The 88,407-nt window shown below is 72.0% G+C and carries 88 protein-coding genes and 2 pseudogenes; 46 read left to right on the plus strand and 44 right to left on the minus strand.

What is annotated here, in order from left to right; genetic code table 11:
• A pseudogene (locus tag NBM05_RS05925) lies at positions 1–1,277 on the plus strand (hypothetical protein); the annotation flags it as partial.
• A gap of 205 nt (positions 1,278–1,482) precedes the next feature.
• On the opposite strand, the gene NBM05_RS15385 reads toward NBM05_RS05925, so the two are convergent.
• The 3 genes from NBM05_RS15385 to NBM05_RS05940 form a co-directional block, all read right to left on the minus strand.
• Entirely contained in the window at positions 1,483–1,899 is a 417-nt protein-coding gene (locus NBM05_RS15385; protein WP_373689302.1) for a PepSY domain-containing protein, read from the minus strand.
• Between the two features lie 292 nt (positions 1,900–2,191).
• Positions 2,192–2,647 carry a class F sortase gene (locus tag NBM05_RS05935; protein ID WP_254165835.1) on the minus strand — a complete coding sequence of 152 codons (456 nt, stop codon included), beginning with the start codon at positions 2,645–2,647 and terminating at the stop codon, positions 2,192–2,194.
• Positions 2,648–2,944: 297 nt separating this feature from the next.
• On the minus strand, positions 2,945–3,757 hold the full coding sequence (locus tag NBM05_RS05940) for a hypothetical protein (protein ID WP_254165837.1): 813 nt from the start codon (positions 3,755–3,757) through the stop codon (positions 2,945–2,947).
• Positions 3,758–4,077: 320 nt separating this feature from the next.
• On the opposite strand from NBM05_RS05940, the gene NBM05_RS05945 reads away from it, so the two are divergent.
• The 3 genes from NBM05_RS05945 to NBM05_RS05955 are packed head-to-tail and all read left to right on the plus strand — an operon-like array spanning position 4,078 to position 5,594.
• Complete coding sequence (locus NBM05_RS05945) at positions 4,078–4,695, plus strand: sigma-70 family RNA polymerase sigma factor (RefSeq protein ID WP_254165839.1); 618 nt, start codon at positions 4,078–4,080, stop codon at positions 4,693–4,695.
• The gene (locus NBM05_RS05950; protein WP_254165841.1) at positions 4,689–5,045 is read left to right on the plus strand and encodes a hypothetical protein; all 357 of its coding nucleotides are present in this window, start codon (positions 4,689–4,691) and stop codon (positions 5,043–5,045) included. Before NBM05_RS05945 ends, NBM05_RS05950 begins: the two co-directional genes overlap by 7 nt.
• A 24-nt stretch (positions 5,046–5,069) precedes the next feature.
• Positions 5,070–5,594: an anti-sigma factor gene (locus NBM05_RS05955; RefSeq protein ID WP_254165843.1), complete on the plus strand. Its 525-nt coding sequence runs from the start codon at positions 5,070–5,072 to the stop codon at positions 5,592–5,594.
• Between the two features lie 185 nt (positions 5,595–5,779).
• Here the strand turns inward: NBM05_RS05955 and NBM05_RS05960 are convergent, their stop codons facing one another.
• The gene (locus NBM05_RS05960) at positions 5,780–6,550 is read right to left on the minus strand and encodes a GntR family transcriptional regulator (protein ID WP_254165844.1); all 771 of its coding nucleotides are present in this window, start codon (positions 6,548–6,550) and stop codon (positions 5,780–5,782) included.
• Positions 6,551–6,657: 107 nt separating this feature from the next.
• Here NBM05_RS05960 and argH point away from each other — a divergent pair, with 107 nt between their 5' ends.
• Genes argH through NBM05_RS05990 form a run of 6 tightly spaced genes read left to right on the plus strand, consistent with a single transcriptional unit; the run spans position 6,658 to position 12,562 of the window.
• Entirely contained in the window at positions 6,658–8,112 is a 1,455-nt protein-coding gene (argH, locus tag NBM05_RS05965; protein WP_254165845.1) for an argininosuccinate lyase, read from the plus strand.
• Entirely contained in the window at positions 8,109–9,032 is a 924-nt protein-coding gene (locus NBM05_RS05970) for an amino acid ABC transporter permease (protein WP_254165846.1), read from the plus strand. The genes argH and NBM05_RS05970 overlap by 4 nt, the downstream gene beginning before the upstream one ends.
• Positions 9,029–9,826, plus strand: a complete 798-nt coding sequence (locus tag NBM05_RS05975; RefSeq protein ID WP_309248125.1) for an amino acid ABC transporter ATP-binding protein — start codon at positions 9,029–9,031, stop codon at positions 9,824–9,826. The genes NBM05_RS05970 and NBM05_RS05975 overlap by 4 nt, the downstream gene beginning before the upstream one ends.
• A gap of 10 nt (positions 9,827–9,836) precedes the next feature.
• On the plus strand, positions 9,837–10,754 hold the full coding sequence (locus tag NBM05_RS05980) for an ABC transporter substrate-binding protein (protein WP_254165847.1): 918 nt from the start codon (positions 9,837–9,839) through the stop codon (positions 10,752–10,754).
• Between the two features lie 37 nt (positions 10,755–10,791).
• A complete protein-coding gene (locus NBM05_RS05985; RefSeq protein ID WP_254165848.1) occupies positions 10,792–11,643 on the plus strand; it encodes a polysaccharide deacetylase family protein in 852 nt (283 codons plus the stop codon).
• Entirely contained in the window at positions 11,630–12,562 is a 933-nt protein-coding gene (locus NBM05_RS05990) for a polysaccharide deacetylase family protein (protein WP_254165849.1), read from the plus strand. The genes NBM05_RS05985 and NBM05_RS05990 overlap by 14 nt, the downstream gene beginning before the upstream one ends.
• A 74-nt stretch (positions 12,563–12,636) precedes the next feature.
• Here NBM05_RS05990 and NBM05_RS05995 read toward each other — a convergent pair whose 3' ends face one another.
• The gene (locus NBM05_RS05995) at positions 12,637–13,248 is read right to left on the minus strand and encodes a helix-turn-helix domain-containing protein (protein WP_254165851.1); all 612 of its coding nucleotides are present in this window, start codon (positions 13,246–13,248) and stop codon (positions 12,637–12,639) included.
• A 171-nt stretch (positions 13,249–13,419) separates the two neighbouring features.
• Here NBM05_RS05995 and NBM05_RS06000 point away from each other — a divergent pair, with 171 nt between their 5' ends.
• The gene (locus tag NBM05_RS06000) at positions 13,420–14,358 is read left to right on the plus strand and encodes an NAD(P)-dependent oxidoreductase (protein WP_254165853.1); all 939 of its coding nucleotides are present in this window, start codon (positions 13,420–13,422) and stop codon (positions 14,356–14,358) included.
• A 55-nt stretch (positions 14,359–14,413) separates the two neighbouring features.
• Here NBM05_RS06000 and NBM05_RS06005 read toward each other — a convergent pair whose 3' ends face one another.
• The 6 genes from NBM05_RS06005 to NBM05_RS06030 form a co-directional block, all read right to left on the minus strand.
• Entirely contained in the window at positions 14,414–14,680 is a 267-nt protein-coding gene (locus tag NBM05_RS06005; RefSeq protein WP_254165854.1) for a hypothetical protein, read from the minus strand.
• A 75-nt stretch (positions 14,681–14,755) separates the two neighbouring features.
• On the minus strand, positions 14,756–14,974 hold the full coding sequence (locus NBM05_RS06010) for a hypothetical protein (protein WP_254165855.1): 219 nt from the start codon (positions 14,972–14,974) through the stop codon (positions 14,756–14,758).
• Positions 14,975–15,079: 105 nt separating this feature from the next.
• Positions 15,080–16,585: a tripartite tricarboxylate transporter permease gene (locus NBM05_RS06015; RefSeq protein ID WP_254165856.1), complete on the minus strand. Its 1,506-nt coding sequence runs from the start codon at positions 16,583–16,585 to the stop codon at positions 15,080–15,082.
• Positions 16,585–17,127, minus strand: coding sequence for a tripartite tricarboxylate transporter TctB family protein (locus tag NBM05_RS06020; protein WP_254165857.1), 543 nt, complete (start codon positions 17,125–17,127; stop codon positions 16,585–16,587). Before NBM05_RS06020 ends, NBM05_RS06015 begins: the two co-directional genes overlap by 1 nt.
• 29 nt (positions 17,128–17,156) lie before the next feature.
• On the minus strand, positions 17,157–18,173 hold the full coding sequence (locus tag NBM05_RS06025) for a Bug family tripartite tricarboxylate transporter substrate binding protein (RefSeq protein WP_254165858.1): 1,017 nt from the start codon (positions 18,171–18,173) through the stop codon (positions 17,157–17,159).
• Between the two features lie 115 nt (positions 18,174–18,288).
• Positions 18,289–18,966 carry a GntR family transcriptional regulator gene (locus NBM05_RS06030; RefSeq protein ID WP_254165859.1) on the minus strand — a complete coding sequence of 226 codons (678 nt, stop codon included), beginning with the start codon at positions 18,964–18,966 and terminating at the stop codon, positions 18,289–18,291.
• A gap of 94 nt (positions 18,967–19,060) precedes the next feature.
• Between NBM05_RS06030 and acnA the strand changes: the two genes are divergently transcribed.
• Together acnA and rraA are read left to right on the plus strand one after the other, a co-directional pair.
• On the plus strand, positions 19,061–21,802 hold the full coding sequence (gene acnA, locus NBM05_RS06035) for an aconitate hydratase AcnA (protein ID WP_254165860.1): 2,742 nt from the start codon (positions 19,061–19,063) through the stop codon (positions 21,800–21,802).
• A 37-nt stretch (positions 21,803–21,839) separates the two neighbouring features.
• A complete protein-coding gene (gene rraA, locus NBM05_RS06040; RefSeq protein ID WP_254165862.1) occupies positions 21,840–22,310 on the plus strand; it encodes a ribonuclease E activity regulator RraA in 471 nt (156 codons plus the stop codon).
• Between the two features lie 112 nt (positions 22,311–22,422).
• On the opposite strand, the gene NBM05_RS06045 is transcribed toward rraA, so the two are convergent.
• Positions 22,423–22,851: a zinc-binding dehydrogenase gene (locus NBM05_RS06045; protein ID WP_254165863.1), complete on the minus strand. Its 429-nt coding sequence runs from the start codon at positions 22,849–22,851 to the stop codon at positions 22,423–22,425.
• Between the two features lie 63 nt (positions 22,852–22,914).
• Between NBM05_RS06045 and NBM05_RS06050 the strand changes: the two genes are divergently transcribed.
• The gene (locus NBM05_RS06050; protein ID WP_254165864.1) at positions 22,915–23,082 is read left to right on the plus strand and encodes a hypothetical protein; all 168 of its coding nucleotides are present in this window, start codon (positions 22,915–22,917) and stop codon (positions 23,080–23,082) included.
• Between the two features lie 166 nt (positions 23,083–23,248).
• Positions 23,249–23,893 (plus strand): TetR/AcrR family transcriptional regulator, encoded by a 645-nt coding sequence (locus NBM05_RS06055; RefSeq protein WP_254165865.1) that lies wholly within the window; start codon positions 23,249–23,251, stop codon positions 23,891–23,893.
• Positions 23,894–24,014: 121 nt separating this feature from the next.
• Here the strand turns inward: NBM05_RS06055 and NBM05_RS06060 are convergent, their stop codons facing one another.
• Together NBM05_RS06060 and NBM05_RS06065 are read right to left on the minus strand one after the other, a co-directional pair.
• A complete protein-coding gene (locus tag NBM05_RS06060; protein ID WP_254165866.1) occupies positions 24,015–24,989 on the minus strand; it encodes a CPBP family intramembrane glutamic endopeptidase in 975 nt (324 codons plus the stop codon).
• Between the two features lie 361 nt (positions 24,990–25,350).
• Positions 25,351–26,538, minus strand: coding sequence for an MFS transporter (locus tag NBM05_RS06065; RefSeq protein WP_254165867.1), 1,188 nt, complete (start codon positions 26,536–26,538; stop codon positions 25,351–25,353).
• Between the two features lie 89 nt (positions 26,539–26,627).
• Here NBM05_RS06065 and NBM05_RS06070 point away from each other — a divergent pair, with 89 nt between their 5' ends.
• From NBM05_RS06070 to NBM05_RS06090, 5 genes are all read left to right on the plus strand, one after another.
• A complete protein-coding gene (locus tag NBM05_RS06070) occupies positions 26,628–27,221 on the plus strand; it encodes a TetR/AcrR family transcriptional regulator (protein ID WP_254165868.1) in 594 nt (197 codons plus the stop codon).
• A 356-nt stretch (positions 27,222–27,577) separates the two neighbouring features.
• Complete coding sequence (locus NBM05_RS06075) at positions 27,578–27,787, plus strand: type II toxin-antitoxin system HicA family toxin (RefSeq protein ID WP_254165869.1); 210 nt, start codon at positions 27,578–27,580, stop codon at positions 27,785–27,787.
• Positions 27,787–28,203 carry an XRE family transcriptional regulator gene (locus NBM05_RS06080; RefSeq protein WP_254165871.1) on the plus strand — a complete coding sequence of 139 codons (417 nt, stop codon included), beginning with the start codon at positions 27,787–27,789 and terminating at the stop codon, positions 28,201–28,203. Before NBM05_RS06075 ends, NBM05_RS06080 begins: the two co-directional genes overlap by 1 nt.
• Before the next feature lie 173 nt (positions 28,204–28,376).
• A complete protein-coding gene (locus tag NBM05_RS06085; protein WP_254165873.1) occupies positions 28,377–29,756 on the plus strand; it encodes an APC family permease in 1,380 nt (459 codons plus the stop codon).
• A gap of 102 nt (positions 29,757–29,858) precedes the next feature.
• Complete coding sequence (locus NBM05_RS06090; RefSeq protein ID WP_254165874.1) at positions 29,859–30,311, plus strand: hypothetical protein; 453 nt, start codon at positions 29,859–29,861, stop codon at positions 30,309–30,311.
• A 14-nt stretch (positions 30,312–30,325) separates the two neighbouring features.
• Here NBM05_RS06090 and NBM05_RS06095 read toward each other — a convergent pair whose 3' ends face one another.
• Positions 30,326–31,348: an LLM class flavin-dependent oxidoreductase gene (locus NBM05_RS06095; RefSeq protein ID WP_254165875.1), complete on the minus strand. Its 1,023-nt coding sequence runs from the start codon at positions 31,346–31,348 to the stop codon at positions 30,326–30,328.
• A gap of 55 nt (positions 31,349–31,403) precedes the next feature.
• A complete protein-coding gene (locus tag NBM05_RS06100) occupies positions 31,404–32,141 on the minus strand; it encodes a TetR/AcrR family transcriptional regulator (RefSeq protein WP_254165876.1) in 738 nt (245 codons plus the stop codon).
• Positions 32,142–32,204: 63 nt separating this feature from the next.
• On the opposite strand from NBM05_RS06100, the gene NBM05_RS06105 reads away from it, so the two are divergent.
• Positions 32,205–32,960, plus strand: a complete 756-nt coding sequence (locus NBM05_RS06105) for an SDR family oxidoreductase (RefSeq protein ID WP_254165877.1) — start codon at positions 32,205–32,207, stop codon at positions 32,958–32,960.
• 127 nt (positions 32,961–33,087) lie between these two features.
• On the opposite strand, the gene NBM05_RS06110 is transcribed toward NBM05_RS06105, so the two are convergent.
• From NBM05_RS06110 to nrdI, 5 genes and pseudogenes are all read right to left on the minus strand, one after another.
• Positions 33,088–34,203, minus strand: a complete 1,116-nt coding sequence (locus tag NBM05_RS06110; RefSeq protein ID WP_254165878.1) for a type I restriction endonuclease — start codon at positions 34,201–34,203, stop codon at positions 33,088–33,090.
• Positions 34,204–34,300: 97 nt separating this feature from the next.
• Entirely contained in the window at positions 34,301–35,410 is a 1,110-nt protein-coding gene (locus NBM05_RS06115; RefSeq protein WP_254165879.1) for an alpha/beta hydrolase family protein, read from the minus strand.
• A gap of 214 nt (positions 35,411–35,624) precedes the next feature.
• Complete coding sequence (gene nrdF / locus NBM05_RS06120; RefSeq protein ID WP_254165880.1) at positions 35,625–36,653, minus strand: class 1b ribonucleoside-diphosphate reductase subunit beta; 1,029 nt, start codon at positions 36,651–36,653, stop codon at positions 35,625–35,627.
• Between the two features lie 88 nt (positions 36,654–36,741).
• Complete coding sequence (gene nrdE / locus NBM05_RS06125) at positions 36,742–38,859, minus strand: class 1b ribonucleoside-diphosphate reductase subunit alpha (protein ID WP_254165952.1); 2,118 nt, start codon at positions 38,857–38,859, stop codon at positions 36,742–36,744.
• Between the two features lie 287 nt (positions 38,860–39,146).
• A pseudogene (gene nrdI / locus NBM05_RS06130) lies at positions 39,147–39,584 on the minus strand (class Ib ribonucleoside-diphosphate reductase assembly flavoprotein NrdI); the annotation flags it as partial.
• 347 nt (positions 39,585–39,931) lie between these two features.
• On the opposite strand from nrdI, the gene NBM05_RS06135 reads away from it, so the two are divergent.
• Complete coding sequence (locus NBM05_RS06135; protein WP_254165882.1) at positions 39,932–40,330, plus strand: pyridoxamine 5'-phosphate oxidase family protein; 399 nt, start codon at positions 39,932–39,934, stop codon at positions 40,328–40,330.
• A gap of 64 nt (positions 40,331–40,394) precedes the next feature.
• Here NBM05_RS06135 and NBM05_RS06140 read toward each other — a convergent pair whose 3' ends face one another.
• The 4 genes from NBM05_RS06140 to NBM05_RS06155 all read right to left on the minus strand — a co-directional run bounded on the left by NBM05_RS06140 (position 40,395) and on the right by NBM05_RS06155 (position 44,059).
• A complete protein-coding gene (locus tag NBM05_RS06140; RefSeq protein WP_254165884.1) occupies positions 40,395–41,585 on the minus strand; it encodes an amidohydrolase in 1,191 nt (396 codons plus the stop codon).
• A complete protein-coding gene (locus tag NBM05_RS06145; protein ID WP_254165886.1) occupies positions 41,575–42,261 on the minus strand; it encodes a DUF1028 domain-containing protein in 687 nt (228 codons plus the stop codon). Before NBM05_RS06145 ends, NBM05_RS06140 begins: the two co-directional genes overlap by 11 nt.
• A complete protein-coding gene (locus NBM05_RS06150) occupies positions 42,258–42,680 on the minus strand; it encodes a RidA family protein (RefSeq protein ID WP_254165888.1) in 423 nt (140 codons plus the stop codon). Before NBM05_RS06150 ends, NBM05_RS06145 begins: the two co-directional genes overlap by 4 nt.
• An 86-nt stretch (positions 42,681–42,766) precedes the next feature.
• Positions 42,767–44,059, minus strand: coding sequence for a flavin-containing monooxygenase (locus NBM05_RS06155; protein WP_254165890.1), 1,293 nt, complete (start codon positions 44,057–44,059; stop codon positions 42,767–42,769).
• A gap of 302 nt (positions 44,060–44,361) precedes the next feature.
• Here NBM05_RS06155 and NBM05_RS06160 point away from each other — a divergent pair, with 302 nt between their 5' ends.
• The 3 genes from NBM05_RS06160 to NBM05_RS06170 all read left to right on the plus strand — a co-directional run bounded on the left by NBM05_RS06160 (position 44,362) and on the right by NBM05_RS06170 (position 47,997).
• Positions 44,362–45,285 carry a LysR family transcriptional regulator gene (locus NBM05_RS06160; RefSeq protein WP_254165892.1) on the plus strand — a complete coding sequence of 308 codons (924 nt, stop codon included), beginning with the start codon at positions 44,362–44,364 and terminating at the stop codon, positions 45,283–45,285.
• 286 nt (positions 45,286–45,571) lie between these two features.
• Positions 45,572–46,915, plus strand: coding sequence for an MFS transporter (locus NBM05_RS06165; RefSeq protein WP_254165894.1), 1,344 nt, complete (start codon positions 45,572–45,574; stop codon positions 46,913–46,915).
• Between the two features lie 155 nt (positions 46,916–47,070).
• Positions 47,071–47,997, plus strand: a complete 927-nt coding sequence (locus NBM05_RS06170; RefSeq protein ID WP_254165895.1) for a LysR family transcriptional regulator — start codon at positions 47,071–47,073, stop codon at positions 47,995–47,997.
• Between the two features lie 105 nt (positions 47,998–48,102).
• Here NBM05_RS06170 and NBM05_RS06175 read toward each other — a convergent pair whose 3' ends face one another.
• Positions 48,103–48,906: a helix-turn-helix transcriptional regulator gene (locus tag NBM05_RS06175; RefSeq protein WP_254165896.1), complete on the minus strand. Its 804-nt coding sequence runs from the start codon at positions 48,904–48,906 to the stop codon at positions 48,103–48,105.
• A gap of 72 nt (positions 48,907–48,978) precedes the next feature.
• On the opposite strand from NBM05_RS06175, the gene NBM05_RS06180 reads away from it, so the two are divergent.
• Positions 48,979–49,500, plus strand: a complete 522-nt coding sequence (locus tag NBM05_RS06180; RefSeq protein WP_254165897.1) for a VOC family protein — start codon at positions 48,979–48,981, stop codon at positions 49,498–49,500.
• Between the two features lie 67 nt (positions 49,501–49,567).
• Here NBM05_RS06180 and NBM05_RS06185 read toward each other — a convergent pair whose 3' ends face one another.
• Positions 49,568–51,046 carry an ICP22 family protein gene (locus tag NBM05_RS06185; RefSeq protein ID WP_309248126.1) on the minus strand — a complete coding sequence of 493 codons (1,479 nt, stop codon included), beginning with the start codon at positions 51,044–51,046 and terminating at the stop codon, positions 49,568–49,570.
• Positions 51,047–51,163: 117 nt separating this feature from the next.
• Here NBM05_RS06185 and NBM05_RS06190 point away from each other — a divergent pair, with 117 nt between their 5' ends.
• From NBM05_RS06190 to NBM05_RS06220, 8 genes are all read left to right on the plus strand, one after another.
• Entirely contained in the window at positions 51,164–52,288 is a 1,125-nt protein-coding gene (locus NBM05_RS06190; protein ID WP_254165898.1) for a polyprenyl synthetase family protein, read from the plus strand.
• Positions 52,285–53,205 (plus strand): phytoene/squalene synthase family protein, encoded by a 921-nt coding sequence (locus tag NBM05_RS06195; protein WP_254165899.1) that lies wholly within the window; start codon positions 52,285–52,287, stop codon positions 53,203–53,205. The genes NBM05_RS06190 and NBM05_RS06195 overlap by 4 nt, the downstream gene beginning before the upstream one ends.
• On the plus strand, positions 53,202–54,143 hold the full coding sequence (crtI, locus tag NBM05_RS15625; protein WP_309248127.1) for a phytoene desaturase family protein: 942 nt from the start codon (positions 53,202–53,204) through the stop codon (positions 54,141–54,143). Before NBM05_RS06195 ends, crtI begins: the two co-directional genes overlap by 4 nt.
• Positions 54,140–55,081, plus strand: coding sequence for a phytoene desaturase family protein (locus NBM05_RS15630; RefSeq protein ID WP_309248128.1), 942 nt, complete (start codon positions 54,140–54,142; stop codon positions 55,079–55,081). Before crtI ends, NBM05_RS15630 begins: the two co-directional genes overlap by 4 nt.
• Positions 55,078–55,482, plus strand: a complete 405-nt coding sequence (locus NBM05_RS06205) for a lycopene cyclase domain-containing protein (RefSeq protein ID WP_254165901.1) — start codon at positions 55,078–55,080, stop codon at positions 55,480–55,482. The genes NBM05_RS15630 and NBM05_RS06205 overlap by 4 nt, the downstream gene beginning before the upstream one ends.
• Positions 55,479–55,892: a lycopene cyclase domain-containing protein gene (locus NBM05_RS06210; RefSeq protein WP_254165903.1), complete on the plus strand. Its 414-nt coding sequence runs from the start codon at positions 55,479–55,481 to the stop codon at positions 55,890–55,892. The genes NBM05_RS06205 and NBM05_RS06210 overlap by 4 nt, the downstream gene beginning before the upstream one ends.
• Positions 55,889–56,773 carry a prenyltransferase gene (locus NBM05_RS06215; RefSeq protein ID WP_254165904.1) on the plus strand — a complete coding sequence of 295 codons (885 nt, stop codon included), beginning with the start codon at positions 55,889–55,891 and terminating at the stop codon, positions 56,771–56,773. The genes NBM05_RS06210 and NBM05_RS06215 overlap by 4 nt, the downstream gene beginning before the upstream one ends.
• A gap of 330 nt (positions 56,774–57,103) precedes the next feature.
• On the plus strand, positions 57,104–57,790 hold the full coding sequence (locus NBM05_RS06220; RefSeq protein ID WP_254165906.1) for a hypothetical protein: 687 nt from the start codon (positions 57,104–57,106) through the stop codon (positions 57,788–57,790).
• Between the two features lie 49 nt (positions 57,791–57,839).
• Here NBM05_RS06220 and NBM05_RS06225 read toward each other — a convergent pair whose 3' ends face one another.
• Positions 57,840–58,688, minus strand: coding sequence for a GIY-YIG nuclease family protein (locus tag NBM05_RS06225; protein ID WP_254165908.1), 849 nt, complete (start codon positions 58,686–58,688; stop codon positions 57,840–57,842).
• A gap of 60 nt (positions 58,689–58,748) precedes the next feature.
• Complete coding sequence (locus tag NBM05_RS06230; RefSeq protein ID WP_254165910.1) at positions 58,749–59,792, minus strand: PQQ-dependent sugar dehydrogenase; 1,044 nt, start codon at positions 59,790–59,792, stop codon at positions 58,749–58,751.
• Positions 59,793–59,962: 170 nt separating this feature from the next.
• On the opposite strand from NBM05_RS06230, the gene NBM05_RS06235 reads away from it, so the two are divergent.
• Both NBM05_RS06235 and NBM05_RS15635 read left to right on the plus strand, forming a co-directional pair.
• Complete coding sequence (locus tag NBM05_RS06235) at positions 59,963–60,631, plus strand: hypothetical protein (protein WP_254165912.1); 669 nt, start codon at positions 59,963–59,965, stop codon at positions 60,629–60,631.
• Positions 60,600–61,808: a helix-turn-helix domain-containing protein gene (locus tag NBM05_RS15635; RefSeq protein WP_254165914.1), complete on the plus strand. Its 1,209-nt coding sequence runs from the start codon at positions 60,600–60,602 to the stop codon at positions 61,806–61,808. Before NBM05_RS06235 ends, NBM05_RS15635 begins: the two co-directional genes overlap by 32 nt.
• A gap of 76 nt (positions 61,809–61,884) precedes the next feature.
• On the opposite strand, the gene NBM05_RS06245 is transcribed toward NBM05_RS15635, so the two are convergent.
• Genes NBM05_RS06245 through NBM05_RS06265 form a run of 5 tightly spaced genes read right to left on the minus strand, consistent with a single transcriptional unit; the run spans position 61,885 to position 67,466 of the window.
• Positions 61,885–62,562 (minus strand): ABC transporter permease, encoded by a 678-nt coding sequence (locus NBM05_RS06245; RefSeq protein WP_254165915.1) that lies wholly within the window; start codon positions 62,560–62,562, stop codon positions 61,885–61,887.
• A 3-nt stretch (positions 62,563–62,565) separates the two neighbouring features.
• The gene (locus NBM05_RS06250; RefSeq protein WP_254165916.1) at positions 62,566–63,285 is read right to left on the minus strand and encodes an ABC transporter permease; all 720 of its coding nucleotides are present in this window, start codon (positions 63,283–63,285) and stop codon (positions 62,566–62,568) included.
• Positions 63,282–64,268, minus strand: a complete 987-nt coding sequence (locus tag NBM05_RS06255; protein ID WP_254165917.1) for an ABC transporter ATP-binding protein — start codon at positions 64,266–64,268, stop codon at positions 63,282–63,284. Before NBM05_RS06255 ends, NBM05_RS06250 begins: the two co-directional genes overlap by 4 nt.
• Positions 64,269–64,276: 8 nt before the next feature.
• Positions 64,277–65,425 carry an ABC transporter substrate-binding protein gene (locus NBM05_RS06260; protein ID WP_254165918.1) on the minus strand — a complete coding sequence of 383 codons (1,149 nt, stop codon included), beginning with the start codon at positions 65,423–65,425 and terminating at the stop codon, positions 64,277–64,279.
• Complete coding sequence (locus NBM05_RS06265) at positions 65,313–67,466, minus strand: CocE/NonD family hydrolase (protein WP_254165919.1); 2,154 nt, start codon at positions 67,464–67,466, stop codon at positions 65,313–65,315. Before NBM05_RS06265 ends, NBM05_RS06260 begins: the two co-directional genes overlap by 113 nt.
• Positions 67,467–67,643: 177 nt before the next feature.
• Between NBM05_RS06265 and NBM05_RS06270 the strand changes: the two genes are divergently transcribed.
• From NBM05_RS06270 to NBM05_RS06290, 5 genes are all read left to right on the plus strand, one after another.
• Positions 67,644–69,077, plus strand: a complete 1,434-nt coding sequence (locus tag NBM05_RS06270) for a sodium/glutamate symporter (protein ID WP_254165920.1) — start codon at positions 67,644–67,646, stop codon at positions 69,075–69,077.
• Positions 69,078–69,144: 67 nt separating this feature from the next.
• Entirely contained in the window at positions 69,145–70,341 is a 1,197-nt protein-coding gene (locus NBM05_RS06275) for an amidohydrolase (protein WP_254165921.1), read from the plus strand.
• On the plus strand, positions 70,281–70,937 hold the full coding sequence (locus NBM05_RS06280) for an amidohydrolase (RefSeq protein WP_302183748.1): 657 nt from the start codon (positions 70,281–70,283) through the stop codon (positions 70,935–70,937). Before NBM05_RS06275 ends, NBM05_RS06280 begins: the two co-directional genes overlap by 61 nt.
• Positions 70,938–71,040: 103 nt before the next feature.
• A complete protein-coding gene (locus NBM05_RS06285) occupies positions 71,041–71,370 on the plus strand; it encodes a P-II family nitrogen regulator (protein ID WP_254165924.1) in 330 nt (109 codons plus the stop codon).
• A 120-nt stretch (positions 71,371–71,490) separates the two neighbouring features.
• The gene (locus tag NBM05_RS06290) at positions 71,491–72,015 is read left to right on the plus strand and encodes a TspO/MBR family protein (RefSeq protein ID WP_254165926.1); all 525 of its coding nucleotides are present in this window, start codon (positions 71,491–71,493) and stop codon (positions 72,013–72,015) included.
• Positions 72,016–72,127: 112 nt separating this feature from the next.
• On the opposite strand, the gene NBM05_RS06295 is transcribed toward NBM05_RS06290, so the two are convergent.
• The 4 genes from NBM05_RS06295 to NBM05_RS06310 form a co-directional block, all read right to left on the minus strand.
• Positions 72,128–72,967 carry an HAD hydrolase family protein gene (locus NBM05_RS06295; RefSeq protein ID WP_254165928.1) on the minus strand — a complete coding sequence of 280 codons (840 nt, stop codon included), beginning with the start codon at positions 72,965–72,967 and terminating at the stop codon, positions 72,128–72,130.
• A gap of 210 nt (positions 72,968–73,177) precedes the next feature.
• On the minus strand, positions 73,178–74,164 hold the full coding sequence (locus tag NBM05_RS06300) for a glycosyltransferase family 2 protein (protein ID WP_254165930.1): 987 nt from the start codon (positions 74,162–74,164) through the stop codon (positions 73,178–73,180).
• Positions 74,165–74,343: 179 nt separating this feature from the next.
• Positions 74,344–75,201, minus strand: a complete 858-nt coding sequence (locus tag NBM05_RS06305; RefSeq protein WP_254165932.1) for a PRD domain-containing protein — start codon at positions 75,199–75,201, stop codon at positions 74,344–74,346.
• 135 nt (positions 75,202–75,336) lie between these two features.
• On the minus strand, positions 75,337–75,510 hold the full coding sequence (locus tag NBM05_RS06310; RefSeq protein WP_254165934.1) for a hypothetical protein: 174 nt from the start codon (positions 75,508–75,510) through the stop codon (positions 75,337–75,339).
• Between the two features lie 128 nt (positions 75,511–75,638).
• Between NBM05_RS06310 and NBM05_RS06315 the strand changes: the two genes are divergently transcribed.
• Positions 75,639–76,154, plus strand: a complete 516-nt coding sequence (locus tag NBM05_RS06315; protein ID WP_254165936.1) for a mycothiol transferase — start codon at positions 75,639–75,641, stop codon at positions 76,152–76,154.
• 131 nt (positions 76,155–76,285) lie between these two features.
• Here the strand turns inward: NBM05_RS06315 and NBM05_RS06320 are convergent, their stop codons facing one another.
• Positions 76,286–77,737: a glycoside hydrolase family 1 protein gene (locus NBM05_RS06320; protein WP_254165938.1), complete on the minus strand. Its 1,452-nt coding sequence runs from the start codon at positions 77,735–77,737 to the stop codon at positions 76,286–76,288.
• Positions 77,738–78,308: 571 nt separating this feature from the next.
• Here NBM05_RS06320 and NBM05_RS06325 point away from each other — a divergent pair.
• Positions 78,309–79,676 carry an MFS transporter gene (locus tag NBM05_RS06325; RefSeq protein WP_254165940.1) on the plus strand — a complete coding sequence of 456 codons (1,368 nt, stop codon included), beginning with the start codon at positions 78,309–78,311 and terminating at the stop codon, positions 79,674–79,676.
• 24 nt (positions 79,677–79,700) lie between these two features.
• Here the strand turns inward: NBM05_RS06325 and NBM05_RS06330 are convergent, their stop codons facing one another.
• From NBM05_RS06330 to NBM05_RS06345, 4 genes are all read right to left on the minus strand, one after another.
• Positions 79,701–79,997 carry a hypothetical protein gene (locus NBM05_RS06330; protein WP_254165942.1) on the minus strand — a complete coding sequence of 99 codons (297 nt, stop codon included), beginning with the start codon at positions 79,995–79,997 and terminating at the stop codon, positions 79,701–79,703.
• Between the two features lie 217 nt (positions 79,998–80,214).
• A complete protein-coding gene (locus tag NBM05_RS06335) occupies positions 80,215–80,622 on the minus strand; it encodes a hypothetical protein (protein WP_254165943.1) in 408 nt (135 codons plus the stop codon).
• A 172-nt stretch (positions 80,623–80,794) separates the two neighbouring features.
• The gene (locus NBM05_RS06340; protein WP_254165954.1) at positions 80,795–81,973 is read right to left on the minus strand and encodes a calcium:cation antiporter; all 1,179 of its coding nucleotides are present in this window, start codon (positions 81,971–81,973) and stop codon (positions 80,795–80,797) included.
• A 158-nt stretch (positions 81,974–82,131) separates the two neighbouring features.
• Entirely contained in the window at positions 82,132–84,069 is a 1,938-nt protein-coding gene (locus NBM05_RS06345; RefSeq protein WP_254165944.1) for a glucose PTS transporter subunit IIA, read from the minus strand.
• Between the two features lie 671 nt (positions 84,070–84,740).
• Between NBM05_RS06345 and NBM05_RS06350 the strand changes: the two genes are divergently transcribed.
• A complete protein-coding gene (locus NBM05_RS06350; RefSeq protein ID WP_254165945.1) occupies positions 84,741–85,184 on the plus strand; it encodes a helix-turn-helix domain-containing protein in 444 nt (147 codons plus the stop codon).
• Positions 85,185–85,226: 42 nt separating this feature from the next.
• Positions 85,227–85,790, plus strand: a complete 564-nt coding sequence (locus NBM05_RS06355) for a PIN domain-containing protein (RefSeq protein ID WP_254165946.1) — start codon at positions 85,227–85,229, stop codon at positions 85,788–85,790.
• On the opposite strand, the gene NBM05_RS06360 is transcribed toward NBM05_RS06355, so the two are convergent.
• Positions 85,700–87,043 (minus strand): iron-siderophore ABC transporter substrate-binding protein, encoded by a 1,344-nt coding sequence (locus NBM05_RS06360; RefSeq protein ID WP_254165947.1) that lies wholly within the window; start codon positions 87,041–87,043, stop codon positions 85,700–85,702. The genes NBM05_RS06355 and NBM05_RS06360 overlap by 91 nt on opposite strands.
• Positions 87,044–87,221: 178 nt before the next feature.
• Between NBM05_RS06360 and NBM05_RS06365 the strand changes: the two genes are divergently transcribed.
• Positions 87,222–88,307, plus strand: a complete 1,086-nt coding sequence (locus NBM05_RS06365) for a FecCD family ABC transporter permease (protein WP_254165948.1) — start codon at positions 87,222–87,224, stop codon at positions 88,305–88,307.
• Positions 88,308–88,407 lie beyond the last annotated feature (100 nt).

An 88,407-nucleotide genomic window follows, 5' to 3' on the forward strand; every position in this document is an offset into this window, starting at 1 on the left:
CGGAGCCGACGGAATCCGGTGATCCGGAGCCGACGGAATCTGGCGATCCGGAGCCCACCGAATCTGGTGACCCCGAGCCGACCGAGCCTGGCGATCCGGAGCCGACCGAGTCCGGTGACCCCGAGCCGACCGAGCCTGGTGACCCCGAGCCCACGGAGTCTGGTGACCCCGAGCCGACCGAGTCCGGTGATCCTGAGCCGACGGAGTCTGGTGACCCCGAGCCGACCGAGTCCGGTGATCCTGAGCCGACGGAGTCTGGTGACCCCGAGCCCACCGAATCTGGTGACCCCGAGCCCACCGAGTCCGGTGATCCTGAGCCGACCGAATCTGGTGATCCTGAGCCGACCGAGCCTGGCGATCCGGAGCCCACGGAGTCTGGTGACCCCGAGCCGACCGAGTCCGGTGATCCGGAGCCGACGGAATCCGGTGATCCGGAGCCGACGGAATCTGGCGATCCGGAGCCCACCGAATCTGGTGACCCCGAGCCGACCGAGCCTGGCGATCCGGAGCCGACCGAGTCCGGTGACCCCGAGCCCACGGAGTCTGGTGACCCCGAGCCGACCGAGCCTGGCGATCCTGAGCCGACCGAATCTGGCGATCCTGAGCCGACCGAGTCCGGTGATCCGGAGCCGACCGAATCTGGTGATCCGGAGCCGACCGAGCCTGGCGATCCGGAGCCCACGGAATCTGGTGACCCCGAGCCGACCGAGCCTGGCGATCCTGAGCCGACGGAATCCGGTAACCCGGAGCCCACGGAGTCCGGCGATCCCGAGCCGACCGAACCCGGTGACTCCCAGCCAAGCCCCTCCGCGTCCTCATCGGACGGCGGGATCGGAGGCGACGCTGATGGACCCGGCACCTCCGATCCCGAGGCTCCGGAGCCTTCCGAGGGCGGCAGCCCCGGTGGTTCCGGTGAGGAAGGAACTCCCGGTGACTCCGCTCCCGGTTCCGAGGATTCCGGGGACCCCGCCCCCGGCTCCGGGGACTCGATCCCGGGTCCTGAAGGATCCGCCACCGGCGACCCTGGAATCCCGGCCGGACCGGGCAACCCCGGTGGCCCCGATGCCCCGGCCGACCCCGGCGCCGCCGCACCCGGTGCGGACGGTGGCGTCTACCCCGTCGGCCCCGATGCCCCAGCGGGCGCGGACGGTTCCGGCGAGGAGGGCCTCGCCAACACCGGCCTCAACACCGCTGGGTGGGTGGCCGGGGGACTCGCGCTGGCGCTGGTCGGAGGCGGCCTGATCGCCGCGGGCATCCGGCGTCGCAGGAGCTCCTAGGCTCCGGAGCGGCGACCCGCAGCGCGTGAGCGCATCGCGGGACCGCCACGCCACGAAGGGGGCAGGCTGCGCGCCTGCCCCCTTCGCCGTCTGGTGCCGTCCCTCGCGACGACTCGTCAGGCGGAGGGCGCCCGCCGCCGCTCAGCGGTCTTGTGCTCCTTCGCCCGGTGCATCCGGCCGACGACGACCTGCCGCAGGAGGTCGATCACCAGAACCCCGCCAGCGTGATCCCGAACAGCGGGATGAACAGCCCGACCAGCACCGCCGGGATCCCCACCGCGAGCCACGCCCACCACGGCGCCCGCGGCAGCGCGGGCTTCGGGGCCTTGGGGTGGACGCCTCCCGCCGTGCCCGGCGTCGGCCCTTCCGCGCCCTCAGCCGAGAGGTTAGCTGGGGGGCACAGCACCAGCCCGCCCAGCGCGACGACCCACAGCCACGACGCCGCCAGCTCGGAGTACAGGCGCCCGGTGTCGCCCAGGTGCAGCCCGTCGATCCAGGTGCGCAGCGGCAGCGAGCCGGAGGTGCCGTAGACCGCGAGGTCGCCCCGGATCTCACCGGTGACCGGGTCGACGAAGACCGCCTCCGACGTCGAGGGCTCGGCGGTCGCGGGGTCCACGAACATCACGCGCGTGGTCTGCCCCGGCTCCGAGGCGGGTCGGACGGCGGAGAGCTGGGCGGCGGCGTCGGCCCCTTCGCCCGGGCCGTTCCGGTCGTCCAGGTAGGCGATCGCGGCGGCGACCTGCTCGTCGAGGCTCAGGGGGCGAACGGTGCGGCGGCACGGGCGAACGGTGTATCAGCGTCACCGAACGGCGCGGCGTCGTCGCCCGCGGTCGGCCGGTCTCTCCCTGGGGTCCCACCGTAGAGGATCCGCGTGACGATGGCCGGCACGGCCGGGAGCCCGCCCACCTCGGGTCCTAGGGGACCAGGCTCGCGTAGACGACGTAGTTGTCGTCGAAGAGGCCGGTCTCGGGGTCGTAGCCGTCGCAGGTGATCAGGCGCAGCTCGGCGTCGTCGGTGTTGCCGTAGACCTGGAAGGTCGGGAACTCGTTCTTCGCGTAGGCCTCGCCGCGGGTCACGGCGAAGGTCGCGACCGAGCCGTCCTCGCGGGTCACCTTCACGGTGTCGCCGGGGTTCAGCGAGCGGAGGTTGGCGAAGACGCCCTCCCCGCCGGCGGTGTCGTTGACGTGGCCCAGGAACACCGAGGGCCCGCGCTCGCCCGGGGTGGGGGAACCGTCGTACCAGCTCGCCGGGGCGCCCGGATTCGTGGGAGGGACGTCGAGGGCGTCGTTGTCCTGGAGGCCGAGGTGCAGGGTGAGGGTGTCGACCCCGATGGAGGGGATCGCGAGGGTCACGGGCGCCGAGCGCTCCATGACCGGGGGAAGGTCGGGGACCGCCGACGGCGACGCCGCCGGGGACTCAGCCCCGGGTGACGCCGCCGCGGCGGTGGGTGTCGCCTCGGCAGGCGAGGCGCTCTCGGAGACGTCGGGCGCGGCCGTCGATGCTTCGGGAGAGGGGGAGGCGCCCGCACCAGAGGCTTCCTCCATCGATCCGGAGGCACATCCCGCGAGGAGCAGGACCGCGGCGGCCGCGGAGGCCAGGAGGCCTCCGCGGCTGCCCATCGATGACCGTGTCATGACGTCGACCGCCTGTTTCGCCTAGGCCTAGGCCTAGGCCTCGGCCGAACGACGACGGCGCAGGTACAGCGCGCCGCCACCCAGGGCGACCAGGCCGGCGGCGCCGGCGCTCATGCCGACGATCGCGGCGGTGTTGTCGGTGCCCTGAGCCACGCCGGTGTCAGCGCCGCCCGAGGGCATGCCGCCGTCCATCTGCGAGGCCATCAGCGGGCCACAGGCGGCCGGAAGGGTCGCGGCCAGCGGCAGCGACGGGTCCAGCTCGCTCATCTCGTTCTGAGCCTGCTCGCTCAGGAGGGTCGGGTCCACACCGTGGACGACGACGACGGCGGTGCCGTTCTCGATGGCGGCCTTGGTGGCGTCATCGATCTCGATGGTCCGCTCGTAGGTGTACGAGCTGCCGCCCGGGAAGCGGTCCACCGCGAGGCCGGAGTCCGCGCTGGTGTCACCCTCGGTGGTCAGCGAGCTGGCGATCATGCCGTAGTACTCGTGACCCTCGGCCACGTTCACGGCGCCGTCGCCGTTCTCGTCAGCCTCGGGGGGAGGGCAGACACCCTGGGCGCCGATGTGGATGTGCTGCGCGTGCGGGAAGGGGCCGTCCATGAAGGTCTCGGCGGCGCCCTGCACGTGCATGCTGACGGTGGCCTCGTTGCCGTTGACCGAAACGGTCGCGTCACCGGTGGTGCCGCTGTTGTTCATGGAGTTCAGGGTAGCCATGGAGGTCCAGGAACCGGTGGAGGCCGCGGGCTCCACGGAGTCACCGTGGCTGTGGGCCGCGGCGGGGGCTGCGGCCATGGCGAGGGCGCCCAGCGCCAGAGCGGGTGCTGCGAGGAACGTTGACTTACGCATCGGAATTTCTCCTCATGTTCTCGTGCGACGTCGCCCCGGTACCGGAGCGTACGTGTGAGATTCGGCACCGTGGACGGGGCGGATGGGTGGATGGGAAATTTTTCTGAGAAATTTCTGTGCCGGGCCTCGGCCACCCCTGAATCGGGGGACATATCGATGAATTGTCATAGATCACCCATCCACCTTTCAGCCGGTGCCGAACATGAAGTGACACTCTCGTCGAGAACAGTGGAAGGCCGGGTGGCATATGGCATAGTTCGAGGGACTACCGCCCCAGGACGGGCGAAGACCCCTCTGACGCGACGGAATAGCGAGAACACGTGAGTTCAACTCCCGATGCTCAGGACGGTGGCGACAGATCCTCACGCAAGGGTCGTCTTGCCGCCGACGAGGCATCCCACGCCGAGCTGGTTCGACTCAGCGCGACGGGCGACGAGCACGCCTTCGCGCAGCTGTACGATGCCACCGCTCCGGTCGTGTACGGAGTCGCGGTGCGTCTGCTCCGCTCACCTGATCTCGCAGCCGAGGTCGTGCAAGAGGTGTACCTGATGGCGTGGCAGCAGTCGGCCCGGTTCGATCCCCAGCGGGGGAGCGTCAAAGCTTGGCTGTGTACTATGGCGCATCGGCGGGCCGTGGACAGCATCCGGTCCGTTCAGCGCCAGCGCGATCGCGACGAGCAGTACGAGGGAACCCGCGCGGAGTCGTCCGAAGGCGACTCCACTTGGGGCCAAGTGGAAGAGAAACTGGACAACGATGACGTCCGCAACGGGCTGACTAGCCTCAGTCGGATTCAGAGGGAGGCTGTGTGCCTGGTGTATTTCCGGGGCTTCAGTCACCGAGAGGTGGCGGAGCATCTGAAGATACCCCTGGGAACGGCCAAGTCCCGAATCCGCGATGGGCTGGTGGGCTTGCGGACGGCACTGGGGGAGCAATGGTGAACGACGGAGCGGGAAGGCATAGCTGGGCAGACGACGTCCACGCGGACGCCGCGCTCTATGCCGTTGACGCCCTCGACGACGACGAGGCGCGAGCATTTGAGGCGCACCTGGCGGACTGCGCCATGTGCCAGGAGGAGGTCGACTCCTTCCGCGGCACGGGTGCGGAGCTGGCGGGGTCCCTGCCGGTGGAGCCGCCGCCGGAGCTGCGCGCGAGCGTGCTGACCGCGGTCCACGAGGCCGGGCGCGCCGGCGTCGTCCCGGAGGCGGAGGACGCGGCCGCCGCGGAGGCGGGCGCGGAGCCGCCGCGCGAGCGGATCGTGGTGGCGCGCCGGACGCGCAGCGGGACGTAGCCGAGGCACGCCGGACGGCACCCGGTGGACGAGGGTCCCCCCGGGCACCCCGTGCGCCGGCCGGCCACCGTGCACTCCCTCGACGCCCGCCGCACTCGCCGCAATCGCTGGATCCTCGCCGCCGCCGCGGCCGCGGTGGTCCCCGGCGTCGCACTGGGCGGCTGGGCCCTGGGCCAGCAGTCGGCGCAGCAGGACCAGCAGGTGATCGCGCAGGAGCAGCAGCGCCAGGAGCGCCTGCTGGCCGCGCCCGACGTCGAGGTCCAGCGCGTGCAGATGGACGGCGGCGCCGCCACGATCTTCGCCTCCCGGGACCGGGACGCCGCGCTGCTCGTGGCCTCGGACTTCCCGGACCCGGGCGAGGGCAAGCAGTACCAGCTGTGGCTCCTGGAGGACGGCACGCCGGTGCCGGACGTGACCTTCGACGGCGGCCAGAGCGACGTCTGGGCCTCCGGGGACCTGGCCGGCGTCCAGGCCATGGCGGTCACCGTGGAGCCCGCGGGCGGCTCCGAGCACCCCACCACCGACCCGCTGATGGTCGCCGACCTCTGATCCGGGCCCGCCTCGATGGCTCCGGACCCCGCGGGTGCCGGCCCCCGATGGCTCAGGCCTCCGAGGGTGCCGACTCCCGAGGGCTCCGGCCCCCGCGGGTACCGACTCCCGAGGGCGCCGACCGCCGGATGGTTCCGAGCCCCCGGTGGCTCGGGCCCCGCGGCGCGGCCCGGTAGCGGCCCCGCTCAGACGGCGTCGACGTCGTCCCGCGCGGCCTCGCTGACCATGCTCAGATGCGCGCGGACCAGGCGCTCCGCGCGCTCGGGATCCCGGTCCAGGAAGGCGCCCACGAGCCGCTCGTGCTCGTGGCGCATCTTGGGGATGTCGTCCCGCTTGAAGTTCACGACCTCCACGATCAGCGTCGAGTCCAGCATCAGGTCGCTCTCGCAGCGCACCAGGGCGGTGTTGCCCGTGGTCCCGACCAGTGCCACGTGCAGGTCCCGGTGTGCCCCGGCCGCCTCCATCACGACGCCGCCCTCCAGGACCCGCACGTAGGCCTCCAGGGCCTCCTGCAGCTCCGCCAGGGCCGCGTCCGACGCCGCCGCGCACTCCCGCGCCGCGTGCACCTCCAGGAGCAGCCGGGCCTCGAAGATGTCCTGCATCTCCTGCGCCGTGAAGGACCGGACCCGGGCGCTGCGGTAGGGGCGCAGCTCGATGAGCCGCTCCTTGGCGAGCAGGCGCAGCACGTCCCGCGCCGTGGTCCGGGAGGAGCCGTAGGTCTGCGTCAGCCACTTCTCCGTCAGCTCGGCGCCCGAGGCGAGGGCGCCCTCCACGATCGCCTCCCGGACCCGCCGCGTGATCTCCGCGGTGACGGGGTGCGAGTCGCCGCCGGGCGTGCCCCGCCCGGTCGTGGTGGGCGACGACTCGTCACCGGACGCGCCCCGCCCGTTCGCGGTGCCCGGCGCCCCGTCGAGATCGCCGTCGGCGCGGACACCAGGGCGCACTTCTTGTTTCATCTCAGTAAACTCTCTCGATTGTCCTACAATCCTCTTGACAGAGGTGATCCACGCCACCAGACTATACGAATAATTGTACGACAATCACGGATGTGAGAGGCGGAACGGTGGCAACCACGGACGAGAAGAACGGCGGCGGGGCGCACGCGGAGGGCAAGCTCTGGGGCGGCCGGTTCACCGGCTCCAGCGCCCCCGCCCTCGAGCGGCTCTCCCGCTCGCCGGAGCGGTATTTCACCCTGGTCCCGGAGGACGTGACGGGATCCCTGGCCCACGCCGGCGAGCTCGAGCGTGCGGGCCTGATCACCGCCGAGGAGCGCGAGCGCATCGCCGCGGCCTTCGAGCAGCTCGCGGCCGACCACCGCTCGGGCGCCATCAGCCCCCAGCCGCAGGACGAGGACGTCCACGGCTACCTCGAGCGCGAGCTGATCCAGCGCCTCGGCCCCCTGGGCGGCAAGATCCGCGCCGGCCGCTCCCGCAACGACCAGACCGCCAACGACCTCCGCCTGCACCTGCGCCGGGTGATCCCCGAGATCGCGGCCGGCGTCGAGGACCTGGCCGAGGCCCTGCTGGAGCGCTCCCGCGACGTCGAGGGCTTCGTCGCCCCCGGGTTCACGCACCTGCAGAACGCCCAGCCGATCCTGTTCTCCCAGCAGCTGCTGGCCCACGCCTTCCCGCTGACCCGGGACCTCGCCCGCCTCGAGAACGCCCGCCTCGCCTGCATGAGCTCGCCGCTGGGCGCCGCCGCGATGGCCGGCTCCACCCTGGCCGGGGACCAGCGGGCCATGGCCGCGGACATGGGGTACGCCGACGTCGTGCAGAACTCCATCGACGCGGTCTCCAGCCGGGACCACGTCGTCGACTTCCTCTACGCCGGGGCCATGCTCGGCACCGACCTCTCCCGCCTGTGCGAGGAGGTCTGCCTCTGGTCCTCCCAGCAGTTCGGCTGGGCCCGGCTCGACGACGCTTGGTCCACCGGCTCCTCGATCATGCCGCAGAAGAAGAACCCGGACATCGCCGAGCTGGCCCGTGGCAAGACCGGCCGGCTCATCGCCAACCTCAGCGGCATGCTCGCGACCCTGAAGTCGCTGCCCTTCGCCTACAACCGCGACCTCTCCGAGGACAAGCACTACGTCCTGGACACCGCCGAGACCCTCCGGACCGTCCTCCCGGCGCTGACCGGGCTGATCCGCACGGTCGGGTTCGACGCCGAGGCCATGCGCCGCCAGGCCGTCCAGGGCTTCACGCTCGCCACCGAGATCGCCGACTGGCTCGCCGAGCAGGGCCTGCCCTTCAGCGAGGCGCACGACGTCGCCGGCCGCTCGGTGGTGCACTGTGAGACCCGCGGCATCGGGCTCGAGGACCTCACGGCCGAGGACCTCGCGGTGATCGACGAGCGGCTGACGCCCGAGGTCCTCGAGCGGATCTCGCTCGAGTCCGCGGTCTCCCGCCGCACCGGCGTCAACGGCACCTCCCCGGAGAGGATCCGCGACCAGCAGGCGGCGCTGGCCGCCCTCCTCGAAGCATCCCGCAGCGACTCCCAGAACGGCAGGTCCCCGCAATGAGCACCGCCCCCACCGGAACGAGCACCGCCCCCATCGGGACGGACATGCAGTCCTACCGGGTCATCCGGAACAAGCACGTCGGCAGGTACGTCGCAGCGGTGATCACCGCCCTCCTCCTGCTCTCCGTGGTCCTCTCCTTCGCCCGCGCGGACATCGACTGGGCCACGGTCGGGGAGTACCTGACCGCGAGGTCGATCCTCACCGGGTTCATGGTGACGATCTACCTGACGATCATCTCGATGGCCATCGGCATCGTGCTCGGCATCCTCATCGCCGTGATGCGCCTGGCCCACAACCCGGTGGTCAGCTGGATCGCCTGGCTGTACGTGTGGTTCTTCCGCGGGACGCCGGTCTACCTGCAGCTGCTGCTGTGGTTCAACATCGCCATCGTCTTCCCGCGCTACGGGATCCCCGGGCTCTACGAGGGGCGCACGGTCGACATCGTGACCCCGCTGGTCGCGGCGATCCTGGGCCTGGGGCTCAACCAGGCCGCGTACACCTCCGAGGTGGTGCGCGGCGGCATCCTCTCCGTGGACCGCGGGCAGGACGAGGCGGCCAAGGCGCTCGGCCTGACGGGCCTGAGCTCGATGCGCACCGTGGTGCTGCCGCAGGCCATGCGGGTCATCCTGCCGCCCATCGGCAACGAGACCATCGGCATGCTGAAGACGACGTCGCTCGCCTCCGCGATCGGCGCGACCGAGATCCTCAACGAGGCCCAGCACATCTACCTGGTCAACAACCTCATCATCGAGCTGCTGATCGTCACCGCCATCTGGTACCTGCTGGCCGTCTCGGTCCTGTCGGTCGTCCAGTACTACATCGAGAAGCACTTCGGCCGGGGGCACGCGGCGCAGACCGCCGGCGTCGGCCTCTTCAACCGCATCCAGACCATCCTCGGCACCTCCAGGAGGACCCCGTGACCACCACCGACTCCGCGACCACCACGGACCCGCTGGTCAGGCTCGAGAAGATCCGCAAGTCCTACGGGGCCAACGAGGTCCTGCGCGGCATCGACCTGGAGATCTCCGCCGGGGAGGTGGTCTGCATCCTGGGCCCCTCCGGCTCCGGGAAGTCGACCCTGCTGCGGTGCATCAACTACATCGAGAAGCCGACCTCCGGGTTCGTGATCGTCGACGACCAGGTCATCGGCTTCCGGAAGTCCCCCCGGTCCCACGGCGCCCTCCGGGAGCTGAAGGACCAGGAGGTGGCCCGCCAGCGCCGGGCCATGGGCATGGTCTTCCAACGCTTCAACCTCTTCCCGCACATGACCGTGCAGGAGAACATCACCCACGCGCCGCGGCTGGTCAAGCGGGTCGCAACGAAGAAGGCCCGGGAGCGGGCGCTGGAGCTGCTGGGGACCGTGGGCCTGCGGGACCGCGCCGGGGCGTACCCGGGGCAGCTCTCCGGCGGGCAGCAGCAGCGCGTGGCGATCGCGCGGGCCCTGGCCATGGACCCTGCCCTCATGCTCTTCGACGAGCCGACCTCCGCGCTCGACCCGGAGCTGGTGGGCGACGTCCTGGAGGTCATGAAGGACCTGGCCCGGCAGGGGCTGACCATGATCGTGGTGACCCACGAGATCGGCTTCGCCCGCGAGGTGGCCGACCGGGTGGTCTTCATGGACAACGGGGAGATCATCGAGCAGGGCCCGCCCCGCGAGGTCATCGACGCCCCGCAGCACGAGCGCACCCGGGCCTTCCTGTCCCGGGTGCTGTGAGGAGCCGATCATGACGACGCATTCCCGACGCCCCGGACCGCCCCGACGCCCCGGACGGCTCCGGCGCCCCGGCCCGTCCCGGCGCCCCCGGCTCGGCGGCCTGCTCGCCCTCGCCGCCTCCCTGCTGCTGGTGCTGACCGGCTGCATCCCGGCCTCCGACGTCGACCGCAGCCAGAAGACCGTGATCCCCGGGACCCTGATCGTGGGCATGTCCCCCGACTTCCCGCCCATGGAGTACCGCAACGACGACAACGAGCTGGTGGGGGCCGACGTCGAGCTGGTCCGCGAGGCCGGCCGGCGGATGGGCATGGAGGTCCAGTTCGAGGAGCAGAAGTTCGACCAGCTGATCACCTCGGTGCGCACCGACCGCGTGGACGTGGTGTTCTCCGGGATGTCGGACACCCCCGTCCGGCAGAAGACCGTGGACTTCATCGACTACTACCAGTCGGTGGGCCAGTTCTACACGCTGCCCGAGAACGCCGGGAGGTTCCAGGAGCCGGCCGACATCTGCGGCCAGCCGGTCTCGGTCAGCACCAAGACCGACTACTACACCTCGCTGCTGGACTACAACGAGGACGTCTGCCAAGCCAATGGGCTGCCGGACATCAGCATCGTGGCCACGGACTCGGGCGCCGCCGCGCGCCTGCAGCTGGACCAGGGCCGCTCGATCGCGGCCGTGCAGGGCCGGGAGAACCTCGCGTACTTCGCGACCACCGAGCCCGGCAAGTACCAGGTGGTCCTGTCCGACCTCACCGCGCTGCCCTTCGGCGCCGCGGTGCGCAAGGACAACACGGAGCTCTCGGAGGCCATCCGCCAGGCGTTCCAGGACATGTACGACGACGGCACGATGGTCCGGATCCTCGAGAAGTACGGGGTCTCCTCCGGCGCGCGGGCGCCCGAGATCAACGGGGTGAAGGGTGAGGAGTGAGGCGGCGGCGCCGGAGCGCGACGACTCGTCATCGCCGGTGACGAGTCGTCAGGCGGGCGGGGCGGCGTCGGCCCCCGGCGCCGTCGTCCTCTGCTTCGACCTGGACGGGCCCTCCGGGGACGCGCTGGTCTCCGGGGCGCTGTGGGACAAGCCCGGCTTCTTCTGCCAGGGCGCCTACGGCCCGCACCGGGCGGTGCCGCGCATCCTGGAGATCCTGCGGGAGCTGGGCCTCCGGGCCACGTTCTTCACCCCCGGCTGGGTGGTGCGGACCTGGCCGGAGCTGTGCGTGCGCATCCGCGAGGCCGGGCACGAGGTGTCCGGGCACGGGGACCTGCACGAGCAGTTCTTCGGCCGCCCGGTCGAGGAGCAGCGGGCGGTCCTGGAGTCCGCCCAGGAGTCCTTCGCCTCGGTCCTGGGGGAGCGCGCGGCGGGCTTCCGGGCGCCGTCGGGCGACTACGACCCCGCGACCCCGCAGCTGCTGGTCGAGGCCGGGTACGCGTACTCGAGCTCGCTGCGCAGCGGCGACCGGCCCTTCCTGCGCCGGGACGTGCCGCTGGTGGAGCTCCCCGCCAAGTCGATGTTCGACGACTACGCCTACTTCGCCTACCACCGCGCGCCGGACTTCCCGCGGGGCCTGGACCGGGTGGCCTCCTACCGGACGACCTTCGACACCTGGTCCCTGGAGGCCCGCGCCGCGGCGGCGGAGGGGCTGACGGTGTCCACCATCTGGCACCCCAAGGTCATCGGCACGCCCGGCCGGCTGATCGAGATGGAGCGGTTCCTGACGGGGCTGCTGGAGGAGGGGGCCGTCCGGTTCAGGACGGCCCACGACGTCGCGCGGGAGTGCCTCGCGCGGGAATCCGGGAGGAGCGAGCATGCGGTGGCCTGAGGGGAGGGCCTGCGGGGTCCTCGTGACGGTGGACCTGGACGGCGACGCGCCGTTCCGCGCCGCCGCCCCGGAGAACGCGGGCCGGGAGAAGTCCCGCTCGGTGGGGCGGTACGGCCTGGAGGAGGGCGCGGCGCGGCTGCTGCGGGTGCTTGACGACGTCGGGCTCGCCGCGGACTGGTTCGTCCCGGGCCTGACCACGCGGGAGAACCCCGGGTTGATCCGCGAGATCGCGGCCCGGGGGCACGCGCTGTCCTCCCACGGGGACCTGCACCTTGACTTCAACGGCCTGACGCTGGAGGAGCAGATGGCGGAGATCCTCGGCGGGCGGGCCGCGCTGGAGGAGGCGCTGGGCGGGCCGGGCGGCGGCGGGGGTGCCGCCTCGGGCGTCGCATCGCCGGCGCTCGACGCCGCCCCGCCCGCCCTCGGCGCGGGCTTCCGGGTCCCCTCGGGCGAGTGGGCCCCCGGGTTCCCCGAGGCCGCGCTCGCGGAGGGCTTCCGCTGGAGCTCCTCCCTGCCCGCCGACGAGCGGCCGTTCCGCTGCGGCGTCGGCGGCCTGGTGGAGATCCCGTTCCGGTACGAGCTGGAGGACCACCAGTACCTCGGCTACAACCTGGACCCGCCCTTCCCGCCGGGGCAGTCGCGGATCGCCCCGATCGAGACCGTGCGGGAGAACTGGGAGCTGGAGTACCGCGGCGCGGTCCGCTACGGCACCCTGTTCCACCTGCGCCTCAGCGCGGAGCTGATGGGCACCCCGGGCCGCGCGGCCTTCCTGCGGGACTTCCTGCTGAGGATTCGGGAGGACGACGCCGCGTGGCTCGGCACCTGCGGGTCGATGGCCGCGTGGTGCGAGGGGCTGGAGCCGGAGGCGGACCACCCGTACGGGATGTTCGCGCGGCTGCGGGCGGCCGAGAGGGCGTGAGGGGCTGAGCGGTGGGTCGGGCACGAGGGGGTAGGGCGCTGGTGCCGGGCTCGCGCGAGGAAGCGGGGGGCACCTCAGCCCGCTGCGGCAGGTGAAGCGGGCGGCGCACCGCCGCCCTGCGCATGCTCCGAGCGGAGGATCGGCCGGTCGCCCCGGGGGCCGTACAGGTGCAGGATCTCCACGGTCTCCCCGTCGGGGGGCCCGAACCAGTGCGGGACGGTGGACTCGAAGCGGGCCACCTCGCCGGGCCCGAGCCGGTGCTCCTCCTCGCCGAGCAGCAGCCGCAGCCGTCCGGCCAGCACGTAGATCCAGGCGTGGCCCGCGTGCGAGACGAGCTTCGGCTCCCGCGGCCCGAGCACGTGCTTGAACGCGTGCAGGCGTCCGGGGAACCGGGTGAGTGGCACGGCCACCCCGCCGCCGGCCAGCGCGTAGGGCTGGAGGTGGACCCGGGGGTCGCCGACGTCGGGCGCCTCCACCAGGCTGCCGAGGGCCACCCGGTAGACCTTGGCCAGGGGGATCAGGACGTCGAGGGTGGGCTGGCGGGCCCCGGTCTCGACGCGCGAGAGCAGGCTGACCGAGAGCCCCGACTCCGCGGAGACCGCCGCGAGGGTCAGGCCGCGCGCCGTGCGTAGCGACCGCAGGCGCGGTCCGATGGCCGCGAGAATCCCGGCGGTGTCAGCATCCATGCCGCCATTGTTGCAGTTTCCGCAACATCGCTCGGTGAACCCGGCCACCGGCATCGACGATGGGTGGGCGGCCGGCGCCGCTCACGAGGGCGCGCCGTTCCCGGCCCCGCCCTCGTCCCGACGCATCGGACGGGGCGCGGATTACGTCAGCCTCCACGGAAGGACCACATCATGAGAACGCTCCTCTTGGGCGCCCGGGGCGCGGTGGGATCCGTGATCCGGCGCGAGCTCGAACACCGCGGGCACCGCGTCACCGCCGCCGGCCGCAGCGCCCCCGGCGGAGCCGCCATCGACCTGCACGCCGGTCTGGCGCCCCTCGCCCGCGCCGCCGCGGGGCACGATGTCGTCGTCAACGCCTCGGGCGTCGAGCGTCCCGAGGTGGCCGAGGCCGTGGGCCCGACGCCGCTGGTCGAGATCTCGGCCACCGGCTCGTACCTGGACCGGCTCCGCGGGCGGGCGCGCGGCCCGGTCCTCCTGGGCGCCGGGTTGGTGCCTGGCCTGAGCACGCTCCTGGTCTCCGCGCTGGACTCCCGCCCGGGCGACGACGTCGACGTCCTGGTCATGCTGGGCACCGGCGAGCGGCACGGCCCGGCGGCGGTGGCCTGGACCGCCGGGCTGGTCGGCGCGGAGATCCACCGCCCGCCGGAGGGCGCCCCGATCCGGAACTTCCGGCAGGGCGTCCGGGAGGTCGGCCCCGACGGGCGCTCCCGCCGCTACCTGCGCGCCGACTTCCCCGACCACGTCCTCCTCGGCCCCTCCCGCGACGTGGCGATCCGCTCCTACCTCACGCTCGGCTCCGCCGCGATGACCGCCGCCCTCGGCGGGATCGCGCGCGTGCCGGCGCTGCGGGGCGCGCTGGCCCGGAGCCCCCACCTCGGGTCCGAGGCGTGGCACGTCGTCGCCCGCAATCGACGCACCGGTGAGCGGCGCGAGGCGACGGGCTCCGGCCAGTCCGAGGCGACGGGCCGGCTGACCGCGCTGGCCGCTGTCCGGGTGGTCGAGCGGCCGGGGCGCGGGGTGGCGACCATGGCCGACGTCGTCGGCCTGGACGAGGCCCTGGACTGCCTCCGGCCGCTGCCCGCCCCCGCAGCCGACACCGGGGAGGGGTGACCGGCGGTCGTCTTCCGTGGCGCTGGACGCCGTGCTGGAAGGGGTGCCCGGCGCCCTACTTCTCGTAGCCGATGTTGCCGGCGAACACCTGCGAGGAGGAGCTCCACCAGCACCCGTAGTAGTACGTGACCCGGTAGCCCTGGCCGCGGACCGCGGCGGCGAAGTCCCGCATCTTCCGGTCGCAGGAGATCGGGTCGGACGAGGTGATCCTCTTGCCGTAGTACGTGGCCTCCGCCGGCGGCGCCGCCGCGACCGCGGTGCCCAGCACCAGGCCCGCCGAGAGCAGGGCGGTCGTGCCGATCTGCGCGAGTCTGTTCCTCATGTGCGTCTCCTCAGTGCTCGGTCGGTGCGGTGAGTCCGGGAATGCGGCAAGTGCGCGGTGTGAATGGTGTTAAACCTAGCCGTGGTCCCGCTCGCTGTCACCGGGTCGTGGGCCCGTCCGGGGCGGTATCAGCAGCTTCGTGACGAGGAGCGCCGCCATGATCGCGAGGGCCCACCGGATCACCGTTGGCAGGTCCGTGAAGCTTCCGACCACGACGTTCACGACGAACGCGCACAGGGTGCTGATGACGACGACCAGAGCCGGGGGAAGGGTTCGAGCGGGATGCGATGCCATGCCTCGACTGTGTCACTGCACTCGTGTCCGGGCCCAACCCGTGGCGGAGGATGAAGCCGGGCGGGTCGCCATCGCCTCCGTCGTGGACCCCAGCTCGCGGGCCGGTCAGACGTCCCGCGCGGCCCGGCTGCGCACCCGCCGGTAGGCGACGATGAGCAGGACGGCGCCCATCAGCCCGTACAGCACCCAGGTGATGGGGCTGGCGACGAGGACGCCCGCGTCGCCGCCGGAGGACAGCAGCGCGTTGCGCAGGCTCGTCTCCGCCAGCGGCCCCAGGATCACCCCGATCATGACCGGCGCCAGGGGGAAGTCGAAGCGCCTCATCAGGAAGCCCACGACGCCGATCCCCAGGACCAGCAGCAGATCGGACAGGGCCGCGGAGGTCGCGTAGACCCCCAGGGCGCAGAAGACCGTGATGCCCGCGTAGAGGAAGCGGCGGGGGATGAGCAGCAGCTTGGCCCACAGCGGGGCCAGCGGGAGGTTGAGGATCAGCAGGACCACCAGCCCGATGAACAGCGAGGCGAGCAGCACCCACACGAGATCGGCGTTGCGCTCGAACAGCAGCGGCCCGGGCTGCATGCCGTACTGCTGGAAGGCGGCGAGCATGATCGCCGCGGTGGCCGACGTCGGCAGCCCCATCGCCAGCAGCGCCCCCATGGCCGTGCCCGCGGTGGCGTTCCCCGCGGCCTCGGGACCCGCGACGCCGCGGATCGCTCCCCGTCCGAACGCCGGCTGGCGGCGTCGCCGATCCAGCTGACGCTCCGTCCCGTAGGCCATGAAGGTCGGGACCTCGGCGCCGCCGACCGGGATCACCCCGAAGGGGACGCCGATCCCGGCGCCGCGCAGCCAGGCCGGGAAGGCCTCGCGGAACTCGCGACGGGTCAGGAACGGGCGCCCGGTCATGGCCTTGCTGGCCGTCGGGGGTGCCTCGCGTCGCTTGAACACCACGTTGAAGACCTCGCCCAGCGCCAGGACGCCGACCGTGATCACGATGATGCTGATCCCGTCGAACAGCTGCGGCACCTGGGAGGTGAAGCGCTGGGTCCCGGAGATCCCGTCGATCCCCACCACGGCGAGGATCAGGCCGATGATCAGCGAGCCGAGGCCCCTGAGCACCGAGTCGGAGACCACCGAGGCCGAGGCGAGGAACGCGAAGATGGCCAGCGCGAAGTACTCGGCCGGGCCGAAGAGGATGGCCACCTCTGCCAGGACCGGGGCGAAGAAGACCACCAGGGTCGTCGCGATGAGGCCCCCGATGAAGGCCCCGATCGCCGAGGTGGCCAGCGCCTGCGGCGCACGGCCACTCTGCGCCATGCGGTGGCCTTCGAACGACGTCGCGATGGCCGTCGACCCGCCGGGGGTGTTCACCAGGATCGCCATGGTCGAGTCCCCGAAGAGGCCGCCGAAGTAGACCCCGGCGAACATGATGAACGCACCGGTCGGATCCAGGCTGAACGTGACCGGCAGGAGCAGCGCCACCGCCATCGCGGAGCCGAGGCCGGGCAGGACGCCGACCGCGGTGCCCAGCAGCGCGCCGAGCACGACCCACAGCAGGTTGATCGGGGAGAACGCGCCCGCGAACCCCTCGCCGAGCAGAGACAGGGATTCCATCAGAAGATTCCTCCGAGGATGCCGGGGGGCAGGTTCAGGCCCAGCCCCAGGGAGAAGGCGACCTGGACGGCCGCCGAGACCACCAGGGACACCCCGAGGTCGAAGAGCTTGCGAGTGCTGCCGATGGAGGCCGCGATGGCCCAGAACAGCAGGGTGGCCGAGAGCAGCCATCCCAGCGGCACCAGGATGACGATGAAGGCCAGGAAAGCGCCGATCGCCAGGAGGAGTGCCCGTGTGTCACCGGTGGGCGCCCCGCGGGCCCCAGCGGACGTGCGGGCGCTGGGAGACCCTCCCCGAAGCGCGCCGAGGGCCAGGAGGGCCGCCAGCAGGTAGGCGCCGACGGTGAGGATCAGGGGATAGAACCGGGGCCCGGGCGGCTGGGCGCTGTCCGGGACGTCCATCGTGATCAGGCCGACCGTCAGGTAGACCGCCAGCAGGAGGATCAGCGCTGCGATGACCAGCGCGCCGCGGCTGGACGATGAGGTGCCCGGCTCGGTGCCGGGGGGTGCCGCTGCGTGAGAGGCTGCGGGGTGTTCGGTCATGGGGGTGCCCTTCCGTGGTGCGGGATGCATCAGTAGCCGAGCTCGGACCAGATCCGGTCCACCGTCTCGGACTCGGCGCGGAGGTTCTCCTCGAAGTCTTCCCCGCTGAGGTAGGTGTCGGTCCACTCGTTGCGGGCGAGGACGTCGCTCCATTCCGGGCTGCGGACCATCTCGTCGACGATGGCCTCCAGCTCCTCCCGCTCGTCGGCGGTGAGGCCGGGCGGGGCGACGATGCCGCGCCAGTTGGTGAGCTCGACGTCGTACCCGAGCTCGTTGAGCGTGGGATACGGAATCGCCTCCACCGGCTCGGGGGCGGAGACGGCGAGCGCCTTCAGCCGGCCGGCCTCGATCTGGTCCTCGAAGTCCGCGTACCCGCTCACCGAGGCTGAGATCGTTCCCGACAGCAGAGCCGTGGCCAGCTCTCCCCCTCCGGAGTGGGCGATGTAGTTGACCTGCCCCGGATCGATCTCCGACCGGGAGGCGAGCTGGGAGATGATCATCTGGTCCACACTCCCCAGCGACCCGCCGCCGAAGGCGAAGTGCGCGGGATCCTCGCGCCAGGCCGCGACCAGCTCGTCCGCCGAGTCGTAGGGCGAGTCGGCGGGGACCACCAACACGTCGTAGTCGTCGGTCAGCCGGGCGATGGGGGTGACGTCGTCGAGGTCCACCCCGGACCCGTTGATCTTGATGGCGCCCAGCATCGTGATCCCCATCAGCATCATCGTGCTGGAGTCCCCCTCGAGGCCGGAGAGCTCGGAGAGCCCGATCGTCCCGCCGGCCCCGGGGACGTTGACCACCTGCGAGTTGTTGACGACGCCGTGGGTCCGCAGCGTCTGCTGGGCCTCGCGTGCGGCGCTGTCCCAGCCGCCTCCGGCCGCGGCCGGGGCGATCAGCGTCAGCTGGTTCCGGGCGCTGGCCCCGGAGGCCGAGGACGACGCGTCCACGACGGCGAGGCTGACCAGGACGAGGCTGAGCAGCACCGCGGCGGCCCCGAGAATGGTGCGGCCCAGCCGCCGGGCGGGGGACGCGGGTGCCGGAGGGGTCATGACGTCACGGGCCTCTCTACGATGGGAACATAACTCGTTATAGGTTATAACATGTTACGTGATGCAGAGCACAGTACCACTCCGGTGCCGATCGGGGAACCGGTCTTCTCGAGGGTCAGCCCCGTGCGGCCCCCAGGGCGTCGATGGCCCGCCGCCCCAGGCTGTTGCGCACGTGCTCGAGCATCGCCGCGGTGGCCCCGGCGGCGTCGCCCCGTTCCACGGCGTCGGCGATGCGCCGGTGCTCGGCGGTCACCCGGTCGACGTCGGACGGCGAGTCGCCGCGGAACCGCAGTCCCACCAGGCGATAGCGGTCGGCCTTGTCCCACAGGCGTTCCAGCACGTCGATCAGGATCGGGTTCCGGGAGGCCTCGTAGATGCTGCGATGGAACGCACGGTGGGCGGCGAGCGCCTCGACGTCGGCGGGATCCCGCAGCGTCGTCATGCTCTCCAGGCTCTCGCGGATGCGGCGCAGATCGCTCTCCGTGCGCCGCTCGGCGGCCAGCCCCGCGGCCAAGGGGTCCATGCTCTCGCGAACCTCGTACAGGTGGCGGGCCTCCTCGGCGCTCACCTCGGTGACCCGGGCGTCGCGGTGCGCCTCCAGGTGGATGAAGCCCTCCGCCGCCAACCGCCTCACGGCCTCGCGCAGGGGCGTGGTGCTGACGCCGATCTGCTGGGCCAGCTCCCTCTGCGGGATCACGGCGCCCGCCTCGAGGCGGCCGGTCAGGATCCGCTCGAGGATCTCGGCGTAGGCGTAGTCGTTCTTGGTGAGGATCGCGGTGGTCCGGTTCGGCACGTCCGTGACTCCTTCGGTGGCAGGCGGCATCGTCAGGCTACCACCGCTCGCCATATGCTGTACGTTATAGGTTATAACGAACGAAGGAGGACCCATGCCGGCATCCCGTCAGACCCCCGTTCGGTCAGGCGCGAGGGCTTCGACCCTGCCCGGGCGCGAGCTCCTCATGCTCTCGGGCGAGGACCTCCTGGGCCCCGGCTACCGGCGCTGGCCCGTGGTGCTGCGGCTGCTGGCCGAGAACGTGGGCAGGACCGCCCGGCCCGAGGACCGCGAGGCAATGCTCGACGCGCTGCGGCAGTGGATCACGGCACGCACGAGCGATCGGGAGATCCACTTCACCCCGGGCCGGCTCCTGATGCACGACACGACCAGCACCCCCGCGCTCGTGGACATCGCCGCGATGCGCGACGCCGTCGCGGCGGCGGGCGGTGACCCCTCCGCCCTCAGCCCGCGACTGCCCGTGGAGGTCTCCGTGGACCACTCGCTCGCCGTAGAAGCCTACGCGCGCCGGGACGCGCCGGCCCTGAACATCCGCGAGGAGGTGCGGAGGAACCGCGAGCGCTACCGCTTCCTGAAGTGGGCCGCGGGGGTGATGGACACCCTCCACATCAACCCGCCCGGAACCGGGATCATGCACACCATCAACCTCGAACAGCTCTCCACCGTGGTCACCGTGGAGGAGCGGGAGGGCCGGCGGTGGGCCGCACCGGACATGATGCTCGGCACCGACAGCCACACTCCCATGGTCAACGGCCTCGGCGTCCTCGGCTGGGGCATCGGCGGACTGGAGGCGGAGACGGTCATGTTCGGCATGCCGACCACGCTGAAGATCCCCGACGTCGTCGGCGTCCGGCTGCGGGGCGCCCTGCCGGCCGGGGTGATGGCCACCGACCTGGCCCTGGTGGTGACCCAGCGGCTGCGGGAGCTCGGGGTCACGGGGGAGTTCGTCGAGTTCTTCGGCCCGGGGGTGGGCGCCCTGACGGTGGGCGACCGGGCGGTCATCGCCAACATGGCGCCGGAGTACGGGGCGACCACCGGCTACTTCCCCGTGGACGGGAACACGCTGTCCTATCTGGGCGGCACCGGCCGTGCGGCGGAGCAGGTCGAGCTGGTCCGGGAGTACGCGCAGGCCGCCGGCCTGTGGTTCGACCCGGCCTCGGAGCCTGAGTACACCCGCAGCATCGAGATCGACCTGGCCGAGGTGTCGATCGGGGCTGCCGGGCCACGGCGGCCGCAGGACCACCTGCGGGTCGAGGAGATCCCGGCGGCCCTCGACGCCACGGGGCCCGCGGCGGCATCGGAGCAGGACGGCCAGCCCTCGGGCGGGCCTTCCGGGATGCCCTCCTTCCCGGTCGCCATCGCCTCGATCACCAGCTGCACGAACACCACCGACCCGCGCCTGCTGATCGCGGCCGGGTTGCTCGCGCGCCGGGCTGGGGCCCTGGGGCTGAGGCCCCCGGCGTGGGTCAAGACCTCGCTCGCCCCCGGCTCGCCCGCCGCCGTCTCCTACCTGCGCAGGTCCGGGCTGGACGAGGCCCTCTCGGCGGTGGGGTTCGACGTCGTCGGCTTCGGCTGCGCGACCTGCATCGGCAACTCCGGCGGCCTGACGGAGGAGGTGGACCGCGCCCGTCGGCGGGATGCGGTGCAGCCGGTCGCGGTGCTCTCCGGCAACCGCAACTTCCCCGGCCGCGTCCACCCGGACCTGGATCTCGGGCTGCTCATGAGCCCGCCCATGGTGATCGCCTACGCCCTGGCCGGTGACGCTCACCGCGACCTGACGCGGGAGCCCGTGGCCAGCCTTCCCGGCGGCGGGCCGGTCTGGCTGCACGATCTGTGGCCCACGCCCGGGGAGATCGACGAGGTCCTCGCCGCGGCCGTCTCACCCGAGGACTTCGGCCGGGACTTCCTCGCCGCCTCGAGGAACCGCCTCTGGGACGGGATCGAGGCTCCCGGGTCCCAGCTCTTCCCCTGGGATCCGGACTCGACGATCCTGCGTCCCCCGCCCTTCGCCGAGCCGGGTCAGGGGAGCCTCCTCGGCGTCTACTCCGCGCACCCGCTGCTGGTGCTCGGCGACGACGTCACCACCGACCACATCTCACCGGCCAGCGCCATCCCGCGGGACAGCTTCGTCGCGGACTTCCTGGTGGAGCGGGGGGAGGAGCGGGAGGACCTCAACGTCTTCGCCTCGCGCCGCGGCAACTGGGAGGTCATGGCGCGCGGCGCCTACTACGCGTCCTCGCTGCGCAACGCCCTGGCGCCCGACGGGCCGACGGCGCACACCGTCCACGGTCCCAGCGGCGAGAGGATGCGCGTGTGGGACGCCGCCGCTCGCTATCGCGCGGAGGGGGAGTCCGTGGTGGTCGTGGCGGGAGAGAGGTACGGCATGGGTTCCTCCCGGGACTGGGCCGCCAAGGTCCAGCGCATCCTCGGGGTCAGGGCCGTCCTCGCCGCGGGCTTCGAGCGCATCCATCGCTCGAACCTCATCGGGATGGGCATCCTGCCCCTGGTCGTGCCCGCGCCATGGCGGGAGGCGCTCGCGGCCCTGTCCCCGGGGGACCGGGTGCGGGTCGACGCCGCACCGGGCCGGATCGCCCCGCGTGCCCGCATCCGGGTCGAGATCCTGCGGCGCGATGGGAGCCGGGAGGAATTCCTCGCCGAGGCCGCGGTCGAGACGGCCTTCGAGCGCGCTCTCTTGGAGAGCGGCGGGGTCATCCCTACGATCCTCGCTGATGCTGATGCTGATGCTGATGCTGGCTGTGGCGCCACCACCCGCGACGCCCTGACCGACCCGGGCCCCGGCGGCTCGACCCGCCCGGCCTCTCCCGCATCCACCTGACCCAACCCCTCATCCACCCCGACCCCCAAGGAGCACCATGACTACTATCCACACCTCGGACGTCTACGACCAGCGCGGGGACGAGTGCCTCGCCGTGACCGAGAGCTTCGCGAACCTCGGAGGGCGCCGGCAGTTCTCCGGCCCCGTCCGCACCGTGCGCTGCTTCGAGGACAACGGCCTCCTCAAGGGGATCATGGAGGAACCCGGCGAAGGCGCGGTCCTCGTCGTCGACGCCGGCGGGACGCTGCGCTGCGCGATGCTGGGCGGCAACATGGCCCTGCGGTTCTCGCAGAATGGGTGGGCGGGCGTCATCGTCTACGGCGCCGTGCGGGACCGGCACGAACTGGTCGGCATCGACCTGGGCGTGCAGGCGCTGGGCAGCAATCCCCGCCGCAGCGGGAAGGCCGGATCGGGGGAGCGCGACGTCGTGCTGACCTTCGCCGACACGACCTTCCGGCCCGGCGCGATGGTCTATGCGGACGACGACGGGATCCTCGTCGAGCGGTGACCGAGGACCGGCGCGGGGGAGGTTGGGCGAGAGGCGTCACTGGGTCCATCAAGAGCCGTCGATCGATACGGATCGCCGCGCCCCGGCCGCTTCGCCGGGCCACGGGATGCGGCTACGGGACGATCTGCACCTTGATCTCGGTGGGGCTCTTCGCCGCCGTCAGCGCCTCCGCGTAGTCCTCCGGGCGGTAGGTCGAGGTGATCAGGCCGCCCAGCTCCGCCTGCAGGTCCACCATGCGCTCGGCGGACTCCTCGTACTTCTCCGCCAGCGAGTTCGAGCCGATGATGCTCAGCTCCTTGGCGAAGACCTCGTAGGGGCGCAGCGGGATCTCTGCGGTGGGGGAGGCCACGCCCATCTGGATCAGCCGCCCGCGCTGCCCCAGGCCGTCGATCGCCTGGGCGATGGCCGCCGGGTGCCCGCTGGCGTCCAGGGCCAGGTCGAAGGACTCGCGGCCCAGCTCTTGGGCGGACGCCGCGACCTCGACTGCGCCGAGTCGGAGGGCCGCCTCGCACCGGGTGGCGTTGGGCTCGACGACGCGCACCCCCGCGGCGCCCTCGCGGTCTACACGCTGGCGGCGGGGCTGTCCTCCTTCATCGGGCCCGCGATGATCGGGCTGCTCGGCGGGTACCAGCACCTCGGCGTCATCATGTGGGCCTTCTTCGGCATGTACATCCTCGGCGCGGTGCTCACCGTGACGCTGAGGAGCCCGGAGGACCCGGTGCACCAGGGTGCGGCCGCGCGGCAGGAGCGCGAGGCGCCGGTGGGTGGCTGACGCGAACAGTCCGGAGCAGCTCGGGCTCATCGTCGCGATCAGACGTGATCCGCGGTCCGACCCATCCTCCAGGGCCTCCACGACGAACATGTACACGTCAGGAGCTCAGACTTAAGTATTAACTCCTTGAGTGCTCTGGGCGTGGATGTGGGACGAAGGACGCGACATGGGACAACGCTCGACGGCGAACAGGCGGCAGGTGGCCCGCGGGATCATGGAGGCGGCCTCTCGATGCTTCGGGGAGTCGGGCTATGCCCAGATCACCGTCGACGACATCGCCCACGAGGCGGGGATCTCGAAGCCGATGCTCTACCGCTCCTTCGATTCCAAGGCCGAGCTGTACGAGGCCGTCTTGGCCACCCACACCCAGGAGTTCCTGGAACGCCTCGACGCGGCCCTGGACCGGTCGTTGATCATGGATCGGTCCACGAGCACCGAGCGGCTGCCGCTCCTGATGGTCTTCGTCGACTACGCCCGGCAGCGCGACGCGGGGTTCCGGCTGCTCTTCGAGTCGGAGGCCATCTTCGACCCGGAGTTCTCGGGGATCGTCACGGAGTTCCTCCGCACGGTGCGGACCAAGCTCCTCTCGGTGCGCAACCGGCGCGACGACGACGGCCTCACCGAGGAGGTCAGGCACACGGAGTCCCAGCTGATCCTCGGTTCGACGATCGTCGTCGCCGGGAAGATCGCCGGAGCCCAGAGCGAGCGCGAGCGGCAGGAGCTCGTGGGTCTCTACCGTTCGATGGTGCTACCCAGGATCGCGGGGATCGGCGGGGGTGGCGGCAGGGTCCGGCTGAAGCCGGCCAGCTGACGGCCGGGGCGTCGGCCCGGGGTGCGTCGGCCCGGGGTGCTGGGTCGTCGTCGGGACGGGTATGGCCCGACGAAAGCGATTCCGCTACCTCACACGTTTCGCTGCGATACGTACGTCGCCCTCATCGCGGTGGGTCGTCAGGGCGGCGAGGGGGCCTCCGGCGGGCTGTGGTGCCTCCGGTATCCCGTGAAGCCCACGTCGTTGTTGGGCCCGGGGGTACCGTTGAGGCCCTCGGGGGCGCCTCGGCCCGTCCTACCGCCCGCCCTCGAGTGCAGATCACGGCCACGAGAGCGAAGGCGAGATAGGCGAAGGTCCCCGCGGTGGCGACGACCAGCGCGATGTTGGACGTCCCCGCCACCGAGGCGTCCACTCCTCCGCTGGCGAGGATCGTCGTGGGATCGGTGAAGGCGTGCAGCAGGATCGGCCACACGAGGTTCCCCGTCACGCGCAGCGCGATGTACATGCACACCCCGAAGGGAATGGCGTAGAGGACCTCCACGACGACGCTGCCGATCGGCTGCCCGCCGAGTGCGTTGCTGGCGTGGAGCAGGCCGAAGATCAGCGAGGACACCGCCATCACGCCCCATTCCCCGTATCCGCGTCGGCGCAGGAGGGAGACCACGAAGCCGCGACACAGCACCTCCTCGGCAAAGCCGATGAACAGGCCGGTGAAGAGCAACGACGCGACGATGCCTGCCGTGTACCGGCTGTAGTCGGTCCCTATGAGGTGGAAGACGATGGGGATCAGGACGAGCGCCGGTGCGCACCACATCCACCGCCTCCCACGAACCGGCTGGGCACCGAACAGGGGCCGCGGCAGCCACCCGAGGCTCAGTCCGAAGGCGATCAGCAGAACGCTGCCGAAGGCGATCGGCAGCGCGAGGCCGAGCAGGATGCCGGACGGGCTGGAGAGCGGGTCGCCGGCGTCGTGGGCGACCCCCTTGAGCAAGGGGGCGGCGGCGCCGAAGCCGAAGGCTTCGTACAGAGCGATGTATGTGATGGCCACCAGGACCGCTCTCCACAGGCCACCCCGTTCCCAGAAGGCCCGCCAGCCGGTGGCGGGGGTCGAGGCGGGCGGCGTCGTCAGGGAGCTCATGGTGTCCACCTTCAGGTGTCGGGTGTGCGCAGCTGGCGAAGGGGTCGGGAGGAGGCGTCTTCATCGAGAGCGGTGAGCAGTTGCTTGAGACCGAGGCCGCCGATGTTCATGGCCCTGCATTCCAGGGTCGGCTCCCGGCAGGCATCCGTCAATGCGACGACGCTGGCCGTGCCTCTGCGACGGCGCCGGGTCGTCAGATCCTTACGACTGATCCGAGTGGGCGGATGAAGGTGCTTCCAGCCGCCGACCAGGCCATTGGTTCTCCGTCTCAAGATGTGTAGGTGCGTGGGGGGGCGTCAAGACGGCGGGCGCTGGTGCGCCGCGGCCTGTCTCGACGGGAGCGCCATTGGCGCGGCAGCTGTCACGGCCGCGGCCGCACGAAGCACCCCACGACGGCGACCAGAGCCGCGGCCAGGAACGCCACCGGTGCCCCGGCCGCCTCCGCGAGCGCGCCGATGGCGGGTGCCCCGCCCGCTTGGCCCAGAGCGATGACGAGGAACGCCAGCCCCACGCCCGCGGCGGGCGTCTCGGAATAGAGGCGCGTCCCCCAGATCAGGAGCAGGCCGGTCAGGCCGATGTAGGCCGCACCGAACACGGCCGCGGCGGCCCATGCGGTGGGGACGCTGCCCGGAGCCACGGCAATGAGCGCGGTCGCCGCGGCCAGGGTGAGCATGATCGCCGTCCACGACCTCGCGATTCCCCAGCGTCCGGCGAGGTCGCCGGTGGCGGCGCCGGCGATGCCGAAGGCGCCGAGGACGATCCACGCGATCGTGGAGGACTGCTCGCTCATCCGCCCCTCGGCGACGAGGATGTCGCGGCCGAACGTCCACACCGCCGCGCTGGAGACGCCCATCGCCGCGGCGGCGGCCACCATCCGGCCGCTGCCCCGGGGAAGCGCCGGACGCGGGAGCGCCCGCCTCAGCCCGTCCGTGCGAGGATCCCGCGCGGAGGCCGCCGGCACGGACAGCGCCGTCCAGATCGTGACCAGGGCGCATAGGCCCGAGAACACCAGCCACGCGGCGCGCCAGTGTTCGTGCGTCAGCAGCGCGATGGGACCGGCGATCGCGACCCCGAGGCCGGTGCCGGCGTTGATGATCGTCTGCGCCCGGTTCCGCCGTGCCGTCGCCACGGTGCGCGCGACGGCGTGGGCCACCGGCGGCGAGGCGACGCCGGTGCTCGACCCGGCCAGCAGCACGCCCGCCGCCAGCACGGGGGAACTGGGAGCGACCGCGATCATGAGCGTCCCGGCGGTGGCGACGACGCCGGCCGCGACCGCCACGGCCCGGCCGCCGAAGCACGGGGTGAGCACGGTCGAGACGACGATGGCGGCGCAGTAGGCGGCATACGACCCCGAGGCGATCGCCCCGGCCGTCCCCGCGTCGAGGTCGAACTCGGCGCGGAAGACCGGCACGAACAGGCCGTAGGCGAACCGGGCCAGCCCGTAGCAGACCGCGATCAGCGACAGCCCCGCCCCGGTCAGCCGGAGCACCCCGCCCCTGCTCAGCAGTCCCGGCCCATCGGCTTCCGTCTCCATCGCCGGCTGACTCATGCTCGAACACCCCTTACTTCACAGATCTGTGAACTTGAGGTCGAGCCTAGGTATACTGATCAGTGAAGTCAAGACGCAGAGGAGCGAAGATGACAGCAGGGGAGACCGCGGAGGTGCTGAAGGTGCCGGAGCTGACGCCCGGTGCGCGGCGGATCGTGGAGGTCGCCGCCGAGCTGTTCTACCGGCGGGGCATCCACGCCGTCGGGGTGGACACCATCGCGCGGGAGTCCGGCATCACCAAGCGCACCCTCTACGACCGTTTCGGGTCCAAGGACGCCCTCGTCGCGGTCTACCTCCAGGCCCGTCACCAGAGATGGTGGGAACGCCTCGAGCGGCGGATCGCGGGGGCTCCCTGGCCGCGGGCGCTGGCCGTGTTCGACGCGTACGCCGATGACGAGTGGTCCTCCGAGCGCGGGTGCGCGTTCCTCAACGCCGCCGGCGAGCTGCCCGCCGAGCATCCCGCCTACCGGGTGGTGCGCGCGCACAAGCGGGCCGTGCGCGACCGCCTGGCGGGGCTCGTCCGCGCCGACTGCCCCGACGCGGAAAACCCCGAGGCGCTGACGGAGCACCTCTTCCTGCTGCTGGAGGGAGCCATCGCCCACCGCGGCCTCGACGGCGACGCGACCTCGCTCGCCTCTGCCCGGGGGCTCGCGGAGCACCTGCTGCAGCGTCCAACCACATAAAGGGAGCACGTCGAACCGAGTGCACCTGACGTCTGCGACCGCGGGCTTCCCTGACCGATGGAGCGGCGTTGGATGTCTGAGGTGCCCCCGGGGCAGGTGAAGACCATCGATCATCGCCGCGCCACTCAGCTACTCGACGTCGGCCCGGCTGTCGCCCAGTGGTCGAGGGCCGGGAATGGGTGAGCCCGCAGGCTCAGCGTCGGGGGTCGGCGAGTGTCGTGGATGCCCTCAGCCACCGAGACGACAGGGGCAGCCTGCCCGGGTTCGCCGCCGCTGTGACGGCTCGAGGCGGGATTTCACTCGATAATGTCAAGAGGGGGTTGCCTTGATTGTCAATGGGGGATATACGAGACTGTATGAAGCCGCAGAAGACGAAGGACGTCCTCAAGCTCCTCCGCTCTCAGGGCTGGGGTTACCTCCGCGACGCCAGAGGCAGCCACGAGATCTGGGGCAGCGCGGACGGCGCCGGGAAGATCTCGGTGCCCACCGGGCACCGTATCGTCACACCCGGCGTTCTGGCCCAGCTGGCGCGGGCGGGAGTCGAGATTCCGAAGGAGTGGACGTGATGGACGCACAAGCACGGCAGGCCGCGACGGTCTACGAGGTGATCGCCCACCGCGAGGTGCACCCGGAGGCGAGCTTCTGGGTCTTCGAGATTCCGGCACTCGGGGCCGTCGGCCAGGCCACGAAGCTCTCGGCGGTCGAGGAGGAGGCCCGCGGGATCATCACCGCCTGGGACGAGGACGGCCCTGCCGAAGAGGACATCGGCGTGAGCGTGCGCCTGGACGGCGAAGCCGAGGCCCGGCGCATCTGGGATGAAGGCGAGGAGGAGGAGCGCGCGGCGCGCGCGGCCCTGGATCACGCGGGCGCGCGCAAGCGCGAGGCGGTGAGCATGCTCCGGGAGACCAAGCACTACAGCGCGGCCGAGACCGCCCGCGTGCTCGGGGTGACCCGCCAGCGGGTCTACCAGCTCGCGCGCTAGGCTCGCGCGAGCAGCGCCGGGCGGTAGGAGCGGGGGCGCGCGGCGAGTAGTGGCCGCCTCATGGTGATCACCCCCCCGTGAGGTGCGTTCACGGCATGCGCACCGTGAACGCGCCCCGTGCCCCCAGCGAACCGGGGATCCCCTTCCCCACGTCACGGGCCTAAGATCGCCTCATGGTCCGTTCACATGATCAGGCCGGCTCCGTCGCGGAGCCGGGTCTGCGCCGGGAGATCTCCTTCCACCAGCTCGTCGCCTACGGCCTGGTGTTCATCGGGCCCGCGGCCGCGGTCGGGGTCTTCGGGACGCTGGATGCCAAGTCGGGCGGCGTCGTGCCCCTGGTGTACCTGGTGGCGACGCTGGCGATGGCGCTCACGGCGTCGAGCTACGCCGTCATGTCCCGAGCCGTGCCGCGCGCCGGCAGCGTGTTCGCCTACGCGAGCGAGGCGATCGGGCGGCGCACCGGGTACATGTCCGGGTGGATGGTGCTGCTGGACTACGTGCTGATCCCCTCGGTCGCGTACCTGTTCTCCGGGATCGCGCTGAACTCGCTGTTTCCGCAGGTCCCGGTGTGGGTGTTCGTGGTGCTGGCGGTCGTGGTGACCACGGCGCTGAACCTCTCCGGGGTCAAGGTGACCTCGCGGGTCTCCACGGCGGTGGTGGTGATCGAGGTGGTGGTGCTGCTGATGGTGCTCGCCGCGGGCGCCTGGGTGCTCGCGACCAGCGGGCCAGTGCGCGGCTGGCTGGACCCGCTGACCGGGGGCGACGCCGGGATCTCCTGGCACCTCGTGCTGGGCGCGGTCTCCGCGGCGGTGCTCTCCTACCTCGGCTTCGACGCGCTGGCCACCTTCGCCGAGGAGACCAAGGGCGGGCACCGGGTGATCGGGCGCGCGACGCTGGTCTGCCTCGTCGTCGCCGGCTTCCTCTTCATGGCCCAGACCTACGTCGGCTCGCTGCTGAGCCCGTACACCACCGAGCAGCTGCAGGCCGACCCCTCGCTGCAGGGCGGGGCGTACTACGACACCGTCGACTCGGCGATCTCGCCCTTCCTGTACTGGCTACTCGCGCTCGCGAAAGCCGCGGGCGGGGCGTTCGCGGCGCTGGTGGGGCAGTCGGCGGCCTCGCGCATCCTCATGGACATGGGGCGCTCGGGGGCGATCCCGCGGGTCTTCTCGCGGGTCTCCGGGAAGACGGGGGCGCCGCTGGTGGGCGTGCTCGTGGCGGCGACCGGCAACATCGTCGTCGCGGGGTGGGCCGCCACGCGCTCGGACGGGCTCGACGTCGTGGTCTCCATCGTCGACGTCGGCGCGCTCGTCGGGTTCATCATGGTGCACGTGTCGGTGCTGACCTACTTCATGCTCAAGCGGCGGGGCGGGGCGCCGTCGGTGCTGCGGCACGTGGTGATCCCGGTGGTCGGGGCGGTGATCCTCGCCGTCGTGCTGGCGAACTCCTCGCCGGTCGCGCTGCTGATCGGGCTGGTGTGGGCCGTGCTGGGCTTCGTCATCCTGGGGGTGTACGCGGGGCGGCGGAGGGACGACGCCGGGGCCGGCGGCTGAGCGGTCGGCGGGCCGCTTCCCACCTGGTGAGGCGGGTCTGCCACCCCGCGGCGGTGTGGGTTACATTGTGGTCCGGCACGTTGTCCTCGGCAGAAAGTCACCATGCGCCACTCGTACGGGGTAGATCCGGACCTCACCGATGAGGGGGCCGAACGGCTGCGCGCGGCCCTGGCGCAGTTGCGCGCCGAGCGCCGTCCCCTCACCGCCCATCGGATGTTCGCCGCCCACGACGCGGAGATGCAGGCCAATCTCGTCGAGTCCCTCCGGCAGCGCCAGGACCGGTGGCGGAACCTCTCGTGGTCGACCAGGATCGTGGGCCTGCTGTGCCTCGTCCTGGCGTGGCTGATCGCGGAGCCGCACAGCAGCGTCGGCGGCGCGGAGGCCGTGGTGCTCGCGCTGGGCGCCGTGCTGTTCCTGACCGGCGTCGTCAGCGCGTTCAAGGCCGTCTCCTACCGCCGGACCTTCGGTGCCGTGACGCTGGACGGGATCGCGCCCGAGACCGCGCAGATCATCGAGCTGAACATCGAGCGGCGGAGGCGAGGGGACTCGGGGTAGGGCGTGAGGACAAATCACATCCGCGGCGCGAGCCACCCCAGCTCCCGCGCGACGTCGGCGATGTTGCCGAGCAGGTGCGCGTTGTAGTCGGTGCCGAGCTGGCTGGGCAGGGCGAAGAGGACGTAGTCGGCCTCCTGGACCGCCTCGTCGGCGAGCAGGCTCCGGGCCACGGACTCCGGCGGCCCGGCCACGGTGGGCCCCGAGCGGGCCGAGCTGCCGTCCAGGTACCCCACGGAGTCCGACGACTCGCCGGCGAATCCGAAGTACCGCTCGTCCCACTCGGTGGTCACGGGGAAGGCGCTGCGAGTCACGGCGGCCAGGCCGGCGTCGTCCGCCCGCGCCGCGCGGTACCGGCGGATCTGGTCCGCCTGCTGGACGTGGAAGGGGCGGCCGTCGTCTTGGAGGAGCAGCGTCGAGCTGAGCAGGTTCATGCCCTTCTCGGCCACGTAGTCGGCGGTGGCGACCTTGCCGGCGCCCCACCAGATGCGCTCCCGCAGGCCGGGGGAGTGCGGCTCCACGCGGAGGGTGGGCGCGCCCTCGGCCCCCGCGCGGGCGGAGCGGGCCATCGGCTCGCCGGCGACCGCGGCCAGGAAGCGGTCGGTGCGCTCGCCGACCTCCTCGGCCCACGTGCGCCCCGCCGGCAGCTCGTACCCGAAGGCCGCCTGCCCGTCCACGGCCTGCTCGGGCGAGCCGCGGCTGATGCCCAGCTGCAGGCGCCCGCCGCTGATCAGGTCGGTCGCGGCGGCCAGCTCGGCGGAGTAGAGCGGGTTCTCGTAGCGCATGTCGACGACGCCGGTCCCCACCTCGAGCGTGGTGGTCCGGGCGGCCATGGCCGAGAGCAGCGGGTAGGGGGCCGTCAGCGAGTGCTCGAAGTGGTGCACGCGCAGCCACGCCCCCGAGAAGCCGACCTCCTCGGCGGCCTGGGCCAGGTCGACGTGCTGCCGGAGCGAGTCGCCGCCGGTGGCCACCCGGGCCCCGGGGACGTCCCGGTAGTGCCCGAAGGAGAGGAAACCGATCCTCTTGCGGCCCTGCGTCATGTCCTGCCTCCTGGGAGCGTGGTTCTCTGCTCAGTGAACCTCGCCCCGGGGCGGCTTATTCCGCTGCGGGTCCCGCCGGGCTCGCGGCCGCGTCGTCCCGGTCCCGTCCCGGCGCGCCCTCCCTCAGCCGCCGCAGCCACTCGATCAGCAGCCGGGTCTCGGACGCGCCCAGGACCTCCGGGTGCGCCGCGGCCTGCTCGACGACGGCGCCGACGGCGTCGTGCGGGGAGCCCGCGCCGCCGCCGGTGATCGCGGAGATCACGCCCTCGCGCACGCTCGCCGAGAGCGCCGGGTCGGCCTCGGCGAGGATGATCTGCCGCAGCGTCACCCCGATGTTGGTCGAGAGGACGTGGGCGGCCGCCTGACGGGGGTCGACGGCGAGGCGGCCCTGCTCCGCGGCGCGCGCGGTGAGCTCGCCCAGGATCCGGCTGGGCCGCGACTGGGCCGCCGGCGAGTACCCCGGCCGCACCTTGCCGTACATCAGCGTGTAGAAGCCCGGGTGCGCGAGCCCGAACGTCACGTGCGCGTCCCAGCCGGCCCGGAGGTCCTGGATCGGGTCCCCCGAGGACTCCATGGCCGACTTCTCCGACAGGTAGAGGTCGAAACCGCGCTCCACGACCGCGTCGATCAGTCCCTGCTTGGACCCGAAGAAGTGGTACAGCGTCGGCATCTTCACGCCGACGGCGTCGCAGACCTCCCGGAGGGAGAAGTCCTCCCCGGGGGAGGCGGCGATCAGGTCGGCCGCCGCGGCGATCAGCCGTTCCCGTGTACCGGTTCCCTCACGCTCTGTCATACTGCTACAGTACTCACATATCAGCTATATACGCTGATATATCGACGATATGTAGGAGGAGCCATGACCGAGCACACGCTCAAGGGCAAGAACGTTCTCATCGCCGGTGGGGCGAAGAACCTGGGCGGCCTGATCGCCCGGCAGGCGGCCGACGCCGGGGCGAACGTGGCGATCCACTTCAACTCCGAGTCCAGCCGGCCCGACGCCGAGCAGACGCTGGCCGCGGTCGAGGCCGCCGGCGTCCGGGGCGCGATCTTCCAGGGCGACCTCACGGTCCCCGCGAACCTCGCGCGCCTGTTCGACGACGCGGAGTCGGCGATCGGGCCCCTCGACGTCGCGGTGAACACCGTGGGCAGGGTGCTGCGCAAGCCCATCGCGGAGACCACCGAGGAGGAGTACGACGCGATGTTCGACATCAACTCCAAGGCCGCGTACTTCTTCATCCAGGAGGCGGGGCGGCATCTGGCCGACGGCGGCAAGATCGTCACGGTCGTGACCGCGCTGCTGGCGGCGTTCACCGATGGCTACTCCACCTACGCGGGCGGGAAGTCGCCGGTGGAGCACTTCACGCGCGCCGCGGCGAAGGAGTTCGCGCCCCGCGGCATCTCGGTGACGGCGGTGGCGCCCGGCCCGATGGACACCCCGTTCTTCTACGGCCAGGAGACCCCCGAGCGCGTGGAGTTCCACAAGTCCCAGGCCATGGGGAACCAGCTGACCCGGATCGAGGACATTGCGCCGATCGTGCGCTTCCTCGCCTCGGAGGGGTGGTGGATCACCGGGCAGACGATCTTCGCCAATGGGGGGTACACCACGCGATAGGCACGCAGGGGGTCCGGGTTGCGGACGTCGGTGGTCTGCGGTTCGGGCCGCTGCCGCCGATCGTCTGCCGCCCGGATCTCCTTCGGCAGGAGGAGCGGCCTTCACCCCGAAGTGAGAGCCTCGGGCATCACACGCGTTCCGGGTCGAGCCTCCGCACGACGTCGCGGATGTCCTCCGCGTGGCGGTAGATGTCGTCCAGGTCCTCGATGAGGTGCTTCGTCTCGTTCTTTTCCTCGTCAAGGATCCCGAGGTACTTCTTGGACTTGCCGTTGAAGTGCAGGCGAGCGACGGCGCGTCGGTTGTTGTTGTCGAGCAGCACCGCGAAATAGGTCTTGCTGTCCCGCGGGGTGATGCGATGCGCCTTCACCTCGCTGCAGGCGATGGCCTTGATGATCTGGTAGCCGGCGATCTCCTCCTCGGTGGTGTTGATCTCGGGAATCGGGGCGGGCGGGACCGGGTCCTCATCGACGGGCGTCTGCTCGGGAGCTACCGCCTCCGTCTCGCTGCTCACGAGGGGGACGGATTCGGAGTCCCCCAGTGCGGTCTTGAGCCGCTCGTTCACCTGCTCCTTGAGGTACTGCTTCGTCGCCTTGCCCACCAGGTCCCGGAACTCGCGGAGGTTGTCCGCCGTCCCGCGCCGGTCGGAGACCCTGGACATCAGCATCTTGACCAGTTCGGTGGAGGGCTCCTTGAACTCGCCGGCCAGCTCCCGCTTAAGGGCGCTGACGTACATGAGCTCCTCCGCCGAGCTGATGACGGAGTCGAGGCTGAACGTCTCCTTCGTCAGCTTCTCCAGGGCGGGGAGGATGCTCTCGTCGATGTCCAGGAGGTCCAGGACCAGGAAGGGGCGCTCGTCCATGATGTTGGGCGCGTCCAGGTCGGTGTAGAAGTTGAAGACCTGACCGTTGGTCAGGATGGCGATCCGCGCGTTGGTGACGGAGAAGTAGCGGAACAGCTGCGACGCGTGCTTGATGTTCAGGCCGTCGCCGATGTGCTTGCACTCGATGAGGATCTGCACCTCGCCGTCGCGCATGATCGCGTAGTCGACCTTCTCGCCCTTCTTGGTGCCGTGGTCCGCCGTGAACTCGGGAACCACCTCGAGGGGGTTGAAGACGTCGTACCCCAGCACGCGCGAGATGAAGGGCATGACGAAGGCGTTCTTCGTCGCCTCCTCCGTCTGGATCGACGCGCGCTGTCTGCGGATCTTGGTGACGAGGTCCTGGATGCCGTCTGCGAAGCTCATGAGTAGATTATGACCTAAATCACAAACGATGAGTATACTTCCCGGTAATGTCTCGGTGGGAATGCTGAAGAACTGACGTCACACTCCGGGTCGGGCTTCAGCCGCCCGGTGTCGCCGAGGCGCTCGCCACCCGCTCCACCGGCGCGTCCGCCGTCTGGTCGATGAGGTCCAGGATCTCGTCGTAGTGCGAGGACTTCGCGTCGATCAGCGAGCCGTGGTCCTCACCGTCCATCAGGTGCAGGCTGCCCTGCCCGCCCTGCTGGGTGACGGCGTCGATGTACCGCCGCGAGTTCTCCGGGGCGACCGTGGTGTCCTTCGTCCCGTGGATGGCCACCACCGGGAGCGTGGTGTCGATGTTCTGGATCGGGTCGACGTCGGAGTAGCGCTCCGGGACCTGCTGCGGGGTGCCGCCGAGGACCTTCTCGATGCGGTCGTCCCCGTGCTCCGCGGCGTAAACCATGTCGAGCGGCCCGGCCAGTGAGACGACGCGCGTGGGGACGAACTTCGGGTGCGCCCCGAGCTCGTGCTCCTCCGCCGAGTCGCGGGTCCCGGACCACATGGCCAGCTGCGCGCCGGCGCTGTGGCCGACCACCAGCTCGTCGTCGGTCGTGAACTCCGGGTGCTGCCGGCTCAGCTCCGGGACGAAGTCCAGGGCGGAGGCGACGTCGGTGAACGTCGTCGGCCAACCGCCCCCGGACCCCACGCGGCGGTACTCGATGTTGTAGACCGCCATGCCGCGGTCCACCAGCGACTCCGCGTACGACTCGAAGTCCTTCGCCCCCGCCTGGTCCTGCCACGAGCCGCCGTGGATCAGGACCACCAGCGGGACCGACTTCTCGGCGTGCTTCCCGGCCGGCAGGTACAGGTCGCCCCAGTTCTGGCTCGGATCCGCGGTCCCCCGGACCGGGTAGCTCACGCGCTGGACCAGGGGCTCGTCCCGCTCGGCGACGACCGGGCCGGTCGGCGTCGCGCCCGGTGTCGTCCCGGACGGCCCCGGTGAGGCGGAGGCCGACGCCGTGGCGGCCCGGCTCTCCGTGGCCGACGACGTCTCCGATGGCGACGCCGTGGCCGACATCGACCCCGTCGCCGAGGGTTCCGTCCCGTCTCCCGAGCCGTCCGAGGAGCACGAGGAGATCAGCAGCGCCAGCACCGCGCCGGCCGCGACGACGCCGGCCGCCCGCGCTCTGGAGTTTCGCAGGGGTTCCATGGGCCTTCGCCTCGCCTTCCTCGATGCCGCCGACGGGGAGGCCGTCCGACCTTGTCAGGGTAGCAGTGAGTCGCATCACTCCACAGGCCGTCACGTCACCCGCAGTTCGCCACATCATGAGGTGCCGTGCCGTGCCGTGCCGTGCCGTGCCGTGCCGCCTCGCACCGCGTCCCATCCCGCGCGTCGTCGGACCCCCGGATCCCTCGTTGCCCCCTCAGAACTCCCAGTCTTCGTCCCGCGTATCCTCCGCCGTCCCGATCACGTACGAGGACCCCGAGCCCGAGAAGAAGTCGTGGTTCTCGTCCGCCCCGGGGGAGAGCGCGGCGAGGATCTCCGGGTTGACCTCGGTCTCCTCGGGCGCGAACCGGGCCGGGTAGCCGAGGTTCATCAGCGCCTTGTTGGCGTTGTACCGGACGAAGACGGCGACGTCGTCCATCAGCCCCAGCGGCTCGTAGAGCGCCCCCGAGTAGCGCAGCTCCAGCTCGTAGAGCTCCTCGAGGAGGTCGAACGTGAACGCGCGCATCTCCTCCCGCTCCGCCTCCGGGCGCTGCTCCAGGCCGCGCTGGTACTTGTACCCGGAGTAGTAGCCGTGGACGGCCTTGTCGCGCAGGATCAGCCGGATCATGTCCGCGGTGTTGGTCAGCGTCGCGTGCACCGAGAAGTGCAGGGGCAGGTAGAAGCCGGCGTAGAGCAGCAGCGAGGACAACAGCGTCGAGGCGACCTTCCGCTTCAGCTGGTCCGTCCCGTAGTAGTGCCGCAGGACCTTCTTGCCGCGCTCCTGCAGCAGGTCGTTGCCCACGGCCCAGCGGTAGGCGGCGTCGATCTCCGGGGTGCTGGTCAGGGTGGAGAACACCGAGGAGTAGGAGCGGGCGTGCACCGACTGCATGAACGCGATGTTGGTGTACACGGCCTCCTCGTGCTCGGTCCGGGCGTCCTGGATCTGGCTGACCTCGCCCACGGTGGCCTGGATCGTGTCCAGCATGGTCAGGCCGGTGAAGACGCGCATGGTCAGGGTGCGCTCCGCCTCGCTCATGCGCTGCCAGGCGGGGAGGTCGTTGGAGAGCGGGACCTTCTCGGGCAGCCAGAAGTTGGCGGTGAGGCGGTTCCAGACCTCGAGGTCCTTCTCGTCGGCCACCCGGTTCCAGTTGACGGGCCGGAGCCGGGCCGCCGGGTCGTGGCGGTAGCCGGGCGGGGTGGTCGAGGGGAGGTGCAGGGGCTCGGTCGCGGGATCGGTGGTGGTCATGGGGCTCCTCGGGTCTTGGTCTGGGGGATGGGCGTGATGGTTCACGGGGCGCGACGGCGTCGCAGGGCCGCCGCGCCCGGCGCCGGGCTCACAGCGCGCAGGACACGCAGTTCTCCACCTCGGTCCCGATCAGCGCCTGCTGGCGCAGCCGGATGTAGTACAGGGTCTTGATGCCCTTGCGCCACGCGTAGATCTGGGCCCGGTTGATGTCCCGGGTCGTGGCGGTGTCGCGGAAGAACAGGGTGCAGCTCAGTCCCTGGTCCACGTGCCGGCTCGCGGCGGCGTAGGTGTCGATGATCCCCTCGTACCCCACCTCGTAGGCGTCCTCGAAGTACTCGAGGTTCCCGTCCTCCAGGTGCGGGGCGGGGAAGTAGACGCGCCCCAGCTTGCCCTCCTTCCGGATCTCGATCTTCGAGGCGATCGGGTGGATCGAGGCCGTCGCGTGGTTGATGTAGGAGATCGACCCGGTGGGCGGGACGGCCTGGAGGTAGGCGTTGTAGATGCCGTCGCGCACGACGTTGTCCCGCAGCCGTTTCCAGTCGGCCCGCGTCGGCAGGCACACGCCGGCGTCGTCGAAGAGCTCCCGCACCCGTTCGGTGGCCGGCGCCCACTCGCGCTCCAGGTACTGCGCGAAGTAGGAGCCGTCCGCGTAGGAGGAGTCCGCGAAGCCCTCGAAGGCGCGGCCGCGCTCGCGGGCCAGCCGGTGGGAGGCGCGCAGCGCGTGGTAGGTCACCGCGTAGAAGTACATGTCGGTGAAGTCCACGCCCTCCGCGCTGCCGTAGCGGATGCGCTGCGAGGCGAGGTAGCCGTGCAGGTTCATCTGGCCCAGGCCGATCGCGTGGCTCGCCGCGTTGCCCGCGGCCACCGAGGGCACGGCGTCGACGTCGGTCTGCTCCGAGACGCTGGTCAGGCCGCGGACGGCGGTCTCCACGGTGGCGCCGAGGTCCGGCGAGGCCATCGCGCGGGCGATGTTCAGGGAGCCGAGGTTGCAGGAGACGTCCCGCCCGACCTCGCGGTAGCCCAGCGCGGCGTCGTACTCGGAGGGGCTGTTGACCTGCAGGATCTCCGAGCAGAGGTTGGACATGTTGATCCAGCCGCGCAGCGGGTTGGCGCGGTTGGCGGTGTCCTCGAAGAGCACGTAGGGGTAGCCGGACTCGAACTGCAGCTCCGCGAGGGTCTTGAAGAACTCGCGCGCGCTGATCGAGCTCTTGCGGATGCGCGGGTTGGCCACCAGCTCCTCGTAGTGCTCGGTGATCGAGAGGTCGGAGAGCGGGACGCCGTACTCCCGCTCGACGTCGTAGGGGCTGAACAGCTGCATCCGCTCGTCGCGCCGGGCGAGCTCGAAGGTCACGTCCGGGATCACGACGCCGAGCGAGAGCGTCTTGATCCGCACCTTCTCGTCCGCGTTCTCCCGCTTGGTGTCCAGGAAGCGCAGGATGTCCGGGTGGTGCGCGTGCAGGTACACCGCGCCCGCGCCCTGCCGGGCCCCCAGCTGGTTGGCGTAGGAGAACGAGTCCTCCAGGATCTTCATGACCGGCACGACGCCGGAGGCCTGGTCCTCGACCCGCTTGATCGGCGCGCCGGCCTCCCTTAGGTTGCTCAGCAGCAGCGCGACGCCGCCCCCGCGCTTGGACAGCTGCAGCGCGGAGTTCACGGAGCGGCCGATCGACTCGAGATTGTCCTCCATCCGCAGCAGGAAGCAGGAGACCAGCTCGCCGCGCTGCCTCTTCCCGGCGTTGAGGAAGGTGGGGGTCGCGGGCTGGAAGCGGCCCGAGATCATCTCCTCCATGAGCCCGCGCGCGAGCCGCTCGTCGCCGCGGCCGAGGAACAGGGCGGTGGCGACGACGCGGTCGGTGAAGTCCTCGAGGTACCGCCGGCCGTCGAAGGTCTTCAGCGCGTAGGAGGTGAAGAACTTGAACGCGCCGAGGAAGGAGGCGAAGCGGTGGCGGGCGGCCGCGGCGTCGCGGTGCAGCGCCTCGACGAACGGCCACGCGTAGGCCTCGATGAACTCCCGCTCGTAGTACTCGTGCTCGATCAGGTGGTCGATCCGCTCCCGCAGGCTGCCGAAGCGCACCGTGTTCGGGATGACGTGCTGGCGGAAGTACTCGGCGGCCGCCTCGCGGTCGCGCTCGAACTGGATCGAGCCGTCGGGGGCGAAGAGGTTCAGCTGGGCGTTGAGGGCGTGGTAGTCCTTGCGCTCGCCGATGCCGGGGGCCTGCGGGGTGGTGCCGGCGTCGCCGCGGCCGGGGACGGAGGCGGCGGGGCCGGAGCCGATGGCGTCGGAGCCGGAAGTGCCGGAAGCATCGGAACCGGTGGCGCTGGGGGATGGCGACGACGTCGCGGCGGGGGGCGTGAGGGTCAAGGTCGGGTCCTTCCGTGGGCGGTCGATGAGGTCGGTGAGGTCGGTGAGGCGGGTGAGGCGGGTGAGGCGGGTGGGATCGGTGGGGCCGGCGGGATCGGTGAGGCCGCCGGGGCCGAGGCGGCCGCACCGGCCCAGAAGCGCTCGAGCCCGGCGTCGACCCGCTCGACGTCGCGTCCGGTCCCCAGCAGCTCGAAGCGGTACAGCTCCGGGACGCCGCACTTGGCGGCGATGAGGGGCCCGGCCAGGCAGTAGTACTCGCCGAAGTTGGTGTTGCCGGAGGTGATGACGCCGCGCAGCAGGGCCCGGTTGGCGGGGTCGTTGAGGAACGCCCCGACCTGCTTGGGGACGGCGCCGGCGCGCTCGCCGCCGCCGTAGGTCGGGACCACGAGCACGTAGGGGCGGGTGACCCGGATGCGGCCCTCGCGGCGCGGGCGCAGCGGGATGCGGGCCGCCGGGCGGGCGAGGCGCTCCACGAAGCGGCGGGTGTTGCCCGAGGCGCTGGAGAAGTACACCAGGTCCGGGCACTCCTCCGGCGGGATCTCGCGCAGGGCGGTCCCGGGGCGTTCCATGACTGCTGACGGTCGATTCAAGGCACTCGTCCCCCTCGATGACGACTACTACATGTTGTGCCGTCTCCGATGAGAGGCACCAGATATGGTTCTATCATGGACGGCTCGTTTAATCTACGTCGTGCCTGTCTTGCAAAGTACGTTGGAACGTACTTAGGGTGGAGGCGGTGCCCGGGGGTGCCGTCCGGTCGGCATCGAGGGGAGATCCGAGTGGGCGGCGCACCATCCGCCGGGCGCCCGTCGGAAGCCTCCCGGGGGCGACGTCGGGCGCCCGGTGGACATGCCCCCGGGGCACCCCGCGGTCCCGTCCTGGGACCGCCTGACGCCCGACCGCAAGGAGAGAGCCCGTGAGCCAGACCCTGACGCCCGAGATGAAGGAGCTGCTGGCCGCGCAGCTGCCGGTCCTCGCGACCGTGACCGACGCCGAGACGCCCAACATCGGGCCGAAGCGCACGCTGCGCGTCTACGACGACTCGACGCTGATCTTCAACGAGAACACCGCGGGCCGGCACCTGGAGAACATCCGCTCGGGCTCGCGCGTGGCCGTCGCGGTGATCGACCGCGAGGCGCCGGACGGCTACCGCTTCCTCGGCCGCGCGGAGGTCCACGAGGAGGGGCCCGTGCTGGAGGAGGCCGCCGAGTTCGCCCGGGGGCGCGGCGGGGCGCCGCCGAAGGCCGCGGTGCTCGTCCGGATCGAGGAGATCTACTCGCTCAGGCCGGGGCCGACGGCGGGGAAGCGGGTCTGAGCTGCGGGGCGGCCTTCGCGGGGCGATTCGCCCGGGGCCCGTCGACTTGGGCCCCGGGGGCTATTCAGCCCTCCGGCTCCCCGAGGTACTCGAGGGCCGTGAGGGCGAGCGCCGCCGCGCCGTCGGCGATGGCGCGGTCCGCGGCCTCGCCGACGCAGTGCGCCTCGAAGTCGGGCTGGTGGTTGGCGGCCGGGTAGCAGCCGAGCCCGATGTACGGGTGGATCGCGGGCACGACCTGCGAGACGTTGCCCATGTCCGTCGAGGCGCGGTTCATGGTCGCGTGCTCGGGCGGGGCGTCGAAGCGGCGGCCGAGCGACTCGGCCTGCCGCTGGTAGATCTCGAGGGCTCGGTGCTCGGTGCGGAACTCCGCGTAGGGCTCCGACTCCGGGGTGATCGTCAGCTCGCACCCGGTGGCCAGGGCGCCCGCTCGGAAGCAGCGCTCCACGCGCGCCTGGACGCCTTCGAGCTCCGCGAGCGTGCCCGCCCGGACGTACCACCGGCCGTCGGTGCGGTCCGGGATCGCGTTGGGCGCCTGGCCGCCGGTGGTCTGGATGCCGTGCACCCGCGTGTCCGGCGGGAGCTGCTGGCGCAGCAGCCCCAGCGACGTCTGGGCGATGAGGAACGCGTCGTTGGCGTTCACCCCGCGGTCCGGGTAGGCGCCGGCGTGCGCCGACCGGCCGCGGTACTCGATGTGGCTGTGGGAGACGGCGAACGGGCGGGCCTCCGCCCAGTCGACCGGGCTCGGGTGGACCATGAGCGCGAGGTCGAGCCCCGCGAAGGCGCCCTTCTTCAGCAGCTCGATCTTCCCGCCCCCGCCCTCCTCGGCCGGCGTCCCGTAGACCTCGACCGTGAGGTCGCGCTCCTCCGCGAACCCGGCCAACGCCGCGGCCGCCCCCACCGAGGCCGCGGTGATGATGTTGTGCCCGCAGGCGTGGCCGAGCCCGGGCAGCGCGTCGTACTCCGCCATGAGCCCGACGCGGCGGCGGCCCGTGCCGAGGCGGGCGCGGATCGCCGTCGGGAAGCCGAGGTATGACGTCGTGACCTCGAACCCGTGCCCCGCGAGGGCCTCCGCCGTCCAGGCCGCGGCCCGGTGCTCCTGCCAGGCGACCTCGGGGTGCGCGTGGAGGCGCTCCGAGAGGTCGGTCAGCGCGGGGGCCGCGGACGCGATGCTCGCGAGGACGCGGGAGCGGGCGGCGGCGTCGTCGTCCGGGCGCGGGGCGGGGGCAGCCGTGCGGGCGTGCGGGTCAGCGGTCATCGCCGGGCACCCCGTATCCCGCCGACGCCGCCGGATCCAGGGCCCTGACCACGTAGTCCTCCCGCTGGGGGAGCCAGACCTGGAGGAGCCGCTCGAGCTCGGCGACGGGGTCCTCGTGCCAGTCGACCCGGAGGTCCGTGTCCCGCCAGCCGTGGCCGGAGACCACGGAGACCCCGGCGGAGCGGACCGGACCGGCCTCACCCCCGGCGTCCAGCCCGGCGCGGAGCCCGGCCACCAGGCGGGTCTCGAGCTCGCCGCCGGTCCGCTCGAAGGCCTCGCAGACCGCCTTGGGGACGCCGTCGTGCGCCAGCATGTTGCCGGCGCTCACGCACGCGCCTGCGTCCTCGCCCCCGGCGCTCGCGCCTCCGTGCGTGCCCAGGGTGCCGGCCCCGCTGAAGACCGCGGAGCCGCCGCGCCGGTCGAGCACCACGAGCTGGCGGAACGACGCGGTCCCCTCCCGGGTGACCACGCGGTCCAGGGCCTCCTGGGCGCCCAGCCCCTCCTCGAGGAGGTCCAGGAGCGCCCCGCCCAGCCGCGGGTCGGTGATGTTCTGGGAGCTCACGGCCCCCACGCCGTCCCGCAGGTGCGCGCAGCGGGCCGCGACCGCCGGGGACGAGGAGGAGACGGCGATGCCAAACCGGCCGCGGCCGTCGGTCCCCGCGATGCTGAAGGTCATGACCGCTCCCCGTTCGAGAGCACGGCCGTCGCGTCGATCTCGACCAGCCACTCGGGACGTGCCAGCGCATCCACGACCAGCCCGGTGGAGACCGGGTAGACCCCCTTCAGCCACCGCCCCATGACCCGGTACACCGGCTCCCGGTAGCGGATGTCCGTCAGGTAGACGACCACCTTGACGAGATCCTCGAGGGTCCCGCCGGCCTCCTCCATGAGGAGCGCGATGTTGGCCATGGCCTTCTCGGCCTGGGCCTCGACGTCGCCCACGCCCACCGACTCGCGGGTGTCCAGGTCCTGGCCGATCTGGCCGCGGAGGTAGACCGTGCCCCCGGCGACGACCGCCTGGCACAGGTCGTTGTCCAGGTTCTGCTCCGGGTAGGTCTCCTGGGTGTTGAACGGGCGGATGCGCGTGTGCTTCATCGGGTGCCTTCTTCCTCTGGTGGTGCTGTCGTCGGGGATGGGGTCGGAGATGTCGTCGTCGGGACTGTCGCGGCCGGTCCGCGGGCTCAGGCCCGCGCGCCGCTCCGCGCGGGCCGGCGCTGCTCGGCCTCCGCCGGGCTGTACCGCTGGTACCCGCGCTGGATCTCGATGTGGTCGGCGATGTAGCGGGCGTCGTGCCAGACGCCCCAGATGAAGCTCGAGCCCCTGCGGGACTGCCACGGCAGCCCGAGGAAGTACACGCCCGGCTCCGAGGAGACGCCGCGTTGATGCCGCGGGCGGCCCCGCTCGTCGACGGCGTCGACCTCCAGCCAGCCGTAGTCCACCGCGTAGCCGGTGGCCCAGACGACGGAGGCGAGGCCGGCCTCCGCGACGTCGAGCTCGAGGAGGGGGTCGGTCACGCACGGCGGTTCCGGGGCCAGCCGGTGGGCCTCCGGCTCCTCGGGGAGGTCGAGGCCGTTGCGCTCGACGTAGGCGTCGGCCTCCTCGAGGAGGGAGAGGTAGTCGGCGTCGCCGCGAGCGATGTTCCGGCCCAGGTCCTCCGCGAAGCGCAGCGTCCCGTCGGCGTAGCCGGTCGCGCGGCCGAGCAGCTGGATGCCGCTCGCGGCGAGCGAGCGGAAGTCCACGGTGTGCCCGCCCCGGGCGCCGCTGACGGAGATCGTGACGTGCTCCGCGCCCTGCGGGGGCGCCGAGGCCTCCCACTTGTCCAGGACCCCGAGCCACCAAACGAAGTCGCGGCCGCGGTAGCGGCGGGGCGGGCGGTCGTGCGGCCCGACGGCGAGGTACACCCGGCGCCCCGCCCGGTGCAGCTCGTCCGCGATCTGCACCCCGGAGGAGCCCGCCCCCACGACCAGGACCGCGCCCTCGGGCAGCTGTGCGGGGTTGCGGTAGTCGCTCGAGTGGATCTGGTGCAGCCCCGCCTCGGGCGGGACGACGGCGGGCAGGACCGGCCGCTGGAAGGGCCCGGTGGCCGCCACGACGTAGCGCGCGTCCACGGTCCCCTCGGAGGTCTCCGCGCGGAAGCCGGGCCGGCCCGGGAGTCGCCGCACCGAGGTGACCTCGACGCCGCAGCGGATGGGCGCGCCGATCATCTCGGCGTACCGGGCGAAGTAGTCCGCGACCTGGTCCTTCGTCGCGAACCCGTCGGGGGAGACGCCGTCGAACTCCAGGCCGGGGAAGCGGTCGTGCCAGGCGGGGCCGTTGGCCACCAGGGAGTCCCAGCGGCCGGTGCGCCAGCGCTCGGCGATGCGGTCCCGCTCCAGCACGAGGTGCGGCACGCCGCGGGCGCTCAGGTGCTCGCTCATCGCCACGCCGGCCTGGCCCGCGCCGACGACGAGCACCTCGGTTTCCTGATGCGACATCCTTCGATCCCCGCTTCCGTGAGTCCGTGACCCCGCCGGGCCGCGAGGAGAGTGTGCCGGGACCGCAGCGTGGGACGACGCCGGTGGGAAGGGTCTCCTGCCGGTGGCCGTCGCCGCGGGGGCGGTCCGGGTGCTCATCAGTCTCGGCCCGGCCGCCGTGGGGATTCAAATAGTTGAAAGTGCGGAGGTCCATCGAAAAAACAGATGTAAAATTCGGCGAAACATCAACGAAACGGATGTGTGCTCGTGGCGGGTGCGCGGCGAGGCCCGCGGCATCGCGGCCGAGGAGGGAGTGATCGGACATGGCGGGACCCCGGGACGGACTGACCCTCAGTCAGCTCAGGTACTTCGTGCGGACCGCGGAGCTCGGCTCCATGACGGCGTCGGCGGCGGAGCTGTACGTCGCGCAGTCGGCCGTCTCGGCGGCGATCGCGCAGCTGGAGTCCGCCGTCGGCTGCGAGCTGTTGCTGCGGCAGCGCTCCCGCGGCGTCGTGCTCACCGAGCGGGGCCGCGCCTTCTACGCCTCCGCCCTGGGGATCCTCGCCGCGGTGGACGACGCCGTGGACACCCTGGGGTCCGAGCGGCTCTCCGGCGCCCTGACCGCGGGGTGCTTCACCACGCTGGCCCCGTTCTGGCTCCCCGAGATCCACGAGCGGCTCACCTCCGCCTACCCCGCCCTGGACGTGCGGATCCGCGAGGTCACGGGCGACGAGGTCGAGCAGCTGCTCCTCCGCCGGGAGATGGAGGCGGTCCTGACCTACAGCTTCGACTACGGCCGGGACATCGACCTCCTGCGGCTCAGCGAGGCCCCGCTCTACGCGGCGCTGCCGGAGGGCAGCCCGCTCGCGCGACGGGACGCCGTGACCCTGGGGGAGCTGGCCGCCCTGCCGCTGATCCTGCTGGACATGGGCAAGAGCGCCAACTACTTCCTCTCGATCTTCCACGACGCGCGGCTGCGCCCCGAGGTCCACCAGCGGTTCGAGAACTTCGAGGTGGTCCGCTCCATGGTGGCCCGCGGGCACGGCTACACGATCCTGAACCAGACGCCGGCCCACGACCTCACCAACGAGGGCCGGCGGATCGTGCGGGTCCCGATCTCCGACGCGCGCTCCACGCTGCGGGTCGGGGTGGCCCACCGCCGGGGCGAGCGGCTCTCCCGCAAGGGCCAGGCCTTCGTGGACGCCTGCCGCGAGGCCCTCGGGGACGGCCCAGCGGCCTCCGGCTGACCCCGGGCTCGGGGGCCTTGTCCGGGGCCTTCCCGGCACCTGCCGGGGCGCCGCCCGCACCCCTCCCGGTGCGCCGCCCCACCCCTCCGGGTGCCCTGCCTGCCCCCTCCCAGCACCTCGTCCGCACCCCTCCCGGCGAGGTTTTACCTGCCCGAAACCGGCCCTTCACGGTATGCGTTTCTTCGATGGGTCCATCTGAATAAGTCAATGGTGGTGGAGCAGCTCACAGCCCTAACGTGGGTTCCCAACGAACCGCAGGCCCCCGGGCCGGACATGAGGAGGACGCATGAGCGACGTGGCAGGCACGAGCCACCAGAGCACCCGGAAGGGGCTCCGCAAGAACGTCGTCGCCGGCGCCATCGGCGTCCTGGTGCACTGGTTCGACTGGGCGATCTACGCCTACCTGGCGACGACGATCGCCCACATCTTCTTCCCGCAGCAGGACGACACGGCCGCGCTTCTCTCGGTCTTCGCCGTCTTCGCGATCGCCTTCTTCGTGCGGCCCCTCGGCTCGGTCCTCTTCGGCCACCTCGGGGACACGCTCGGGCGCAAGCGGACCCTGTCGATCGTCATCGTCACGATGGCGGCCGGGACGCTCCTGCTGGGACTGATCCCCTCCTACGAGACGATCGGCATCTGGGCGCCGATCCTGCTCGTCGTCGCCCGCGTCATCCAGGGGATCGCGGCCGGCGGCGAGTTCGGCTCCGCGGCGGCCTTCCTCGCCGAGTTCTCCCCGCCCAAGCGGCGCGGCTTCGGGTGCTCGTGGATCGAGTTCGGCTCGGTCCTGGGGTTCCTGCTCGCCTCCATGGTCGTGGCCGGCATGTTCGTCGTCTTCACCCCGGACCAGGTCGAGGGGTGGGCCTGGCGCATCCCCTTCCTGATGACGGTGCCGCTGGCCCTGGTGGGGCTGTACATCCGGATGAAGATCGAGGACACCCCCGAGTACCAGGCGCTCCAGGAGCTCGAGACCGTCTCCGCGGCCCCCATCCGCGAGGTGTTCCGGTCCAACGGGAAGCAGTTCCTGCAGACCGTGGGCATCGAGATCTTCATGAACTGCACGTTCTACGTCGTGCTCGTCTACCTCATCACCTACCAGGAGCAGCTCGTGGGGCTGCCGGCCGGGCAGGCGGCGGTGCTCTCCGCGGTCGCCTCGCTCACGGCCATCGCCATCATCCCCCTGAGCGGCATCGCCTCGGACCGGTTCGGGCGCAAGCCCGTACTCCTCGCCGCCGGGGTGCTCCTGGTCCTGCTGGCCTACCCCCTGTTCGCCTACATGCACCAGGGCACCGTCGTGGCCGGCTTCCTCTCCACGTTCGGGCTCGCGGCGATCCTCGCCCTGATCCTCGGCACGCACGCCTCGACCGTGGCGGAGCTCTTCCCGACCCGGACGCGGCAGAGCGGGCTGTCCATGGCCTACAGCGTGGCGGGCGCCTTCTTCGCCGGGACCCTCCCCTACGTCAACACCTGGCTCATCGGGGTCACCGGGAACCAGATGGTGCCGGCCTTCACGCTCATCGTGGTCGGGGCCGTGGGCCTGGTGACCGTCGCGACGATCCCGGAGACCCGGGGCGTGAACCTCCTGCACGACTCCGACACGGTCTCGACCCCGGCGGTCGGCAGCCGGAGGTGACCCGGAGGGCGGGCCCGGCCGGACGACTCCCGGCCGGACGACTCCCGGCCGGGCCCGACGCCGCCCCGGTCGCTACTGTGGACGTGGAGCCGTTCGGCCGGGGCGCCGCCCCCGCCCGGCGCCGTCCGGTCTAGCGGCGAGGAGATGCAGAGGCCATGGTCATCACCCTGAGGCAGCTCGAGTACTTCGAGACCGTCGCCGAGCACGGCACGGTCACCGCGGCCGCCCAGCATCTGTTCATGTCCCAGTCGGCGGTCTCCAACGCGATCGCCGACCTCGAGCGGCAGCTCGGCGTGAAGCTCTTCGTCCGCCACGCCCGGGGGCTCTCGCTGACCCGCGAGGGGCAGGCGGTCCTCGGCCGCTCCCGGCACCTGCTGCGGGAGGCCGCCGACCTGGAGGCCAACGCCGCGAAGCTGCGCGACGACATGTCCGGGCCCCTGAACATCGGCTGCTACTCGACCATCGCGCCCCTGCTGATCCCCCGGATCGTGGCCGACTTCGCCGAGCGGTACCCGGACGTGCGGGTGCGGTTCGAGGAGGGGTCCCGCAGCGAGCTGCTGCAGGGCATGACGCTGGGGGCCCACGACGTCATCGTCCTCTACGACTACCGGTTCAAGGACGACCTGTCGGAGATCGGCCACTCGACGCAGCTGGGGTCCATCCCGCCGTACGCGCTGCTGCCGCCCGGGCACCGGCTCGCGGGCCGCGGCGTCGTCGCCCTCGCGGACCTCGCGGCGGACCCCTTCATCCTCTTCGGCCTCGAGCCGGCGGACCAGTACTTCCTCTCGCTGTTCGCCTCGGAGGGGCTCTCCCCGGACGTGCGGCACCGGACCGGGAACTACGAGGTCCTGCGCGGGCTGGTGGCGCGCGGGGTCGGGTACTCGCTGCTGACCCAGCGCACGCGCCAGACCACGAGCTACGAGGGCATCGCCTACAGCGCGGCCGAGCTCGACGGCGAATACGCCCCGCTCGGCGTCGTCGCCGTCATCCCGAGCCGCCACCGGATGACCCGCAAGCTGGACGCCTTCGTCACCTCGGCCCGCGCGGTGTTCGACGAGGCTCCGGCGTACGACCGGGGGTGAGTGGCCCTCCCGCGCCCCGCCCGGGGGAACGGTCCCGCCGTCCCGCATTTCGCCGGTGGATGCGCCTTTGCCCTCCGGTGCCCCGTCGGCGGGGACGGCCCCGCCCTACCGCGCCTCGCCGGCGGGCGCGCCCCCGCCGTCCCGGTACTCCCGCGGCGTGAACCCCAGGATCGTGCGGAAGTCGGCGCAGAGGTGGGCGTGGTCGGCGTAGCCGAGGTCGGCGGCCACGCGCGCGACCGTCGCCGCGGGGTCCTCCCGGAGCCGCTGGGCCGCCTCCTGGAGGCGGTAGCGGCGGATGATCGTCAGCGGCGGCAGCCCCACGTGGCGCCGCGCGAGGCGCTGGACGCCGCGCACCGAGACCCCCAGCCGGCGCGCGGCCTGCTCCACGTGCACGATCCCCGGGTCGGAGGCGATCAGGTCCTCCAGCGCGTTGGCGAGGAGGGCGGCGTCGTCGGGCGCGGGCAGGCGGGCCGCCCAGGAGGCGAAGGCGCGGACGGCGCGCTCGCGGCCGGCGTCCGCGTCGGGGTCGGCCATGGCCCCGGCGACGGCGCGGTGCAGGGCGGCGGCCGGGAAGGGCGCCTCGACGTCGCGGAGGGCGCGCGGGTCCGGGTGGAGGGCCGCGAGGCCGGCCGGGCGCAGCAGCGCGCCGACCGCCCAGCCGGTGCCGCGCAGCTCGCGGTGGGAGGCGCCCGACGCCGGCCCGGCCAGCGAGACCCCGGCGGGCTGGACCACGAGGTTCGACGCCGGGAAGGGCAGCAGCTCCTGCCGCGACGACTCGCCGGGCGGCAGGCTCCAGCGCGGGACCCAGAACCAGCGGATCCGCTCCGCGACCTCGGGCGGGGCGGGCTCTCGGTGGAAGACGGGGAGGCGCTCGGGGTAGAGGACGCCGCGGGCGTCGTCGTCGGTCACCGGCGCCTCCTCCTGCCGCGGATGTCGCGAATCTACAAGCCGCGGGCGGACGGGCGGGCCTACGTTCGGGTCATGAACGACAACGACACGCCCCGCCGCGGGGTCACCGGCCAGCACACCACCGACGGCGTCCCGCACGGCTCCACGAGCCTGACGCCCTTCCTCGCGCTGAAGGGCGCCGGGGACGCCCTCGAATTCTATCGGTCCGTCTTCGGCGCCCGCATCGTGGACCGCACCGACATGGGCGGGGTCATGGCGCACGCCGACCTCGACTTCGGGGACGGGCGCCTCCAGATCGGGGAGGTGAATCCCGCCTACGGGCTGGTGGCTGCCCCCGAGGGGGACGGCGCGTGCTACTCGATCGGCCTGTTCTGCGCCGACGTCGACGCCGTCGTCGAGCGGGCGGTGCGGGCCGGGGCGGTGGTGCGGGAGCCCGCGAGCGACTTCGTCTCGGGGGACCGCTTCGCCTCGATCCGCGACCCCTTCGGCGTCCACTGGTCGATCATGTCCCGGGTCGAGGACCTCTCCGAGGAGGAGAGCGCTCGGCGGGTCGCGGAGTGGGCGGCGTCGTTCGAGTCCTCGGGCGAGGGGTGAGCCCGGCGCGGCGGACGGGGGCTGGCGGGTAGGACGCGGCCGTGGCCCGTCCGGGGCGAGGGGGCGGTCAGCGGGAGTCGCCGCCCCGCGCCGAGTTGGCCCGGGGGGAGTCCTCCGGGCGCTCCGCACTCTGGTCGTCGGGGTCGACGTCGGCCTCCGCCTCGGCGCCCTGGTCGCGGTCCCACTCCGGGTCGCCGTCCCGCGGTTCCCCGCTCCGCGCCGAGTCGTACCGCTCCGGGCCGCTCGGCCCGGCCTCACGGTCCGTCTCCTCGTCGGCCCTGTCCTCGGGCTCGGCGGCGCCCTTCTCGTCCGTGCGCCGCCCGGCATCCTCGCCGGGATCTCTCTCGGAGCCCCCGCGCGTCTCGGCATCCGACCCGTCGTCCGGGCCGCGCTTCGACGACTCGTCGCCGGTCTCCGACCCGTCGTCGGCGTCGCGCTCCGCGTCCTCGCGGGTGTCGTCTTTCTCCTTGGCCCCGTCCTCCTTCTTCTCCTGGTCCTCGGTGAGCCGCCGCTGGCGCTCGCGCTGGCCGTGGGTCAGCTGCCGCAGGTCCGTCTTGGAGTCGAAGCTGGAGCCCAGCGCGCCCGCGACCACGCCCATCGCCGCGCTCATCCACGCGATGTCCAGGTAGTTCGAGAAGCGCGACTCCTTCCCCAGCTGGTACGACATGAAGTCCGGGTCGATCACCACCAGCCCGCCGACCAGGATCAGCAGCCCCAGGGCCAGGTACAGCGCCAGGATGCAGATGAACAGCGTGACCACTGTGGAGAGGTTGTAGAGCATGACCACGCTCGCGAGGTGCTCCTTGACCGGCCTGTCCCAGAGCCGGTTGCTCGTGATCAGCCACAGGGTCATGACCAGGATCGCCCCCAGCCCGATCGAGAGCAGCCGGGGGAGGCTCAGCGCGTCCGACATCTGCCAGATCGAGCTGTAGAAGATGCCGAAGGCGCCCGTGGCTCCGGCCGCGGCCAGCGCGCTGGACAGCTTCGGCGCCGTCCGCCAGGGGTCGTTGGACAGCACCATGCCCGCGACGGTCCGGGGCGCTCCCGTGACGGTGTGGGCCCGCAGCGCGTACCGTCCCGTGGACTCGTCCTGGTCCCAGCGGCTCCAGTGGTGGTCGCGCAGGTCGATCCGGCCCCGCCGCTCCTCCGGCAGGGTCTGCTCGATGCAGTTCATGACCAGCTGCTGCAGCCGCTTCTTGGGGAAGGTGACGCCCAGGGTGGGGCAGGAGACGATCGCCAGCTTCTCATCGGGGAACAGCTCCGCGACCAGCGGCTTCCCCTCGGAATGGCGCGGCATCTCGGTCAGGAGGATGACGACGTCGACCCTCTCGTACTCCTCGGCGAGCCGGCGGGCGACGTCGAAGTCGATGGTGTTGTCGGTCCGGATGCGGATCGGCTCGGTCTGGATGTGCAGGCCGATGGGCGGCGCGAACGACTCCTCCAGCTCGCGGTTGAGCCGGTCCTCGATCTTCTGGGCCCGGCGGGTCGGCTGCCCCGGGTCGGCGACGAGGAGGACGTTGATGCCGCTGGGGCTGTGTTCGTTCATTGAGGCCAGTCTACGGTCGGAACGCCGGGGCGGTACCAGCTCGGGGCCGGCCTCCTCCGCGCGTTCGCGGGCCGCGTTCTCCCGCCGGATGCCGCGGTCTGCTGATTTAATGAGGACATGTCAGCAAACGTCACCCACCTCGCCGCGGCCATGGCCCAGTTGGGTGCCTTCACCGAGGGCAGGTCCAGCGCGGCCGAGGACCTCAACACGGCCGCCGGCACGGTGTGGGACGGCATTCGCCGCATGGGCGAGGAGGGCAAGCACATCCGGGCCCGCCTGGCGCTGGCAGGGGCCCGGCTGGACCCGGACGCCCACGTCATCGAGGTCGTGCACGACGACGCCGCGCCCTGCCCCGGCGTCGACCAGGAGGCCGCCCACCGCATCGCCGCCGCCTTCGACCTGCTGCACGTGGGGTTCCTGATCCACGACGACGTGATCGACGAGGACCCCATCCGCCGCGGCATCCCGACCGTGCACGCCCGCGCCCCGCGCGAGTTCCAGCGCCCCGGGGTGACCCTGCGCCTCCCCACCGACCAGGCGACCCGGCGCTTCGGCGAGTCCATCGCCATCGTCGCCGGCGACTCGGCCATCACCGGCGCCTACCGCATGGTCATCGACTCCGGCGCCGAGCCGCGGGCCCTGGTGGACATCCTCCGCGTCATGGACGACGCCGTGGCCGCCACCGCGCTCGGCGAGATCCTGGACATCGAGTACTCGGTCGCGAGTTCCGCGGACATCACCTCCGACGACGTCGCGCTGGCCTCCTCCCTGAAGACCTCCGCGTACACCTTCGAGGCCCCGCTGCTGGCGGGCGCGCTGCTGGCCGGGGCCGACGACGCCGAGCTGGCCGTGCTCGGCGCGATCGGGGAGCGCCTCGGCTCGGCCTTCCAGATCCTCGACGACCTCGACGGCGTCTTCGGCTCCACGGACCAGACCGGCAAGGCCGAGGGCGGGGACCTCCTGGAGGGCCGGCGCACCATGGTGCTGGAGTTCGCGCGCGAGTCCGCGCTGTGGCCGCGGATCGAGGCGGCCGCCGGGGAGGCCGTGCCGGACGTTCCGCTGATGCGGGAGCTGATCGCCCGCTCCGGGGCGCCCGAGCGGGCGGGCGACGTCGTGCTCCGCAAGGTCGGGCGCGTGCGAGAGCTGATGGGCGAGCTGCCGCACCCGGTGACCGGGGCCGTGATCGGGCGGGCGTGCGAGAGCTTCGAGCACCGCGTCGAGCGGATCCAGGGGGTCGCGTGAGCGAGCTGAGCCGGTACCAGGAGATGTCGCGCGCCGCGGCGGCGAGCGTGATCGGCTGCTACTCGACGTCGTTCGGCGCCGCGACCCGGCTGCTCGCCCGCCCGGAGCGGGACCGGATCCGGGACGTCTACGCGATGGTGCGGGTCGCGGACGAGATCGTGGACGGCCCGGCCGCCGCCGCCGGGCTGGGGCCCGCCGAGGTGGCCGAGCGGCTGGACCGCTTCGAGCGGGAGGTCTTCGAGGGCATCGCCACCGGGTTCTCGGCCAACCCCGTGGTGCAGGCCTTCGCCCGCACGGCGCGGGACTGCTCGCTGGACCCGCAGCACATCCGCGCGTTCTTCCGCTCGATGCGCGCCGATGTGGACACCAGCGCCTACCGCGGCGAGCGGCTCGAGGAGTACATCTACGGCTCGGCCGAGGTCGTGGGGCTGATGTGCCTGGACGTGTTCGTCGCGGGCCGGCCGGGCCCCGCGGGCTCGGAGCACGACGCCGTCCACCGCCAGGCGCTCGTGGACGGCGCCCGGCACCTCGGGGCCGCGTTCCAGAAGATCAACTTCCTCCGCGACCTCGCCGAGGACCGCGAGGCCCTGGGCCGGGACTACACCGGGGTGCGGACCGAGGCGGAGAAGGGGCGGGCCATCGAGGACATCCGGCGCGACCTCTCGATCGCCGCGCACAGCCTCCCCGGCCTGCCGGTCTCGCCGCGGACCGGCGTGACCGCCGCCTACCTGCTGTTCAGCCAGCTCACCGACAAGCTCGAGGCCACGCCCGCCGCCCGCCTGAGCACCACGCGGGTCCGGGTCTCTGACCCGGCGAAGGTCGGGATCGTGACCAGCGCCGTGCTCAAGGCGCGCCGCGGCGGCGCGGCCCGGCGGCTCGCCGTGCGCCATCCCGCCCTATCGGAGGAGACCCCGTGACGTCTGACAGCGCATCGAAGACCCCGGCCGTCGTGATCGGCGGCGGCGTCGCCGGGCTGGCGACCGCGGCCCTCCTGGCCCGCGACGGCTACGAGGTGACCCTCCTGGAGCGTCGAGAGGAGCTCGGCGGCCGCGCCGGCACGCTGCGCGCCGAGGGCTTCACCTGGGACGCCGGGCCCTCCTGGTACCTCATGCCGGAGGCCTTCGACCACTTCTACGAGCTGATGGGCACCTCCTCTGCCGAGCAGCTGGAGCTGACGACCCTCGACCCCGCCTACCGCGTGTACTCGGGCGAGCGGGGCGCGGTGGACGTGCGCACCGGCGCGGAGGAGGTCGCGCGCCTGTTCGAGGGCATCGAGCCCGGCGCCGGCGCGCGCATCCGCGAGTACCTCGACGACGCCGGGGAGACCTACCGCATGGCCGTCTCGGCGTTCCTCTACTCGACCTTCACCCGCGTCCGGCCGTACCTGGCGGGCGGCGTCGCGGGCCAGGCGCCCAAGCTGGCGCGCCTGCTCGCGCGCAGCCTGCACGACGAGGTGGCCTCCCGCTTCACCGACAGCCGGCTGCGGCAGATCCTCACCTACCCGGCCGTCTTCCTCTCTTCGGAGCCGCGGAAGACGCCGGCCATGTACGGCCTGATGAGTCACACCGACCTCGTGCAGGGGGTCCAGTACCCCGTGGGCGGGTTCGGGACCTTCGTGGACTCCCTGCGCCGGCTCGCGGAGGAGGCCGGGGTCAGGATCGTGACCGGCGCGGAGGTGACCGGGATCGAGACCGGGCCGCTGGCGGACGACGCAGGGACGGCGGCGTCCGGCCGCGGCTCCGGACCCGCCGCCTCCGGCCTGCGGGGATCGCCGCCCGGGCCGCCGGCCTCGCGCGGGGTCGTGCCGCGGGCGCCCGGCGCCTGCTCGGCCGGCGGGCGCGCGTCACCGGGGTGACCTGGCGGGATGGCGAGGGGGCGGCGGCGAGCCTCCCGGCCGGCGTCGTGGTCTCCGCCGCGGACCTCCACCACACCGAGACCGCCCTGCTCCCGGCCGGGCTGCGCACCCGGCCCGAGTGGACCTGGCGCCGCCGGAACCCGGGGATCGGGACGGTCCTGGCCTACCTGGGCGTCTCCGGCGAGCTGCCGCAGCTGGCGCACCACACCATGGTCTTCAGCGAGGACTGGGCCCCGGACTTCCGCGCCATCTTCTCCGCCGCGACCGGCGACTCGGGCGGGTCCGGCTCCTCCGGCGGGCCGGGGTCCTCGGACGGGACGGGCTCATCCGGCGGGCCGGGCGGTGCCGGGGTCTACTCCGAGTCGGTCTACGTGTGCCGCCCGTCCGCGAGCGACCCGGGCGTGGCGCCGGAGGGCACCGAGAACCTCTTCGTCCTGATCCCGGTGCCCGCGCGGTCCGACGGGGCCCGCGGGACCGTGGACGGACCCGGCGACGCCGAGGTCGAGCGGATCGTGGACGGCGTGATCGAGCTGATCGGGCGGCGGGCCGGGATCCCCGACCTCGCCGAGCGCGTGATCGCGCGCCGGACCGCGGGCCCCGGTGACTTCGAGGGCCGGTACAACGCGTGGCGCGGCAACGCCCTCGGGCTCGCGCACACCCTGGCCCAGTCGGCGTTCCTGCGCGGGTCCAACGCCTCCCGCCGCGTCGAGGGCCTGCTGTACGCGGGATCGACGACGACGCCCGGCGTCGGCCTCCCGATGTGCCTGATCTCCGCCGAGAACGTGGTCAAGCGGCTGCGCGGGGACACCAGCGTGGGCCCGCTCCCGGCGGGGACGCTCGGGGCGCGGGGGACGCGGGACGCGCGGGGGGCCGAGGGGCCGGCTCGCGGCCGGGAGTCCGGCGGATCGCCCGGCGCCCCGGGGGCGGGGAGTCGATGATCGGCCTGGCCTACCTCGGCGCGCTCGCGGTGAGCGCCGCCGGAATGGTGATCCTCGACTGGCGGTACCGGCTGACCTTCTTCCGCCGCCCGGGCTTCAGCGCGCTCGCGGTCCTCGGGATGACGCTGTTCTTCCTGGCCTGGGACGTCGTGGGGATCTCCACCGGGATCTTCCTGCGGGGGGAGACCGAGTTCATGACCGGCATCGACCTGGGGCCCGAGCTGCCGCTGGAGGAGCCGGTGTTCCTGGCCTTCCTGTCCTACCTGACGCTCAACGTCGCGGGGTTGCTCAACCGCGCCGGGCGCGCGGACCGCAGAGACTCTGAGGAACGCGCGGATCGCTCGGGTCGCGCAGGCCGCGCAGACGGCACGCACCGCGCCGGCCAGGGGGATGCCGCGTGACGTACTGGCTGATCAACATCCCGTTCCTGCTGGTCGCGGCGGGGTTCACGGCCTGGGGCGCCGCCCGCGCCGGCCGGCCGGGTCTGGTGGGACGACGCCGGTTCTGGGCGGTCTGGTCCGGCACCACCGCCATCCTGCTGGTCCTGACCGCGATCTTCGACAACCTCATGATCGCCTCGGGCCTGTTCACGTACACCGACGAGAACATCTCCGGGCTGCGGCTCGGCCTGATGCCGGTGGAGGACTTCACCTACTCGCTGGCCGCCGCGTGGATCCTGGTGCCGCTGCTGCTGACGGGGCCGGGCCGGGACGCCGCGCCGCGCCGCGCAACCGGCGGTCGCGACGCACCACACCGGCACGCACCGCACCACGACCACGCACCGCACCACGACGAGAGGGAGCGCGCATGAGCACCCGGCAGCTGACCCCGGCCCGCATCCTGAGCGCGGTCCTCCTCTCCTCCCGCCCGCTGTCCTGGATCAACACGGCCTACCCGTTCGCGGCGGCGTACCTGCTGGTCGGCGGCGGGCTCGACGCGCGCCTGGCGATTGGGACGCTCTTCTTCCTGATCCCGTACAACATCGCGATGTACGGCATCAACGACGTCTTCGACTACGAGTCGGACCTGCGCAACCCGCGCAAGGGCGGCGTCGAGGGCGCGGTGCTGGCCAAGCCGCTGCACCCGTGGATCCTGGGCGCCTCGGCGGTCACGGTCATTCCGTTCGCGGCATATCTCTGGGCGGTGGGCAACCTCGCCTCCGGGCTGTGGCTGGTGGTGAGCCTGTTCGCGGTGGTCGCGTACAGTGCCAAGGGGCTGCGCTTCAAGGAGCGGCCCTTCCTCGACTCGATGACCTCCTCCGCGCACTTCGTGACACCCGCGATCGTCGGCGCGACCCTGACCGGCGTCGCGCTGGGGTGGGGATTCTGGGCGCCCATGCTGGCCTTCTTCCTATGGGGCATGGCCTCCCAGGCGCTGGGCGCGGTGCAGGACATGGCGGCCGACCGCGAGGCGGGCATCGGCTCCATCGCGACCGTGATCGGGGCGAGCCGCACCGCGGTGGCGGCCACCCTGCTCTACGCGGCCTCGGCCGTGCTGCTGCTGTTCCGCGACGACGTCGGGGTGCTCGCCGCCGTGATCCCGCTGATGTACGCGTTCAACGCCGGCCGCTTCATCGGCCTGCCCGACGCCGAGTGCGAGCGGGCCCGCGCGGCCTGGCAGGTCTTTCTCCGCCTGAACTTCTTCGCGGGCTTCCTGCTCACGATGCTGTTCCTGTGGATGCGGGTGGTCTGAAGGTGAGTCTCTGTTGTGAGCGCGTTTTCGAGCTGCAGCAAGCACCGTCGAGCGGTCCATAGAAGACTCGCATCGAGCAGGCGCCCATGGCCTGTAAAGCTGACCCTCTGCCTGCCGCGGAGGGCCTGTCTGAGGGCGGTTTCGGCGTCGCGTTCAGGGTGAGGTTCTTGAGGGTGAGAGGTCGCTGTGTCACTTTAGATAAGCCAAAGGCCCGGTCGGTGAAAACCGCCGGACCTTTGGTAAAAGAGCAACAGGGAGACCTGCCCCTGCTTTCACGACCCATCATACGCCAGATGAATACTGGCGTCGAGGCAGTAGGAACGCGAATCGATGTACGACACGCTTGAGCCCCACCTGAGTATCGCTCGCTTGGCGTCCTACGTGAAGGCCGCCGAGGGCAACCGCCAGGACGCTATCCGTTTGTACCAGTGGAACACCGAGCTCTCTGGTGCCGTGTATCAGGCACTGCATGTGGTGGAGGTTGTCCTGCGCAATGCGATGGACACCCGGCTGCGGCGATGGAATGCCGAGCAGATTAACGCCCAAACGGGCGAGCATCGTGACGGGGACTGGCTGCTCGACCCGGCCCCGCTTCTTCGCAGACTGGTCCGGGAGAAGGAACTCGCTGCCGGGAGGGGCCGCGCGGAACGTGCCATTCGCGGGCACGGTCGACCCGTGTCCCATGCGGACGTGCTGGCGCAACTCTCCTTCGGAACGTGGAGATTTCTGCTTCCCGATCGTGATCCCGGGCGGAAGCGACTGTGGAACGACGCCCTGGAGGGGGCCTTTCCTCATCGAAAAGCCAACCCGCGCGACATCGTGAAAGCCGTGGACGGTGTCTACAAGCTCAGAAACCGTGTCGCGCACTTGGAGCCGCTGTTGGACCTCAAGAACGTTCGTCATCAGTACGAGAACATGCGCTGGGTGCTTCGCGGCATCGACCCGGTCGTCGACGAGTGGTTCGTCTCCCGGCAAAGGGTTACCGCCGAATTGCGGCGGCATCCTCGGAAGATGTGACCCACTAGCGTTCAGGTGCTGGCCGGTTTCAAGGTGCGCTGAGCGTCCTTCAATTTCGATTCAAGCCGAACCGGCGGGTCAGCAGCGCGTCCTTGAAGTGCGACTCGGCGGCGTCGATCTCCGCCTGGGTCGCCTGCGGCCCGTAGACGTGCAGCAGGCTGAAGAGGTACCGCCGCGGCTGGGCCGGATCGAGGTCCAGGAGCTCCCGCATCGCCACGTTCCCTCCGTGGCCGTCGCGGGCGTAGGCGGCCCACCGGCCCAGGATCCGCTCGCCCCCGTCGGCCTTGCCCACATACAGCTTGCCGGTGGCCGTGTCGGCGATGAGGTAGATACCCTGCACGGATCCCAGGGCCGCTCGCCACCGCACGTAGGCGGAGTCGGCGAGGAGCCGCTGGAGCTCTTCGTAGGTGAGCAGTACGCGCTCGTACCCGGGGAACTCCAGCACGTGGGGGTCGGCGATCTCCACGACCGGGAGCCTCGAGCCCAGCGCTCCGCGCTTGGCCCAGTTCACGGTGTCCCTGGTCCACTCGATCAGCAGGCGGTCGCAGAGCGAGGCGAGGACTCCCGACTCGCGCACATCGTAGTACCGGTGCTCGTCGGTCCGCTCCCCGGTCGCCTCGCCGTGGTTCTCGTAGACCATGGCCAGCCGGCAGCGTCGTCCGGTCTCCGCCAGGAAGATCAGCCACCAGCGCGGGGGCGAGGCGGGGAACTTGCCCGGGCGGGCGCTCTGCTCGCGGGTGTACGCGCGCAGGCGCTCGGGGGTGGCCTCCACCCGGGTTCCGATGCCGTCCGGGTTGTACGTGTGCCGGATCAGGAGGACCTCGGCCGGGTCGAGCCCGGCCGAGCGGAGGATGTCCCCCAGCGACAGGGCGAAACTGGGATCAGGGTTGGTGGGCATGGGGCGATCGTAGCCGGGGGAGGGTCGCATCGCGTCGCGGCCCGGATCGTGGCGGGGGCCTCAGCCCGCGTCGACCCGCAGCACGACGTCGTCGTCCTCGGCCGGGGTGCCGCGGCCGTCCGTGTTGTTCGTCAGGACCCACAGCTCGCCGCCGGGGGCGACCGCGACGTCGCGCAGGCGGCCGTGCTCGTCCTCGAGGATCGCCTCCGAGGTGGTGGGGTCCGCGAGCGGCACCTCGTAGAGCCGCTCGCCGCGCAGCGCGGCCATGTAGAGGGTGTCCCCGAGGATCGCGATGCCGCTGGGGCTCGCGTCGCTCGTGCTCCACTGCTGCACCGGGTCGGTGAAGTCCTGCCCCTCGTCCGAGCCCTCGGCGTCGGGCCAGCCGTAGTTGCCGCCGGCCTCGACGACGTTCAGCTCGTCCCACGTGTTCTGGCCGAACTCCGAGGCGTACAGGGTCCCATCTTCGTCCCACGCGATCCCCTGCACGTTGCGGTGGCCGTAGCTGTAGACCGGGGAGCCGGGGAAGGGGTTGTCCCCGGGGACCTCGCCCTCCGGGGTGAGGCGCAGGATCTTGCCGCCGAGGTTCCCCAGGTCCTGGGAGCGGCGTCCGTCCCCGGCGTCGCCGGTGGTCGCGTAGAGCATGCCGTCGGGGCCGAAGGCGAGGCGGCCGCCGTTGTGGTTCCCCGCCGACGGGATGCCGCCGAGCAGCACCGTCGGCTCGCCCAGGCTGAGGGAGCCCGGCTCGCCGCGCAGCTCGAAGCGCTGGATCCGGTTCTCGTCCTCGCCGGTGGAGTAGGCGTAGAGGAGGCCGTCCCGGACGGCGATCCCCAGCAGCCCGCCCTCGCCCCGCGGGACGACGCCGGGCACCGTGCCGACCTCGCGGGCCTCCCCCGCGTCGTCGAGCTCCAGGATCCGGGCCGAGTCGCGCTCGCTGATCAGCGGGGTCTCGCCCGCGAAGGCGATGGACCAGGGGGTCTCCAAACCGGTGGTGACGACGTCGGCCGCGGCGGAGGAGCCGCTCGAAGTCGTGCCGCCGTCGCCGCCAGCCTGGGAGCAGCCGGTGATCAGGAGCGTCCCCACCAGGAGGTATGCCGCGGTGGGCATGCGATGGGCCCGGGGTGGTCTTCGTCGTGGGGCTTCCGCAGAGTGGTCCATGTCACTACTCTAGCGGTGGGTGCCGGGGGATCTCGAGGGGGGGGTGAGGCCCTCAGGGCTGCTTCCGGTTTCGTGCAATAATCTGAGGGACTCTCGAGGAACCCGGCAGGAGGTGGCACGTGACGATTCCCGCGCAGGGACACGAGCCCGCGGTGCCGAAGGTCGTGCCGCCCGAGAGGGCGGACGCGTCCCTGGCCGACCTCGGCGTCTCCGCGGCGGACCTCTCCGCCGCCGTCGAGCGGGGTCAGATCGCCGCCAGCAACGTCACCCGGTTCCATCCCGTCACGGCCGCAGGGCTCGTCCGGTGGATCGAGACCGTCGGCGCCCTGCGCGAGCTCCTCGTGAGGCGAGGCGGCTGGGAGCCTTCGGACGTGGAGAACCGGCCTGTGCTCCGCCACCCGGGCCTGGGGCTGGAGATCGCGGTGACGGGCGGGACCTCGCAGACGGGCAGCCCGCGGACGGACGCCCACCCTCAGGCCGCGCGAAGGAAGGGCCGGGCCACCCAGCAGGCCTTCCGGAATCAGCTGACGCTGTTCCCCGCGCCGGGGCTCGACCTCTCCGGGAGTCCCGGCGCCCGGGGCCGCGGCACCGGGGGCGGGAGCTGGTTCCTCCTCTACCACTGGGACGGGGAGGAGGTCCGCATGGAGCTCTCGCAGCCCACGGGCTGCATTGACGGCCAGTTCGACGGATGGATCACGAGGATTCCGCTGCCCGCGTGGGTGCCGGAGCAGGACTACAGGAAGGCGCAGGATGTCGGTGGAGAGGACGTCGACTTCGAGATCGCATGATCCCGCGCTGCACCCCGAGCGGATCTCGCTGGCGCGGATGCGCCGCGGGCTGACCAAGATCGAGCTCGCGGCCGCGGTGGGCGTCAGCGCCAGGACCGTCACGACCTTCGAGGCCGAGGGGGCGCCGCCGGAGCGCGCGGCGGGGCTGTCCGCGGCCACCGGGTTCCCGGCGTCGTACTTCTCGCGGGGCGCGGCTCCGGACGTCCCGGCGGATCGCATGCTCTTCCGCGCGGGCCGGGGCACGACGAGCCGGCAGCGGCACGCCGCGATCGCCGCGGGCGCCTCGGGCATCGAGGTGGACCGGCTCATCAGCGCCCGGTACGCCCTGCCCGCCGTCGACGTCCCGGACGGGACCGGCGAGGACCCCGTGCTGATGGCCCGCATGCTGCGGCAGATGTGGGGCCTGGGGACGAGGCCGCTGCCCAACCTGGTGCAGCTGTGCGAGTCGCGGGGCGTCAGGGTGTACGGCCTCCCGGAGCTGGCCGAGTCGGTGGACGCCTACTCGATCTGGCACGAGGAGGTGCCCTACGTCTTCCTCGCCCGCCGCAAGACGCCCGAGCGCTCCCGGTTCGACGTCGCGCACGAGCTGGGGCACCTGATCCTGCACGCCGGCCTGGGCTGCGCCTCGCGGCAGGTTGAGCGGGAGGCGGATCGCTTCGCCGGGGAGCTGCTGATGCCCGAGTCCGGCGTCTTCGAGCACCTGCCGGCCAACCCGAGCGTCGAGCGGCTGCTGGCGGTCCGGGAGGCGTTCAAGGTCTCGGCGACGGCGCTCGCCTACCGGGCGCACCAGGTGGGCCGCATGAGCGACTGGGCCTATCGGCACACGTCGGTGCGGCTCGACGGCGCCGGGTACCGGACCGGCGAGCCGGACGGCATGCGGCACCACGAGAGGTCCAAGGTCTTCCCCCAGGTGTTCGCACCGTCCCGGCGGGGCAGGCTCGGCGCCGGGGAGATTGCCGCGACGCTCTCGCTGCCCGAGGCCGACGTGCACGCCCTCACCTTCGACTCGGCGATGCGCCTGGTCGTGGGCGAGGGGGCGGGCCCGTCCGGCTCGCCCCGGGCCGGTGCGGAAGGGACCCGTCCCTCCCGGGCCGGCTCGGCCTCCGGGGGTCGTGCGCATCCGGCCTCCGAGCGGACGAGCCGGCGAGCGGGCCGGCGTCACCTCCGCGTGGTCTGAGACGGCGGTGGCGCCGTGGTCCCGGCCGCGGGACGGCACCGGATCGCCGACCGCGGGCCGGCCCCGGACCGGCCGCTCAGACCGCGGGCGCCGACGTCGACTGCGCCGCCACCCGCTTGACCCCCGGCGAGGCGACCAGCCGGAAGAGCAGCGCGATCGCCTGGTCCACCAGGATGGACAGCGCCGCGACCCACAGGGCCGCCGCGACCACGCCCTCGATCCCGTAGGCCACCTGGTTCAGGATGACGTCGCCGAGCCCGCCGCCGCCGGCCACGGCCGCGAGCGTCGCGCTGCTGACCACCAGCACGGCGGCCGTCCGCACGCCGCTGAACGCCATCGGCAGGCCCAGCGGCACCTCGATGCGCCACAGCACCTCCAGGGGCGTCAGCCCCATGCCGCGGGCCGCCCGGGTCAGGTCGCGGTCCACGGAGTCGATCGCGATGTAGGTGTAGCTCAGGATCGGCGGCACCGCGAGGATGATCAGCGCGAGCAGCACGTTGGCGTACCCGATGCCCACCAGCCCGATGAAGATCGCGATGAGCGCGAGGCTCGGCAGCGCGCGCCCGATGTTGGTCAGGCTCACCGCCAGGAACTCGCCCCGGTGCACGTGGCCCAGCCACAGCCCGAAGGGCACGCCGATGACGAGCGAGATCAGCACGGCCACCAGGCTCAGCAGCAGCTGCTCGCCGGTCTTCTCCAGCAGGAGGGAGAAGTTCTCGGCCATGAACGGTCCGGCCTTGAGGAATGCGTCCACGGGTCAGGACCTCGCTTTCGTCCAGGGCGTCAGCGCCTTGCCCAGCAGGGTCAGCAGCGCGTCCAGGGCGAACGCGAGCAGCACCGCCAGCGCCCCGGCGCCGATGAACTGGGTGTTGAAGGGGGAGGAGATGGCCTTGAGGATCGGGGACCCCAGGCCGGAGTCGACGACGAACGCCGCGATGGTCGCGATGCTCACCGTCAGCACAGTCGCGATCCGCAGCCCCGAGATGATCGAGGGGATCGCCAGCGGCAGCTCGATCCGTCGCAGGATCTGCCCCTGGTCCATGCCCATGCCGCGCGCCGAGCGCTTGACGTCCTCCGGCACGCCCGTCAGCCCGGACAGGACCGCCCGGAACAGGATGACCAGCGTGAAGCAGACCAGGGCGATCTCCACCGTCAGCAGCGTCAGCCCCGTCAGAGGCACCAGCAGCTGGAACAGCGCCAGCGGCGGCAGGGTGTAGAGGATCGTCGCGGTCACGCCGATGGGCGCCGTGAGCCAGCGCTTGCGGTAGGCGAGCACGGCCGCGAGGAACGAGATGACGAAGCCGATCGCGATGGCCAGCACCGTCATCAGGATGTGCTCGAGCAGCGCCGGCTGGAAGACCTCGGGCCACTGGGCCGCGAACCAGTCGGCGCAGAACAGGTCGTTGTTGGCCACGCACTGCGAGACGTCCCCGTAGTCGGGGATCACCGGGTCGCCGGCGGGGGCGAATCCGCTCATGCGACCGCCTCCGGCAGGTCGGGGTGGACCAGGGCGTCCAGGGGCGCGAGGCCGACGACGTCGTCCCCGCGGGTGGCCAGCACGCCCCCGGCCCGCTCCGCCATCGCCGCGGAGAGCGCGGCGCGCACGGTGGTGGACTCGGGCAGGCGCGGCCAGGGCGGCGTCGTGCCCGGGGCCTCGGAGGAGGCGACGTCGGCGAGCGTGAACAGCGCGAGCCGCTTGAGCCCGCGCTCGTCGCCCAGGAAGGACTCCACGAAGTCGTCCGCGGGCGCGGTGAGCAGCTCGGCCGGGGTGCCGAACTGGGCGAGCAGCCCGCCCGGCTTGAGCACGGCGATCTTGTCGCCCATCTTGATGGCCTCGTCGATGTCGTGGGTGACGAAGACGGTGGTCTTGCCGACGGCCCGGTGGATCGCGAGGAACTCGTCCTGGACCGTGGTCCGGGTGATGGGGTCCAGGGCGCCGAAGGGCTCGTCCATGAGCATGACCGGCGGGTCGGCGGCGAGGGCGCGGGCGATCCCCACGCGCTGCTGCTGCCCGCCCGAGAGCTGGCCGGGGTAGCGCCTGACCCAGCGGTCGGCCGGGCTCAGCCCGACGAGCTCGAGGAGCTCGTGGGCGCGTTCCCGGATCCGGGCGCGGTCCCAGCCCAGGATCCGCGGCACGACGCCGATGTTCTCGCCCACGGTCATATGCGGGAACAGCCCGGTCTGCTGGATGGCGTAGCCGATCTTGCGGCGCAGCTCGATCGGCCCCAGGTCGTTGATGCTGGTGCCGCCGATGCGGATGTCGCCGGAGCTGAGGTCGATGAGCCGGTTGATGAGCATCAGCGCGGTGGTCTTGCCGCCGCCGGAGGGGCCGACCAGGCACACCAGCTCGCCGGCCTCGATCGTCATGTCGAGGCCGTCCAGTGCGGGGGCGCTGGTGCCGGGGTAGACCTTGGTCGCCTTCTCGAAGGTGATGCCGAGGGATTCGCGGGATTCGATCATGGGTTCACTCACAGGAGGTCGTTGGCTTCCAGGAAGCGCTGGGCCACCTGGGCGGGGTCCAGGCGGTTGATGGCCGACGCCGAGTTCATGGCCTGCACGGCCTCGAGCGTCATGAGGGAGCTGATGGTGTCGAGCAGCTCGGGGACGTCGTCGCCGACGCGGTCGAGCAGGTCGGTGCGCAGGCACGGGACCACGTTCTGGAAGCCGAAGAGGTTCTTCGTGTCCTCCAGGACCACCAGGTCGGAGCGGAGCAGCTGCGGGTCGGTGGTGAACACGTCCGCGGCCTGGATCTCGCCCTTCTCCAACGCCTGGTAGTTCAGGCCGATGCTCAGGGTCTGCAGCCCCATGTTCGGCAGGTCGTAGGCGGCGACGATGGCGTCGTACCCCTGGCCCCCGGAGACGTTCTCCGGGTAGGTCGAGTAGGTGAAGTCGCCGATGCCGCGCAGGTCCTCGATCGTCCGCAGGCCGTGCTGGTCCGCGAAGTCGCGGGTCACCGCGATCGCGTTCTTGTTCTCGAAGGGGGTCGCGTTGAGCACGGTCACGCCGCGGTCCGCCTCGAAGCGCCGGGCGAAGTCGTAGGTGCCCTCGCCGGTGTCCATGAGCTCCTCCTCGCCGGCCAGCGTCATCACGATGACGCCGGTGTACTCCGGGTAGAGGTCGATCTGGCCGGACTGCTGCGCGGCGTCGATGAGCTCCGCGGAGCCGACGTTGGTCTTCAGGTCGACCTCGTAGCCGCGGGCCCTGAGGGCCTGGGCGTAGAGCTCGCCGTTGATCCAGCTCTCGGAGAAGCCCTTGGAGCCGACCGTGATCACGCCGCTCCCGCCGGAGGCGGAGCCGCCGCCCGCTCCCGTGGCGGCGCCCGAGCCAGAGCCGGCGCCCGAGCCCGTGCTGCCGCCCGTGCCGCAGGCGCCGAGGGCCAGCAGGCCGGCCGCGCCCGCGACGCCGGTGAGCGCGCGGCGCCGGGTGACGAGGCCGTCCCGGTGGCCCGGCCGCCCGGAACGTCGGGGCCGGGGCGACCGGCGTCGTGGGGTCGTCGTCCGCGCATCACAGCAGGTCCCGGGGATCGAGGAGCTGGTGCTCCGGGTCTTGACGGTCACGCCGTCCTCGAGGGCCACCAGCTCGTTGGTCACGGTGAACGACGACTCGTCGCCGAACATGCGGCTGATCGTCCGGATCTCCACGTCCCAGCCGTCCGCGGCCAGCCCCGCGTGATCGCGCGCGCGCGCCGGTCGAGGCGCCGGCCGTCGGCGGCCACGCCTCGGCCGCCGGCGGCCACGCGTCGGCCGCGGCCCCGGTCTCAGACGACTGCGAGCCCGCGGGCGCCTCGCCCGCCGGCCGCCGGAGGCGGACCACGCGGCGGCACTCGGCCACCGGGGAGAGCGGGTCGCCCGCGGCGCGGGAGTACGAGTCGGTCTCCGAGTCGAAGTAGCGCAGGCCGTCGGAGTGGTTGACCGACCACGAGTCCGTGTAGGTGGTCACGGTCGCCGTGCCCGCCACCAGGTCGGCCTCGAGGCGGCGCTCCATCGGGGCGCCGCCGCTGTCCATCGCGACCGCGGGCGGCGCGGGCGGCAGGCGCAGCTCGGGCTGGGAGAACTCGTCGTCGAGGCGCTCGCGGACCGGCAGGACCAGCGTCGGCTCGCCCTCCACGGTGACCTCGGTCCGCGTGCCGGTCGGCCAGGCGATCGGCCAGAGGCTCGCCGAGACGCTCACCCGGACCCGGTGGCCCGGGGCGAAGCGATGGGCCGTGGCCAGCAGCGGGAAGCGCACGGTCACGGGCTCGCCGGGGGTCAGCGGCTCGGGGTGCTCGTGGGAGTCCCGGTGGGTGAGGTTGAACAGGCCCATCGTGAGCAGGCGGGACTCGCCGTCGGGGGCGACGTCGCACAGGCGCACCGCGAGCAGCCCGCGATCGGTGCTCGAGCGCACCGTCAGCTCGACCTCGGGGGTGCCCAGGACGTCGAGGGGCTCCTCCCGGGGGTCCCAGGTGGCGGTCCAGGAGCGGGCGTCGTCGGCGGCCTGGTCCAGCGGCTGGGCCGCGGCGTCGCCGAACTGCAGCCAGCTGCCGGCGGTGTAGCCGAGCGTGGCCGTGCTGGACAGGGTCCGGGGGCCGGCGACGACGGCGTCGGCGGCCGACCACGCCTCGGCGGGCACGCGCGGGGAGGGCCAGCTCTGCTCGGCGACCCAGCGGCCCGGGCGGACCTCGACGTCGGAGCCGATGGGCGCGCTCTCCGGGATGAAGGCGCGCAGGCGGGGCTGGGACTCGACGCCGTTCTCGACGTCGAGCATCCAGCGGTCCCACCAGCGCACGGCCTCGGCGATGAAGTCGATCGCGGGGCCGGGCGCGCCCTGGTGCGGGTAGTTGTGCGCCCACGGGCCCAGCAGCGCGTGCACGGGCGCCTCGGCGTTCTCCATCAGGCGGAACAGCGTGGTCCGGTACTCGTCCAGCAGGCCGCCGACGGCCAGCACCGGCACCTGGATCGCCGCGTGGTCCTCGCAGACCGAGCCGTGCTTCCAGTAGTCGTCGCGGCGCTGGTGGCTGAGCCAGTCCTGGATGTTGTCCGGGCCCTCGTCGATGCGGCGGAACCAGTCCTCGCGCCAGCCCTCGCCCACGACCTTCGGGTCGGCGGGCCGGGCGTTGTAGGACAGCATGGTCGAGGCCCAGGAGAGCATCTCCGAGCCGACGATCGCGCCGCCGTTGTAGTGGACGTCGTCGGCGTAGCGGTCGTCGGTCGAGCAGACGGTGATGATCGCCGCCAGCTCGGGCGGGCGCCGCGCGGCCAGCTGCAGGCCGTTGAAGCCGCCCCACGACTTGCCGATGATGCCGACCCGGCCGCTGCACCAGTCCTGCCGGCCGATCCACGCCAGGACCTCGACGCCGTCCGCGAGCTCGGACTCGGCGTACTCGTCCGCCATGGTGCCCTCCGAGTCGCCGGAGCCGCGCAGGTCCACGCGGATCGAGGCGTAGCCGGCACGGGCGAACTCGGGGTGGATGGTCAGGTCCCGGGGCGCGGTCATGTCGTTCTTGCGGTACGGGATGTACTCGAGGACGGCGGGGGCGGGGTTCTCGCGGGCGCTCGCCGGGAGCCAGATCCGGGCGGCGAGCTCGGTCCCGTCGGACAGCGGGATGCGGGCGTGCTCGACGACGGTGACGTGTTCGGGGCTCCGACGGTAACGATCAGCAGACGTATCAATGTGACGCATTGTTACAGGGTAGCCAGATCATCAGCCGGCTGTTGATCAGTGGGGTGATTTTCTCATCTTTTGGTCTGTGATGTGCATCATCTGAACGAGGGCAGGGGACCGCCGTCAGCCCGGTGCGGTGCGCCGGGGCTCTCCGCTACGCTGGCCTGACATGGATCGAAAAGCAGAGGACCGATAGTGCCCGCCTTATTCGCGCTCTCCGCGATCGGAGTGCTGTGCTGCGTGGGCATGGCCCTGCGGCGCTGGATCCCGTTCCTGCGCAACAACCTCGTCCCCGCCACCGTGATCGCCGGCTTCCTCGGAACCCTCGTGATGAACGCCGGCCTGCCCCGCCTGGTCCCCGACCTGAACGCCGAGCTGATGGCGGGCATCACCGCCCAGCTGTTCACGCTCGCGTTCATCTCCATCGGCCTGACCCACACCCCGCGGTCCGCCGGTACGGGCGGCGGCTCCGGGCTGCTGCGCGGCTCGTGGGCCATGGGACTGACCTGGACGCTGCTGTTCAGCCTCCAGGCGCTGCTGGGGTTCCTGGTGGTGGTCGCCGTGGGCGGCCCCTTCGACATGGACCCGATGTACGGGCTGCTCGCCGCCTTCGCCTTCGCGCAGGGGCCCGGCCAGGCGGTCACCTTCGGGGCCATCTTCGAGCAGCAGGGCTGGGAGGGGGCGGTGCCCGTGGCACTGGCCTTCGCCGCCGTCGGCTTCGCCATGTCCTTCCTGATCGGCGTCCCGCTGGCCAAGTGGGGCATGCGGCTGGGCCTCGGCAGGCACAGCGCGCCCCTGGGCGACTCCGTCCGGCGCGGCTACTACCCGCGCGAGGAACAGCGGGAGACGATGGGCCGGGTCACGACCTTCCCCGGCAACTTCGAGACGCTCGGCTTCCACTTCGCGCTGATGGGCATCGCCTACCTGGGAGCGCACGGGATCTCGTGGCTCTTCGCGTTCCTGCCGGGCTTCCTGGGCACCACGATGTCCGGGCTCATGTTCTTCAACGGCCTGCTGGCCGCCCTCATCGTGCGGTGGGTGCTCGGCCGGCTGCGCGTGGGGCACCTGCTGGACAGCCAGCTCCAGGGGAAGATCACGGGGTTCACCTCGGACTACCTGGTCGTCGCGTCCTTCATGGCCGTCCAGCTCGCCGTCGTCGCCGAGTGGCTCGTGCCCATCCTCGTGGCGTGCGCGGTGCTGACGGTCGTGACGCTCGCGGTCAGCTACCTCATCGGCCAGCGCTACGGCAGCGACCACGACTTCGAGCGGACGATGGGCATCTACGGCACCGCCACGGGCACGACGCCGACCGGGCTCACCCTGGTCCGGATCATCGACCCGCGGCTCAAGACCCCCACGATGGCCGAGATGGGCCTGATGAACCTCCCCGAGATGCTCTACATCCCCGCGATGCTCACGATCGCCGCCGGGTTCGCCGGCAGCCTGGGCTCCTGGGCGGTCGCGGGGATCCTCGCCGCGCTCACCGTCGGCTACTTCGTGCTGATGCTCGTCACCCGGTCGATGGGCCGGCGCACCTTCTCCTTCAGCAGGAAGCGGAACGGCCCGGTCGGGGGCGCTGGCGGGTCCGACTCCGGACGGCTGGAGGGGGAGTTCCGCCAGAGCCCCTGAGCCGGGTCCCTGACTGCCGCCGCCCCGATCCACGGAACACCGACCCCCACCGCTCGAGGAGCACGCGATGCGCACCCTGTACCACTCCGGCCCCATCCGCACGATGGTCGACCTTGACGACGCCCCCGAGTGCGTCGTCGTCGAGGACGGTCGGATCGCCTTCGTCGGGGACCGTGCCGCGGCCCCCGCGCCGACCGGCCCGGACGACGTCGAGGTGGACCTGGCCGGCCGGACCCTCATGCCGGCCTTCATCGACCCGCACGGGCACTTCCTCGTCTACGGCCAGTTCGCCGCGCCCGTCGACCTGAGCGGCGCGCAGTGCGTGGACGACGTCGTGCGCCTCCTCTCCGAGCGCCTCGCCGCCCGCGAGGACCCCGCCGACGCCCCGCTGGTGGGCGTGAACTACGACCACAACTTCCTCCGGGAGCGCCGCCACCCGAACCGCGACGACCTGGACCGGGTCAGCACGGTGACGCCCGTGGTCGTCATGCACGCCTCGGTGCACCTGGGGGCGGGCAACAGCGTGATGGTCGAGCGGGCCGGGCTCACCGAGGACACCCCCGATCCGGAGGGCGGGAGGTTCGGCCGGCGGCCGGGCGGCACCGTGCCGGACGGCTACGTCGAGGAGTTCAGCGCGATCGCCGCGTTCTCCGCGGCCCTGTCCGGCGGCGAGTCGTCGATGCAGCTGGTGCCCGGCGCGGACCCGGACCCCGTGGCGGCGGTCGAGCGCGCCCAGGCCGAGTACCTGCGGCAGGGGATCACCACCGTCCAGGAGGGCGCCGCCAGCCCCGAGGGCGTCCGGGACCTCATCGAGGCGGGCCGCCGGGGGCAGCTCGCGCTCGACGTCGTGGCTTACCCGGTCGTCAACCACGGCGGACCCGAGTGCGCCGCCGAGCACCCCGAGCACGCCGCGGGGTACGTGGACCACGTGCGGATCGGCGGGTACAAGATGATCCTCGACGGCTCGCCGCAGGGCCGCTCCGCGTGGCTGAGCCGGCCGTACGAGGAGGAGGACGGCGGCGCGGGGGCGGCTGCGGACGCGACGGGCGGCGCGGGCCGGGACGCCGGGGACGGCACGGGCCGGGATGCGGCGCATCCGGTGGGGGCGGACGCGGCGGGCGGCGCGGGGCGGCGTCGGGCCCCGGGGCGGTCGACACCGCCGGGGCCGAGGGTGTCCCGCACTGCAACTGCGGCTACCCCGCGCTGCCCGACGACGAGGTCGAGCGGTGGGTGCGGCTCGCCGCCTCCCAGTCGCGCCAGGTGATCGCCCACTGCAACGGCGACGCCGCCTCGGAGCAGTTCATTACCGCGATGGAGGCGGTCCAGGCTGACCACCCGGACCTCGCCGAGCAGCGACCAGTCATGATCCACGCCCAGACGGTGCGCGCCGACCAGCTCGACCGGATGCCCGGCCTGGGGATGACCGCCTCGTTCTTCTGCGGCCACGTCTACTACTGGGGCGACGTGCACCTGCGCAACCTGGGGCCCGAGCGCGGCCGCTTCATCTCGCCGGCGCGCGCCGCGCTGGACCGGGGCGTGGGGATCACGCTGCACCAGGACGCACCGGTCACCCCGCCGGACATGACGCTCTCCCTGTGGGCGGCGGTCAACCGGGTCAGCCGCTCGGACCGCCCGGTGGGCCTGGACCAGCGGATCACCACGTGGGAAGCGCTGCGGGCGGTCACGTCCGGAGCCGCGTACCAGTACGGCGAGGAGGGGGAGAAGGGTCGGATCGCGCCCGGGCTGCGGGCCGACCTCATCGTCGTCTCGGAGGATCCGCTGACCATGAACCCGGCACGGCTGCGCGAGCTGCGCGTCGAGACGACGATCAAGGACGGCGTCGTCGTGTACTCCGCCTGACGGGGCCGGACCGCTCCGCTCCGGGGCTGGCGGGCCGTGGGCGTCGCGTCCGCCCGCAGCGTCGCCCGCCGACACCATCACCACCATCGAAAGGCCACCACCCATGAAGCTCATCACCGCGATCGTCCGCGACAGCGCCGTCCTGCCCCTGCAGGAGGCCCTCGCCGAGGCCGGCCACACCGGGATCTCCCGCTGGAACGTCATCGGCCGGGGCCGGCAGCACGGGATCAAGGTCGGCGACGTCGTCTACGACGAGCTCGCCAAGACCATGCTGTACATCGTCGCGGAGGACGGGGAGAAGGACGACGTCGTCGACCTGATCATCCGCACCGCGCAGTCGGGGGAGGGGAACCCGGGGGACGGCCGCATCTTCGTCAGCGACATCGCCGAGTCCTACACCATCTCCTCGCGGTCCAAGGACGGGGAGGAGTAGGGGGCGGGCTCCCGGGGGGCGGCGCGGACGGCCCCTCGGCGGTGAGCTGAAACCCCGGTTCATCGGCCCGGGCGCCTGGCAGAGTGGGAGGCGACGCCACCCCCGACGAGGAGCCCGCCCATGGAGACCGACACCCGACAGAACGCCCGCACCTCGCCGTGGCTCGCCGCCCTGGTGCTCGCGATCCTCGTGGCGATCCCGCTGCTGATCGGCTTCCTGGGCAGCTACGCGACCGCCGGGAACGTCTCCGGCTGGTACGCCGACGCCGAGAAGGCGCCCTGGACCCCGCCCAACGCCGTCTTCGGCCCCGTCTGGAGCTTCCTCTACGTGGTCATGGGCGTGGCCGCGTGGCTGGTGTGGCTGCGCCGCGGGCGGCCCGGGGCGCGGGCCGCCCTGGTCCTGTACGTCGTGCAGCTGGTCCTCAACAGCGTCTGGAGCCCGCTCTTCTTCGGGGGCTACCCCCTGCTGGGGACCGCGGCGCTGTGGGTCGGCGTCGTGGTGATCCTGGCCCTCGTGGCGGTCCTGGCGGTCACCCTCGTCAGGTTCTGGCGGGTCAACCGGCTGGCCGGCATCCTGCTCGTGCCCTACCTCGCGTGGGTCTGCTACGCCACGACGCTGAACCTCTACATCGCCGCGGCGAACTAGGCGGGGCCGGGGGCCGGGGCTGGGCCTCGCGGCCGAGCCGGGCTCCGACGTCGGGCCGGCGTCCAGCGGTCGGGCCGGGGCCCTGCGGCCGAACCGGGTTCCGCCGCCTCGATCAGGCGTTCGGGGCGCTCGCCTCCGGGGCCGGGCGGGCGACGTCGTCCGCGGCCCCTGCGGCGTCCTCGGCCAGGATCCCGCGGATGTAGTCGGCGGCCGTGGTGGTCACGGTCTCCGTGGCCTCCCGGACCTCCCGCGGAGAGTACTCGAACGACGCCGAGTGCTTGGCCCACGCGTGCATCGGCAGGTCGTTCCACGAGTCGCCGATCGAGTAGGGCAGGTAGCGGCCCTTGAGGTGCTGCTCGTCGAGCCACACCAGGCCGGTGGCCTTGGTGCAGTTGGAAGGCACGATGTCCAGGAACATCTGGTTCCGGTGGCAGTCCACGACGTCGCCGTACGTGGAGGTGATGAACTCCTGGAGGCCGGCGATCTTCCGCTCGTCGTCGACCCAGAGGGGCACGCCCACGAACTCGTGCCGGGGGATCTCGCCCGGGTCCATGGGCTCGAAGTGGGGGAGGACCTCCGATGACTTCCCGCTGATGTTCGAGGAGAACTGGACGTCGGCGGTGTCGAGCGTGGTGCCGTAGACGGCCACGTCCGGCTCGTCGGCGAACTTGGCGACCACGTCCTCGACCAGGCCCTCCGGGAGGGTGCTACTGGTGAGCACGCGGTGCTCGGCGTCGGCAACGACGGCGCCGGTGTAGAGCACGTAGTAGTCGAAGCGGATCCCGTAGCCCTCCACGGCCTTGCGGACGGAGGCCAGCGACTTCCCCGTGGCGCAGACGGCCAGGTTCCCGGCCTCCTGCCACTCGCGGATCGCGTCCGCGCTCTCGCCGCTGATCTTCTGGTCGAAGATCAGGGTGCCGTCCAGGTCGAAGGCCATCAATTTGCCGGGCATGCGTTCCGTCCTCATGGTGTGCCGCACGGGACGGGGCTGCCCCGCACGTTTCCCCACAGCCTAGGCGCCCGCGCGCGCACAATCATCTTGAGACGCCGGAATGAGCGCTCGGCGAAGCCGCGGGGGCGGCACCGGGCCGCCCGCCGGGGACGCGCGGATCGGTGCCGGGCCGCCTGGCGTGCGGGCCGCCCACGGCCGGGCGGCGCCGGCTCACAGCCCGTAGGAGCGCTTCACGTAGGCGCCGTAGAGCGTCCGGTACAGGGCGGGCGAGGTCTTGAGCAGGAACCCGGCGGCGCCGAAGACCGGCCGGGCCCGCATCGCCCGCAGCACCTGCGCCCACTCGATGCGGCGGCGGCACGCGCGGATAACCCCCGCGCCCTCCTCCCGCCCGGAGAACAGGGCCTGCTGGGCGTTGTTGAGGTAGGTCAGCACCCACGAGACGTCGTAGGCACGACGCCCCGACGGCGTCGTCACCGTCTTCCCGGCGGCCTGGCGCAGGTGGTCCATGAGGCGGTCGCTCTGCTCGACCGGGGTGACCTTCCCCCAGGTCAGGCTGCCCGGGTCCACCGTGTACTCGTAGAGGGAGGTCGCGACGACGACGGCGCGGCGCGCCCGGGCGTAGGCGGCCATGCACGTGACGGCGTCCTCGGCGCGGTGGATGTCCTCGGGGAAGCGGACGTCGTCGAGGAGGCTGGCGCGGACCAGCTTGTCCCAGACGTAGGGCGTGAAGCGGTCCGCGAGCAGGCCCAGCACCGCCTGCTCCCCGGTGTAGACGCCGGCCGGGGTGCGGAAGCGATCCCGGTTCTCGCCGGTGGCGTGGACGAGGGTGTGGCCGCAGGCGACGACGTCGGCCTCGTGCGCCTCCGCGAAGGCGTGCAGCGTGGAGAGGAAGTTGGGGCGGTAGCGGTCGTCGGAGTCGATGAAGGAGATCCAGCGGCCGCGGGCGGCGTCGAGCGCCTGGTTGCGCACCGCGGAGACGCCCTGGTTCCGCGGGTTGTCGAAGACGCGGATGCGCTCGTCGCCTTCCGCGGCGACGAAGTCGGCGACGACGGCGGAGGACTCGTCCGGCGAGCCGTCGATCATGACGAGCAGCTCGAAGTCCGGGTCCGTCTGGGCGAGCACCGACCTGATGGCGCCGACGACGCGGGCCGCGGTGTTGTAAACCGGCATGACGATGGAGGTGCGGGGGGTGCTCATGGGCTCCAGCTTATCGAGGGTCGTGGCGCCGGAGCGGGCCTCGCCCGGAGCGCGTCGAAGATCTGTGGCGAGGTTCATGCGGGCGGCGGGCCGCGGGGGCAGGGCGTCGTGGGCCGGGCGGCGGGCGGCGCGGGTCGGGCGTCACGGGCTGGGTGGCCGGCGGCGCGGGATCGTTCCTCTCAGCCCTCGCCCCACAGGTCCGCCGCGAGGCGGGCGATGTGGATCGTCAGGTAGGTGTGCTCGTCCTCCGAGAGGTCGTCCCCGAGGTGCATCTCGAGCAGGAGCATGACCTTGTCGGCGCACGCGTAGGCCTCGGGGTAGCCGGTCTTCACGGCGTCGTGGATCGCGGGCAGCGTGGGGTCCTTCTGGACGGCCGTGCGGCCCTGCTCGGTGCGGACGAAGAGGTAGCGCAGGTGCGTCACGAAGCGCGCGACCGAGAGGCTCGAGCGGTCGACCTCGTGCCCATAGGCGGAGGCGATGACCTGGAAGATCTGGGAGAAGATCTGCGTCATCTTGAACGTCTTGGCCAGGTCCTCGCTCGCGAACTGGGAGTTCACCAGGTGCAGCGCGAGCGGGGTCGCCTCCTCGTCGGGGAGGTCCGCGCCGAGCCGCTCGCGGGCCATCCGCACCGCCCGCTGGCCGAACGCGAGCTCCTTCGGATACAGCTGCGAGACCTCGATGCTCAGCGGGTACTGGACGCCCATCCCCTCGCGGGCACGCACCATCGCGAAGTTCAGGTGGTCGGCGAGCGGCAGGACGAAGGAGTGCGAGATCCTCATCCCCATCTCCGTGCGCGCGACCTCCTCGAGCTCCGTGGCCAGGGCCAGGATCTCCGGCGGGATCTCCGAGAGGAGGGCGCCCAGGTGCTCGTCGCCCCCGGCGGCCTCGGGGACGAAGGTCCGCTCGACGAGCCCCGGATCCAGCGGCTCGTGCTTCCGCTTGCCGAACGCGAGGCCGCGGCCGATCATGACCGCCTGCTCGCCGGCGTCGTTGGAGGCCAGCACGACGTTGTTGTTGAAGATGCGCAGGATCCGCACGCGCGCCGCTCCTTCCCTGTGCCATGTGTCCCGGGTCTCATTCCGGGCTCTCGGTCAAGTGTACGGTCCTCGGCGGGACGCGCGGGCCACGATGCCCGCCTGGGGACGGCTCGTCGCGCCGCCCTGGGGTCGCCCCTAGATCGAGACGACGAGGGCGAGCGGCACCGCGATCAGCAGCACGACGGCCACCACCCAGACCACCGCCCGCTGCCACTCGACCGGACGGAGGCCCTCGCCGTAGTCCTCTTCCTCCTCGCGCTCCTCGGCGTAGCGCAGCTCGTCCGGCATTCCGTCGGGGTAGTAGACCATGGCGTCCTCCTCGGTGGGTGCGTGCAGGATCCAGCGTATCCGCTGGGTTCGCGGGCTGGAATGGGGACGACGCCGGCCGGTGCGGCGGGCCCTGGCCGCGCGGGCCGGGGCGGACGTAGTGTGACGTCATGGACGCCATCGAGATCCTCAAAGACCTGGCCCGCCGCCCCCTCGAGGCCGCGGAGGGCCTCCGCGAGTCGCTGACCCCCGAGCTGCTGAACGCCCACCCCGAGCACGACAACTCGATCGCCTGGCTGCTCTGGCACACCGCCCGCGAGATCGACGAGCAGGTGGCGGCCCTCTCCGGCCGGGAGCCGGTGTGGACCGCCCGCGGCTTCGACGCCCGCTTCGGCCTCGACCTCGAGCCCCACGAGCTGGGCTACGGGCAGTCCGGCCGGCGGGCGCGCTCGATCGTGGTGGACGACGTTGGCCTCCTCTACGAGCACCTCGACGCCGTGGTCGAGGCCCAGGTGGAGTACCTCGGCTCGCTCGAGCCGGCCGACCTCGACGACGTCGTCGACGAGAACTGGGACCCGCCGGTCACCCGCGCGGCCCGCCTGGTCAGCGTGTCCGAGGATGCGCTGCAGCACGTGGGGCAGGCCGCGTACGTGGCGGGGATGGGGGCCGCGGCCTTCGAAGGCTGAGGCCGCGAGCCCGGGCCGCACCACCGGATCCGGTGGCGTGACCCGGGGGCCGCGTGGTGGCCGTCGCCGCCCTGCCCGGCCGGGAGCTGACCGCGTGGCAGCCACCGCCTGCGCCGCGCCGGACGACGTCGTCACCCCGCGGACGCCATGCTCGGCGCCCAGTCCTCCGCCGGCAGCTCGTTGGTCCGGATCAGCTCCTGGTACCAGTAGAACGAGTCCTTGCGGTAGCGGGCGAGGTCCCTGAGGTCGTCCTCGGTCCGGTCCACGTAGACGAAGCCGTAGCGCTTGGCCACGCCCTGGTGCGTGGAGACCAGGTCGATCGCGGTCCACGGCGAGTACCCGAGGATCTCGACGCCGTCCGTGATGGCCTCCTGCGTCTGCTCCAGGTGCCGGCGCAGGTACTCGATCCGGTAGTCGTCGTGGACGCGGCCATCCTCGGTGAGCTCGTCGAAGGCGCCCAGGCCGTTCTCGGTGACGATCAGCGGCAGGCGGTAGCGGTCCCAGATCGCGCGGTAGGTCATGCGCATCCCGACCGGGTCGATCTCCCAGCCGAACTGGGTCTTGACCAGGTGCGGGTTGTCCACGGCCTTGTAGACGCCCTCCTCGCCGGCGGCGATCTGCTGGTCCGCGTCGGCGCCGCGACCGTCCGGGTTTTCGCCGAACGGCGCGTCGGCCACGGTGGAGGTGTTGTAGTAGTTGAACGCGATGAAGTCCGGCTTCGCCGCGCGCAGGACCTCCAGGTCGCCCTCGGCGATCTCCGGGGCGATGCCCTTCTCCTCCAGATAGGCCCAGGCCACCGAGTTGTACTCGCCGCGGACGGCGAGGTCCAGGTAGAGCCAGTTGCGGATGGAGTTGAAGTTGTCCGCCGCGATGACGTCCTCGGGCTTCGGCGAGGCGGGGTAGACGTAGGAGATGTTCGGGGCCGGGCCGATCTTGTTCTCGGGGAACTTCTCGTGGCTGGCGATCATGGTCCTCGCCTGGGCCAGGAACATGTTGTGGTTGGCCTGCATCAGCTCCCGGGCCGGGTTGTCGGTCAGGGCGTCGATGATGCCGAGCTTCACCCCGAGCATGATCATCATGTTCTGTTCGTTGATCGTCAGCCAGTACTTGACCTTGCTGCCGTACTCGTCGAAGAGGATGTTCGCGTAGCGGACGAAGGCGTCGGTCGTGGTCCGCGAGGCCCAGCCGCCCTTCTCGTTCAGCGCGGCCGGGGTGTCGAAGTGGAACATCGTCACGATGGGTTCGATGCCGTGGGCCAGCAGCTCGTCGATCAGGTCGTGGTAGAACTTCACGCCGGCGGGGTTCACCTCGCCGTCGCCGTCGGGGACGATCCGGGTCCAGGCGATCGAGAACCGGTAGGCCGTGAAGCCCATCTCGGCCATCAGGGCCACGTCCTCCTTGTACCGGTGGTAGTGGTCGGAGGCCACGGTGAAGTCGGAGGTGCCCTCGGGGAGGTCGGTCTTGGTGTCGATGATCGAGGGGCCCTTGCCGTCCTCGTCCCAGGCCCCTTCGACCTGGTACGCGGAGGTGGAGGCGGACCACAGGAAGTCCTGCGGGAACGGCTTGAGTCGCTGGTGGTGCACGGTGTTCCTTTCATCGGGTGCTGCTGGACGGTGGGGGACGAGACGGCGCCGGATCCGGCTCCGCGAGGGAGGCGGGCCCGGCGGCCTCGATCGCGCCGAGGCCGAGGTCGACCAGGGGCTGGCCGGCGACCACGCGCTGGCCCTGGGCACCTCTACGACGTCTCCGGAACACCCCGGACAACAAAAAAGACCCGAGCCGACGACGCCCGCGCGGGACGCTCGTCAGCTCAGGTCTTGCCTCGGGAGAGCGAGCGTGAGCCCACCCCGAGTAACAATCCTCAAGACTGCCGGTCGGATGACCGTGATCCAGACTATAGGCAGGCGGTCGGCGCGATGTCCATCGTGGGGCGTTCCGTGACGGCGACCTCGTGTGCCGAGTCGTCAATCCGCCGTCCCCGCTCCCCCGCCGCTGCCCTTACGCACCGTCCCCACGCCCCCGCGGGTGCCGTTCCGCGTCGTCGGCACGGTGCCCGGTGCGCTCTGCGAACCGCCCCGTTGACTTCCCGGCGGCCCCTCCTAGGGTGATCGGGCAACGGGGCCTCGACGGCGAGCCCCGCGGAAGGGGGCGGGCATGCGGCAGCGAACGGACGCCACGACGGGGGCAGCCGAACGGCGGGGAGCGAGCGGTGCGGGCCGGGGGTACGGCGTCGTGCTCGGCCTGTGCTGGGTGGCCGTGTTCTTCGACGGGCTGGACATGTTCATGTTCGGCGCCACCATCCCGGCCATGCTGGCGGACGCCTCGCTGGGCCTGGACCCGGGGGCGGCGGGGACCATCGGCTCGCTCGCGACCTTCGGCATGCTCGTCGGCGCGCTCAGCGCGGGCCTGCTGACGGATGCGGTGGGGCGGCGCTGGGGGATCGCGGTGTGCTGCACGGTGTTCTCGCTCGCCTCCGGCCTGTGCGCCGCGGCGCCCACCGCCGAGGTGTTCGGGGCGGGGCGGCTGATCGCGGGCCTGGGCCTCGGTGGGCTGCTCCCGACGGCGATCGCGATGGTCTCGGAGTTCGCCCCGGACCGGCGGCGCAACCTGTCGATCGGCGCGCTCATGACGGGGCATCACGCGGGCGGCATCGCGGCGGCCCTGCTGGGGATCTGGCTGGTCGGCGCGCTGGGGTGGCGTTCGATCTACTGGGTGGGGGTCGCGCCCGTGCTGGTCATCGTCCCGCTGGCGTTGCTCGTGCTGCCGGAGTCGCCGAGCTTCCTGGCCGCGCGGGAGCGGCGGTGGCACGGGCGGGCCGGTGACTCGCACGACGCCGGGTGCTCGGGGCCGCCACGCGACGTCGGGCGCTCGGGGGACCGGCACGACGCCGGCCGCCCCGGTCCCGCCGCGCTCGCGGGCTTGGCCGGGCTGTTCCGGGGCGGCAGCGGGCCGGTGACGCTGTTCTTCTGGCTCACCTCCTTCGCCGGGCTGCTGCTGGTCTACGGCGTCAGCACCTGGCTGCCCGCGCTGATGCAGGCCGAGGGGCACGACATCGGCTCCTCCCTGGGGTTCCTGCTGACCGTCAACGCGGGCGGGATCGCGGGGATGCTGGTGGCCGGGCGCGTCTCGGACGCATGGGGGCCGGTGCGGGTGGCCACGCTGTGGTTCCTGGTCACCGCGCTGTGGACGGTCCTACTGAGTGTCAGGACGGCGCTGCCGCTGACGTACGCGCTGGTGTTCCTGGTGGGCCTGTTCCTCTTCAGCGCCCAGACGATGGTCTACGCGGCCGTGGCCCACGTCTTCCCGCCGGGGAACCGGGCGACGGCCATTGGCTGGACCACCGGGATGGGCCGGTTCGGCGCGGTCTTCGGGCCCTGGATGGGTGGGTGGCTCTTCGCGACGGGGAGCCAGTCCTGGGGGTTCGCGGCCTTCGCGCTCGCGGCGGTGTGCGGGACCGCGACGCTGCTGTGCGCGGGGTGGGCGATCCGGCGTCGGCCGCGTGGGGGCTCGGCGGCCGCGTAGCTCGCACCGGATGCACCGCGCGGTTCACTCCATGTTGCCGTAGCGGGTCGTGAGGATCTCCTCCTCGGCGGGGACGAGGACCTCGTAGATCGCCCACTCCTCCACCGAGTGGTGGTCGCCGGTGAAGCCGGGCTCCGGCGGCAGGGTGTAGTCCAGGGAGTACTCGCCGCCGCCGCGTTCCATGCGGCAGGAGAACCGGAACTCCCCCTCGTGGTAGAGCGGGATGATCCGGGCCGATCCCGTCATCCACACCCCCAGCCAACGCCGCGGGTCGGCGGCGTAGCGGAGGATCTCGGCGTTCACGTCTTCCCGGAACCCCATGCCGACCTCCTCACTGCCGGTTGACGGCGTTCTTCACCCGTGAAGGACATCTCCCGTCGCAACCCTCACAATATTGGGTGATGACTCCCTGCTGCCGTCCATCACCGATGATCCTCCCGTTGAGGATGAGCCTCACCATGACGCGGCCATCGACACGGCAGCCCAATTTCTGGAATGACGGTCCCGCTGAGTGCCAGGACGGCGCTGACCGGGGCGCCTACCGCGAGACGGCCTCGTACCCGGCGAGCTCCGAGGTTTGCGTGAGCTCCTCGGGGTCGGTCTCCGCGTCCCGCAGCTCCTGGCGGAAGTCCCGGATGTCCCGGCGGAACCGACCGCCGCGGTCCCGGCTCCGCGACGCGGAGGCCGCCGCGGGGGCGGGTGCCGGGGCGGCGGCTCGCGGCTCGTCCTCCGGCGGGTGCTCGAGGCCGATGGACGTCAACTCCGCCTCGGTCCAGCCGCCCTCGCGGGCCGCACGCCACTGGGCGCGGCGGTCCTCCCGGAGCTGGGCGACCCGGGCCTCGGCGTCCCGGAGGTCGGCGTCGAGCTCGATCATCCGGTGGACGAGCGGGAGCCGGCCCTCGACGAGCTCGCGGGCCTTCCTCATCATCTCTTCGTGCTGGGGCATATCAGTAGCGTACTGAGGAGTACGTCACGAATCCGCACCGAAATCCTGCATGACGCATCGTGTAGCGCGGAGAAGGCCTTGGCGTCGCCGTCGGGTGCCGGTGACGACCGGCGGCGCGGCGGAGGGTCAGACGTTCCGGGCCACCGGCCGAGCCATGCCGCCCCGCCCTGCCTCAGCCGGAGAACACCGTCAGCCCGTAGACCATGAACACCAGCACGTGCGCGGCCCCGTGCAGCGCGGTGACCTTCCGCCCCGTGAACGTGGTGACGGTCAGGAGGAGGGTCACGGCCAGGAGCGTCAGGTTGGTTGCGCTCTCCGCCAGGACCACCGGCTGGCCCGTGAGCATTCCGATGGTCAGCACCGCGGGGATCGTCAGGCCCACGGTGGAGACCAGCGCGCCGTGGCACAGGTTGCTCACGCGCTGGATCTCGCCCTGGTGGGCGGCGCGGATCGCGGTGATCGTCTCGGGGAGGAACACGATCATCGCGATCAGGATGCCCGAGAGCGCGACGGGCGCGCCCGCCCGGTCCAGGGCGTCGTCGAGGAGGGAGGCCATGTCGTGGGAGAGCAGCACGATGGGCAGGACCGTCAGGACCAGGGCCAGGACGCGGGCGCCGATCTCGGCTCGGTGCTCGGTGAGGACGGCGGTGACCGACGGGCGCTCGGCGGCAGTCTGCGTGCCGCGGTCCGCGGGCGCCGCCCCGCCGCGCCCGGGCGAACCGGCCGGGACGGCGTCGACCTCCTGGAAGTCCCCGCGCTGGGCGCCCATCTGGCGGTAGAGGAAGAAGGCGTAGAGGACCACGGTGAGCGCGGCGACGGGGATCGCCTGCCCGGGGGCGTACGCGCCGTCGGCCCCGATGGTCCCGGGCAGCACGAACGCGAGGGCGGAGAGGACCACGAGCAGCGACAGGTACGCGGAGACCCCGGTCCGGTTGGGCCGCATCCCGCCGTGGCGCATCCCGCCCACCAGCAGCGCGACCCCGACGACGAGGTTGAGGATGATCATGGACACCGCCATGACGGAGTCCCGGGCGATGCTCGCGTGCTCGCCGGGTCCGAGCATCACGGCGGAGATGAGGATGACCTCGATCAGCACGATCGAGAGCGTCAGCACCAGGGTCCCGTACGGATCCCCTAGGCGGTGGGCGAGGCGCTCGGCCTGTCCCACCACCCCGAAGGCGCAGGCCACGATCACGACGACGATGCCGGCCAGCACCGCGAGCAGCGCGGGGGCCGGCAGGTGGGCCGAGAGGACCGGTTGAAGGAGCAGGACGGCGGCGAACGCGCCCCAGCCGAGGGCGATGCGGGCGAGGACCGCGGGAGTGAAGACGGCGCGGAGGTGGGCGGTGATGCTCACGGGAGTTCCCCGGGTTTCTGCGGGGCCGTCCCTGCTGAGGTGGTGGCCGGGCGGGTCGTCCCGTCGGCGGTCTTCCTCGAAGATCTTACCCTCCCCGCGGCCGGTGGCAACCGGTGCTCCGCGTCCGTCCAGGGACCCTCCGTCCCGATTCGTCAGCGCTCCAGGACCACCGCGACGTCGCCCGCCTCGAGTTCGACGCCGACGCGCGGCAGCACGGTGCCGAACGCCCCCGCGTTGGTCACGACCATGACGACCGACGGGTCGTACCCGGCCGCGCGGACGGCGTCGAGGTCGACGTCGGCCAGCGGCTGCCCCGCCCGGACCCGCTGGTCCTGGGCGACGTGGGCCGTGAAGGGCACGCCGTCGAGCTCTACCGTGTCGAGGCCGATGTGGATCAGCACCTCCGCACCGTCCGCGGACCGGATGCCGAAGGCGTGCCCGCTGGCCAGGGCGGTGACCACCGTCCCCTCGATCGGGGCGAGCACGCGGCCCTCGGCCGGGCGGACGGCCAGCCCCTGCCCCATGGACCCGGAGGCGAAGACCGGGTCGGCGACGTCGTCGAGCGCCACGCTGCGGCCGCGGACCGGGGAGAGCAGGTCGAGGGTGGGGATGGGGGCGGGTGGCGCCTCGGCCGGCTCGTCGCCACCGCGCCTGTCCCGCGGCACCCCGAAGAGGTAGGTGGCGGTGAAGGCCAGGAGGATCGCCGTCCCGGTCCCCAGCAGCTGCAGCGCGAAGTTCCCGTGGTCCAGGAACGCCGGGAGCGTGAGCAGCGAGGAGAATACGTTGGCGCTCGCCGCGGATCCCCCGGACGCCGCGATCGCGCCGCCGACGGCCCCGGCCCCGACGCCGATCGTGAAGGGCCGTTTGAGCGGCAGGTTCACGCCGTAGATGATCGGCTCGGTCACCCCGGAGACGAACCCGGAGACCGACGCCGGCCCCGCCATCTGCCTCAGCCTCCGGTCCCTGACCCGGAACGTCACGGCCAGCGCGGCGGCGCACTGCGCGGTCACCGCCGAGATGAGCGGCCCCATCAGCAGGATCGAGCCGGTGGCGGAGAGCTCCTGGAGGAAGATCGGCGTCAGCCCGTGGTGCAGCCCGAACATCACGAGGACCTGCCACAGCCCGCCCAGCAGGAACCCGCCGACGGCCGGCGCGGGGCCCCAGATCCAGGTCAGGGCGTCGGCGACGGCGCTCGTGGCCAGCGAGATCACCGGCCCGATCACCAGCAGCGCCGCGAATCCCACGACGACGACCACCACGAACGGCGTCGCGAAGTTCCGCATCCAGCCGGGCAGGGCGCGCATCAGCCGCGGCTCGACGAGGCTCTGGAGCCACACGGCCGCGATGATGGGGAACACCGAGTAGGCGTACGGGGCCAGGACCACGGGGATCCCGGCGAGGCTCACGGGCTCGCCCGCCTCCAGGAAGCCGACGAGGGAGGGGTGGACGAGGAAGGCCGCGATCGCCATCGAGGTGCCGTAGTTGACCTGGAAGTACTTCGCCGCGGAGACCGCGAGGACCACGGGCAGCAGGTACAGGAGCCCGTCCCCGAGGGCGTTGATCAGCGCGTACGTCTGCGAGGCGGGGTCGATGAGGGGGATCCCGGTGCTGAACAGCGCGAGCATCGCCTTGACCAGGCCGACCGCGGCCATCGTCCAGATGACCGAGGTGAAGATGCTGGAGATCATCGCGATGAACCGGTTGAAGAGGCTCCTCTCCCGGGGTTCGACGGCGTCGCCGACTCGCCCGCTCCCGGTTCCGCCGCGGCGTCGACCCTCGCGCGCACCGTCCCGGTCGCCCGCGCCGTCACCCTGCCCGCCCGAGGCGCCGCCGAGCCCGGTGCGGGCCGTCACCGCGGCGTAGGCGAGGGCGACGTCGTTCCCCACCACGACCTGGTGCAGGCCGCCCGAGCGCAACGCCGTGATGACGCCGGGGACCCGCTGGACGGCGTCCAGGTCGGCCCGCTGCGGGTCCTTCAGGGCGAAGCGCAGGCGGGTGGCGCAGTGGGCGAGGCTGCGGACGTTGCCCTCCCCGCCGAGGGCCTCGAGGACCTTCCGGCCCAGCTGGTCGTAGTCGATGGTGGTTGCCACGTGCACATCCTTCGTCGTCGTTGACTCCCGGTCGGTGGGCGGGCGCGCCGTCGGGGCGGCCGGGGGTGCCCGCGGAACGGTTTCGAGGGGTGCTCCCGCCAGGGGCCGGCACCGCACGCGGGCCCGGCGCCGAGCGGGCGGGTCCGGGTCCGCTTGAGGGACCCCGGGTCTCCGCGTCCGAGCCCCCGCATCCGGGCGCCGGGGCCCGAACGACGCGGCGCGCGGCGCAGCTCCCGGACCACAAAAAAGACCTGAGCACCCGGCGCTCAGGCGAGCGCCGCGATGCTCAGGTCTTGCCCCGGGAGACGGGCCGTGCCGCCTCGGGTGGGTCACAATCCTCGAAGCCGGTCCGCAGGGGGACCGTTGATGCTCACCCTAGGATGCGGAAAGGGCGGGGGCCAGGGCTGTGGACAACCTGACGCGGTGTGCCGCGCGGCTGACGCCGTCCACAGGACGCCGGCGGGCCGTGAAACGGGGTCGGGCGCGGGTTACCCTGTGGCAGAAGGGGCGAGACGGCGTCGTCACTCCCGCCGTATAACCGGGTTGGCCGCCGGTTGGGCTGACATCGCTCGGGTCGAGGCGGTCACCGTAACCGACGCCGTTTCACTTATAAATGAAAGTCACTATCCTGGAGCTTCACCGTCAGGCACCACATGGATCAGGAGGAGCGCATGAGCACCACCATGATGCGTTCGGACGTTCTCGTCAGCGATGGCGACCGTGAGACCGTCCGTCGCGAGGCCACCCAGATCTCCAACCGACAGGTCGAGCGATTCGCCGTCGTCACCGACGATGGGCAGACCCGCGTGCTGGATCGAGAGCTGTCGCAGGTGCTGGAGCGGGTCTGCCAGGCGCTGGCGGCTCACGGTCACGTGCGGATCGGCACGCTCCCGGACGAACTCACGAGCACCGTCGCAGCGGAGCTCGTCGGCGTCTCTCGACCCACCCTGCTCAAGCTGGCTCAGGAAGGCCAGGTGGAATCGTTCAAGGTGGGCACACACACGCGGTTCAGGAGGGACGAGATCCTGCGTCTTCAGGAAAGGCGCGAGAGGGATCGCGGAAGGGCGCTGGTGCAGATCCTGGAACTGTCCGATCAGCTCGACGAACCTCTCTAGCGCCATGGTCTCGTGCAGAGCACCCCAGCGCATCGGGGGATCATGACGCAGCTCGTCTTCGTCGACGCCAATGTCCTCTTCAGCAGGACGAGGCGCGATTGGCTGTTCCTGCTCCGGCGGGAGACGGGTGGCTCGCTGTTTCGTCTGTGCACCTCCGTCGAGGTTCTCCACGAGGTCGGCGCCAGACTGCGCAATGCGAACCCCGCGGCGGACTCCTCGCTGATCGGCCAGTTCCACGAGCGCGTGGATCGATTTCTCGATCACATGGTCGCCGGGTATCCGGGTGGTCCGGTCGAGGGGATCGAAGATCATGACGACTGGCATGTGCATCATGCGGCCATGCACTGCCGGGCCGATGCGCTCCTCACCGAGGGCCAGGGCTTCCTCTCCGCTGAGACCGGTTACGAAGTGTACGACTGTGACGAGTTCTTTCAGGAGGTGGCCTGGCTGGCGCCGAATGCCACACGGGAGGTGACCCGATTCCAGGCGGCTTACTGGGCCGCTCGCGCAGGGTCTCAACTGCCCGATGCTCTCCGCGCGGCCGGCTGTCCTCGTTTCGCGGAGGTCGTGCTCGGCCACCTGCGCGGCCTTGCGCGCGGTACGTGATCGCGGTGGAGCCGGAAGGGGCCCAAGAACCGCATCACGAGGGGGAACCCCTGCACGAGGAGCGGCTCCCCCGCGAACTTCGGCCGGGGGTGACATACTCCCCATGAGACGTGATCACCCGGCGCGCAGACCCCGCCCCGCCCGCCGCAGCGCCGCCCCCGACCCGGAAAGCACCCCGCCCTGCACCACCTCCCGTCCCTCGACCCCGAGGACATCGACCGCTCCGACCCCCAGCACCGCGCCCGGCCCCCGGCCGCCTCGGAGAGCAGCGGGACGACCTGGTCGATCGCGTAGTCCACCGACAGGATGGAGTTCAGCGAGTACGCGTTGCGGATGTCCTCCTGGTCGTCGCCGAACAGGACCGTGCGGCCGTCCTTGACCACGGAGAGGTTCTGGTACGCCGCTTGGTCGGTGACCTGCGAGGCGGGGACGTAGATGGGGAAGACCACGAGCAGGTCGGAGTCCATCACGTCCAAGTTCTCGCTGGAGATCGAGGCGGAGAAGCCGGTGGCCTCCAGGTCCTCCACCGCGGGGTTCTGCTCGAAGCCGAGCTTGGTCAGGAAGTCCACGCGCTCGGAGCCCTCGACGTACGCGCCCCAGCCCTCGGAGGTGTAGGCGGCGACGGTCGAGGTCTTGCCCTGGAACTCGGGGTGCTCGGCCTTGGCGTCGTCGAACTTCTGCTGCGCGTCGTCCAGCAGCTGCCGGCCCTCGTCCGCCTTGCCCAGCGCCTCGGAGATCATGGTGACCTGCTGGTCCAGCGAGGTCAGGTAGTTGTCCCCGCCCTCGGGCACGCCCACGGTGGTCGCGATCTCGGAGAGGCGGTCGTGGCGGGTCTGGTCGCCGGAGCTCTTGACGTCGAGGATCAGGTCCGGCTCCAGCGCGGCGATCTTCTCGTAGGAGGGCTCCAGGGTGTCGATGATCTCGGGCGCCTGGTCGTAGCGTCCCTCGGCCCACGGGCCGACGCCCTCGCCGCCGAAGGCCAGCCAGTCGGAGGCCCCGACCGGCTGCACGCCCAGGGCGAGCGCCGTCTCGGCGTCGCCCCAGCCCAGGGCCACCACGCGCTGCGGGTCTTCGGGCACGTCCACGTCACCGAATTTGGTCGAGACGGTGGTGCCCGACGAGGCCTCCCCCTCCTGCTCCCCGCCCCCCGAGGAGCCGCACGCGGCGAGGAGGAGCGCGACGACGAGCGCGAGGACGCCCACCACGAGGCGGGTCGTCGAGCGGAGCGGGCGGGCGGCGAGGGATGATCGCATGGTGGCCTTTGCACTGGGTCCCGGCACGGTGCGGCCCCGGCGGGGCGCCCGGCGGCGGGAGGATGATGAGAGCGTTGACGTTAGGATAGCGTAGCCTTATCCGGGGCCCGATGGCCAGGACCGTCGGACCCGGCTCCGGGGAGCGCCGCCGGAGAAGCCGCACCGTGATCGAGGACCCATGTCAGCACCACCCCTCCCGCCCGGCGGAGTCCATCGGGACGCGCCGCCGCAGCCGGCCGGCGCGCCCCGGGCGAACGCGGGGCGGCGCCGGGCCGGCGTCGTCACCCTGGCGGTCGGCGTCGTGGCGCTGGGCCTCGCGTTCGCCCTGGCCCTGTCGGTGGGCTCCCGCGCCGTGCCCCTCGCGGAGGTCTGGCGCGTGCTGACGGGAGGCTCCGGCTCCCCCGAGGCGACGCTGGTCGTCCTCGACCTGCGGCTGCCGCGCAGCTGCATCGCCGTCGTCGCCGGGATCGCTCTCGGGCTGGCCGGGGCGCTGGCCCAGTCGCTGACCCGCAACCCCCTCGCCGACACGGGCATCCTCGGCCTGAACTCCGGCGCCTCCTTCCTCATCGCGGTGTCGGTCATGGTCTTCGGGGTGTCCTCGCCCGCGTGGCACCTGCCGTTCGCGTTCGCCGGGGCGCTCGCCGTCGCCGTCGGGATCTTCCTGATCGGCGGCACCGGGGCCACCCGCTCCTCCATCGCGCGGGTCACCCTGGCCGGCATGGCGATCGGCGCGGTGCTCTCCGGGATCGTGACGGCCCTGACGCTGATCGACCCGGCCGCGTACTCGGTGCTGCGCGCCTGGAACGCGGCCTCGCTCGAGGGCAGGACCTGGGCGGAGCTGCTGCCGGCCCTGCCGTTCGTGGCGGTCGGGGCCGTCGTCGCGCTCACCCTGGGCGCCTCGTTCAACTCGCTGTCCCTCGGCGAGGACCTCGCCCGCAGCCTGGGGGTCGACGTCGGGCGGGTGCGGGTGCTCGCGCTCGTGGCGGTGACCCTGCTGGCCGGGAGCGCGACGGCGATCGCCGGGCCCATCGTCTTCGTCGGCCTCATGATGCCGCACCTCGCCCGCGCCATCGTCGGACCCGACGTCCGCTGGATCATGGCGATCACGGCCGTGCTCTCGCCCGTGCTGGTGCTGGCCGCCGACGTGCTCGGGCGCGTCCTGCTGCCCAACGGCGAGGTGCCGGTCGGGCTGGTGACCGCCTTCCTCGGCGCGCCCGTGCTGATCGCGATCGCCCGGCGTCGCGACCTGGTGGTGGCCTCGTGAGCGGCGGGGTCGCGGGCGGGCAGGGCGCCGGGGGGGCGGCCGGGGGCGGGGTGGGCCTTTTACACATCTCCCAGGCCCCGAGACTAGGCATGATATCGTA

The sequence above is a fragment of the Rothia santali genome (assembly GCF_024199905.1).
Taxonomy (GTDB): domain Bacteria; phylum Actinomycetota; class Actinomycetes; order Actinomycetales; family Micrococcaceae; genus Rothia; species Rothia santali.

Coding starts and splice junctions, on each gene's coding strand:
- NBM05_RS06140 (WP_254165884.1), bottom strand. CDS start 41,585: ATGACCGCTGACCCGCACGCCCGCACGGCTGCCCCCGCCCCGCGCCCG.
- NBM05_RS06330 (WP_254165942.1), bottom strand. CDS start 79,997: ATGGGGTTCCGGGAAGACGTGAACGCCGAGATCCTCCGCTACGCCGCC.
- NBM05_RS06085 (WP_254165873.1), top strand. CDS start 28,377: ATGGTCCGTTCACATGATCAGGCCGGCTCCGTCGCGGAGCCGGGTCTG.
- NBM05_RS05990 (WP_254165849.1), top strand. CDS start 11,630: ATGCGGTGGCCTGAGGGGAGGGCCTGCGGGGTCCTCGTGACGGTGGAC.
- NBM05_RS05995 (WP_254165851.1), bottom strand. CDS start 13,248: ATGGATGCTGACACCGCCGGGATTCTCGCGGCCATCGGACCGCGCCTG.
- NBM05_RS06190 (WP_254165898.1), top strand. CDS start 51,164: ATGTCAGCAAACGTCACCCACCTCGCCGCGGCCATGGCCCAGTTGGGT.
- NBM05_RS06295 (WP_254165928.1), bottom strand. CDS start 72,967: ATGCCCGGCAAATTGATGGCCTTCGACCTGGACGGCACCCTGATCTTC.
- NBM05_RS06170 (WP_254165895.1), top strand. CDS start 47,071: ATGGTCATCACCCTGAGGCAGCTCGAGTACTTCGAGACCGTCGCCGAG.
- acnA (WP_254165860.1), top strand. CDS start 19,061: ATGCCGGCATCCCGTCAGACCCCCGTTCGGTCAGGCGCGAGGGCTTCG.
- NBM05_RS06110 (WP_254165878.1), bottom strand. CDS start 34,203: ATGAGCTTCGCAGACGGCATCCAGGACCTCGTCACCAAGATCCGCAGA.
- NBM05_RS15385 (WP_373689302.1), bottom strand. CDS start 1,899: ATGTTCGTGGACCCCGCGACCGCCGAGCCCTCGACGTCGGAGGCGGTC.
- NBM05_RS06365 (WP_254165948.1), top strand. CDS start 87,222: ATGTCAGCACCACCCCTCCCGCCCGGCGGAGTCCATCGGGACGCGCCG.
- NBM05_RS06065 (WP_254165867.1), bottom strand. CDS start 26,538: ATGAGTCAGCCGGCGATGGAGACGGAAGCCGATGGGCCGGGACTGCTG.
- NBM05_RS06255 (WP_254165917.1), bottom strand. CDS start 64,268: ATGATCGAATCCCGCGAATCCCTCGGCATCACCTTCGAGAAGGCGACC.
- NBM05_RS06215 (WP_254165904.1), top strand. CDS start 55,889: ATGAGCACCCGGCAGCTGACCCCGGCCCGCATCCTGAGCGCGGTCCTC.
- NBM05_RS06165 (WP_254165894.1), top strand. CDS start 45,572: ATGAGCGACGTGGCAGGCACGAGCCACCAGAGCACCCGGAAGGGGCTC.
- NBM05_RS06325 (WP_254165940.1), top strand. CDS start 78,309: ATGCGGCAGCGAACGGACGCCACGACGGGGGCAGCCGAACGGCGGGGA.
- NBM05_RS05980 (WP_254165847.1), top strand. CDS start 9,837: ATGACGACGCATTCCCGACGCCCCGGACCGCCCCGACGCCCCGGACGG.
- NBM05_RS05940 (WP_254165837.1), bottom strand. CDS start 3,757: ATGCGTAAGTCAACGTTCCTCGCAGCACCCGCTCTGGCGCTGGGCGCC.
- NBM05_RS06350 (WP_254165945.1), top strand. CDS start 84,741: ATGAGCACCACCATGATGCGTTCGGACGTTCTCGTCAGCGATGGCGAC.
- NBM05_RS06180 (WP_254165897.1), top strand. CDS start 48,979: ATGAACGACAACGACACGCCCCGCCGCGGGGTCACCGGCCAGCACACC.
- NBM05_RS06145 (WP_254165886.1), bottom strand. CDS start 42,261: ATGACCTTCAGCATCGCGGGGACCGACGGCCGCGGCCGGTTTGGCATC.
- NBM05_RS06315 (WP_254165936.1), top strand. CDS start 75,639: ATGGACGCCATCGAGATCCTCAAAGACCTGGCCCGCCGCCCCCTCGAG.
- NBM05_RS06225 (WP_254165908.1), bottom strand. CDS start 58,688: ATGCCCACCAACCCTGATCCCAGTTTCGCCCTGTCGCTGGGGGACATC.
- NBM05_RS06220 (WP_254165906.1), top strand. CDS start 57,104: ATGTACGACACGCTTGAGCCCCACCTGAGTATCGCTCGCTTGGCGTCC.
- NBM05_RS06000 (WP_254165853.1), top strand. CDS start 13,420: ATGAGAACGCTCCTCTTGGGCGCCCGGGGCGCGGTGGGATCCGTGATC.
- NBM05_RS06185 (WP_309248126.1), bottom strand. CDS start 51,046: ATGAACGAACACAGCCCCAGCGGCATCAACGTCCTCCTCGTCGCCGAC.
- NBM05_RS06025 (WP_254165858.1), bottom strand. CDS start 18,173: ATGACCCCTCCGGCACCCGCGTCCCCCGCCCGGCGGCTGGGCCGCACC.
- NBM05_RS06360 (WP_254165947.1), bottom strand. CDS start 87,043: ATGCGATCATCCCTCGCCGCCCGCCCGCTCCGCTCGACGACCCGCCTC.
- NBM05_RS06285 (WP_254165924.1), top strand. CDS start 71,041: ATGAAGCTCATCACCGCGATCGTCCGCGACAGCGCCGTCCTGCCCCTG.
- rraA (WP_254165862.1), top strand. CDS start 21,840: ATGACTACTATCCACACCTCGGACGTCTACGACCAGCGCGGGGACGAG.
- NBM05_RS06115 (WP_254165879.1), bottom strand. CDS start 35,410: ATGGAACCCCTGCGAAACTCCAGAGCGCGGGCGGCCGGCGTCGTCGCG.
- NBM05_RS06050 (WP_254165864.1), top strand. CDS start 22,915: ATGATCGGGCTGCTCGGCGGGTACCAGCACCTCGGCGTCATCATGTGG.
- NBM05_RS06090 (WP_254165874.1), top strand. CDS start 29,859: ATGCGCCACTCGTACGGGGTAGATCCGGACCTCACCGATGAGGGGGCC.
- NBM05_RS06075 (WP_254165869.1), top strand. CDS start 27,578: ATGAAGCCGCAGAAGACGAAGGACGTCCTCAAGCTCCTCCGCTCTCAG.
- NBM05_RS06300 (WP_254165930.1), bottom strand. CDS start 74,164: ATGAGCACCCCCCGCACCTCCATCGTCATGCCGGTTTACAACACCGCG.
- NBM05_RS06205 (WP_254165901.1), top strand. CDS start 55,078: ATGATCGGCCTGGCCTACCTCGGCGCGCTCGCGGTGAGCGCCGCCGGA.
- NBM05_RS06230 (WP_254165910.1), bottom strand. CDS start 59,792: ATGCCCACCGCGGCATACCTCCTGGTGGGGACGCTCCTGATCACCGGC.
- NBM05_RS05960 (WP_254165844.1), bottom strand. CDS start 6,550: ATGAAACAAGAAGTGCGCCCTGGTGTCCGCGCCGACGGCGATCTCGAC.
- NBM05_RS06015 (WP_254165856.1), bottom strand. CDS start 16,585: ATGGAATCCCTGTCTCTGCTCGGCGAGGGGTTCGCGGGCGCGTTCTCC.
- NBM05_RS06005 (WP_254165854.1), bottom strand. CDS start 14,680: ATGAGGAACAGACTCGCGCAGATCGGCACGACCGCCCTGCTCTCGGCG.
- NBM05_RS06080 (WP_254165871.1), top strand. CDS start 27,787: ATGGACGCACAAGCACGGCAGGCCGCGACGGTCTACGAGGTGATCGCC.
- NBM05_RS06100 (WP_254165876.1), bottom strand. CDS start 32,141: ATGACAGAGCGTGAGGGAACCGGTACACGGGAACGGCTGATCGCCGCG.
- NBM05_RS06060 (WP_254165866.1), bottom strand. CDS start 24,989: ATGAGCTCCCTGACGACGCCGCCCGCCTCGACCCCCGCCACCGGCTGG.
- NBM05_RS06355 (WP_254165946.1), top strand. CDS start 85,227: ATGACGCAGCTCGTCTTCGTCGACGCCAATGTCCTCTTCAGCAGGACG.
- NBM05_RS06020 (WP_254165857.1), bottom strand. CDS start 17,127: ATGACCGAACACCCCGCAGCCTCTCACGCAGCGGCACCCCCCGGCACC.
- NBM05_RS05970 (WP_254165846.1), top strand. CDS start 8,109: ATGAGCACCGCCCCCACCGGAACGAGCACCGCCCCCATCGGGACGGAC.
- NBM05_RS06150 (WP_254165888.1), bottom strand. CDS start 42,680: ATGAAGCACACGCGCATCCGCCCGTTCAACACCCAGGAGACCTACCCG.
- NBM05_RS06275 (WP_254165921.1), top strand. CDS start 69,145: ATGCGCACCCTGTACCACTCCGGCCCCATCCGCACGATGGTCGACCTT.
- NBM05_RS06265 (WP_254165919.1), bottom strand. CDS start 67,466: ATGCGTCACATTGATACGTCTGCTGATCGTTACCGTCGGAGCCCCGAA.
- NBM05_RS06260 (WP_254165918.1), bottom strand. CDS start 65,425: ATGTTCGGCGACGAGTCGTCGTTCACCGTGACCAACGAGCTGGTGGCC.
- NBM05_RS06250 (WP_254165916.1), bottom strand. CDS start 63,285: ATGAGCGGATTCGCCCCCGCCGGCGACCCGGTGATCCCCGACTACGGG.
- NBM05_RS05950 (WP_254165841.1), top strand. CDS start 4,689: ATGGTGAACGACGGAGCGGGAAGGCATAGCTGGGCAGACGACGTCCAC.
- NBM05_RS05935 (WP_254165835.1), bottom strand. CDS start 2,647: ATGGAGCGCTCGGCGCCCGTGACCCTCGCGATCCCCTCCATCGGGGTC.
- NBM05_RS06070 (WP_254165868.1), top strand. CDS start 26,628: ATGACAGCAGGGGAGACCGCGGAGGTGCTGAAGGTGCCGGAGCTGACG.
- NBM05_RS06155 (WP_254165890.1), bottom strand. CDS start 44,059: ATGTCGCATCAGGAAACCGAGGTGCTCGTCGTCGGCGCGGGCCAGGCC.
- NBM05_RS06095 (WP_254165875.1), bottom strand. CDS start 31,348: ATGACGCAGGGCCGCAAGAGGATCGGTTTCCTCTCCTTCGGGCACTAC.
- NBM05_RS06310 (WP_254165934.1), bottom strand. CDS start 75,510: ATGGTCTACTACCCCGACGGAATGCCGGACGAGCTGCGCTACGCCGAG.
- NBM05_RS06010 (WP_254165855.1), bottom strand. CDS start 14,974: ATGGCATCGCATCCCGCTCGAACCCTTCCCCCGGCTCTGGTCGTCGTC.
- NBM05_RS06055 (WP_254165865.1), top strand. CDS start 23,249: ATGGGACAACGCTCGACGGCGAACAGGCGGCAGGTGGCCCGCGGGATC.
- NBM05_RS06105 (WP_254165877.1), top strand. CDS start 32,205: ATGACCGAGCACACGCTCAAGGGCAAGAACGTTCTCATCGCCGGTGGG.
- NBM05_RS06160 (WP_254165892.1), top strand. CDS start 44,362: ATGGCGGGACCCCGGGACGGACTGACCCTCAGTCAGCTCAGGTACTTC.
- NBM05_RS06290 (WP_254165926.1), top strand. CDS start 71,491: ATGGAGACCGACACCCGACAGAACGCCCGCACCTCGCCGTGGCTCGCC.
- NBM05_RS06335 (WP_254165943.1), bottom strand. CDS start 80,622: ATGCCCCAGCACGAAGAGATGATGAGGAAGGCCCGCGAGCTCGTCGAG.
- nrdF (WP_254165880.1), bottom strand. CDS start 36,653: ATGACCACCACCGATCCCGCGACCGAGCCCCTGCACCTCCCCTCGACC.